This window comes from Streptomyces yerevanensis, from assembly GCF_000716805.1.
Taxonomy (GTDB): domain Bacteria; phylum Actinomycetota; class Actinomycetes; order Streptomycetales; family Streptomycetaceae; genus Streptomyces; species Streptomyces flaveus.
Genome location: NZ_JNWJ01000002.1, coordinates 229122 through 342881 on the forward strand (window position 1 = coordinate 229122; position 113760 = coordinate 342881).

At 69.9% G+C, this 113760-nt stretch carries 107 protein-coding genes and 1 pseudogene (1 of these 108 cut by a window edge); 69 read left to right on the top strand and 39 right to left on the bottom strand.

The genetic code is table 11. The features are described 5' to 3' along the window. Positions 1 to 121: the 3' end of a TetR/AcrR family transcriptional regulator gene (locus OP79_RS02960; protein WP_033318281.1), read on the top strand. 554 nt of this gene lie to the left of the window's left edge; 121 of the gene's 675 nt are visible here — the last part of the coding sequence; its start codon lies beyond the left edge, outside the window; the stop codon is at positions 119 to 121. A 79-nt stretch (positions 122 to 200) separates the two neighbouring features. On the opposite strand, the gene OP79_RS02965 is transcribed toward OP79_RS02960, so the two are convergent. The 9 genes from OP79_RS02965 to OP79_RS03005 all read right to left on the bottom strand — a co-directional run bounded on the left by OP79_RS02965 (position 201) and on the right by OP79_RS03005 (position 10233). Continuing rightward, entirely contained in the window at positions 201 to 1025 is an 825-nt protein-coding gene (locus OP79_RS02965; protein ID WP_051744365.1) for a creatininase family protein, read from the bottom strand. Beyond that, complete coding sequence (locus OP79_RS02970) at positions 1022 to 2023, bottom strand: aldo/keto reductase (protein ID WP_033318282.1); 1002 nt, start codon at positions 2021 to 2023, stop codon at positions 1022 to 1024. Before OP79_RS02970 ends, OP79_RS02965 begins: the two co-directional genes overlap by 4 nt. Positions 2024 to 2039: 16 nt before the next feature. Then, positions 2040 to 3293 (bottom strand): NAD(P)/FAD-dependent oxidoreductase, encoded by a 1254-nt coding sequence (locus OP79_RS02975; RefSeq protein ID WP_211270721.1) that lies wholly within the window; start codon positions 3291 to 3293, stop codon positions 2040 to 2042. A gap of 3 nt (positions 3294 to 3296) precedes the next feature. Then, positions 3297 to 3611 carry a MocE family 2Fe-2S type ferredoxin gene (locus OP79_RS02980; protein ID WP_033318284.1) on the bottom strand — a complete coding sequence of 105 codons (315 nt, stop codon included), beginning with the start codon at positions 3609 to 3611 and terminating at the stop codon, positions 3297 to 3299. A 172-nt stretch (positions 3612 to 3783) separates the two neighbouring features. Beyond that, on the bottom strand, positions 3784 to 4887 hold the full coding sequence (locus OP79_RS02985) for a fatty acid desaturase family protein (protein WP_033318285.1): 1104 nt from the start codon (positions 4885 to 4887) through the stop codon (positions 3784 to 3786). A 172-nt stretch (positions 4888 to 5059) separates the two neighbouring features. Then, entirely contained in the window at positions 5060 to 5554 is a 495-nt protein-coding gene (locus tag OP79_RS02990; RefSeq protein WP_078491579.1) for a PaaI family thioesterase, read from the bottom strand. A 46-nt stretch (positions 5555 to 5600) separates the two neighbouring features. After that, on the bottom strand, positions 5601 to 6575 hold the full coding sequence (locus OP79_RS02995; RefSeq protein WP_033318286.1) for an LLM class flavin-dependent oxidoreductase: 975 nt from the start codon (positions 6573 to 6575) through the stop codon (positions 5601 to 5603). A gap of 72 nt (positions 6576 to 6647) precedes the next feature. Continuing rightward, complete coding sequence (locus OP79_RS03000; protein ID WP_033318287.1) at positions 6648 to 9089, bottom strand: bifunctional acetate--CoA ligase family protein/GNAT family N-acetyltransferase; 2442 nt, start codon at positions 9087 to 9089, stop codon at positions 6648 to 6650. A 64-nt stretch (positions 9090 to 9153) separates the two neighbouring features. Further along, a complete protein-coding gene (locus OP79_RS03005; RefSeq protein ID WP_033318288.1) occupies positions 9154 to 10233 on the bottom strand; it encodes an amidohydrolase family protein in 1080 nt (359 codons plus the stop codon). A 189-nt stretch (positions 10234 to 10422) separates the two neighbouring features. Between OP79_RS03005 and OP79_RS03010 the strand changes: the two genes are divergently transcribed. The 8 genes from OP79_RS03010 to OP79_RS03045 all read left to right on the top strand — a co-directional run bounded on the left by OP79_RS03010 (position 10423) and on the right by OP79_RS03045 (position 18860). Beyond that, positions 10423 to 11730, top strand: coding sequence for a phenylacetate--CoA ligase family protein (locus OP79_RS03010; RefSeq protein WP_033318289.1), 1308 nt, complete (start codon positions 10423 to 10425; stop codon positions 11728 to 11730). Continuing rightward, on the top strand, positions 11730 to 12440 hold the full coding sequence (locus OP79_RS03015) for a hypothetical protein (RefSeq protein WP_033318290.1): 711 nt from the start codon (positions 11730 to 11732) through the stop codon (positions 12438 to 12440). The genes OP79_RS03010 and OP79_RS03015 overlap by 1 nt, the downstream gene beginning before the upstream one ends. 140 nt (positions 12441 to 12580) lie before the next feature. Continuing rightward, positions 12581 to 13495, top strand: coding sequence for an SDR family oxidoreductase (locus OP79_RS03020; protein ID WP_033318291.1), 915 nt, complete (start codon positions 12581 to 12583; stop codon positions 13493 to 13495). Between the two features lie 10 nt (positions 13496 to 13505). After that, positions 13506 to 13964, top strand: a complete 459-nt coding sequence (locus tag OP79_RS03025) for a Zn-ribbon domain-containing OB-fold protein (RefSeq protein ID WP_033318292.1) — start codon at positions 13506 to 13508, stop codon at positions 13962 to 13964. After that, positions 13961 to 15112 (top strand): thiolase family protein, encoded by a 1152-nt coding sequence (locus OP79_RS03030; RefSeq protein ID WP_033318293.1) that lies wholly within the window; start codon positions 13961 to 13963, stop codon positions 15110 to 15112. Before OP79_RS03025 ends, OP79_RS03030 begins: the two co-directional genes overlap by 4 nt. Positions 15113 to 15126: 14 nt before the next feature. Continuing rightward, positions 15127 to 16386 carry an acyl-CoA dehydrogenase family protein gene (locus OP79_RS03035; RefSeq protein ID WP_033318294.1) on the top strand — a complete coding sequence of 420 codons (1260 nt, stop codon included), beginning with the start codon at positions 15127 to 15129 and terminating at the stop codon, positions 16384 to 16386. After that, the gene (locus OP79_RS03040) at positions 16383 to 17516 is read left to right on the top strand and encodes an acyl-CoA dehydrogenase family protein (protein ID WP_033318295.1); all 1134 of its coding nucleotides are present in this window, start codon (positions 16383 to 16385) and stop codon (positions 17514 to 17516) included. The genes OP79_RS03035 and OP79_RS03040 overlap by 4 nt, the downstream gene beginning before the upstream one ends. 405 nt (positions 17517 to 17921) lie before the next feature. After that, positions 17922 to 18860, top strand: a complete 939-nt coding sequence (locus OP79_RS03045) for a serine protein kinase RIO (RefSeq protein WP_033318296.1) — start codon at positions 17922 to 17924, stop codon at positions 18858 to 18860. 123 nt (positions 18861 to 18983) lie between these two features. Here OP79_RS03045 and OP79_RS03050 read toward each other — a convergent pair whose 3' ends face one another. Genes OP79_RS03050 through OP79_RS03075 form a run of 6 tightly spaced genes read right to left on the bottom strand, consistent with a single transcriptional unit; the run spans position 18984 to position 24399 of the window. Next, a complete protein-coding gene (locus OP79_RS03050) occupies positions 18984 to 20141 on the bottom strand; it encodes an acyl-CoA dehydrogenase family protein (RefSeq protein WP_033318297.1) in 1158 nt (385 codons plus the stop codon). A gap of 30 nt (positions 20142 to 20171) precedes the next feature. Beyond that, positions 20172 to 20702 carry a DoxX family protein gene (locus OP79_RS03055; protein WP_033318298.1) on the bottom strand — a complete coding sequence of 177 codons (531 nt, stop codon included), beginning with the start codon at positions 20700 to 20702 and terminating at the stop codon, positions 20172 to 20174. Beyond that, positions 20699 to 21610, bottom strand: a complete 912-nt coding sequence (locus tag OP79_RS03060; RefSeq protein WP_033318299.1) for an SDR family NAD(P)-dependent oxidoreductase — start codon at positions 21608 to 21610, stop codon at positions 20699 to 20701. The genes OP79_RS03055 and OP79_RS03060 overlap by 4 nt, the downstream gene beginning before the upstream one ends. 44 nt (positions 21611 to 21654) lie before the next feature. Further along, positions 21655 to 22809: a CaiB/BaiF CoA transferase family protein gene (locus tag OP79_RS03065; protein ID WP_033318300.1), complete on the bottom strand. Its 1155-nt coding sequence runs from the start codon at positions 22807 to 22809 to the stop codon at positions 21655 to 21657. 44 nt (positions 22810 to 22853) lie between these two features. Beyond that, on the bottom strand, positions 22854 to 23630 hold the full coding sequence (locus tag OP79_RS03070) for an enoyl-CoA hydratase/isomerase family protein (RefSeq protein ID WP_033318301.1): 777 nt from the start codon (positions 23628 to 23630) through the stop codon (positions 22854 to 22856). A 13-nt stretch (positions 23631 to 23643) separates the two neighbouring features. Beyond that, positions 23644 to 24399, bottom strand: coding sequence for an SDR family NAD(P)-dependent oxidoreductase (locus tag OP79_RS03075; RefSeq protein WP_033318302.1), 756 nt, complete (start codon positions 24397 to 24399; stop codon positions 23644 to 23646). Positions 24400 to 24503: 104 nt separating this feature from the next. On the opposite strand from OP79_RS03075, the gene OP79_RS03080 reads away from it, so the two are divergent. The 6 genes from OP79_RS03080 to OP79_RS03105 all read left to right on the top strand — a co-directional run bounded on the left by OP79_RS03080 (position 24504) and on the right by OP79_RS03105 (position 31268). Then, positions 24504 to 25646 (top strand): acyl-CoA dehydrogenase family protein, encoded by a 1143-nt coding sequence (locus OP79_RS03080; RefSeq protein WP_033318303.1) that lies wholly within the window; start codon positions 24504 to 24506, stop codon positions 25644 to 25646. 143 nt (positions 25647 to 25789) lie between these two features. Continuing rightward, the gene (locus OP79_RS03085) at positions 25790 to 27280 is read left to right on the top strand and encodes an aldehyde dehydrogenase family protein (protein WP_033318304.1); all 1491 of its coding nucleotides are present in this window, start codon (positions 25790 to 25792) and stop codon (positions 27278 to 27280) included. Positions 27281 to 27323: 43 nt separating this feature from the next. After that, positions 27324 to 28913: an AMP-binding protein gene (locus OP79_RS03090; protein ID WP_033318305.1), complete on the top strand. Its 1590-nt coding sequence runs from the start codon at positions 27324 to 27326 to the stop codon at positions 28911 to 28913. Positions 28914 to 28917: 4 nt separating this feature from the next. Beyond that, positions 28918 to 30072, top strand: a complete 1155-nt coding sequence (locus OP79_RS03095; RefSeq protein WP_033318306.1) for a thiolase family protein — start codon at positions 28918 to 28920, stop codon at positions 30070 to 30072. Beyond that, positions 30069 to 30482, top strand: a complete 414-nt coding sequence (locus tag OP79_RS03100) for a Zn-ribbon domain-containing OB-fold protein (protein WP_033318307.1) — start codon at positions 30069 to 30071, stop codon at positions 30480 to 30482. The genes OP79_RS03095 and OP79_RS03100 overlap by 4 nt, the downstream gene beginning before the upstream one ends. A 36-nt stretch (positions 30483 to 30518) precedes the next feature. Further along, on the top strand, positions 30519 to 31268 hold the full coding sequence (locus OP79_RS03105; protein ID WP_245685196.1) for a FadR/GntR family transcriptional regulator: 750 nt from the start codon (positions 30519 to 30521) through the stop codon (positions 31266 to 31268). Here the strand turns inward: OP79_RS03105 and OP79_RS49610 are convergent. Together OP79_RS49610 and OP79_RS51305 are read right to left on the bottom strand one after the other, a co-directional pair. After that, positions 31217 to 31591: a Scr1 family TA system antitoxin-like transcriptional regulator gene (locus OP79_RS49610; RefSeq protein ID WP_051744366.1), complete on the bottom strand. Its 375-nt coding sequence runs from the start codon at positions 31589 to 31591 to the stop codon at positions 31217 to 31219. The genes OP79_RS03105 and OP79_RS49610 overlap by 52 nt on opposite strands. Before the next feature lie 9 nt (positions 31592 to 31600). After that, positions 31601 to 31948 (bottom strand): hypothetical protein, encoded by a 348-nt coding sequence (locus OP79_RS51305; RefSeq protein ID WP_425428546.1) that lies wholly within the window; start codon positions 31946 to 31948, stop codon positions 31601 to 31603. Positions 31949 to 32416: 468 nt separating this feature from the next. On the opposite strand from OP79_RS51305, the gene OP79_RS03120 reads away from it, so the two are divergent. The 4 genes from OP79_RS03120 (at position 32417) to OP79_RS03135 (ending at position 36410) form a co-directional block, all read left to right on the top strand. After that, a complete protein-coding gene (locus OP79_RS03120) occupies positions 32417 to 33319 on the top strand; it encodes an SGNH/GDSL hydrolase family protein (RefSeq protein ID WP_245685197.1) in 903 nt (300 codons plus the stop codon). 62 nt (positions 33320 to 33381) lie between these two features. Beyond that, entirely contained in the window at positions 33382 to 34452 is a 1071-nt protein-coding gene (locus OP79_RS55165; protein WP_157857272.1) for a S1 family peptidase, read from the top strand. Between the two features lie 148 nt (positions 34453 to 34600). Continuing rightward, the gene (locus tag OP79_RS03130; RefSeq protein ID WP_033318427.1) at positions 34601 to 35416 is read left to right on the top strand and encodes a phosphotransferase; all 816 of its coding nucleotides are present in this window, start codon (positions 34601 to 34603) and stop codon (positions 35414 to 35416) included. 235 nt (positions 35417 to 35651) lie between these two features. Beyond that, complete coding sequence (locus OP79_RS03135) at positions 35652 to 36410, top strand: DUF5995 family protein (RefSeq protein ID WP_033318310.1); 759 nt, start codon at positions 35652 to 35654, stop codon at positions 36408 to 36410. A gap of 179 nt (positions 36411 to 36589) precedes the next feature. On the opposite strand, the gene OP79_RS03140 is transcribed toward OP79_RS03135, so the two are convergent. Beyond that, on the bottom strand, positions 36590 to 37888 hold the full coding sequence (locus tag OP79_RS03140; protein WP_078491591.1) for an MFS transporter: 1299 nt from the start codon (positions 37886 to 37888) through the stop codon (positions 36590 to 36592). Positions 37889 to 38042: 154 nt separating this feature from the next. After that, positions 38043 to 38777, bottom strand: a complete 735-nt coding sequence (locus OP79_RS03145; RefSeq protein WP_033318429.1) for a GbsR/MarR family transcriptional regulator — start codon at positions 38775 to 38777, stop codon at positions 38043 to 38045. A gap of 234 nt (positions 38778 to 39011) precedes the next feature. Here OP79_RS03145 and OP79_RS58865 point away from each other — a divergent pair. The 3 genes and pseudogenes from OP79_RS58865 to OP79_RS03155 form a co-directional block, all read left to right on the top strand. Further along, positions 39012 to 39146 (top strand): annotated as a pseudogene (locus OP79_RS58865) (DUF4097 family beta strand repeat-containing protein); the annotation flags it as partial. 33 nt (positions 39147 to 39179) lie between these two features. After that, entirely contained in the window at positions 39180 to 39737 is a 558-nt protein-coding gene (locus OP79_RS03150; protein ID WP_245685205.1) for a GtrA family protein, read from the top strand. 63 nt (positions 39738 to 39800) lie between these two features. Continuing rightward, a complete protein-coding gene (locus tag OP79_RS03155; RefSeq protein WP_033318311.1) occupies positions 39801 to 40637 on the top strand; it encodes an isocitrate lyase/PEP mutase family protein in 837 nt (278 codons plus the stop codon). A gap of 194 nt (positions 40638 to 40831) precedes the next feature. On the opposite strand, the gene OP79_RS03160 is transcribed toward OP79_RS03155, so the two are convergent. The 4 genes from OP79_RS03160 to OP79_RS03175 all read right to left on the bottom strand — a co-directional run bounded on the left by OP79_RS03160 (position 40832) and on the right by OP79_RS03175 (position 44517). After that, positions 40832 to 41230 (bottom strand): nuclear transport factor 2 family protein, encoded by a 399-nt coding sequence (locus OP79_RS03160; RefSeq protein ID WP_033318312.1) that lies wholly within the window; start codon positions 41228 to 41230, stop codon positions 40832 to 40834. Between the two features lie 312 nt (positions 41231 to 41542). Continuing rightward, on the bottom strand, positions 41543 to 42565 hold the full coding sequence (locus OP79_RS03165; RefSeq protein WP_033318313.1) for an LLM class F420-dependent oxidoreductase: 1023 nt from the start codon (positions 42563 to 42565) through the stop codon (positions 41543 to 41545). Further along, positions 42562 to 43698 (bottom strand): acyl-CoA dehydrogenase family protein, encoded by a 1137-nt coding sequence (locus OP79_RS03170; RefSeq protein ID WP_033318314.1) that lies wholly within the window; start codon positions 43696 to 43698, stop codon positions 42562 to 42564. The genes OP79_RS03165 and OP79_RS03170 overlap by 4 nt, the downstream gene beginning before the upstream one ends. Positions 43699 to 43719: 21 nt before the next feature. Beyond that, complete coding sequence (locus OP79_RS03175) at positions 43720 to 44517, bottom strand: enoyl-CoA hydratase/isomerase family protein (protein WP_245685198.1); 798 nt, start codon at positions 44515 to 44517, stop codon at positions 43720 to 43722. Between the two features lie 80 nt (positions 44518 to 44597). Here OP79_RS03175 and OP79_RS03180 point away from each other — a divergent pair, with 80 nt between their 5' ends. From OP79_RS03180 to OP79_RS03190, 3 genes are all read left to right on the top strand, one after another. After that, positions 44598 to 45482, top strand: a complete 885-nt coding sequence (locus OP79_RS03180) for a crotonase/enoyl-CoA hydratase family protein (protein ID WP_033318315.1) — start codon at positions 44598 to 44600, stop codon at positions 45480 to 45482. Beyond that, positions 45479 to 47080 carry a GMC family oxidoreductase gene (locus OP79_RS03185; protein ID WP_033318316.1) on the top strand — a complete coding sequence of 534 codons (1602 nt, stop codon included), beginning with the start codon at positions 45479 to 45481 and terminating at the stop codon, positions 47078 to 47080. Before OP79_RS03180 ends, OP79_RS03185 begins: the two co-directional genes overlap by 4 nt. Before the next feature lie 186 nt (positions 47081 to 47266). Then, on the top strand, positions 47267 to 48676 hold the full coding sequence (locus OP79_RS03190; protein ID WP_033318317.1) for a family 1 glycosylhydrolase: 1410 nt from the start codon (positions 47267 to 47269) through the stop codon (positions 48674 to 48676). Here the strand turns inward: OP79_RS03190 and OP79_RS03195 are convergent. Next, the gene (locus tag OP79_RS03195) at positions 48655 to 49170 is read right to left on the bottom strand and encodes a MaoC family dehydratase (protein ID WP_033318318.1); all 516 of its coding nucleotides are present in this window, start codon (positions 49168 to 49170) and stop codon (positions 48655 to 48657) included. The genes OP79_RS03190 and OP79_RS03195 overlap by 22 nt on opposite strands. A 42-nt stretch (positions 49171 to 49212) precedes the next feature. Continuing rightward, on the bottom strand, positions 49213 to 50034 hold the full coding sequence (locus OP79_RS03200) for an enoyl-CoA hydratase/isomerase family protein (RefSeq protein WP_033318432.1): 822 nt from the start codon (positions 50032 to 50034) through the stop codon (positions 49213 to 49215). 126 nt (positions 50035 to 50160) lie between these two features. Between OP79_RS03200 and OP79_RS03205 the strand changes: the two genes are divergently transcribed. From OP79_RS03205 to OP79_RS03220, 4 genes are read left to right on the top strand one after another with little or no spacing between them, the layout of a single operon-like run. After that, on the top strand, positions 50161 to 51285 hold the full coding sequence (locus OP79_RS03205) for an acyl-CoA dehydrogenase family protein (RefSeq protein WP_033318319.1): 1125 nt from the start codon (positions 50161 to 50163) through the stop codon (positions 51283 to 51285). Positions 51286 to 51305: 20 nt separating this feature from the next. Further along, the gene (locus OP79_RS03210; RefSeq protein ID WP_033318320.1) at positions 51306 to 52484 is read left to right on the top strand and encodes an acyl-CoA dehydrogenase family protein; all 1179 of its coding nucleotides are present in this window, start codon (positions 51306 to 51308) and stop codon (positions 52482 to 52484) included. Then, positions 52481 to 53011 carry a nuclear transport factor 2 family protein gene (locus OP79_RS03215; protein WP_078491580.1) on the top strand — a complete coding sequence of 177 codons (531 nt, stop codon included), beginning with the start codon at positions 52481 to 52483 and terminating at the stop codon, positions 53009 to 53011. The genes OP79_RS03210 and OP79_RS03215 overlap by 4 nt, the downstream gene beginning before the upstream one ends. Further along, complete coding sequence (locus tag OP79_RS03220; protein WP_033318321.1) at positions 53008 to 53775, top strand: SDR family NAD(P)-dependent oxidoreductase; 768 nt, start codon at positions 53008 to 53010, stop codon at positions 53773 to 53775. Before OP79_RS03215 ends, OP79_RS03220 begins: the two co-directional genes overlap by 4 nt. Before the next feature lie 72 nt (positions 53776 to 53847). Here the strand turns inward: OP79_RS03220 and OP79_RS03225 are convergent, their stop codons facing one another. Then, positions 53848 to 55059 (bottom strand): CaiB/BaiF CoA transferase family protein, encoded by a 1212-nt coding sequence (locus OP79_RS03225; protein WP_033318322.1) that lies wholly within the window; start codon positions 55057 to 55059, stop codon positions 53848 to 53850. A gap of 143 nt (positions 55060 to 55202) precedes the next feature. Here OP79_RS03225 and OP79_RS03230 point away from each other — a divergent pair, with 143 nt between their 5' ends. From OP79_RS03230 to OP79_RS03250, 5 genes are read left to right on the top strand one after another with little or no spacing between them, the layout of a single operon-like run. Then, positions 55203 to 55697 (top strand): PaaI family thioesterase, encoded by a 495-nt coding sequence (locus tag OP79_RS03230; RefSeq protein WP_033318323.1) that lies wholly within the window; start codon positions 55203 to 55205, stop codon positions 55695 to 55697. Positions 55698 to 55703: 6 nt separating this feature from the next. After that, positions 55704 to 56549: an enoyl-CoA hydratase-related protein gene (locus tag OP79_RS03235; protein WP_033318324.1), complete on the top strand. Its 846-nt coding sequence runs from the start codon at positions 55704 to 55706 to the stop codon at positions 56547 to 56549. A 49-nt stretch (positions 56550 to 56598) separates the two neighbouring features. After that, positions 56599 to 57075 (top strand): FAS1-like dehydratase domain-containing protein, encoded by a 477-nt coding sequence (locus OP79_RS03240; RefSeq protein WP_051744368.1) that lies wholly within the window; start codon positions 56599 to 56601, stop codon positions 57073 to 57075. Then, positions 57075 to 57497, top strand: a complete 423-nt coding sequence (locus tag OP79_RS03245) for a MaoC family dehydratase (RefSeq protein ID WP_033318325.1) — start codon at positions 57075 to 57077, stop codon at positions 57495 to 57497. The genes OP79_RS03240 and OP79_RS03245 overlap by 1 nt, the downstream gene beginning before the upstream one ends. Position 57498: 1 nt before the next feature. Next, positions 57499 to 58653, top strand: coding sequence for a serine hydrolase domain-containing protein (locus OP79_RS03250; RefSeq protein ID WP_051744369.1), 1155 nt, complete (start codon positions 57499 to 57501; stop codon positions 58651 to 58653). A 40-nt stretch (positions 58654 to 58693) separates the two neighbouring features. Here the strand turns inward: OP79_RS03250 and OP79_RS03255 are convergent, their stop codons facing one another. Next, positions 58694 to 59875 (bottom strand): amidohydrolase family protein, encoded by a 1182-nt coding sequence (locus OP79_RS03255; protein ID WP_033318436.1) that lies wholly within the window; start codon positions 59873 to 59875, stop codon positions 58694 to 58696. A 194-nt stretch (positions 59876 to 60069) separates the two neighbouring features. Then, positions 60070 to 60873, bottom strand: a complete 804-nt coding sequence (locus tag OP79_RS03260) for a FadR/GntR family transcriptional regulator (protein WP_033318326.1) — start codon at positions 60871 to 60873, stop codon at positions 60070 to 60072. 201 nt (positions 60874 to 61074) lie between these two features. Here OP79_RS03260 and OP79_RS03265 point away from each other — a divergent pair, with 201 nt between their 5' ends. Together OP79_RS03265 and OP79_RS03270 are read left to right on the top strand one after the other, a co-directional pair. Next, complete coding sequence (locus tag OP79_RS03265) at positions 61075 to 61917, top strand: enoyl-CoA hydratase-related protein (RefSeq protein WP_033318327.1); 843 nt, start codon at positions 61075 to 61077, stop codon at positions 61915 to 61917. Next, complete coding sequence (locus tag OP79_RS03270; RefSeq protein ID WP_078491581.1) at positions 61914 to 62609, top strand: DUF2889 domain-containing protein; 696 nt, start codon at positions 61914 to 61916, stop codon at positions 62607 to 62609. Before OP79_RS03265 ends, OP79_RS03270 begins: the two co-directional genes overlap by 4 nt. 61 nt (positions 62610 to 62670) lie before the next feature. On the opposite strand, the gene OP79_RS03275 is transcribed toward OP79_RS03270, so the two are convergent. Next, positions 62671 to 63258: a carboxymuconolactone decarboxylase family protein gene (locus OP79_RS03275; RefSeq protein ID WP_033318328.1), complete on the bottom strand. Its 588-nt coding sequence runs from the start codon at positions 63256 to 63258 to the stop codon at positions 62671 to 62673. Positions 63259 to 63308: 50 nt separating this feature from the next. On the opposite strand from OP79_RS03275, the gene OP79_RS53640 reads away from it, so the two are divergent. After that, the gene (locus OP79_RS53640; protein ID WP_211270723.1) at positions 63309 to 63464 is read left to right on the top strand and encodes a hypothetical protein; all 156 of its coding nucleotides are present in this window, start codon (positions 63309 to 63311) and stop codon (positions 63462 to 63464) included. 3 nt (positions 63465 to 63467) lie between these two features. Here the strand turns inward: OP79_RS53640 and OP79_RS03280 are convergent, their stop codons facing one another. After that, positions 63468 to 64694, bottom strand: coding sequence for an acyl-CoA dehydrogenase family protein (locus tag OP79_RS03280; protein ID WP_245685199.1), 1227 nt, complete (start codon positions 64692 to 64694; stop codon positions 63468 to 63470). 99 nt (positions 64695 to 64793) lie between these two features. Here OP79_RS03280 and fabG point away from each other — a divergent pair, with 99 nt between their 5' ends. The 5 genes from fabG to OP79_RS03305 all read left to right on the top strand — a co-directional run bounded on the left by fabG (position 64794) and on the right by OP79_RS03305 (position 70387). Next, positions 64794 to 65570 (top strand): 3-oxoacyl-ACP reductase FabG, encoded by a 777-nt coding sequence (fabG, locus tag OP79_RS03285; protein ID WP_245685200.1) that lies wholly within the window; start codon positions 64794 to 64796, stop codon positions 65568 to 65570. Positions 65571 to 65668: 98 nt separating this feature from the next. Beyond that, complete coding sequence (locus tag OP79_RS03290) at positions 65669 to 66919, top strand: acetyl-CoA C-acetyltransferase (protein ID WP_211270724.1); 1251 nt, start codon at positions 65669 to 65671, stop codon at positions 66917 to 66919. Further along, complete coding sequence (locus tag OP79_RS03295) at positions 66919 to 68355, top strand: OB-fold domain-containing protein (protein ID WP_033318329.1); 1437 nt, start codon at positions 66919 to 66921, stop codon at positions 68353 to 68355. The genes OP79_RS03290 and OP79_RS03295 overlap by 1 nt, the downstream gene beginning before the upstream one ends. Before the next feature lie 12 nt (positions 68356 to 68367). Then, positions 68368 to 69576 (top strand): acetyl-CoA acetyltransferase, encoded by a 1209-nt coding sequence (locus tag OP79_RS03300; RefSeq protein ID WP_033318330.1) that lies wholly within the window; start codon positions 68368 to 68370, stop codon positions 69574 to 69576. A 16-nt stretch (positions 69577 to 69592) separates the two neighbouring features. Next, a complete protein-coding gene (locus OP79_RS03305) occupies positions 69593 to 70387 on the top strand; it encodes an SDR family NAD(P)-dependent oxidoreductase (RefSeq protein ID WP_033318331.1) in 795 nt (264 codons plus the stop codon). A 15-nt stretch (positions 70388 to 70402) separates the two neighbouring features. Here OP79_RS03305 and OP79_RS03310 read toward each other — a convergent pair whose 3' ends face one another. Beyond that, entirely contained in the window at positions 70403 to 71104 is a 702-nt protein-coding gene (locus OP79_RS03310) for a response regulator (protein ID WP_033318332.1), read from the bottom strand. Continuing rightward, positions 71089 to 72384 carry a sensor histidine kinase gene (locus OP79_RS03315; protein WP_033318333.1) on the bottom strand — a complete coding sequence of 432 codons (1296 nt, stop codon included), beginning with the start codon at positions 72382 to 72384 and terminating at the stop codon, positions 71089 to 71091. The genes OP79_RS03310 and OP79_RS03315 overlap by 16 nt, the downstream gene beginning before the upstream one ends. Positions 72385 to 72610: 226 nt before the next feature. Here OP79_RS03315 and OP79_RS03320 point away from each other — a divergent pair, with 226 nt between their 5' ends. Together OP79_RS03320 and OP79_RS03325 are read left to right on the top strand one after the other, a co-directional pair. After that, positions 72611 to 73303 carry an ABC transporter ATP-binding protein gene (locus OP79_RS03320; protein ID WP_033318334.1) on the top strand — a complete coding sequence of 231 codons (693 nt, stop codon included), beginning with the start codon at positions 72611 to 72613 and terminating at the stop codon, positions 73301 to 73303. Then, complete coding sequence (locus OP79_RS03325) at positions 73300 to 75672, top strand: ABC transporter permease (RefSeq protein WP_033318335.1); 2373 nt, start codon at positions 73300 to 73302, stop codon at positions 75670 to 75672. Before OP79_RS03320 ends, OP79_RS03325 begins: the two co-directional genes overlap by 4 nt. A gap of 112 nt (positions 75673 to 75784) precedes the next feature. Here OP79_RS03325 and OP79_RS03330 read toward each other — a convergent pair whose 3' ends face one another. After that, positions 75785 to 76723 carry an AraC-like ligand-binding domain-containing protein gene (locus OP79_RS03330; protein WP_078491582.1) on the bottom strand — a complete coding sequence of 313 codons (939 nt, stop codon included), beginning with the start codon at positions 76721 to 76723 and terminating at the stop codon, positions 75785 to 75787. A 167-nt stretch (positions 76724 to 76890) separates the two neighbouring features. On the opposite strand from OP79_RS03330, the gene OP79_RS03335 reads away from it, so the two are divergent. The 13 genes from OP79_RS03335 to OP79_RS03395 all read left to right on the top strand — a co-directional run bounded on the left by OP79_RS03335 (position 76891) and on the right by OP79_RS03395 (position 92101). Then, positions 76891 to 78411, top strand: a complete 1521-nt coding sequence (locus OP79_RS03335) for a GMC family oxidoreductase (protein WP_033318442.1) — start codon at positions 76891 to 76893, stop codon at positions 78409 to 78411. 37 nt (positions 78412 to 78448) lie between these two features. Next, a complete protein-coding gene (locus OP79_RS03340) occupies positions 78449 to 79912 on the top strand; it encodes a benzaldehyde dehydrogenase (RefSeq protein ID WP_033318336.1) in 1464 nt (487 codons plus the stop codon). Positions 79913 to 80159: 247 nt separating this feature from the next. Beyond that, complete coding sequence (locus tag OP79_RS03345) at positions 80160 to 81359, top strand: ABC transporter substrate-binding protein (protein WP_033318337.1); 1200 nt, start codon at positions 80160 to 80162, stop codon at positions 81357 to 81359. Positions 81360 to 81370: 11 nt separating this feature from the next. After that, on the top strand, positions 81371 to 82243 hold the full coding sequence (locus OP79_RS03350) for a branched-chain amino acid ABC transporter permease (RefSeq protein ID WP_033318338.1): 873 nt from the start codon (positions 81371 to 81373) through the stop codon (positions 82241 to 82243). Beyond that, entirely contained in the window at positions 82240 to 83316 is a 1077-nt protein-coding gene (locus tag OP79_RS03355; protein WP_051744372.1) for a branched-chain amino acid ABC transporter permease, read from the top strand. Before OP79_RS03350 ends, OP79_RS03355 begins: the two co-directional genes overlap by 4 nt. After that, positions 83313 to 84110 carry an ABC transporter ATP-binding protein gene (locus OP79_RS03360; protein ID WP_063741860.1) on the top strand — a complete coding sequence of 266 codons (798 nt, stop codon included), beginning with the start codon at positions 83313 to 83315 and terminating at the stop codon, positions 84108 to 84110. Before OP79_RS03355 ends, OP79_RS03360 begins: the two co-directional genes overlap by 4 nt. Further along, the gene (locus OP79_RS03365) at positions 84107 to 84871 is read left to right on the top strand and encodes an ABC transporter ATP-binding protein (RefSeq protein ID WP_245685201.1); all 765 of its coding nucleotides are present in this window, start codon (positions 84107 to 84109) and stop codon (positions 84869 to 84871) included. The genes OP79_RS03360 and OP79_RS03365 overlap by 4 nt, the downstream gene beginning before the upstream one ends. A gap of 131 nt (positions 84872 to 85002) precedes the next feature. Beyond that, positions 85003 to 86733, top strand: a complete 1731-nt coding sequence (gene boxC, locus OP79_RS03370; RefSeq protein ID WP_051744373.1) for a 2,3-epoxybenzoyl-CoA dihydrolase — start codon at positions 85003 to 85005, stop codon at positions 86731 to 86733. A 4-nt stretch (positions 86734 to 86737) separates the two neighbouring features. Then, entirely contained in the window at positions 86738 to 88159 is a 1422-nt protein-coding gene (boxB, locus tag OP79_RS03375; RefSeq protein WP_033318339.1) for a benzoyl-CoA 2,3-epoxidase subunit BoxB, read from the top strand. Between the two features lie 10 nt (positions 88160 to 88169). After that, a complete protein-coding gene (locus tag OP79_RS03380; protein ID WP_033318340.1) occupies positions 88170 to 89768 on the top strand; it encodes a benzoate-CoA ligase family protein in 1599 nt (532 codons plus the stop codon). Positions 89769 to 89839: 71 nt separating this feature from the next. Then, positions 89840 to 90856 (top strand): NAD(P)/FAD-dependent oxidoreductase, encoded by a 1017-nt coding sequence (locus tag OP79_RS03385; RefSeq protein ID WP_033318341.1) that lies wholly within the window; start codon positions 89840 to 89842, stop codon positions 90854 to 90856. Positions 90857 to 90880: 24 nt separating this feature from the next. After that, on the top strand, positions 90881 to 91222 hold the full coding sequence (gene fdxA, locus OP79_RS03390; RefSeq protein ID WP_033318342.1) for a ferredoxin: 342 nt from the start codon (positions 90881 to 90883) through the stop codon (positions 91220 to 91222). A 21-nt stretch (positions 91223 to 91243) separates the two neighbouring features. Further along, positions 91244 to 92101: an amidohydrolase family protein gene (locus OP79_RS03395; RefSeq protein WP_033318343.1), complete on the top strand. Its 858-nt coding sequence runs from the start codon at positions 91244 to 91246 to the stop codon at positions 92099 to 92101. A 51-nt stretch (positions 92102 to 92152) separates the two neighbouring features. On the opposite strand, the gene OP79_RS03400 is transcribed toward OP79_RS03395, so the two are convergent. Further along, positions 92153 to 93061 (bottom strand): PaaX family transcriptional regulator, encoded by a 909-nt coding sequence (locus OP79_RS03400; protein ID WP_078491583.1) that lies wholly within the window; start codon positions 93059 to 93061, stop codon positions 92153 to 92155. A 223-nt stretch (positions 93062 to 93284) separates the two neighbouring features. On the opposite strand from OP79_RS03400, the gene OP79_RS03405 reads away from it, so the two are divergent. Together OP79_RS03405 and paaZ are read left to right on the top strand one after the other, a co-directional pair. Next, positions 93285 to 93809 (top strand): gamma carbonic anhydrase family protein, encoded by a 525-nt coding sequence (locus tag OP79_RS03405; protein ID WP_033318344.1) that lies wholly within the window; start codon positions 93285 to 93287, stop codon positions 93807 to 93809. A 39-nt stretch (positions 93810 to 93848) separates the two neighbouring features. Next, complete coding sequence (gene paaZ / locus OP79_RS03410) at positions 93849 to 95441, top strand: phenylacetic acid degradation bifunctional protein PaaZ (protein WP_051744374.1); 1593 nt, start codon at positions 93849 to 93851, stop codon at positions 95439 to 95441. Between the two features lie 346 nt (positions 95442 to 95787). Here the strand turns inward: paaZ and OP79_RS03415 are convergent, their stop codons facing one another. Together OP79_RS03415 and OP79_RS03420 are read right to left on the bottom strand one after the other, a co-directional pair. Continuing rightward, positions 95788 to 96678, bottom strand: coding sequence for an oxygenase MpaB family protein (locus OP79_RS03415; RefSeq protein WP_033318345.1), 891 nt, complete (start codon positions 96676 to 96678; stop codon positions 95788 to 95790). Positions 96679 to 96972: 294 nt separating this feature from the next. Continuing rightward, positions 96973 to 99717, bottom strand: a complete 2745-nt coding sequence (locus OP79_RS03420) for an ABC transporter permease subunit (protein ID WP_051744375.1) — start codon at positions 99715 to 99717, stop codon at positions 96973 to 96975. A 174-nt stretch (positions 99718 to 99891) separates the two neighbouring features. On the opposite strand from OP79_RS03420, the gene OP79_RS03425 reads away from it, so the two are divergent. After that, entirely contained in the window at positions 99892 to 101136 is a 1245-nt protein-coding gene (locus OP79_RS03425) for an ABC transporter substrate-binding protein (RefSeq protein ID WP_033318346.1), read from the top strand. Positions 101137 to 101185: 49 nt separating this feature from the next. Further along, entirely contained in the window at positions 101186 to 101935 is a 750-nt protein-coding gene (locus tag OP79_RS03430) for an ABC transporter ATP-binding protein (RefSeq protein WP_051744376.1), read from the top strand. Between the two features lie 52 nt (positions 101936 to 101987). Here OP79_RS03430 and OP79_RS03435 read toward each other — a convergent pair whose 3' ends face one another. The 3 genes from OP79_RS03435 to OP79_RS03445 are packed head-to-tail and all read right to left on the bottom strand — an operon-like array spanning position 101988 to position 104269. Beyond that, positions 101988 to 102515, bottom strand: a complete 528-nt coding sequence (locus tag OP79_RS03435; RefSeq protein WP_033318347.1) for an NUDIX hydrolase family protein — start codon at positions 102513 to 102515, stop codon at positions 101988 to 101990. A 54-nt stretch (positions 102516 to 102569) separates the two neighbouring features. After that, complete coding sequence (locus tag OP79_RS03440) at positions 102570 to 103544, bottom strand: threo-3-hydroxy-L-aspartate ammonia-lyase (RefSeq protein WP_033318348.1); 975 nt, start codon at positions 103542 to 103544, stop codon at positions 102570 to 102572. After that, positions 103541 to 104269, bottom strand: a complete 729-nt coding sequence (locus OP79_RS03445) for a helix-turn-helix transcriptional regulator (RefSeq protein ID WP_033318349.1) — start codon at positions 104267 to 104269, stop codon at positions 103541 to 103543. Before OP79_RS03445 ends, OP79_RS03440 begins: the two co-directional genes overlap by 4 nt. Before the next feature lie 281 nt (positions 104270 to 104550). Between OP79_RS03445 and OP79_RS03450 the strand changes: the two genes are divergently transcribed. From OP79_RS03450 to OP79_RS03485, 8 genes are all read left to right on the top strand, one after another. Continuing rightward, entirely contained in the window at positions 104551 to 106632 is a 2082-nt protein-coding gene (locus OP79_RS03450) for a pectinesterase family protein (RefSeq protein WP_033318350.1), read from the top strand. Positions 106633 to 106735: 103 nt separating this feature from the next. After that, positions 106736 to 107404 (top strand): helix-turn-helix domain-containing protein, encoded by a 669-nt coding sequence (locus OP79_RS03455; protein WP_033318351.1) that lies wholly within the window; start codon positions 106736 to 106738, stop codon positions 107402 to 107404. A 54-nt stretch (positions 107405 to 107458) separates the two neighbouring features. After that, a complete protein-coding gene (locus OP79_RS03460; protein ID WP_033318352.1) occupies positions 107459 to 108796 on the top strand; it encodes a M24 family metallopeptidase in 1338 nt (445 codons plus the stop codon). Continuing rightward, positions 108793 to 109788: a thiamine pyrophosphate-dependent dehydrogenase E1 component subunit alpha gene (locus OP79_RS03465; protein WP_033318353.1), complete on the top strand. Its 996-nt coding sequence runs from the start codon at positions 108793 to 108795 to the stop codon at positions 109786 to 109788. The genes OP79_RS03460 and OP79_RS03465 overlap by 4 nt, the downstream gene beginning before the upstream one ends. After that, entirely contained in the window at positions 109776 to 110756 is a 981-nt protein-coding gene (locus OP79_RS03470) for an alpha-ketoacid dehydrogenase subunit beta (protein ID WP_033318354.1), read from the top strand. Before OP79_RS03465 ends, OP79_RS03470 begins: the two co-directional genes overlap by 13 nt. Before the next feature lie 22 nt (positions 110757 to 110778). Beyond that, positions 110779 to 112143: an amidohydrolase family protein gene (locus OP79_RS03475; RefSeq protein WP_033318355.1), complete on the top strand. Its 1365-nt coding sequence runs from the start codon at positions 110779 to 110781 to the stop codon at positions 112141 to 112143. A gap of 37 nt (positions 112144 to 112180) precedes the next feature. Then, a complete protein-coding gene (locus tag OP79_RS03480) occupies positions 112181 to 113077 on the top strand; it encodes a cupin domain-containing protein (RefSeq protein WP_033318356.1) in 897 nt (298 codons plus the stop codon). Next, positions 113074 to 113757: an SDR family oxidoreductase gene (locus OP79_RS03485; protein WP_033318357.1), complete on the top strand. Its 684-nt coding sequence runs from the start codon at positions 113074 to 113076 to the stop codon at positions 113755 to 113757. The genes OP79_RS03480 and OP79_RS03485 overlap by 4 nt, the downstream gene beginning before the upstream one ends. Positions 113758 to 113760 lie beyond the last annotated feature (3 nt).

Here is a 113760-nt window from a genome sequence, read left to right on the forward strand (position 1 = left end):
GCACCTGGCCGAACTGACGACCGAGCACATTCTCAGCCCCGGCTACGACTACAGCGACGAATTCGAATTCGGCCTCGACCTGATCCTCGACGGACTCCAGAGAGCCGGACAGGTCACGTGACGGGCGGCTTCAGGTGGCGTGGAGGCCGCCCCGGCGTTGCGGGAGCAGCGCCGGGCCTCCACGTGCCGCGGTGTCGCGATCACTCCCGAAGGGTGCACCATTCGTCCGAGCGGGCGGCGACGCGCTGCCAGACCTCCTCGGCCTCCTCGAACGACATGAACGCAGCGTCCGCTTCGGGAAGCGGCCGACAGCCGTCCACGATCGCCTTGATCGCGTCGAGACTGGCCTCGATGATGGCCCGGCCCTCGCTCGCGGTGGCGAGATGGGCGTCGTCGCCCTGGGCGAAGCGGCCGAGGGGTGTGGTGTTGCGGTCGTCCAGGCGGCCGAGGTCGACCAGTTCCGGGCGGACGTACATCAGCTGGGAGACCTCGTACCGACCGGCGTGGTCGCCCTCGAACTGTCCCATGACGAGTTCCGGGTCGCTGACCGCGGTGATCGGGATGTCGCGGGCGCGGCGGAACTCCTCGACCGCCAGCCGCAGGTCGGGCTGGTTGGCGTTGTGGCCGGTGAGCACGACGACGGCACGGAAACCCGCGTTGACGAACGCCCGGAGCTGGTAGACCAGCAGCCGCAGGACGACATCGGGCGGGAGGCTGCCCATGCGCGGATTGACGTCGCCCATCACCTCCTTGAGCCACGGCCGGTGGTAGCCGGTCTCGTGGATCTGGTACGTCTGCGTCGGGGCGACGATGCCGCCGAAGCGCCGGGCGGACTCCTCGCACAGGTAGACGGCCTTGTGGGTGTCCAGGCCGAAGGCGGCGACATGGCCGTGCGGCTCACACAGGCCCATGGGGAGGTAGACCAGGGGCAGTTGGGCCAGTCGCTCTTCGAACTCGCGCGGGAGCAGGTCCTCCCAGCGGACCGTTTCGGAGTTCTCGGTCTGTTCGGGCTGTGCGGTCGTCATCGGTACTCCCCAAAGATCTTGGTGTCGTTGAAGTTCTTGATGAAGCGGTGCTTGAAGCGCAGCAATTCGTGGATCTCTGCGGGGAGTTCGGGCTCTTCCAGCGCTGCGATGTTCGCCTCGCAGTACTCCCGGACCTGCATCGAGGAGATCGCCGTGGTGACGCCCGGTGCCTGGACGACGAACTTCAGGGCGAGCGCGGCGAGCGAGCCGGCGTACTGAGGCACGTACTGCCGTAGCTCGTCGACCTTCTGCAGGTAGACGGCGCGCGGCACGATGTCGTCGAAGTAGCCGTACCGGAAGTCGTCCTCGGTGAAGACGGTGTCCTCGGTGAGGGTGCCGGTCAGTCCGCCCTCGTCCAGGACGCAGCGCGCGATCACCGCCACGTCGTTCTCGACACAGGCCGGCAGGAGGTTGTCCAGGGCTACGGGGTCGAAGATGTTGATGATGGTCTGGACGGAGTCGATCAGGCCGGACTGCACCAGGGGCAGTGCCATGTCGGAGCGGTGGTCCGGGATCGAGATCCCGATGTGGCGTACGAGTCCCTCCTGCTTGAGCTGTTGCAGCTCGTCCATCCAGTGCCCGGTCACGCCCCAGGTGGGCCACCAGATGTGCAGTTGGAGGAGGTCGACGTGGTCTAGGCCGAGTTCGGTGAGCGAGCGCTGGGCGCCGGCGCGGATGTGGCCGGGCGGGTGGGCGAGTTCGGGGTCCACGGGGGTGCCCCAGCCGCGTTGCCCGGAGAGGTTCTCGACTTTGGTGGCGACGAAGGGACGCGTTCCGGACCACTGGCTCAGTGCTTTGCCGACGATGCGTTCGGAGTTGCCGTAGGCCCGGGCGGTGTCGATGAAGTTCACGCCCCGATCCAGCGCGTACAGCAGGCTGTCGATCCAGTTCGACTCTGAGTCGTTGGCGTTGCCGCCGAACCAGCCGGCGAACCCCATCGCCCCGAAGCCGAGTTTGCTGATCGGTTCGCCGGAGCGGGGGAAGGACGAGTGGTGCATGGAGGATGCCTCCTGTTCAGCTCGACGCCTGCCGCAGCAGGGCCTTGAGCGGGGTGGCCGGGTCGGTCAGGGCCGCCGCGTCCGGGGCGGCCCGGCGGGCGATGAGCATCTCTGCCAGTCGGATGTCCTTGGCCACGGCGTTGCCGGCGCCGATCGCGGCGGCGGACAGCAGTCGGCCGTCGGTCCCGAGGCCGAACCGGATCCGCACCCCGTCGGGGCGTTCGCGCACCACCTCCTGCGCGGCGGTGTCGGGCAGTCCGGCGATCTGCAGGGTGAGGTCGAACTGGTCGGACCAGAACCAGGGAACGGCGGCGAACGGCTGGTCGCCGCCCAGCATGTTCCGCGCCGCCGCCCGGCCCTGGTCCTGGGCGTTGCGCCAGGCCTCCAGGCGGATGCGGCGCCCGTCGTAGAGCGGGTGCGGGAACGAGCAGCAGTCACCGGCCGCGAAGATGTCGGGGTCGGAGGTGGCCAGGCGGGCGTCCACCCGTACTCCGTTCTCGACGGCGAGGCCGGCCTTCTCCGCCAGCGCGGTCTCCGGTACGGCACCGACGCCCGCCACCACCGTGTCGCACTCCAGCAGCTCGCCACCGGCAAGCTCAAGCAGCAGGGCTCCGTCCCGGCGCGTGAGCCGTTCCACCGTCAGCCCGCAGCGCAGATCCACGCCCGCCTGCCGGTGGCGGTCGGCGACCGCGGTGGCGATGGCGGTCGGCACCGCACGGCTCATCGGGCACGGCGCCGCCTCGATCACGGTGACGGCACAGCTCCGTGCGGCCGCCGCGGCGGCCAGCTCCAGGCCGATGAAACCGGCACCGATCACGCCGATGCGCGCTCCGGGCCGCAGCCGGTCCCGCAGGACGAGAGCGTCCACACGGCTGCGCAGGTAGCGCACGCCGCCCGCGTCGATGCCGGCCAGCGGCAGCCGCCGGGCGGTCGCCCCTGTGGCCAGCAGCAGCCGCTGGTAGGGGATCCGGCGCCCGTCGGAGAGCACGGCGTGGTGAGCGTCGCGGTCGATACCGGTGACGGCGGCCCCGGCGATGAACTCGATGCCGACGTCCCGCAGCGCGCGGCTCTCACACAGCGCGGTGGGCTCGCAGGCCTCCTCGGGCCCGGTGAGGACGGACTTGGACAGCGGCGGGCGTTCGTACGGCAGCGTGTTCTCCGCGCCCACCAGCGTGATCGGGCCGGTCCAGCCCGCCTCGCGCAGCTCGAACGCGGCCCGCGTGCCGCATTCGCCGGCCCCGACGACCACCATCCCCGGTGCGGAGCTCACGGGTCAGCCGATCTCGATGAAGACGATGCCGTCCTCGACCCGGACCGGGTAGGTCCGCAGGTCGACGAGGACGGGAGCGCCCGCGGCCCTCCCGGTGGTGTAGTCGAACCGGCCGTTGTGCTTGGGGCATTCGATGGTGTTGTCCATGACCAGGCCGTCGCAGAGCAGCATCCGTTCGTGGGTGCAGTGCCCCGCAGTGGCGTAGAAGTCGTCGTCCGGGGAGCGGTAGATGGCGTAGTCCACCCCCTCGTGCTGGAAGGGGACGACGTCTTCGGGGTCGATGTCGTCGGTCTGGCATGCGGCGATCCACTTGGACATGCGGGTGTGCCTCCTTGCTGAAGTTCCGGTGCGGTACCGCGCCCCTGAGAGGGCCGCAGGCCTCTTAGGGGCGCGAGGCTGTGACATATGCGGCTCCGCCGCGATGGGGGTCCCCCGCTCGAGCGCAGTCGAGAGTGGGGGAGCGACCAGCCCCCACCGGCCCGCGGGTGAATCACTGCGCTTCCAGCGGAGCGCTAAGCGCGCGCCCGTCGGAGCGGGCGTGCAACGGCGGTGCGCCCGGGGGAAGTTCGCGGCGTACGTAGTAGGTCGGGTCCTTCAGCTGGCGCAGCACCGCCGGGACGATCTCCTTGTAGGCGGCCCACAGGGAGGGGTACGCGGGCGCCAGCTCGTGCTTGATCTCCTCGTGCAGCTCCGGCAGCCGGTGGTAGGGGATCATCGGGAACATGTGGTGCTCGACGTGGTAGTTCATGTTCCAGTACAAGAAGCGGTTGATGCGGTTCATATGCACCGTGCGGGTGTTGAGCCGGTGGTCGAGTACGTTCTCGCCCATCCCGGCGTGCTGCGTGAGGCCGTAGACGTAGAGCATGTAGCCGCCGTACATCCGCGGCAGGCCGACGAACATCGCCGGCAGGATCGAGCCGGTCAGCACACAGGCGGCGATCACGGCGGCGTAGATCGCCAGCCAGACGCGCGCCGTGCGGAACACCTTGGCCCGCTCGGTGTCGGGGACGTAGGTGCGCTGTTCCGCGGTGAGCCGTCCGAACGCGTGCAGGAGGGTGTCGCGCAGCGCCAGGGGTACGTCGACCAGGCCGAGGAAGTTGGCCAGGAGGCGGGCCAGCCGGGCCGGCCGCATCACCTGGATCTCCGGGTCGCGGCCGAGGATCAGCGTGTCGGTGTGGTGCCGGGTGTGGCTCCAGCGCGACACGGTCGGGTTCCTCATGACCATGAACGAGGCCAGCCAGTACACGGCGTCGTCGAGGCGGCGGTTCTTGAAGGCGGTGCCGTGCCCGCACTCGTGCCAGCGTGAGTCCGAGGCCGATCCGTACAGCACTCCGTAGGCGGCGAAGAACGGCACCGCGAGCCAGTTGCCCCAGAAGACGGCGCCCAGTGTCCCGAACACCGCCATGGCGCCCAGCCAGATGACCGTGTCGCGGATCGCGGGGCCGTCCGAGCGGCGCATCAGCTCCTTCATCCGGCGGCGCGGCACGTCGCTGCGGAACCAGTCGGTGCCGTCGGCCAGCCCCGCCTCCACGGCGCGTTCGCCCTCAGGGCCGACCAGGCTGTAGCGCTGCAGACGTTCTCTGGCCTTCACCATGCATCCCTGTCCTCTCCATCGAGCCGGTCATGCGTGGGTAACTGGATCGCTCTACTAGAGCGCTCTAATTCCGGTAATGGTGAGAGCGGCCACCTCGCATGTCAAGACATTCGGTTGCAATAAGTTTCGGCAGGCGCTGGAACGCTCCGCCGGTTCCCGCTTCCAGTGGAAGCTACTGCTCCGCCAACCACGCCTCGTGGCGCGCAAAATGCCCCGGGTCCCGCGTAACCCAAACCCCCGACGCCCGCGCGAGCACCGCGCCGCCCGGCAGCAGCGTCATCTCGCCGGCGATGTACCAGCGCGAACCCTCCCGCCGCTCGACCCAGGCACGGACCTGAACCGGTCGTTCCACCGGCACCGGCTTCACGAAGCTCACCGTCAGTTCGGCCGTCACGCTCAACACCCGGTTCAACAGGGGAAGATGGCCCAGGCACTCGTCCATGACGGACGCCGTCCAGCCGCCGTGCGCGACGTTCGGCCCGCCTTCCTGGGACCGCGGACAGGCCAGTTCGAACCACGCCACGCCATCCGCGCCGAGCCGTTCCTTGTCCACGCCGAGACGGCACGCACCGGCCGCGCGACAGGCCCCGCACAACGCGACCCCGCCCGTCGTACGTGGCGGCTCCTGGAAGTCCGATCCGGCCCACTGGGCGTTCGGCGTCGGCATACGGGCACTCCCTCGTCTCGAACCTCGGTACGTCAGCGTCAGCACATCAGACGTCGGCCAACAGCGGCCGCAGCTTCCCTGCGATCAGCTGAACCTGCCGGGCGACCATCTCCTCGGGCATCCCGGCCAGCGAAGCCCACAGGAACACCCCCTCGACCGGCAACCCGGCCACGTACTCCTTGACGGCCCCGGCCACCAACTCCGGCGTACCGTACAGAAATTGGGCGAAGCCACTCGCGCGCAGCCCGGTCTCCCGCCACTTCTCCGGATCGATGGGACGGGGAACCGGCTGATCGGTCCCCTCCACCATGTACCGGCGATAACTGTCCCACTGGTACGCCAAGTGCTTCCGCACCACCGGCCAGTCACCGTCCGGATCCTCGGTGACAAAGCTGGTGAACGAACCCTGCATCCGCGCCACCGACCCCTCGTGCCCGCCCTCCGCGAGCCCCTCCCGGTACGGCGCGAGCAGCGCGGGATTGAGCGACAGCAGTCCCGTACCCAGCCGGCCCGCCCGCCGGGCCCCTTGCGGCCCCTGGTAGCCGAGCCAGATCGGCAGCGGGTCCTGGATCGGACCCGGGGTGACCGAGGACGAGGCCCACAGCTCGCGGATCTCGCGGACCCGCCGGTCGGTGGTGGAGTAGCGCTTGCCGAGATCCGCCCCGTACAACCGGTACTCGGGTACGCGATACCCGGTGCCGAGCCCGAGATCGAGCCGCCCCTCGCTCAGGATGTCCACGAGCGCGGCCTGCTCGGCGATCTCGGGAGCCGCGTGCAGCGGCGCGGGGATCACGGCCGTGCCAAGGCGTACCCGGCGGGTGCGCGCGGCAGCGGCGGCGGCCATGGTGAGCGGCTGCGGGAGATAGCCGTCCTCGAAGCCGTGGTGCTCGGAGAACCAGACCGAGTCGAGTCCCAGCCGGTCCGCCTCCTCGCACATCTCGAGGGCGAAGCCGTAGACCCGGGACCAACTCCGTTGCCAGGGCGGCGGGTTGCGCAGATCGAAGTAGATGCCCACCTTCATGACTCAGGCCACCTTTCGGCTCTTCACGCAGGGCACCTCGCGGCTCACTCCGACCGCCTCGCGGCTCTTCACTCAGACCGCCTCCCGGCTCTTCGGCTCGCACAGCCGGATCTCCGCCCGAGTGACGGCGACCCCTTCACCGGGAGGCGCAAGCCGCACCGGCCGCAGGTCCATCGACTCGATCTCAGGGAGGTCCTCGACCATCGCGGAGATCCGCAGCACGGTCTCCTCCAGCGCGGCCAGATCAACGCCGGGTCCGCCCACCCGGCCGTCCAGCAGCGGCGCCGCCCGCAGCGAGCGGATCATCTCGCGCGCGTCGCGGTCGCTGAGAGGGGTGACGCGGTACGCGACGTCCGCCATCAGGTCGGCGTAATCGCCGGTGAGCCCGAACGCGACCACCGGCCCGAAGACCGGATCGGCGTCGACGCGCAGGAAGGCGTCCCGGCCGGGACCGGATCCCGTTTCGTCGCTTACATCGCTTACGTCGATCCCGTAGCACCCCAGCAACTCCCGGGCCACGGACGCCGGAACCGAACCCGCGGACAGCCCGGCGAGCAGCGCCCGCGCACGCTCCGTGTCGATGCCGTCGAGGTCCGGTACGAAACCGGCCGGACGGCTCCGCCACGCCTCGTACGCCGCCGCATGACCGAGCGAGGCGGCGGCCGACTCGGGGAACGCGTAGGTCGGTACGACCAGTTCGCCCCGGCGCAGCAGATCGGCGACTCCCGCGCCGCCCAGGAAACTGGTCACCACCGGTTTCGACGGCTGGGCCGACGCCGCGTCGAGGATCGCCGACGCCACCTCGTCGGCCTTGTCCGCCAGCGGCGGCATGAACAGCACGATCGCGGCGTCCACTTCGTCGTCGGCGAGCACGGCGTCCAGCGCCTGCCGGTAGTGCGCGGCGGTGGCCGTCGGCGTCAGGTCGACCGGATTGGCGACCTCCGCCTGGGGCGCGAGCGCCGAGCGGAGCGTCTGACGGGTGCGATCGCCGAGCGAGGCGACCCGCAGCCCGCTCGCCGCGCAGGCTCCGACCGTCAGTGCGGCCGGACCGCCCGCGTTGGTGAGCACGGCGACCCGGTTGCCGAGCGGGGGAGGCTGATGGGACAGCAGCAGGGCGACGTCGAACAGTTCCTGGAGGCTCCGCGTACGGATCACCCCGGACTGCGCGAACAGCGAGTCGACGGCCGTGTCCGCGTGCCCGGGATGCACCGCGACGATCGGCTTGCGCGGGGCGACCCGGCGGGCGATACGGGCGAACCGGCGCGGATCGCCGAAGTGCTCGACGTGCAGCAGGATCACCGAGGTGCCGGGGTCCTCGTCCCACCACTGGAGCAGGTCGTTGGTGGACACGTCGACGGAGTGCCCGACCGACACGAAACCGGAGAAGCCGAGGCGCAGCCGCCGGGCCAGGTCCAGCACGGTGAGGCCGAGTGGCCCGGACTGGCTGGACATCGCGACCCGGCCGGGCGCGGGCAGGGCGGGCGAGAAGGTCGCGGCCAGCCGTGCCCCGGAGCTGGTGTTGACCACGCCCATGCAGTTCGGGCCCACCAGCCGCATCCCGGAGGCCCGCGCGAACCGGGCCAGCTCCAGCTCGGCCGCGCGCCCGTCGGGACCCGTCTCCCCGAAACCGGTGGATACGACGACCACCGCCTTCACGCCGGCCTCCGCACACTCCCGTACGACTCCGGGAACGGCCTCGGCCCGTACGGCGACCAGCACCAGATCCGGAGACTCCGGCAGCTCCCGCACGCTGGGGTAGGCCCGTGCCCCGGCGATCTCGTCGGCGTGCGGGTTGACGGGGAAGACGCTGCCGGGGAAGCCGCCGCGCAGCAGGTTGGCCACGATCTCGTGGCCGATGGTCAGCGGGCTGCGGTTGGCGCCGACGACGGCGACGGACCGCGGTTCGAGCAAGGGCCGCAGCGAGCGCCGTACAGCCGTGTGCTCGCGCCGCTCGGCTCGGGCGACGGCCTCGGCCTGCGGGTCGATGGCGATGTCGAAGTGGAGGATCTGGCCGGGCGGGCCGGTCTCGACCCGGTAGCCGGAGCCGAGGAACACATTGATCATGCGTACGTTGTCGGTGAGCAGGTCCGCTTCCAGGACCCGGATCCCGCGGTCCCTGGCCGCCGCGGCGATGTGTTCGAGCAGCAGCCGCCCGAAGCCCTCGCTCTGGTGGTCGTCCCGGATCGTGAACGTGACCTCGGCGTGGTCCGGCCGTTCGGCGTCGCGCAGATAGCGGACCAGGCCGACGATGTCGTCACCGGCCAGGGCGACGAGGGCCAGTTCGTTGAGGTAGTCGACGTGCGCGCCGCGCCGGATCACCTCGTCCCGGGCCCGGACCACCGGGCCGAGGGAACGGAACGCCAGAGTCGCCCGCGACAGTTGGCCGACGAAGTCGACCAGCCGATCGGCGTCGTCCGGCCGGATGGGACGGATGAACGTCGACCGGCCGGTCCGTACGAGCCCGGGCTGTTCCAGATCCTCGGGATATTCGGGAGATTCGGGGTGGCGGGTCATGAGCGCTTCTTCGCGCCTCCTCGCGGGCGGGGGTTCAGCGGCCGGGCTTCAGCGGATGACGCGTTCAGACGGCGGCCTCTTCGGGCGTCTGCTCCGGCGGGCTGAACAGTTCGTTGAAGGTGCCGCGGGTGACCCGCTCACGGATCTTGTCGTCCACGCCCTCGAAGAGCTCGTGCAGCGTCGACTGGGTGTGGCCGTACGTGCCCTCGAGGTGAGGGTAGTCGTCGCCCCACATCACGTTGTAATAGCCCGTCGCCTCCACGACCTCCACGGAGCTCTTGTCGTGCTGGAAGGAGGCGTACACCTGCTGCCGGATGATCTCGCTCGGCAGCCGGCTCAGCTTCGGCCGTACGAACATGCCGTGCTGGCGGTAGGCCTCGTCCATCCGGTCGCCGATCGCAGGCACCCACCCGGCGCCGCCCTCGGCGATGAGGATCTTCAGGTCGGGGTGGCGGTCCAGGGCGCCGCCCGCGACCATGTGGGCCACCACGCGCATGCCCGGGTAGGTCGTCTCCATGTAGTTGACGACCGCGCCGCCGGGACCGCGGAAGACGACGTTCTCGCCGCCGGTGCCGATGTGGAAGGCGAGCACCACCCCTGCTCGTTCGGCGGCGGTCCACAGCGGCTCCCAGCGGTCCAGCGCGTACTCCTCGCCGGGCCGTGTGGAGCACGGCAGGAACACCGACTTGAAGCCGAGCTCCGCCACGCGCTCGACCTCGGCGACCGCGTCGTCGATGTCGGCCGTGGACACGCAGGCGGGTGTGATGACGCGCTTGTTCCTGCCGAGGATCTCGGAGTGCGCCCAGTCGTTCCAGGCCCGCACGGTTTCCCGGGCCAGCTCCCGCTCGGTGATCGAGACCAGCCAGAACCCCATGGAGGGGAAGGCCAGTTGGCTCCAGACGCCCTCCTGGTCCAGGTCCTTCAGGCGTACGTCGAGATCCTTGGCGCCCGGCGGGCGCATGGCGTCCATGAAGTCGTTGAGCTGGCGGTCGATGCGCTCGCCGTCGATGTAGAGCACCTCGTACTTCTCGCCACGCTCGCTGCGTGGCGCCCGGTCGGCGAGACGCGGCGGCAGGGCCTCGGTCCACAGGTCGTCGGGCTCCATCACATGGGAGTCTCCCGAGTTGACCCAGATCTTCGTCATGGCGCTCCTTCGGGTCAATGGATGCAATTAGTTAGACACTTTAGATGTTGTGCGGAGCTACGGGAAGACTCGGCCGTGTCGTCTGCCTCAAGCGGGCGGGCGCATCGAGCTTATTCCGTCCAATTAGTTGACTCATTACGCTGATGGCTGGAAGATCTGGGCAGCCGAACGAGGCTGCGAGGAGGCGCCATGGCCGGTAACAGGTACTTCGAGCCACAAGTGGAGACGATGCCCCGCGATCAGCTCCGTGCGAGGCAGCAGGAGCAGGTCCTGGAGCTGGTCGAGTACGCCTATGGCAACTCGGCCTTCTACCGCGAACTCTGGGACGAACACGGCGTACACCCGCGGGACGTCCGCTCCCTGGAGGACTTCCAGGAACGCATCCCCTTCATCACCAAGGACATGGTGCGCGCCTACCGGGCCCGCACCAAGGACCCCTTCGGCGGACTGCTCTGCGTCCCGCCCGAGGAGCTGACCTCCGTGTCCTCCAGCTCGGGCACCACCGGCGACCCGGAGTTCTTCGCCGAGATCTGGGAGGACGCGCCGCCGCTGATCACCGCACAGGTGCGTGACCTGTGGGAGCTCGGACTGCGGCCCGGGGACGTGGTGCTCAGTCCGCCCGGCACTTTCCGCAATCTCATGGACCCCGGCTACCAGGCGCTCGGCGCGGTGGTCGTCGAGGTGGACACCTGGCTCGGCAAGATGCACGAGGTCGTCGAGGCCGTCCGCACCTACCGCCCCGCCTACCTGCAGATGCTGTATCCGCAGATGGTGGAGCTGGAGCACCTGGCCGACAAGGTGGACCTCAAGGAGGCGTTCTCCTCGCTCAAGGGCGCCTCATGTGCCGGCCAGCCGCTCAGTCGCAGGATGCGGGACCGGATCCGCGACGACTGGGGCATCGACGTCTACGAGTACACCAGCGCGGCCGACACCGGCACCGCCTGGGAGTGCCGGGAGCACGACGGCTTCCACCTCTGGGAGGACACCGTCTTCGCAGAGTGCCTGGACATCGACGAATCCGGGTCGCGAGAGGTCGCGGAGGGCAGCGTCGGCGAACTGGTCGCCACCGACCTCGACAACCGGGCCGCGCCGCTGATCCGTTACCGCAGCGAGGACCTCGTACGGCTGTCCCGGGACACCTGCGGCTGCGGGCGCACCCACGCCCGGATGTGGGTGGCGGGCCGGCGCGGCGACGAGACCCTGGTCCAGGGGCAGTCCGTGGTCCTGCGGGACATCTGGCAGGCGGTGGAGGACCAGCCGGAGACGGTGGCGGGCGTCTTCCAGATCGTACGAGCGGCCCGCGAGGTCGACGAACTGCGGCTGCGCGTCGGCTACGACCCCGAACTCACCGCCGATGTCGAGGCCTTGGCCGGGCGGCTCGGCAAGGCCGTGCACGAGCGGACCGGTGTCGAGCCGGTGCTCGATCTGCGGACCGAGGAGGAGCTGTTGCAGACCATGACCAGCGTCGCCAAGTTCCCGAGGGTGGTGAAGAGCTGATGGCACGTGCCGACACTCTGGCCAGGGCCCGCGAGCTCGACCGGCCCGACCTCGCCTACATCGTGCGTTTCCCCACCGCGGACGGCATCCAGGAAACCAAACTGACCTGGGCGGAGATCGACCGCGACACCGCCTGGGCCACCGCAGCGCTGCGCGGCCACCAACTGGCCGCCGGACAGCGGGCGTTGCTGACCGCCTCCGGATTCGAGGGCTTCTGGGGCCGCTCAGTCATCGGGGCGCTGCGCGCGCTGAAGGTGACGTACGGCATCGCCGAGGCGATGGGCTGGGACCACCGCCGTACCGCGGTCTTCCACCGGGAACTGAAGCCCCACGCGGTGATCGGTCTGTCCGCCGAGACCCTGGAGGGACTCAGCGGCAGCGCCGACATCGGCGAGATGTTCCAGGCGACGCAGGTCGTACTGGCCCGCCCGGCCGCTGTACCGCTGCTGCGCCGGGCCGGTGTGCCCGCCGCCCTGATGACGACGGTGGGCCCGGCCCTCGCACTGGAGTGTCCCGAGCGGACCGGAGCGCACGTCAACGGTGCCGAGTGGCGGGTCGGCGAGCGGGACGGCGGGCTGTTCATCGCGGCGGGGGAGGGGCGCGGGTCCGGGCTCCCCGAAACGCCGCTGGGCATCGCGGGTCAGGTGGTCACCGGCCGGTGCGGATGCGGCAGCGAGGACCCGCGGGTGCAGCTCGCAGAGGTCAACTAGGCGCCGTGGTCAGGGCTGGTGTGGGACCGCGCCCGCTTGAGGGGCCGCAGGCCCCGAAAGGGGCGCGGGGAACTGCGCGACCAGCCCCCACCGACCCGCAGATTCAAAACTGTCCTTCCAAGCGGAGCGTAGGAGTTGGGATGTCGCAAGGAGTGGTCGACGGCCGAGTCGTGGTCGTCACCGGTGCCGGCAACGGGATCGGCCGGGCACATGCCCTGGCGTTCGCCGCGCAGGGCGCGAAGGTCGTGGTCAACGACCTGGGCGGCTCGCGCGACGGCGCGGGAGCCTCGGCCGGCCCCGCCCAGACCGTGGTGGACGAGATCACCGCGGCCGGCGGCGAGGCGGTGGCCAACACCGACGACATCTCGTCCTGGGACGGTGCCGCCCGGCTCGTCCAGCAGGCCGTCGACACTTTCGGCGGCCTGGACGTACTGGTCAACAACGCGGGCATCCTCCGCGACCGGATGATCGTGTCGATGACCGAACAGGACTGGGACAGCGTGCTCGCCGTCCACCTCAAGGGCGGCTTCGCCACCCTGCACCACGCGGCGGCGTACTGGCGCGAACGTGCCAAGTCCGGCGAGCAGAACGACGCCCGGGTGATCAACACGACGTCCCCGTCCGGCATCTTCGGCAACCCCGGCCAGTCGAACTACGGCTCGGCGAAGGCCGGTCTCACCAGCCTCACCATCATCGCCGCCGCCGAACTCGCCCGCTACGGAGTCACGGTCAACGCCATCGCGCCGACCGCCCTCACCCGGCTGACCGAGGACATCGAGATGATGAAACGGGCCGCCGAGAGCCAGGACCTGACCCCGGAGGCCATCTCACCCCTCGTGGTGTGGCTGGGCTCGGCGGCCTCCCGCGAGGTCACCGGCAGGGTCTTCGGCGTGATGGGCAACCGCATCACGGTCCTGGAGGGCTGGGTCAACGGCCCCGGCGCGAGTGCCGAGTCCCGGTGGACACCCGAGGAGCTGTCCTCCGTCGTCCCGAACCTCGTGGCCAAGGCGGCACCGAACGCCGACGCCCTGGGCAACCGCAACGGCACGGCGTGAGGGGCACGAGATGACGACGCAAAAGCCTGTAGCAGACGGCCTGTTCACCTGGCCGCCCACCGACCAGCCCCGGCTCATCGGCACCGAGTGCACGGCCTGCGGACTGGTCAGCTTCCCCACGGACACCCACTGCGTACGCTGCGGGAGCCCGGAAGCGAAGGAGCGGCTCCTGGCGGACAGCGGCAGGCTGTGGACCTTCACCACCCAGGGTTTTCGCCCACCCTCACCGCCGTACGACGGATCCGACACCGCCGCCACCTTCGAGCCGTACGCCGTCGGATACGTCGAACTCCCCGGCGAGGTCCTGGTCGAGGCCCGGCTCACCGAACCCGACCCGGAGAAGCTGAGCATCGGGCAGCGGATGCGGCTCACGCTCGTGCCCTACACCGTGGACGCCGACGGCACCGAGGTCCTCACCTTCGCGTTCACCCCGGCCGACGAGCCCGACGAGCCCGAGGAGCAGTCATGACGGAAGCGGTCATCATCGGAACGGGACTGCACCCCTTCGGCCGCTTCCCGGGCAAGCCCGCGATGGACATGGGCGCGGACGCCGTACGCATGGCGCTCGCCGACGCGGGCGTCAACTGGCCCCAGATCCAGGCCGGTTACGTCGGCAGCTTCGAGGTCGCCAACCCGGACGCGATCGTCGGCCGCCTCGGGCTTACCGGCGTACCCCTGCGCGGCGTCTTCAACGGCTGCGCCACGGCCGGCACGGCGGTGGCGATGGCCGCCCGCGCCATCGAGACCGGCGAGCACGACCTGACGATCGCCATCGGCATGGACAAGCACCCGCGCGGCGCCTTCGCCGCCGACCCGTCCGTCGCCGGAATCCCCTCCTGGTACGGGCAGACCGGGCTCTTCCTCACCACCCACTTCTTCGGCATGAAGATCAACCGCTATATGCACGACCACGGCATCTCCCACGAGACGCTCGCACGCGTGGCGGCCAAGAACTTCGGCAACGCCGCCGGTAACGAGAAGGCCTGGCGACGTACCCCGCTCACCGTCGAGGAGATCCTCGCCTCACCGGTCCTCAACTACCCACTGCGGCAGTTCATGTACTGCGGACCTGACGAGGGCGCCGCCGCCGTCGTCATGTGCCGAGCCGACCAGGCCCACAAATACACCACCTCGACGCCGATACGGGTCCGGGCCACCGCCCTGCGCAGCCGCCGCTTCGGCGCCTTCGAGGTGCAGAGTCCGTCCGTGCCGGTGGGGGAGCCGGTGGCGAGTCCGACCGTGGACGCCTCCCGGGCCGCGTACGAGCAGGCGGGCATCGGGCCCGAGGACGTCGACATCGCCCAACTCCAGGACACCGACGCCGGATCCGAGATCATCCACATGGCCGAGAACGGGCTCTGCAAGGACGGCGAGCAGGAACGCCTCATCGCCGAGGGCGTCACCGAGATCGGCGGACGTCTTCCCGTCAACACCGACGGCGGACTGCTCGGCAACGGCGAGCCCATCGGCGCGTCCGGACTGCGCCAGATCCACGAGATCGTGCTCCAGTTGCGCGGCACCGCAGGGACCCGGCAGATCCCCGGCACGCCCCGCGTCGGCTACACCCACCTGTACGGCGCGCCCGGCGTGTCGGCGGTGACCATCCTGTCCACCTGACCGCGGAGCCCCAAATGGAACACGACATGCAGGCCTTCGCCGCCGAGGTACGCAGCTTCCTGGACGCCCACGTGGCGAAGGCCCCCGACCGCACCGCCTTCACCTGGGGCGAGGGCGACGACTCGATGGCGTACTTCAGCGCCCTCCCGCCCGAGGAGGAGCGCGAGCAGGTGCGGCGGGCGCGGGGGTGGCAGCGGATCCGTTACGAGAACGACTTCGGCTGGATCACCGGACCGCCCGAGTACGGCGGACGCGGACTCACCCCCGTACACGATCTCCTCTACGACGCGATCGAGTCCGAGTACGACGTCGCCGACACCGGCACGCTCAGCGTGATCGGGCTGGGCATGATCGGCCCGACGATTCTCGCCCACGCCCCGCAGCCGCTGAAGGACCACTGGCTGCCCGCGATGTACCGCGGGGACGCCATCGCCTGCCAGTTGTTCAGCGAGCCCGGCGCCGGCTCCGACCTGGCGAGCGTGACGACCCGCGCCGTACGCGACGGCGAGGACTGGGTGCTGAACGGGCAGAAGGTGTGGACCTCGGTCGCCCAGCACAGTCAGATCGGCCTCGCGCTCACGCGCACGAATCCGGACGCGCCCAAGCACCGCGGCATCACCGCCTTCCTCGTCCCCATGGACACGCCCGGCGTGGAGGTCCGCCCGCTGCGGCAGATGACCGGCGGCGCGGACTTCAACGAGGTGTTCCTCACCGACGTCCGCATCCCCGACGACCACCGCCTCGGCGAGGTCGACGGCGGCTGGACCGTCGCCCTGACCACCCTGATGAACGAGCGCGCCACGGTCGGCAGCGAGGGCGCCGGACCGGTGGCCGCCGCACTGTCGCCCGACCGGCTCTCCGCGCTGATGCGCGCCACCTGGACCTGGGACGACCGGGCCCTGCGCGGCCGGCTCGCCGAACTGCTCGTCGACGTCCTCGCCACCGAACACCTCAACGCCCGCGCCCTGCGCAAGCTCCACGCGGGCGTCGCCCCCGGCCCCGAGATGTCCGTGTCCAAGCTGCTCTACGGCCAGAACCTCACCAAGGCCGCGCACTTCGTCTCGGACGTCCTCGGCCCGCGCGCCATCGCCGACACCGGTCAGTGGGGTACGTACGCCTGGACCGAACTCCTGCTGGCCACCCCGGCGTTGAGGATCCTCGGCGGCACCGAGGAGATCATGAAGAACATCCTCGCGGAACGCGTCCTCGGCCTGCCCAAGGAACCGGGCATCGACACCAAGTCGCCGTTCCGTGAACTGGGAGGTGTGGCATGAGCGTTGGCACCGCCGACGAGAGCGAACTGAGCGAACTGCGGTCCGCCGTACGGGACTTCCTCGAGGCGAAGTCGCCCGAGGAAGCGGTCCGCAAGCTGATGGAGAGCGAGCCGCGTTACGACCCGGCGGTGTGGGCCCAGTTGACCGAGCAGCTGCGGCTGCCGGGCCTGGCGATCCCCGAGGAGTACGGCGGTGACGGCTTCGGTCCCGTCGAACTCGGCGTCGTCCTGGAGGAGATGGGCCGCGCCCTGCTGTGCGCACCGTACTTCGCGACGGTCGTCCTTGCCGCCCAGGCCCTGCTGGCCTCGGGCGACACCGACGCCTGCGCGCGCCATCTCCCCGGTATCGCCGCGGGAGCGACCACGGCCACGCTGGCCGTCGCCGAGAACAGCGGTTCCTGGGACCCGGCCCTGATATCCGCACGTGCGGTGCGCGACGGGGAGGGTGGAGAGGGCGGCTGGAGACTGACCGGCCGCAAGAGCTTCGTCATCGACGGTACGACGGCTGACCTGGTCCTGGTCGTCGCCCGTACCGTCGGCGGTCCCTCGCTCTTCGCCGTCGACGGCACAGCGCCCGGCCTGACCGCCGAGTCCATGGAAACCCTGGACGCCACCCGGGCGATGGCCCGGCTGACGCTGGACGCCGTCCCCGCGACGCTCGTCGGCTCCGACGGATCCGGCGGACGCATCATGGCCAAGGTCCTGGACTTCGCCTCGGTCGCCCTCGCCGCCGAACAGTCCGGCGGCGCCCGCCGCTGCCTGGAGACGGCGGCCGAATACGCCCGCACCCGCCACCAGTTCGGCCGGCCCATCGGCTCCTTCCAGGCCGTCAAGCACAAGTGCGCCGACATGCTCGTCCAGGTCGAACTGGCCGAGGCCGCCTCCCGCGAGGCCGCACGGCTCGCCGCCGAGGGCTCCCCGGACTACCCGGTCGCCGCAGGCGTGGCGCACGTGGCCTGCTCACGGGCGTACATGTTCACCGCGATGGAGAACATCCACGTCCATGGCGGCATCGGCTTCACCTGGGAACACCCCGCCCATCTGTACTTCCGCCGCGCCAAGTCCTCCCAACTCCTGTTCGGGGGCCCGGCGGTGTACCACGAGCGGCTGCTGGACCGGCTCGGTATCTGACCGAACCGCTGCGCCGCCGCCAGGCCCTGTCTCCCCGATCTTCGCGGGCGCACGACGCCTGGCACGGCACCTCGCCGCACGGCCGCATCACCCACGTACGTCCAGTACGAGGGCGATGCGGCCGCACGCCGATGCTCCCCCACTGCCTGAAAGGCGTGGGAGGTGCCCCCAGCACCAGACGCCGCGCGCTGATCCGCGAAGATCGGGGAGACAGGGCCTGGGCCCTTGGGGCCGCTCGACGCGGGCCGACTTTATTCGGTTGCCGCTCCCCGTGTCCGCCCCTCACCATGGGCGAGACACCGGGAGCTGCCCGGTGCTCCACGAGAGGAGGCACGACCGTGACCACGACTGTCCTCGGCCTGCCCGCAGACCGCCTCCCTCTCACCTCATGGAGCACCTCCAGCGATGTCTCACGACGATCTCTCGCAGCACCTTCAGCACCCGGCATTTCCTGACGACTTCAGTACCGACGCCTACCGCTACGTCCCGCCGTCGGACGACCTGGGCGACGTCGACGACCGGTTCGTCTTCGACTTCCGTGCCTACGACGACCTCGAGGACGGCCAGCGCTGGTCGACCTGGCTCAGCGTCGAACCCCTCTGCCGGGGCCCCGAGCCGCTCCCGGACTGGGTGGTGACCTCGCAGGGCGCGATCGACACCGAGCTCGGCGTCCTCAAGACCGGCAAGGAGGCCGACGTCCACCTCGTCGAGCGCGCCGACCCGCTCGACCCCGCCGCCGGCGTGGTCATGGCGGCCAAGCGGTATCGCTCTGCTGAACACCGGACCTTCCACCGCTCCGCGTCCTACACCGAGGGCCGCTCGATGAAGCGCTCACGTGACGAGCGGGCCCTCAAGCGGAAGAGCACCTTCGGCCGGCAGGTCGCGGCCGGCGAGTGGGCGGTGTCCGAGTGGGGTGCGCTGGTGCGGCTCTGGGACCTCGGACTGCCGGTTCCCTACCCGGTCCAGATCGACGGTACCGAGATCCTGATGGAATGGATCACCGTCGTCGACGAGGACGGCGCCGTCGAGACCGCGCCCCGGCTCGCCCAGACTCGACCCTCACCCGAGCTGCTGGCGGCGTACTTCGAGCAGCTCACCGATGCGCTCGCGACGATGGTGCAGAACGGCCTCGTGCACGGCGACCTCTCGGCGTACAACATCCTGGCGGCGGGCGAGCGACTGGTCATCATCGACCTGCCACAGATCGTCGACCTGGTCGGCAACCTCAACGGGATGAACTTCCTCCAGCGCGACTGCGCCAACATCTGCGGCTGGTTCCGCTCGCGGGGCCTCGATGTCGACGAGCACGCGCTGTTCGCGGAGCTGATGGCGCACGCCTTCTAGGACCGGGCCGGGGGAGGCGATTCCGCGCGGAACGAGTACAGGATCGGCAGGTGGGAGTCTCCGAAGGGGAGCCGGTACAGGCCGTCTTCGCCCGCCGAGAATGACACACCTCGGCGGGCGGGTTCAGCCGCGGGCGGCCTCACCGAGTAGCGCCTTCGCGATAATGACCTGCTGAATCTGACTGGTGCCTTCGTAGATGCGGAACAGCCGGGCGTCCCGGTAGAAGCGCTCCACGGCGACCCCACGCATATAGCCCGCGCCGCCATGGATCTGCACCGCGCGGTCCGCGACCCGCCAGACCATCTCGCTGGCGAAGTACTTCGTGCAGGACGGGCCGATCTTGGTGTCCTCGCCCGAGTCGAAGCCCCGGGACGCCTCCAGGACCGTGGCGCGGCCGGCGTAGTAGTCGGTCATCGAGTCGGCGATCAGGCCCTGGATGAGCTGGAAGGAACCGATGAGCTTCCCGGACTGCTTACGGGTACGGGCGTACTCCACCGACTCGTCGACCAGCCGCTCCGCCATGCCCACGCACAGGGCCGAGATGTGCACACGCCCGTGCGCGAGGCAGCCCATCGCCGTGGCGAAACCACGGTTCAGGCCTTCCTCGCCACCGACCAGGGCATCGGCCGGTACGCGTACGTCGTCGAAGTAGACGTCCGCCGTCCAGGCGCCGAGCTGCCCCATCTTGTGGTCCTTGGGCGCCACGGTCAGGCCCGGCGTACCCGCCGGGACCAGGAAGGTGGAGATGCCCCGGGTGCGCGGAGCGTCGGGGTCGGTGCGCGCGAAGACCATGAAGACGTCGGCGAGCGGGGCGTTGGTGATGTAGCGCTTGGCGCCGTTGATCACCCAGTCGTCGCCATCCCGATGCGCCCTCGTGGTCAGCGTCGACGGGTCCGATCCGGCCTCGGGCTCGGTGAGCGCGAAGGACGCCAGTACGTCGCCGGAGGCGATCCGCGGCAGCCAGTGCGCCTTCTGCTCCTCGGTGCCGCCGACCATGAGGACATGCCCTGCGATGCCGTTGTTGGTGCCGAACATCGAGCGCAGCGACGGCGTGGTGTAGCCGAGCTCGAACATCAACTGGGCTTCCTCGTACATCGACAGGCCGAGCCCGCCGTACTCCTCGGGCAGGGCGAAGCCGTACAGCCCCATCTTCTTCGCCGCCTCGCGGATGTCCGCCGGCATCTCGTCCTTCTCGTCGATCTCCGCCTCCAGCGGCACGACGCGTTCCCGGACGAAGCGCCGGACCTCGGACAGCACGGTGCTGAAGTCAGCCGCGTCCATGTCGCCTCTTTCTGTGGATCTGGTTGCTGTTCACTGGTCCGTCTTGCCCGGCTTCTCTTCCGGTTTCTCGTCGGGCCGGTAGCACACCGCGAGCAGTGCCGCCGCGCTCGCGGCGCCCACTCCGGCGGCGAGCAACGCGGGTCCCGCGCCTGCCCGTTGGCGCCGCAGCAGCCCGTCGACCGAGTACCGGCCGTTGCCGAGCGCGGCCAGTGCCACGGCAGCTCCGCCGACGACACCGACGTACTCCCAGCCGCCCTTGAAGACGAAGAAACCCTTGCCCCGGTGGTCGGTTCGGGCCGCCACGGCCATCAGGCCGACGGCCGCCGCGGCCGGGAGCGGGTTCGCGGCGCCCAGGGTGAGGCCGACTCCCGCCGCCATCTCGGTGCCGGCCGCCATACGGGCGTGTACGGGGGCGGGTTCGAGCCCGAGCGACTTGAACCATCCCGTGGTGCCCTCGATACCGCCCGGTCCCGCGACCTTGTTCCAGCCGTGCGCGAACAGCATCGGGCCGAGCGTCGCGCGCAGCAGCAGCGCCGCGACGTCGCCGCCCCGCGCCTTCACTGGCCCACTCCGGTGGCCCGGCCCGCGGGAGCGGCGCCGTACAACTGCGGTACGGCTTCGACGAGTTCGTCAGGAGTGAGCGCTTCGCCGGACCTGCTGGGGTGCACACCGGCCACCGTCCAGCCCTGCAGGCGGTTGAGCCGGTTGCCCTCGATGCGCAGCACCTGGCCGGTCAGCCATGCCGCCGCGTCGGAAGCCAGGTAGACGACGACACCGGAGGCGTTGGCGGGGTCGCCCGGGTCGAAGCCGTTGGTGGTCGGCTGCGGTGTGCCGACCACCAGGCCCTCCGTCATCCGGGTGGTCGCGATCGGTGAGATGGCGTTGGCGGTGACGCCGTAGCGGCGCATCTCCAGTGCGGTGACGACCGTGAGACCGGCGATCCCGGCCTTCGCGGCGGCGTAGTTGGACTGGCCCTGGTTGCCGAACAGCCCAGTACCGGAAGTTGTGTTGATGACGCGACCGGCGACGCGCTCGCCCCGCTTCGACGCCTGACGCCAGTACGCGCACGCATGCCGCGTCAGCGCGAAGGTGCCCTTGAGATGGACGGCGATCACCGCGTCGAACTCGGCCTCGCTCATCGAGAACAGCATGCGGTCGCGCACGATCCCCGCGTTGTTCACGACGATGTCGAGCCGCCCGAACTCCGCGACGGTGTCCGCCACCATCGCCTCGGTCGCCGCCCAGTCGGTGACCGAGCAGTGGTTGGCCATCGCCCGGCCGCCGAGCTTGGTGATCTCGGCGACGACCTCGTCGGCGGGGGAGTCGCCGGTCTGCTCGCCGTGCACGCCGGCACCGGGGTCGTTCACCACCACGGCCGCCCCGGCCTCGGCGAGCGCCAGGCAGTGCGCGCGGCCGAGGCCCCGCCCGCCGCCGGTCACGATCGCGACCTTGTCGTCGAGGATGCCCACGCCGTACCTCCGGATCAGTTGAATCAGCTTGCTTGTCAGCTCAGTCAGCTCAGTTCGCCGAGTACTTCGTCGGTGTGCTCGCCGAGCGTCGGCGCGCCCGCCCGCGGTTTCTCGTCCACACCCCAGAAGCCGACGGGCGTGGCCACCGTCCGTAGCGGCGGCGCGTCGCCCATGCCGGGCTGCTCGACGAACGCCCCCACGGCCTCGGCCTGCGGATCCGCCGCAACCTCCGCCAGCGTCTGCACAGGCGCCCACCACACGCCCTCCGCGTCAAGACGCTCCGCCCACTCGGCCAGCGGCAGCTTCGCGAACTCCTCGTCGAAGACCGCGATCAGCTCCCGTACGTGGCCACGCCTGGCCTTGCCCGTCGCGAACCGTTCGTCCGTGCCCAGATCGTCCCGGCCGAGCGCCTTGATGACTCCGGGCCAGTGCCGGCTGCCCTCCAGACCGACCAGCCAGAACCAGCGTCCGTCGGCGGCCTGGTAGCAGTTGTAGAGCGGGGACTCGTGCTCGGTACGCGGCCGGGTGCGGCCGCGCTTGCCGAAGAAGTTCTGCAGCGCCAGGTCGTTGCCGTTCGCGTACGTCCCCGAGCGCAGCAGCGATACGTCCACCACGCCGCCCTCGCCCGTACGCGCCCGCCGCAGCAGCGCGGCCAGCACCCCCGCGACGAGGTTGGCCGCGGCGGTACGGTCGCCGAGACCGGGCCGGATGCCGGGCGGCGGCTCACCCGCCGGGTTCAGCATGGCGGCGATACCGGGCCGCGCCCAGAACGCGGAGACGTCATATCCGGCCCGGTCGCGCTCGGCGCCGGTCCAGCCGTACCCCGTCAACGTGCCGACGACCAGGCGGGGATGGCGGACGCGTATGTCGTCGGGAGCCAGACCAAGGCGCTCCAGCGCACCCGGCCGGAGGTTGGTGACGAACACGTCGGCGCGCTCCAGAAGCCGCTCCAGCGCGTCCTTCCCGTCCTCGGAGCGCAGGTCGAGGACCACGCTGCGCTTGCCCCGGTTGTCCGTCTCGAAGGGCGGTGCGCTGTCGATGTCCTGACCCACGTGCCGCAGCGTGTAGCGGTTCGGGTCACCGGTCGGCGCCTCCACCTTGACCACGTCCGCGCCCCAGTCGGCCAGCATGGTGGCGGCGGCCGGAGCCGCCACCCACATGCCCAGCTCGACCACGGAAAAGCCCTCAAGTGGCCGCACGGCCCACCTCCACAAGCGGTTCTGCACATCTCGGAAATTGCTTGCTACGCCCCCCGGAACTCCCCGGGCCGCCGCTCACGGAAGGCCTTCAGCCCCTCGGCCCGGTCTTCGGTGGAGAACAGCACCGAGACGGTCTCTCGCTCGTACGCGATCGCCGTCTCAAGGTCCATGCCGAGCCCGTGGTCGACCAGCCGTTTGCCCGCGGCGAGCGCGAGCGGCGCACCGGCGGCCAGCCGCGCGGCCAGCGTCTCGGCGGCCTTGAGCGCCTCACCGGGCTCGGCCAGTTCGTTGACCAGGCCCAGCGCGTACGCCCGCTCGGCGTCGATCGGCTCGCCGGTGAGGATCATCTGCTTGGCGATCGCCGGCGGCACGAGCCGCGGCAGCCGCTGGGTGCCGCCCGCGCCCGGCAGCACTCCGAGCTTCATCTCGGGCAGCCCGAGCCGCGTCCCGCGCTCGGCGACCCGCAGATCGCAGGCCAGCGCGAGCTCCAGACCGCCGCCGAAGGCGAATCCGTGCACCGCGGCCACCGAGGGTTTGGGGAAGTTCTCCAGGAGGGCGTACGCATCGGTGAGCCGGCCCACGAAGGCGCGGAACTGTCCAGGCGTCGTGCACGACTCGATCTCACCGAGGTCGGCCCCGGCCGAGAAGGCCCGGCCCGCCCCGGCCAGTACAAGGGCTCGGACACTGTCGTCCTCGCGTACGCCGGCCAGCGCGTCCCGCAGCAGGCCGACGGTCTCGGAGCCGATGGCGTTGAGCCGCTCCGGCCGGTCGAGGGTGAACACGGCCACCCGGTCGCGTACTTCGACGCGCAGCACGCTCATCAGCTCAGCCCTTTCAGACCATCGTGAGGCCGCCGCTGACCGAGAGCGTCTGCCCGGTCATGTACGCGGCGTCGTCGGACGCGAGAAAGGCCACCGCACCGGCGATGTCGGCGGGCTGGGCGATACGGCGCAGCGGAATCGCCCGCGCGGTCGCCTCGTACATCTTCTGGCTGTACTCGGCGACCTGGCCGAGCAGCGCAGTCTCGGTCGGTCCCGGACAGACGCTGTTGACGGTGATGCCGTGCCGGGCGACCTCGCGGGCCAGTGCCTTGCCGAAGGCGATGACGCCGCCCTTGGTCGCGGAGTACACGACCTCGCCGGAGGAGCCGACGCGGCCTGCGTCGGAGGCGATGTGGATGATCCGGCCGCTCTCGCGCTCGATCATCGAGTCCAGGACGGCCCGGGTCATGGTGATCGTGCCGCGCAGATTGACGGCGATGATGCGGTCCCAGTCCTCTTCGCGGCTGTCGACGAAACGCCCGAGCACATCGATGGCCGCGTTGTTGACCAGGACGTCCACCGGGCCGAGTTCGGCGCTCACCCGCTCGACGGCGGCGCGTACGGCCGCGCCGTCGGAGATGTCCGCGCCGACGCCCGTGGCGCGGACGGCGTACCGCTCGGCGAGCTGGGCCGCGACCTTGTCGGCGGCCTGCGGGTCCAGGTCGCAGACGGCGACGGCGGCCCCTTGCGCCGCGAGCCGGCCGGCGATCGCCTCGCCTATGCCGCGTCCCGCTCCGGTGACGAGCGCCACCTTGTCCCGTCCGCTCACATGTCCTCCACTCGCCACTCGATCGGTACTCGCCTGGCTGCTAATACAGCGCTATCATATAACTACTTCAGCTAAATAAGCGAGATGTGCGAGTGGAGCCGAGCATGCGCCGTACCATCTTCACCGCGGAACACGAGCTGTTCCGGGGCACCGCCCGGACGTACTACCAGCGCGAATGCGCCCCGTATGCCGAGCAGTGGGAGCACGAGGGCCAGGTGAGCCGGGAGGCATGGGCCGCCGCGGGCAAGGCCGGGCTGATCGGCTGGCAGTTCCCGGAGGAGTACGGCGGCCAGGGCCTCTGGGACTTCCGCTACAACGCCATCATGGCGGAGGAGATGCACGCCACCAGCTCGGTCGGCATCGGCCTCGGGCTGCAGAACGACGTCATCCCGCCCTATCTGATGCGCCTCACCACGCCCGAGCAGAAGGCGCGCTGGCTGCCCGGCGTGATCAGCGGCGAGACGATCTGCGCGCTCGCCCTCTCGGAGCCGGGAGCCGGATCCGATCTCAAGAACATCCGCACCACCGCCCTCCGGGACGGTGACACGTGGGTGATCGACGGCTCCAAGACCTTCATCACCAACGGCATACTCGCCGACCTCGTCATCGTCGCCTGCAAGACCGACCCGGACGCCGGGCACAAGGGCATCAGCCTGATCGTCGTCGAGCGTGGAACCGAGGGCTTCGAGCGCGGCCGCAAGCTCGACAAGGTCGGCATGAAGGCCCAGGACACCGCCGAACTCTTCTTCCACGGCGTCCGGGTCCCCGCCGAGAACCTCATCGGGCAGGAGGGGCGCGGCTTCTACCACATGATGGGCAACCTGCCGACGGAGCGGCTGGCCATCGCGGTCGCCGCGCTCGCCTCCGCCGAGCGGGCCTTCGAGCTGGCCCTGGAGTACGCCAAGACCCGTACCGCCTTCGGCCGGCCCATCGGGGAGTTCCAGGCCAACCGCTTCGCTCTCGCCGACATCAGGGCGCAACTGAACGCGGCCCGGGTATATCTGGACGGCTGCATCATGGCGCTGGTCGAGGGTGAGCTGACGGCCGACGAGGCCGCCGCGGCCAAGTACTGGACCACCGAGATGGGCTGGCAGGCCATCGACCGCTGTATGCAGCTCTTCGGCGGCTACGGCTACGTCAACGAGTACGAGATCGCCCGCATCTGGCGGGACAGCCGGGTCCAGCGGGTGTTCGGCGGGACCTCGGAGATCATGCAGGAGATCATCGGGCGCTCGCTGGGGCTGTGAGCCTGTGGGTCTGTGAGTCTGTGAGTCGTTCCCGGTGGCTCAGAAGCATTGCCCGCTTTCGATAAATAGGTTATCTATTTAAGCGAAGTGAAGTGTAAGGGCGTGCAAGAGCGGGGCGTCCGAACGGGTTCGAGGAGGCATCCGTGGTCACGGTTGACGTGAAGCTGCACCAGGACAGAGCCGAACAGGACCTGCCGCGACCGCGGCTCGTCATCGGCGGCAAGGACCTCACCGAGACGAGCGGCGGCCTCTACGAGCACATCAATCCGGCCACCGGCCTCGTCCAGGCCCATATCCCGCTCGCGGGCCCCGTCGAGGTGGACCAGGCCGTGGCCGCCGCCCGGCAGGCCTTCGAGGTGTGGGGCACCATGCGCCCGGCCGAACGGCGCCGGCTGCTCACCCGCTTCGCGCAGCTGATCCGCGACCACATCGAGGACTTCGCGGCGATCTGCCCACTGGAGAACGGCGTCTGCATCGGCGGCTGGGCCGAGAACGTCGGACCGCACGTCGCAGACTGGACCGAGTACTACGCCGGCTGGGCCGACAAGATCGAGGGCATGGTGGGCGCCGCCTACAGCCCGCACGAGAACGTCGAGTACACCATCGCCGAGCCGTACGGCGTCATCGGCCACATCATCACCTGGAACTCACCCGCGCTCTCGCTCGCGATGAAGGTCCCGCCCTCGCTGGCCGCCGGGAACACCGTGGTCATCAAACCGGCCGAGTCCACCCCCTTCTCCGCACTGCTCTTCGCGGACCTCGCCCGCGAGGCGGGGATCCCCGACGGCGTCATCAACGTCGTCACCGGGCTCGGCGACGCGGGCGAGGCCCTCGTCTCCCACCCCGGCATCGACAAGATCTCCTTCACCGGCGGACCCGCCACCGCACGCCGCATCATGGAAACCGCGGCCCGCAGCCTCAAGCCCGTCCTGTTCGAACTGGGCGGCAAGTCCGCCAACCTGCTCTTCGCCGACACCGACCTCGACAGCGTCGTCCCGTACTGCGCCGCCTTCGCCATGAGCAACACCGGCCAGGGCTGCGCGCTGCCCACCCGGATGCTCGTCGAGCGTTCCATCTACGACGAGGTCGTCGCGCGCGTAGCCGGAGTCGTGGCCCACCTGCCCGTCGGCGACCCACTCGCACCGACCACGTACATCGGCCCGCTGGTCAACGCCGCCGCCCGCGACCGGGTCCAGGACGTGATCGACAAGGCGATCGCCGACGAGGCAGGCCGACTGGTGCACGGCGGGGAACGCATCGAGTCCGACGGCTACTTCGTGACCCCCACCGTCTTCGCCGACGTCGACAACCGCAGCGACCTGGCCCAGCGCGAGATCTTCGGCCCCGTCCTCGCCATCACCCCCTTCGACACGGAGGAGGAGGCCCTCGCGCTGGCCAACGACACCGAGTACGGACTTTCCGCCTACATCCAGACCCGCGACATCGCGCGGGTCAACCGGCTCGTGCCGCGCCTCAAGGCCGGAACGGTCTACGTCAACCCCGGCCCCAACCCGATCACTTCGCCCGCCACACCGTTCGGCGGCGTGGGCATCAGCGGGTTCGGCCGGGAGGGCGGCAGGGCCGGGCTTGAGGAGTTCATCAGCGTCAAGGGCGTCGGGATCAGCCGTGCCTGACGGGACCTCAGGAACCTCTGGATCAGGAACCTCACATTCTGGAGTGAGTTCAGTGAATCGTGCCTGCCGCCTGACGTTCGGCGATCTCATCCGTGAGCACCGCCACTCCTACCCCGACGCGGTCGCCCTGGTCGACGGCGAAGTCCGGCTGACCTGGCCGGAGTTGGACGAGCGAACCAACCGGCTCGCCGACGCGCTCACCGGCGCCGGGGTCGGTCCTGGCGACCGGATCCTGTGGCTGGGCCAGAACTCGTTCCGGATCTGGGAACTCCTCGGTGCCGCCGCGAAGATCGGCGCCATGGTCTGCCCGGGCTACTGGCGCTGGGCCGCCCCGGAGATGGCGTACGCGATCGAGGACTTCGACCCGCGCGTGATCGTCTGGCAGGACGAGGAGATCGGCGACACGGTCGCCAAGGCACGGGCCGAACTGGGCGGCGAACACCGGGCGTTGTGGCTGCGCCATGACGTCGAGAGCGCCGCGGGTGCGGACTCCTACGAGTCCTTCCTGGCCTCCGGTTCGCCCGAGGACCCGGAGACCGACGTCGACCCGGACTCCGCCCTCCTCGTCATCTACACCGCGGCGATCACCGGACGGCAGTCCGGCTCGATGCTCTCGCACCGCAATCTGCTCGCGATGGGTGCGAGCGCCGCCTGGATGGGCGACATCGGCCAGGAGACCGCCTTCCTGGGCGCCGGGCCCATGTTCCACATCGGCAACTACCAGTTCTGGGGCATCCCGGCTTTCGTGCACGGCGGAAAGAACGTGGTCGTCCGCCGCGTGATCGCCGAGGAACTGCTCCCCGTGCTCGCCGCCGAGCGCTGCACGCACGCGTATCTGATGCCCCCGACCATCGCGCAGCTCGTCGCGCTCAACCGCGAGGCCGGCCATGACCTGTCCCAGCTGCGGGCGAGCGTCGCCGCACCGGTCTGGGAGGGCATGGTGCCCACGGACACCAGCCGCTTCACCCGCAACGGCGGCGGCGAGGGCCGGGGTTACGGCCAGACCGAGGTGACCGGGTTCGCCGTCACCGGCGCCTACGGCGGGACCGGCACCGGCAACGCCGGACGACCGGGACCCTTCACCTCCGTACGCATCCTGGACAGCGGCGGCAGGGAGTGCGAGACCGGCGAGGCGGGCGAGATCTGTGTACGTGGGGACCTCGTGCACCTCGGCTACTGGAACCGACCCGAGATCAACGAGGAACGCTTCCGCTTCGGCTGGTGGCACACCACGGATCTGGGGCGGCGGGAGGCGGACGGCACGATCAGCTTCCTCGGTACGACGACCCGGATGCTCAAGTCCGCGGCCGAGAACATCTTCCCCGCCGAGGTCGAGAACTGCATCGAGTCGCATCCCGCCGTCAAGGAGGCCGCCGTGATCGGCGTCCCGAACGAGCGCTGGGCCCAGGACGTCAAGGCCGTCGTGGTCCTGCGGGACGGCGCTGAGGCGACGGCCGAGGAGATCGTCGAGCACTGCCGGGCCCGGATCGCCTCGTACAAGAAGCCCAAGACGGTGGAGTTCATTGACGCCCTGCCCCGCACCGGCGGCTACGCCAAGGACTACGAAGCGCTCGACGCCCGCTTCGGCGGCGGAGGTTACCCCGGCGGCGACACGCTCGGCGCGGGACGGTGAGGCCGTGACCGACCGCCGGTCGCCCGTCATCGCGGGGGTGTACGCCACCGAGCAGGCGCTGTCCCTCCCGGACCGTACCGCCATGGATCTCGCCCTTGAAGCGGTACGGGGCGCTGTGGCGGACGCCGGTCTGAAGCCGTCCGACATCGACGGGGCTCAGGTCGACTGGCCGGGCCCCGGCGGCGTACCGGGCGAGGGCAGCTCCTGGGCCCGCATGCTCGGCCGCGACCTGCGCTGGACCAGCGACTCTATGCTGGACAACGCGGGCTCCCGGGGGCTGTTGAAGGCGGCAGCCGCCGTGCGCGCCGGGTACGCGGACACCGTCGTGGTCGGCGGCTGCAAGCTGGTCTCGCGCGGCGCGGGGCCGGTCGGCGCCGGCGTACCGCTGGAGTTCACCGACGTCTGGGGCAGCTATGTCGTCGCCCAGTTCGCATTGGTGGCGGCCCGGCACATGCACGAGTACGGCACCACCTCCCGCCAACTCGCCGAGGTCGCCGCCACCATCCGCAACAACGGCACCACCAACCCCGAGGCGATGATGTACGGCCGCGGCCCCTACACCGCCGACGACGTGCTCGCCTCCCGCATGGTCGCCACCCCCTTCCACCTCCTCGACTGCTGCATCGTCGGCGAGGGCGGCGCCGCGCTCGTGGTCACCACCGCCGAACGGGCCCGCGACCTGCCGCAGCCGCCCATCGCCGTGCTCGGCGGCGCGATGGAGTACCACCAGGCCGCGTACGCCAATCCCGCGCTTCTCAGCGAAGTGGGGATGCTCGGCCGCGACGCCGCCACGCGCGCGTACGCGATGGCCGGGATCGGCGCGCACGACGTGGACGTCTTCTCCCTCTACGACCCCAACTCCTTCGAAATCATCCGACAGTTGGAGGCCCTGGGGCTGTGCGGCGAGGGCGAAGGCGGCCCGCTGGCCGCAAGCGGGGCCATCGCCGTGGGCGGCAAGCATCCCGTCAACCCGGACGGCGGCTGTCTGGCGTACGCCTGGAACGGCACGCAGCAGATGACGCTGAAAGTCGTCGAAGCGGTACGGCAGTTGCGGGGCGCCGCCGTGCACCAGATCGCGGGCGCGGAGCTGGCCGTCGTCGGCAACGCCGGCTCCGGGGCGCAGCATTACGAGATGAGCGTGCTGGGGAGGACCGGATGACCGGCAGGCCTGTTCCGATGCCGACGGAGTTGTCGGAGCCGTTCTGGGCGTCGGCCCGGCGCGGCGAACTCGTCGTCCCGTACTGCCCTTCCTGCGACCTGCGGTTCTTCGTACCCGAACCCGCCTGCCCGGGGTGCATGTCGCCGGACTGGCGCTACGAGCCGAGTGCGGGCCGGGGGACGGTCTACTCGGTGACGGTGGTGCACCGAGCGCCGGGCCCGGGCTTCGACACACCCTTCGCGCTCGCCGTGATCGACCTGGACGACGGCGGCACCCTGCTGTCCCACGTGGACGCCGACACCCCGGACGACGTCGTCATCGGCCTGCGCGTACGCGTGGACTTCCGCCCCTACACCGACGAGATCACGCTGCCGTACTTCGTACCGGACGCGATCGACGGACTCGACTGACTACCGGATGACCGAGTGAGGGCGGAGGTGGACACCGTGGCGAACACGCCGGTACGGGTCCCCAAGATGGCCGAGCTGGTGGCGGCACAGCTGCGCCGCAAGATCGTACGCGGGGAGTTGACGGAGGGGGAGGCACTGCCCGCCGAGACGGCGCTGATGGCGGAGTTCGCCGTGTCGCGGCCGACGTTGCGCGAGGCGTTCCGGGTGCTGGAGTCGGAGTCGCTGATCAGTGTGCGGCGGGGTGCGCGGGGCGGGGCCCGGGTACACGTTCCCGAGCAGACGGTCGCCGCTCGTTACGCCGGGGTGGTGCTGGAGTACCGGGGCACGACTCTGAAAGACGTCTATGACGCCCGTACGGTACTGGAGGCGCCGTGCGCCGGACTGCTCGCCGGGCGGCGCACGGACGAGGACGTGGAGCGGTTGCGCGCCGCGGTCGCCGAGGCCGAGCTGCTGATGGACGACCCGTCGGCCTTCATCCGCGCCCATATGGAGTTCCACGCGCTGGTGGTGGAGCTCGCGGGGAACGAGACGCTGAGCGTGCTGACCGGGATGGTCCGGCACATCATCGACCAGGCGAACTGGTCACACGTCGACCTCGACGCGGGCACGCCCGAGAACATCCGGGCCAACCGGCGGGGATTCCGCGCTCATGTCGCGCTTGTCGACCTGGTTGCTGCACAACGCGCTGATGCCGCGGAGGAGTTGTGGCGGGTGCATCTTCAGGAGGCCGAGGACTATCTGCTGCAGAACCGGTCCATGACGACGGTTCTGGACCTGCTCGGCTGAGGGAACGCGCTTGTGGCCGCCGTTGCGGGCGAGACCGTGAGGGCGGCCATCGCCTCCGCGTCGCCGAGCTGGTAGTAGAGCACTGCCGCCTCGATGAGCATCACGAAGCGGTGCCCCGGCTCGTGGATGATCTGCGAGCGCTCCAGACGCGCCGCCGCCGCTTCGGCCGCGTCGTCGGGAACTCCCAGGAAGCGGGCGTTGCTGCTCAGCAAGGCCCGCGCGTACCCCTCGTCGATCAGGACGGGTGAGTACACGCGCAGCAGCTTCGTCGACCGGTACAGCTCCACGTAGCTGTCCTGGAGCTTGCGCAGGCCTGAGCGCACGCGCTGTCGCTACTCGCGGTAGAGCGACTCCGCGTGCTGGGAGGCGGCGATCAGGTCGGGGGCCTGGTCGGTGGCGCCGGTCGTGCGGCACCACAGGCGGATGTCCGTGGGCGAGGGCGGTACACGGTTGTGCTGCCGATACCGGACCCGGCGGCGAGCCGGGCGTTGGGGGTACCCCCGGCCGGAGGCTGGGGGAGTGTCACCGCAGCGCGGACGGGCCGGGGCGAGCGGGGCCTGACGACCGGCTGCGAGGCATCGCCACCGGGTTTTGATCTCCCGGCGCCGGGAGGCGAGTTGTCCGGTCAGGCACCGCAGGGTGCGACCGGACAGGCCGATCGATGACGGGTGGACAAGCACGCGAAGCTCCTGGCGAGCATGGGTGATCTTGGCCGTGACCCCGTCCACCGGGAGCTTCGTCGTTGAGTACGGCCCGGCCCCAACCACCTGACCCGTCAGCAGGCTGGAAAGAGCTCACTGTTCCGCGCCTGTGATTTTTTCTGAGGACTCACAGCAAGCCCACAGCGGGCGTTCAAAGCCGGTGGCACGTGCCATGAGGACAGTCACCTCACTGTGATTCCCGCCGGAGACGCCGACTGCCTGCCACAGGCCGCGTGCGGGATCCCTCAAATCCTCATACATCCGGCATTCATGTCGTCATGTGTCCGGCATCACCCTCGAATCTGCATAAGTAACCAGCGAGTAGGGACGTTTGACCCTGGTTGCCGAGGTCGCATGGTTCTAGATTCCGTATTCCCTTCACGGAAATCGGTTTGGAAACCGTCGTCGCGATTCGAAGGTCCCGTTGAGAGAGCGAGGAGATCGCAGATGGCAGGCGATAGATCACGTAACAAGCGGCGATTCAAGCTCCGACTGTTCGCTGGATTGGCAGCAGTCGGACTGTCGGGCGTCGTCGTGTTCACGGCGAATGCCGAAGACAGTACCATCGACGGCACGCTCGACTACATCGCACTCGGAGATTCGTACTCCTCTGGCCACGGCGCGAGCAGCACCTACACGGGAGCTGTCAACACCACTTGCAAGAGGAACGACTTGGCCTATCCGAATGAATTCTTCGCGAAGTACGTGGCCACTCAGCAGCCGTCCAAGTCGTCCAGCATGTTCAACCGGGCGTGCACCGGGGCGAAGATACAGGATGTCATTGACGACCAGCTCGGCTCCGTAACAGGCTCTGTCGAAATGGTGACCATCACTATTGGTGGGAATGATGTGCACTTCGCCGACGTCGCGAGAACCTGTGTCCTGAACGGTTCGGCGGTCTGCACACAAGCGTTGAACGAAGCCAGTCCGCAAATTTCGACGCTGCGGCAGCCGCTCACCGACCTCCTCGCTCAGATACGCGAGAGGGCGCTGGTCGCCAACATCGTCATTTCCGGGTACCCGAAAATTTTCGCCACCGGAAGTTGCGGCGCCTTGTCCATCTCGGAAGACAACCGGGACCGTATGAGAGGCCTTCAAGAGACGATGAACGACCTGATCCGCGAGGTGGCGGAGGCCAGCGATCGGGTTCAGTACGCAGATCCGGACGACCTCTTCAACGGCCACCGGGTGTGTGACACCGGCGATCTGTGGATCAATCAGGTGAGCGACGCAATCGCGCAGTTGGATACCGGGGCGGCCTACCACCCCAACGCGAACGGCCACGCGGCCATGGCCGACGCGGTCTTCGAGGCCGCCCTGGGCGCCACCACCGGGCCCCAGGCCAACTAGCCATCCGCCTCAGGACCGATCATTCCGGTCCGCGCCAATTCCTGTAAGGATTGCAACCACTCATGCCACCCAAAGGCTCTCACGCCAGACGTCCTCGACCTCTCAAGGCCGCCGCCTTCGGCCTCGGACTGCTCACCGTCCTCGGCATCGCCGGCATCAGTGTCGCCGGCGAGGACAGCGGCAGTGCCAGTACCACTAACACTGTAAAGGCTGTTGATGCCAGTCGGCGCGACGAGGTCTTCGGTCTTGTCAATGCCGCCGACATTCCTGGGCTGGACGGCTTCTCGGTCGGCATCGATCCAGTTGCGGAAAAGATCGGTGTGCACCTCTTCGTCCCAGAGGGTCTGTCAGCTGCTGCGAAGGAAGCGCTCCAATTCGGTGATGACGTCACGGTAACCGTCCAGGAAGCTTCGGCGCCGGCCTCGCATGTCAACGCGAGCGGCGGTGCGTCGATCGGCGGCCTCGGTTCTGGGTCATGCACGACGGGTTTCGCTGTCGGGCTCGCCAACGGCCAGTCAGGATTCATAACCGCTGGACACTGTTTCACCACCGGGGTAGCCGCCAACCAGCAGACCGCCCTGATCGGCTCGGTGCCGTCAACCGGGCACTCATTTAATTTCGGCTCGTCCGATTGGGGAATCTATTCCCTCAACGACAGCCCCGACACCAACGACGCGTTGCCCCAGGTCATTAGCGACAACGGGACCCACCCGGTCCGGGGAATCACCGCACCGACGGTCGGCTTGGATATCTGCAAGCACGGCATCACCACCGGCACGACCTGCGGGAAGGTGACTCTCGTGAACACCCGGGTCACCTATAGAGAGGTGAAGGACTCGGCAGGAAACATAATCAAGCCGGGTGCACAGGTGAACGGTGTGATCCAGAGCGATCTGTGCTCGGAACCAGGTGACAGTGGCAGTGCGGTCTATACCCGACCGGCGGCAGGCAGCAACACCGCTATCAACGCCGTCGCAGTCCACAGTGGTGGAAGCACCGTAAAGCTCAGTGGCAGGGATGTGTGCCTCGAGAAGGCGGGATTCAACAACGTTGCCTGGCACGTCCCGATGTCCGCCACCCCCGCCAAGAGCACCAACCCGTTCGATGACGTCTTCATCAAGGTCGCTTCCTGACCTCCAATGTGACGGCGCTTCCCGAGGCCCAACGGTCCGTCAGATCCGGCGGATCCGAGGGATCGTTGCAACACGGGTTCGGTTGATCAGGCCGCGAACAGTTTGGACAGACGCTCGGCCGGGGTTTCCCAGCGGTAGCGTGATCGACATGACGGCTGGAAACGAGAGGGCAGACGGCGAACCACTGGCCGGCGGCATGGTGAACGCGGGGGCGGTCTTCCGCCGGGGTGCGCTGGTGGACCGCCCGGCTCCACACAACGCGTACGCCCTCCACGCTCACCTCCTCGCGCTGAGGGAGCACGGCTTCGACGCGGCTCCGAGCCCCGTCCGTCTCACCGCCGACGGTCGCGAGCAGCTGACCTTCATCCCCGGCGATGTGGCTCTGCCACCCTTCCCACGCTGGGTGATGACGGACACCGCCCTCGAATCGGTGGGGAACCTGCTGCGGCGCCTGCATGAGGCCAGCGTCACCATCGCGGTCGACTCCCGCGTCGAGTGGCCGCGGGACCTGGCCGATCCGGAGGGGGGAACGATGTTGTGCCACAACGACGTGTGCCCGGAGAACGTCGTCTTCCGCGACGGCCGGGCCGCTGCCCTGATCGATTTCGACCTGGCGGCCCCGGGCCGCCCCCTCTGGGACGTCGCCATGGCCGCCCGCTACTGGGTACCCATGCTCGATCCCGTATCCGCGACCGCCTTCTACCCCACTGGGCTGGATGCGCCCGCACGGCTGCGAATACTCGCCGACAGCTACGGCCTCTCGCCACAGGAACGCGCCGAGTTGCCCAGGGTCATCGAACAGGCCACCGGGACCTGCCGGGCGTTCGTAGCCGGCCGCGTGGCCGACGGTGACCCCGTCTATCTCCAGGCGCTGGCCGAGCGTGGTGGATGGGAACGCTGGGACCGCATGCAGACCTGGCTGGCGGCCCACCGCGAGACATTCACGGCCGCCCTGCTGAACTGACCCGCCCGAACTTTAATGATCGCTTAACCTCCGTGGCCCCGCCCCACGCGCAGTCCCGCTCCCCGCTGTGCGCCGCGGCCGTGGCCGCGGCGGCAAGACGAGCGGGGCTCCCGTCCCGGTTTCTGTAGAGCGGGGACCCTCCCCGGTATGCGGTGGTAAGACGGGGCTGTAATCAACACTGCGGACAGCAGCCAGAGCGCGGGCCGAACGAGGGGACCGCGAGAGGGAGTTGGGCATGGCGGCAGAGAACATCGATGATGTCGTGGACGGGCTTGCCGGGATCGTGCGGGAGGCCGGCCGCGCCGGTGACCGGGTCGGGTACTTCGCGGCGCTGTACCGACAGGTGACCGTTGAGGTCCGCACGGCCATTCACGGCGGGCTGTTCGACGACGGCGCCCGAATGGACCGTTTCGACACGCACTTCGGCAACCGCTACTTCGAGGCGTACGACGCCTGGCGTCGTGACCAGAGCGGGCCGCGTTGTTGGCGGAAGGCGTTCGGGCTGCTCGACGACGTCGACACCGTCATCGTCCAGCACCTGATCCTCGGCGTGAACGCGCACATCAACCTCGACCTGGCCATCGCCGCCGCGCGGACCAGCCCGGGCGAGGCCATCCACGCGCTGCGGCGCGACTTTCTGCTGATCAACGACATCCTTGCGCGGGTGGCGCTGGAGGTGCAGGACTCGGTCGGCGCCCTGTCGCCACTCCTGTCGCTGCTGGATCAGATCGGAGCCCGCACCGACGAGCGGATCCTCGACTTCAGTGTCCGTCAGTCCCGTGAGGAGGCGTGGTACAACGCCGTCCTGCTTGCCGGCCAGAACGAAGAGGAGCGCGAGGCCACCATCGAGCGGCTCGACGTCCGGGCCGCCGTGCTCGCACGGTTGGTGGCGCGACCGGGCGGCCTCGTCCGGCCGGCCCTGCAGCTGATCCGGAGCACCGAGAGTGATGACGTGCCGGCCGTCATCACTCATCTGGACAACGCCATGGAGTGACCCTCCGCCCGGCAGGGGACGGGGTGATGCCCAGCGGATTGACCGTCCGGCATCCCACGCGAAGAGAGGCGCCGGTTTCCCAGCGCCGCCCGCGCGGCGTAGCCCCGCACTACCCAGCAGTCCAGTTCGTCGTATGCACCGGGCAGTGGATTCTGGCCGACTGGAACTTTCGTCCCCCTTCAGCCCTTGGCGTGCGCCTGTTCTGGCTCGTAGGTCTGCGGGAGGTCGCGTTCGCGGCGCATTGGGCTCATGGCAAGGATGAGCCAGCTGGGCGCGACGATGCCGATCATGATCCACATGGCCGGCCGGTACCCGACGGCGTCGCCGAGTACGCCGCCGAGCAGGGATCCGAGCGGGATGGTGCTGTGGTTGATCATCATGGCCGTCGCCACGACCCGGCCGAGCATGTGTGGCGGGCAGTAGGTCTGCCGGAAGCTGCCGACCACGATGTTGGCCACGGAGACGCCGATCCCGACGAGGAAGGCTCCCATCGCGAACAGCAGCAGTCCCGGTCCCGCCGTGGTCATCGGAAGGAGCAGTGCGAACGGCGCGGTGGCGGCCTGTAGGAGAAGAAGCCCGCGCCCGGTGCCGAACCGTCGGCTGACTCGGGTGGCCACCAGCGCGCCCACGATGCCGCCGGTGCTGCCGCTGGTCAGCAGCAGCCCGACCATGGCCGGGTTCAGCCCGACGGTGCGGACCAGGAAGACGACCTGGACCGCCTGGTAGCCCATCAGCGCCATGTTGATCACGGCGCCCCAGGTGACCATCGGCCGCAGGTACCGGTCCCGGCCCACGAAGCGGAGCCCTTCGATGATCTGCCGTCGGAGGGAGGCGCGTTCCTCGTCGTCCAGAGCGTGGTCCGGCTCGACCACGCTGATTCGCTTCAGGCAGAGCGCGGAGACCAGGAACGTCACCGCGTCGGCCACGAGCGCGGTGACCGCGCCGAACGCCTGGGCGAGCAGCCCCGCCACCCCCGGACCGGCGACCTGGGTGGCGGCCTCGCTGCCCTGCAGTTTGGCGTTGCCTTCCAGGAGGTCGCGACCGTCGAGCACGATCCTGATGTACGAGTGGTAGGCGGTGTTGAAGCACACCGCCGCGGTACCGCAGGTCAACGCGACGACAACCAGGTGCTGAAAGGTGAGCGCGTCGAGCCACGCCGCCAACGGAATGCTCGCCAGCGCTACGAAGGCCACCAGATCGCACGCGATCATCAGCGGCCGTTTGTGCAACCGGTCCACCCATGCGCCTACCGGCAGACCCAGCAGCAGCCAGGGCAGCCACACCGCCCCGGCGAGCAGGCCGACGGCGGTGGAGCCGGCGTCCAGCGCCACGACCGCGATCAGCGGCAAGGCCACCACGGTGATGCTGTTACCCAGGCCACTCACGGTCTCGCCTACCCAGAGCAGGCGAAAATCCGGTCGGGCGAATACTCCCCAGCGCGTTCGGGGCCGGTCCGGCATGTCATTCGTCGGGTCCACCCGAGGCATCATCCCGTGATCCCTTGCAACTACAACCTGCCGTGAGGGTTGAGCAGTTGGGCTGACGGATGGGAGCAGATGAAGCCCGTAGGGACACATACTTCGCTGGCTGTGACCGTCAAAGACGGCTGTCTTTCCGCGACCTGAGTGTGACTCAAGTAGTGCTGTCCGAGGGCGTTTCGGGTTTTGTGTGGAGGATCTCGCGGGCCTGTTCGGCGGCGCGGGCGGTGCTCTCGGAGACGAAGTCGAGGAAGCGGGCGATGTTCTCCAGGCGGGTGGCGGCCGGGGTGCCGGGGCCGAGGACGCCGACGCCCTGCCGTGCGGTCTCGACGATCTGGGCGAGGGACCGGGCGCTGGCCACCATCGTCTCGTACCAGATGTCGTCGTCGACGACGTAGCGCTCGCGGCGGCCTTCGCCTTGTTCCCGGCGGACGAAGGCCTGGCTCTCGAGGAACGTGATCGCTTTGGAGATGGACGCCGGGCTGACCTGTAGGCGCTGGACGAGTTCGGACGCGGTGAGGCTGCCGGTGTCGGTGAGGGTGAGGCAGACCATCACCCGGGCCGTCATCGCGGTCATGCCCGAAGCCATCATGACGGTGGTGAACATCTCCTCGTACTCACGCACCGCCTCGGCGTCGCGTCCGTGGGCCTGCTCGAGCGCATCCGCCCCCCGGGGCGCGGCCTGCCTGCGCCGGTGGGCGCGGCGTTCGGTGGCGCGGTGGGCGAGGTCGGCGCGGTAGGCGGTGGGGCCGCCGTTGCGCATCACCTCGCGCGTGATCGTCGAGGTCGGGCGCTCGAGGCGTCGGGCGATCTCCGCGTAGGCGAGGCCGTCGGCCAGTCCCAGCGCGATCTGCTGGCGTTCGGGCTGGGTGAGTCTGCCTCCCGGCATCGCGGTCTCCTTCATCGTGCTCCCTGGGTGTCTCCAGGATAGCGTTCACGCTCATCCATTGCAATGATCAGGTGACTGCTGTTGCGTTAATTGCGAAGGTCATTGCAACAATTTCCTAGCTTTTACCTGCAGTATTGCCGATCCTGCGCAACGATTATGTTGCTAGATCTATAAATGCAACGTAGCTTTTCCGTCATTGGAAACAGTGAGCCGAAGGAGAGCACGATGCAGACGGGAGTCTCCGCCGCTCCGGACGCCGGCACCCCCTACGGCCGGATCCACAACGCGCTGGGGAACACCGACGGCGCTGCCGCCCAGCTCGACATCCACGAGACCACCGCCTACGGCGACATCACCGCCCGCCGCCTGCAAAAGCACCCAACCCTCCGGAAGGACGCCGCCATGAAGTCGCCGCTTTCAAACAAGTCCGAAGTGGCGACTCTGGCCGGCCCCGGCCCGATCGCCTCCTTCATCCGATTCGTGATCTTCGGTGGCGGTATCGGAGTCCTGTGCAGCTTCGCGGTGCCGCTGTTGGCCATGACCATGCCCTGGGCGGTCTCGAACGCGATCATCACCGTCGCCTCCACCCTGCTGTGCACCGAACTCCACGCCCGCTTCACCTTCGCCAAAGGGCGCAGCGCCGGATGGCGAGAGCACTGGCAGTCGGCGGGCTCGGCGACCGCCGCCTACCTGGCGACCAGCGTCGCCGTTCACGTCCTGTATCTGGCGCAGCCGTCCCCCGGCACGCTGACTGAGCAGATCGTCTACCTCGGCGCCTCCGGCCTCGCCGGCGCAGGCCGCTTCATCATCCTGCGCCTCTATGTCTTCGCCGGCCGCCGCGGCCAGACCGCACGACCGCTGATGAAGCAGGGGGCGGTGGCCGCGCCCGACCCGAGGGGAGCGCGACAGCCATCGTGCACGAGTTGGCCCAACGGGCCGCGGCCACAACTGGCGGCGTGAGCCGCACGTTCCCGTCGGATTCCTGCCAGCCGTGGCCCGGGGTCGGCTGGTTGAGTGATCCGCATGACGCAGAACCACATCCTCCGTGACCGGGCCCTTGCCTTCCGTTCCCGCCACGTCCCCGGGCGTCCGCTCGTCCTGCCGAACGCCTGGGACGCCACGAGCGCCCGCATCGTCGAGAATGAGGGTGCCGCCGCGGTGGCGACCACGAGCGCGGGGCTGGCCTGGGCCCTGGGAACGGCGGACGGCGACCGGCTGGACCGCGACCGGGCCCTTGGCGCCGTTGCACGCATCGCCGAGGTGGTCCGGGTGCCGGTGACAGCCGACATCGAGAGCGGCTACGCGCGGGACTCGGTCGGCGTCGGTGACACGATCCGCGCGGTGATCGCGGCGGGCGCGGTCGGTGTGAACATCGAGGACGCGCTGTACGGGAGCGGCGAGGGCCCGCTGCGGCCGGTGCCCGAACAGGCCGAGCGCCTCGCCGCCGCCCGCGAGGCCGCCGACGCGGCGGGGGTGTCGCTGTTCGTGAACGCCCGGATCGACACCTTCCTCAGGGGCGCCGGGGGAGTGGACCTCACCCTGGAACGGGCAGCCGCCTTCCTCGCCGCGGGCGTCGACGGGATCTTCGTCCCCGGGGTTGTCGACCCGATAACCGTGAAGGCGCTCGCCGAGGGCATCGACGCTCCGCTCAATGTGATGGCGGGCCCCGGGGCACCGCCCATCGCCGAGCTGGCCGCGCTCGGCGTCGCGCGCGTGAGCATCGGGTCGGGCATTTCCCAGGCAGTGCATGCCGTGGTCCGCCGCGCCGCGCGGGAGCTGCTGAGCGCGGGGACCTACGAGTCGCTGGCCGGAGGGCTCGACTACGGCGAGCTCAACGCGTTGCTGGGAAGCGGGCGTTAGTCAGGCCCGGCTGGGAACGGGTACGGCCACCGCGTGATCATCGGGAGTTGTGTGGACTCCTGAAGATCGTGCGTTGGCCGCGGGCCATAGCGTGGAACCTGCTCGCCGGCGGGCTGTGTTCGACCAGGTCATGGCCCGGATCGCGGGGCGGTTCGGGCGAATTGAGCCGATCGGCCAGCCGACCGCCCCTGCGGTCAGGGCTGGTCGTACCAGGCAAACGCTGCGATCCGCCAGCCCTCTGAGGTGCGGACGAACTGGATGGTCTTGGTCCCGCCCCCCTCGAACGGCTCACCATCCAAGATCCCGGACTTGCGGTACTCGCTGAACCGCGACGCGATATCGCCCGCGATCTCTGTCCGTTCGGAGGTCTCCCACTCGGAGAACTCGACCAGCCGACCGTCGGTCAGCAGCCGCCGACGAGGCTCGATGAACTCGTCCACGGTGTAGACCGTGAACTCCGGCCCGGTCTTGACGATCACGCCACCGGGAAGAACCAGCCGACGGATCCGAGCCACGTCGGCAGCCTTGCCGCCCCGGTTGTCAAAGGCCTCGAAGAACTCGGCGGTCGCCACGTCTATCTCGGTCTTGGACATGGCGCGACAGTAACAGCGAAGGAGCGCCGGACATCGCCGGTCTCGACCAGCTGCGGTACGTCGGCGAGCGGACCGTTGTGCACCAGTTCAAGTGCCTCGCAGTCCGCTGGCAATGTCGGCTCGATCTCGACAGCGCCCACAACGATGGCCCGCGCTGTGTGGAGGTGGCGGCGAACGTTCCCGGCAAGACTGCACTCCGCAAGATGGACGAGTACCGGGACCTGCGCCGCTGAGTCCGTACAGGTCCCCGTCGTGTACCGACCGCGGCGCATGGCGGGGGCGAACAACAACCCCCCGACCACGCCCGGTCGTTCACTCCCCCCGCAGCTCCCGCACCACCGGCTCCCAGACCTCCGCATCGATCTCGTACGCCGCGTAGAACGACACCCGGTCGACCAGCGCCCCGTACCTCCGGCGGATCTCCGCGGCCACCCGATCCGGCTCCGCCACCACCGCGAAGGCGTGCAGTACATCGTCGTCGACCAGCCGCCCCATCTCCGCCCACTTGTCCTCGCGGGAGGACTTCGACAACGCGTGCAGTTCGTCGCCGAGTTCGCCCCAGCCGTGCAGTTCCAGGACGCCCCGGTACGCGGGAGTGCTGCCGTAGAAGGCGATCTGGCGCCGGGTGCCGTCCACCGCGCGGGCCAGCTCCTCCTCCGTACGGCCGGTCGCGGTGAGGAGGAGGTGGCTGATGGAGAAGTCCGAGCGTGTCCGGCCGGACTTCTCCAGGCCGGCCTCGACCGTCGGCAACGTGACCTCGCGCAGATACCGCTCCGTGGTGAACCCATGCGCGAGCAGCCCGTCCGCCACCTCGCCCGCGACCCGGGTCATCGCCTCCCCGACGGCGGCCACGTACACCTTCGGCGCGCCGGCCGGGGCGGGCGGCGGAGAGAAGAACGGTGCCATCAGCGTGTGCGAGTAGAAGTCGCCGCGGAAGTCGAGCTTCTCGCCCTCGTTCCAGGCAGCCCAGATGGCACGCAGCGCGCACACGTACTCCCGCATACGGGCCGCGGGCCGGCTCCACGGCATCGAGAAGCGCCGCTCGATGTGCGGCTTGATCTGGCTGCCGAGGCCGAGCGTGAAACGCCCGCCGGAGTAGGCCTGCAAGTCGTGTGCGGTGTACGCGAGTTGCATGGGGGAGCGGGCGAACGCCACCGCGATCGCCGTACCGACCTCGAGCCGGTCGGTGTGCTCGGCCGCGAGCAGCAGCGGCAGGAACGGGTCGTGTTTGGACTCCGAGGCCCACAGGCCGTCGTAACCCGCCTTCTCGTGGTGCAGGGCCTCCTCGACCACCTCGGCGGTGCCCCACACGTTCAGCTTGCCGTCCACCTTCATGCGGATTCTCCAACCCTGTCCAAACCGATGCGCCGCGCGAGCAGTTCCCGGTGGTACGCCGGGTCGCCGAACAGCAGTTGTGAAGTCTTCGCCCGCTTCAGATACAGGTGGGCCGGGTGCTCCCACGTGAAGCCGATACCGCCGTGCACCTGGATGTTCTGCTCCGTCGCCTGCAGACAGGTGTCGGAGCAGAACGCCTTGGCCAGGCTCGCCGCTGCGGGGAGTTCCGGGTCCCCGCTCTCGGCCGCGAGCAGCGCGTAGTGCGTGGCGGCCCGCGCCGACTCCACCTCCAGCAATACGTCGGCCAGGAGATGCTTCATCGCCTGGAAGGAGCCGATGGGCCGCCCGAACTGATGCCGTACCTTGGCGTACTCCACCGCCATGTCGAGCGCGCGCCCCGCGACCCCCACCTGTTCGGCCGCCAACGCCACCGCGGCATGGTCGAGCACCTCCGACACCAGGTCCCAGCCGTCGCCGTGCGTACGCAGCCGGGTCGCCCGTACGTCGTGGTAGTCGAGGCGTGCCTGTCGGCGGGTCGGGTCCATCGTGGGCAGGGGTTCACGGGTGAGCCCGGCCGCGTCGCCGTCCACCCAGAAGACGCCGACGCCGTCGCCGGTACGGGCCACGGTGAGTACGACATCCGCGGTGGCGCCGTCGAGGACGAACATCTTCTGCCCGGTCAGCAGCCAACTCCCTTTGGATTCACGGGCAGTGAGCCGGACACCTTCGGCATCCCAGCGCGCGGAGTCCTCGGTCAGCGCCAGCGTCGCGACCAGTTCACCGGCGGCAAGCCCCGGCAGCAGCCGCTTGCGGGCCTCCTCGTCAGCGCAGCGCAGCGCGGCGGTGGTCGCCAGGACGGCGGAGGCGAGGAACGGCGTGCAGGTCAGCGCACGGCCCAACTCCTCCATCACGACGCCCACTTCGACCGGCCCGCAGCCAGCGCCCCCGTACTCCTCGGGGATCGCGAGCCCCTGAAGACCCAGCTCCGAGCCCATCCGCCGCCACACCGCCCGGTCGAAGCCCTCCGGCGTCTCCATCAGCCGCCGTACTTCGGTCTCGGGTGAGGTGTCCGCCAGGAACGCCCGTACGGTGCGCCGCAGTTCCTCCTGCTCGTCGCTGAACGCGAAGTCCATGTGTGACCGCTCCTCTCCGGTTCAGCGGCCGGCGCGCGCCGCGATGATCTTCTCGACGATCGCGATGTGGTCCGGTGCGTGCATGCTGTCCCGCTCGGCGAGCAGGGCCGGTTCCAGTACGGCGGCGATGGCCTGCTCCAGATGCAGGTTCACCGCCCGCTTGGTCTCCCGCAGCGCCTGGCCGGGCAGCTTGGCCAGCCGCCCGGCGAGATCCATGGCTTCGGCCATGAGCTTGTCGTCCGGCACGACACGGTTGGCGATGCCCAGCCGGACCGCCTCCTGAGGGGACACTCGGTCACCGAGGAACAGCAGTTCCTTGGCCCGGGCGAGGCCCACGAGCAGCGGAAGTACGAGCGCGCCGCCGTCCCCCGCGACCAGGCCGACCTGGACATGCGGATCCGCGATGTGGGCGCCCTCGGCGATCAGCACGAGGTCACTGAGCAGGGCCAGGCTGCACCCGAGGCCGACCGCGGGGCCGTTCACCGCCGCGATGACCGGGAGCGGGCAGCGGACCATGCCCAGGATGATCCGCCGGGCCTCGTCGACGTTCTGCTCGCGAAAGGCGGCATCCCGCTGGACCCGGGTCATGATGTCGAAGTTGCCTCCGGCGCTGAACGCCCGGCCGCGCCCGGTGAGTACCACCACCCGCGCCTCCGGATCGGCCGCGACCTCGTCCCACACCGACGCGAGTCCCGAATGCAGCTCCTCGCTCATCGAGTTGAGCTGGTCCGGCCGGTTCAGCTCGATCAGCCGGACCGGCCCGCGGGCCGTCACCACCAGATCCGTCATCGCCACCGCCATCAGCCAGGAGAAAGTCATCAATGAGTCAGTAGAGTTGAATGCTATAACTAATTAAGCTGACTGGGAACCGTCACGGTGATCGACCGCGGAGGACGCGCATGCCGGAGCAGGAGTACGAGACCGTACGAGCCGAGGTGGCGGACCGCGTTCTCACCGTCACGCTCAACCGGCCGGAGAAGCTGAACGCCTTCAACCCGCAGATGATGCGGGACCTCATCGACGTACTGGACTCCGCCGAAGCCGACGACGACGTACGCGTGATCGTCGTGACCGGCGCCGGACGGGGTTTCTGCGCGGGCGCCGACGTCAGCTCCGGCGGCGGCTCCTTCGACCACCGCAGGGCAGGTGCCTGGCATCGGGACACCGGCGGTCAGGTGGCCCTGCGGCTGTTCTCCTGCACCAAGCCGGTCATCGCCGCGATCAACGGCCCGGCGGCGGGCGTGGGCGCGAGCATGACGCTGCCGATGGACATCCGGCTGGCGTCCGCCTCCGCGAAGTTCGGCTTCGTCTTCGCGCGTCGCGGCATCGTGCCGGAGTCGGCCGCGAGCTGGTTCCTGCCGCGAGCCGTGGGCATGCAGCGGGCCATGGAGTGGGTGGCCACGGGCCGGGTCTTCGGCCCCGACGAGGCGCTGGCGGCCGGGCTCGTACGCTCCGTCCACCCGCCGGAGGAACTGCTCCCGGCGGCGTACGAACTCGCCCGCGAGATCGCCGAGAACACCTCCGCGATCTCCGTCGCCCTGTCGCGCCAGATGATGTGGCGGATGCTCGGCGAGCCCCACCCCATGACCGCGCACCGGCTCGACTCGCGGATCATGAGCCAGATCGGCGGCGGCCCGGACCCCACGGAGGGCATCGAGTCCTTCCTCGCCAAGCGCCCACCCGAGTTCCCGGGCCGGGTGAGCAAGGACATGCCACCGGTCTACCCCTGGTGGCAGGACGAGGAGTTCCGCCCCCTCGGGGAGCAGGAAGGGGAGACCGAATGACGGACTTCGACTACATCGTCGTGGGCGCGGGCTCGGCGGGCTGCGTACTCGCCGACCGCCTCTCCGAGGACCCGAAGACGACTGTGCTGCTGATCGAGGCCGGGGGCAGGGACTCCAGCCCGCTGATCAAGATGCCCAAGGGGTTCGGCAAGCTGCTCGGGGATCCCCGGTTCACCTGGCACTACCCCGTCGAGCCGGTGGGTCCGAGCCGTCGCGTCGAGCAGTGGGCCCGAGGCAAGGCGCTCGGCGGATCGAGCTCGGTCAACGGCATGGTCTACAACCGCGGTGACCGTGCCGACTACGACGAACTGGAGCGGCTCGGCAACCCCGGCTGGGGCTGGGACACGATGCTGCCGGTCTTCAAGCGGATTGAGAACAACGAACTCGGCGCCTCGGACGTCCGGGGGTCCGGCGGACCGCTGCACATCTCCACCGCGCCGGAGCGGGAACCGCTCTGCGAGGAGGCCATCGCGTCCGGAACCGGGCTCGGTTGGACACATACGGACGACCTCAATGCCAGCGACGACGAACGCATCGGCTATGCCATGGCCACCATCAAGAAGGGGCAGCGGTTCAGCGCCGCGCGCGCCTTCCTGCACCCGGTCGAGGACCGTACGAACCTGACGGTGGCCGTGGACACCGAGGTCACCAAGGTCCTGATCGAGAACGGCAGGGCCGTCGGCGTACGCACCCGGCACAAAGGACAGGAGACCGACGCCCGCGCCCGGCGCGAAGTGATCCTGTCCGCGGGCAGTATCGCCACGCCGAAGATCCTCCAGCTGTCGGGCATCGGTCCGGCCGAGACGCTGAAGGCGGCGGGCGTCGACGTCCTGGTCGACAGTCCGCACGTGGGCGGCAGGCTGCGCGAACACCGCTGTTTCGTCGTTCAGTACCGGCTGACGGACAATCTCGGCTACAACAAGGCGCTCAGCAGCCCGCTGCGGCAGGCCCTCTCCGGAGCGAAGTACCTGACGCGACGCCGGGGACCGCTGGCCGCGCCGGCCTTCGACGTGATCGCCTTCTTCAAGACGCGACCTGAACTGCCGCGCCCCGACGCACAGTTGCTGATAGCGCCGGTCTCCCTGGCGCCGGAGGTCCCCGGCAAGGAGACCGAGGTCGAGTCGGAACCCGGGGTGATGGGCCTCGGGTACATCCTGCGGCCCACCGCCGAAGGAAGCCTGCACATCACCTCGGACGACCCCGAGGCGCCGCTCGCCATCACGCCGAACTACTACGGGTCCGAGCACGACCGCACGGTGGGCACGGCTCTCTTCCGCAGGATGCGGGAGCTCTTCGAGGCCGAACCGATCGCCGGCCGGATCCGGTCGGAAACCCTGCCGGGGCCGGGCGTACAGGACGACCAGGAGATCATCGACGCCGGGCTCGACCACGGCCGTTGCGGCTACCACGCCGTCGGCACCTGCGCGATGGGGCCGGCCGAGGACGACGTCGTCGACTCGCAGCTGCGGGTGCGCGGTGTGGAGGCGCTGCGGGTCGTCGACTGCTCGGTGATGCCGACCATGGTGTCCGGCAATCTCAACGGACCGGTCATGGCGATGGCCTGGCGAGCGTCGGACTTCATCCTCGACCGGGGGTGAGCAGGGGGGGGGCACGTTGCGCGGATACCGCGCCGTGCCCCAAAGCGACGAATGCGACGGATCCGAGGACGTATCCGACGACGGAGATATGGCCGAAACATTGTCGTAGTCTCCCCGAAGTGTTACGGTCCCGACGGCGTTCATTCAGTTGAATGCGCTATATCATTCATCGCCCGGACGGTGACCATGAACGATGGTCTGTACGAGTCTCTTCGTGGTGTCGAATGGGGTGTCGCCACCGCCGACAGTGTCGCGGCGCCCCAGCCCCCGCCGGACAGCGGCGGGCACTTCCAGCAGTGGACCGATGACATCCACCAGCTGGTCGGAGCCGATGCGACGACGTACAGGGCGGTCGCGGGCTGGCCGCAACTCCAGCCCGACGGCCCCGGCAGTTGGGACCGGGCAGCCCTGGACCGCTGCGACCGTACGCTCGACTCCCTGCTCGCGCAGGGCCTGCGGCCCGGCCTCACCCTGCTCAACCTCGCGCTGCCGCCCTGGCTGGAAGCCTCCGGGGGCTGGCTGGAGCGCGGCACCGCGCAGTACTTCGCCGAGTACGCCGCCGAGATGGGCCGCCGCTTCGGCGACCGGGTCACCCGCTGGATCACCTCCACCGATCTGGCGCGCCCCTCGCTCGCGGACCGCGTGGCCGGAATGTACTGCGCCGACCGCCGCGCCGGCATGGCGGGCATGCCCGCGGTCCACCATGTGCTGCTGGCCAACGGGCTCGCGACCCAGGCGCTCCGAGCGGCCGGCGTGAGCGGCCGCATCGGGACCACGGTCACGCTCGTCGGCGGACACGCGGCCACGGACGACCCGTACGACCGCCTCGCCGTGGAGCGTCTGGAGAGCTGGACCAACCGCCTCTTCCTCGACCCGCTGCTCCTCGGCGAGCACATGGTCACCGAGGACGACCTCTCGCCGATCGAGGCGACCGGCTGCGTACGCCCCGGCGACCTGGAGACCATCGCCACCGCACAGGACCTGCTGGGCCTGTCCTGGACCTCGCCCTTCCGCGTCACGGCACCCGAGAACCTTGCCCGAGTACTTCCGGCCATGATCCGCTTCCGCGCCCTCAACGAGGTGAACCGGCTGCTCGTGGGTCTCGGATTCGCGGTGATCCCCTTCGAGGACGTACAGACGACCGCGTACGGCTGGCCCATCGTCCCGGAGGCACTCGCCGACGCCGTCGCGGGCCTGCACGACCTGTACGCGGAACTCCTGCCGCCCCTGTCCATCGTCGACAACGGCATGGGCGATCTGGACCTGGTCGACGACGAGGGACGCTGCGACGACGCCCGGCGCCGGGCCCTGCTGCGGGCCAAACTCACCTGGCTGGGCGGCGTGATCGCCCGGGGCGTCGACGTGCACGGCTACGAGTACTGGTCGGTGCTCGACGACCTGGAGGCGAAGTTCCGCTACAGCCGGCTCTACGCCATGGCCGTACCGGACCACGAACTTCCGCCGCAGCCGCCGATCCCCTCGGACTGGGTGCGCACCAAGACGTTCGGCGGGGCGGACGGGGCCTGTCGGCACCCGGCCGGTCTCGCCCTGGTGCCGTCCGCCGCTGCTCGCGCTCAGAGCGTCGTGGCCCCGTAGTCCTTGCCGCGGATCAGCCGCACGGGGGTGTAGACGAGCACGTCCTCGTCGCGCTGGTTGCGTACGGTGATCCGGCTGGTCACGACGCCGCGGCCGGGTTTGCTGGACGGACGCGAGTCCGTGGTCTCCACGACTGCGTAGAGAGTGTCGCCCACGTACACAGGCCCGCGCACGGTCAGTTCCATGTGCATGAAGGCCAGACCGGTGCCGTGCAGCACGTTCGTCTGCAGGACAAGACCTTCGGCGATGCAGTAGGTCAGCCCGCCCGGGACGAGCCGTCCCGTGTAACCGCCCTCCGCGGCGTGCGTGGCGTCCCAGAACAGCGGCTCGTTGAAGCCGCCCCAGGTGATGAAGTTGACCAGATCGGTCTCGGTGATGGTGCGGCGGGCGGTCCGGAAGATCTGGCCCTTCGGCATGTCCTCGTAGGTCAACCCCCTTACCAGCGGGGGTATTTCGGTGGTCGCGGCAGTGGCGGTGGTGTGCTCGGACGTCATCGCGGGCTCCTCATGCATCCATGGGTCACGTAGTCACGTGGGTCAGAGATCGATCGGGTGCTTGTCGGCCACACCCTCGAAGTCCGGGGCGCGCTTCTCCCGGTGGGCGGCCAGACCTTCCGCGACCTCGTGCCCGCCGAACCCGAAGAACTCCAGCCCGAGCGAGGCCTCGAAGATCGGCTGGGCCGTGCGGTACCAGTGGTTGAGGGACCGCTTCGTCCAGCTGATGGCACTGGCGGAACCGGCCGCGAGGGTCGTCGCGATGCGCAGGCCCTCGGCGTGCACCTGCTCGTCGTCCACGCACTTGGAGACCAGACCGATGCGCTCGGCCTCCGCCCCCGTGAGCGCCTCGCAGGTCAGCAGGTAGTACTTGGCCTTGGCCATCCCGCACAGCAGCGGCCAGCAGATCGCCGCGTGGTCACCGGCCGCGACCCCGAGCCGGGTGTGTCCGTCGACGATCTTCGCCTTGCGCCCGGCCACGGAGATGTCGGCCAGCATGCCGATGACCAGGCCCGCGCCCACGGCCGGACCGTGGATCGCGGAGACCACCGGCTTGGAGCAGTTGATCACCCCGTACACCATGTCCCGGGCCTCCCGCATCACCCGGGCGCGCACCGAGTACTCCTCGGTCAGGGCCTCGATGGAGTCGAAGGTCCCGCCCGCCGAGAACGCCTTGCCGGCGCCCTGGACCAGTACCGCGCGTGTCTCCTCGTCCCGGTCGATCACCGGCCATATGTCGGCCAGTTCGCCGTGCATCCGCGGATCGACCGCGTTGAGATTCGGGCCGTCCAGCACTATGCGGAGGACCCCGGGCGCGGGCCGCTCGAAGGTCAGGCTCGTGAACGCGTCATAGCGGTCGGTCACATCGCACCCCTGGTTCATTCAGCGCCGGTTCATTCAGTATGGATACTATAATTATCTAACTGTATCGTGAATGGGTAGCGCCCCGGCAACATCGGGGAACGGGCCGCACCGGGACGGGAAGGCGCCATGGATCTCACCTTCGGCTTCGGCGAGGAGCAGGACGAACTGCGCAAGGTCGTCCGCTCCTTCCTCGCCAGACACTCCACCGAGGCCGACGTACGCCGCCTGGCAGCCGACCCGAAGGGCTACGACCGGGTCGTATGGCGACGGATGGCCACGGAACTCGGGCTCCAGGGGCTCGCCATCCCCGAGGAGTACGGCGGTTCGGGCTTCGGTTACGCCGAACTCGGCATCGTCTTCGAGGAGACGGGCCGCGCCCTGCTCTGCGCCCCCTACTTCGCCACCGTGGCCCTCGCCGCCGAGGCACTCCTGCGCTGCGACGACGAAGCGGCCCGCCACGACTACCTGCCGGGCATCGCCTCCGGCGACACCATGGCCACCCTCGCCCTGACCGAGGCGGCCGGCCGCTGGGACGAGCCGGGCGTCCGGCTCAACGCCTGTGAGGAGGGCGGGAGTTGGCAGCTGACCGGCATGAAGGCGTACGTCCCCGACGGCCACCTCGCCGATCTGCTGCTGGTCGCCGCCCGCACGCCCTCCGGCGTCAGCCTCTTCGCCGTCGAGAGCGATGCACCGGGCGTCACCCGCACCGCGCTCCCCACCCTCGACCAGACCCGCAAGCAGGCACAGGTCGACTTCGCCGACACCCCCGCCCGGCTGCTGGGCACCGAGGGCGCGGCCTGGCCGGCGATCGAGCGCACCCTCGCCACCGCCTCCGTACTGCTGGCCGCCGAACAGGTCGGGGGAGCCGCCGCCGCACTGGACGCCGCCGTGGCGTACGCCAAGATCCGCGTCCAGTACGGGCGGGCCATCGGCTCGTTCCAGGGGATCAAGCACAAGTGCGCCGACATGCTGGCCGAGATCGAGTCGGCCCGCTCGGCGGCGTACGGCGGGCTGTGGGCGCTCGACGCGGGGGACGAGGCGGAGATCGCGATCGCCGCGGCCCTCGCCCAGGCCTTCTGCTCGGAGGCGTATGCCGTGGTCGCGAGCGAGAACATCCAGGTGCACGGCGGAATCGGCTTCACCTGGGAGCACCCCGCGCACCTCTACTTCAAGCGGGCCAAGAGCTCCGAGGTGCTGCTCGGCACGCCCTCGTACCACCGGGAGCTGCTCGCCACCCGGCTCGGCATCTGAATCCCCTGGAGGAAGCAAGCATGGAGCTGGACTTCGGCCCCGCGGTACGGGACTTCCGGGACGAGCTGCGCGACTGGCTGGCGGAGCACCTGGTGGGGGAGTTCGCCGCACACCGGGGGGTGGGCGGCCCCACCGACGGCGCGGCCTGGGACGTCCGCCTCGCCTGGGACCGCGAGCTGTCCGCAGGGAACTGGCTGGGCATCAGCTGGCCGCGCGAGTACGGCGGACGCGGGCTCGGACTCCTTGAGGAGATCGTCTTCGAGTACGAGTACGCGCGCGCCAACGCCCCGTACCGCGCGACCGGCAACGCCCTCGACCTGCTCGGCCCGATGCTGCTCGCGATGGGCAGCGAGGAGCAGAAGAAGCGCTTCCTGCCGCCGATCCTCGCCGTCGAGGAGCTGTGGGGGCAGGGCTTCAGCGAACCGGGCGCCGGTTCCGATCTGGCGTCCGTACGCACCAGGGCCGAGCGTGATGGCGACGACTGGGTGGTCAACGGGCAGAAGGTGTGGACCTCCTTCGGGATCCACGCCGACTGGCTCTATGCGCTCGTCCGCACCGACCCGGACTCCCAGCGGCACAAGGGGCTGAGCATGCTGCTCGTCCCCGCCGACCAGCCGGGCGTGGACATCCGGTCGATCCGCAACCTGGCGGGTCAGGAGGAGTTCGCCGAGGTCTTCTTCTCCGACGCCCGCACCGGCGCGGACATGGTGGTGGGCGAGGTGGGCCAGGGCTGGCGCACCGCGATGGGCACCCTCGGTATCGAACGCGGCACCACGCTCCTTCCCCAGCAGCTCACCTTCGAGCGGGAGGCCGACGCCCTGATCGAGCTGGCCCGCGAACGCGGCGCGTTGCACGACCCCATGCTGCGCCGCCGGATCGTGGACGCCTGGATCTCCGTACGCATCATGCGCACCACCAACATGCGGACCGTCGCCGAACTGGTCGCGGGCCGCACCCCCGGAGCGCAGTCCACCACGGCGAAGCTGTACGCCTCGACACGGCACCAGCAACTGGGCCATCTCGCCATGGAGTTGGCGGGACCGGCCGGACAGATCATCGGCGAGGACTACGAACTCGACACCCGGCAGCGCTCGTTCCTGCTCTCCCTCGCGGAAACCATCTACGGCGGCTCCAGCGAGATCCAGCGCAACATCATCGGCGAGCAACTCCTCGGCCTGCCCAAGGACTCACGGCCATGAGCCCAACCGACATCCGCGCTCTCGAGGACCGCATCGACCGCATCGAATCACAGCTCGCCATCCAGCAACTCCCCATCCGCTACGCCCTCGCCGTGGACGCCCGCGACCTCGACGCCTGGACCGGCTGCTTCCGCCCCGACGTCGACATGGGCCGCCACGGCCGGGGCCGACAGGTCCTGCGCGACCACATCGAGCCCCAACTACGCGGCTTCCACCGCTCCGTTCACCAGATCTGCGGCCACCGCATCGAGTTCACCGGCCGCGACACCGCGACCGGCGCGGTCTACTGCCGGGCCGAGCACGAGGTGGGGGAGCGGTGGATCGTGATGGCGATCTGCTACTGGGACGAGTACGCGCGGGTGGACGGCGAGTGGTACTTCTCCCGCCGCCGTGAACAGCACTGGTACGCGGCCGATGTCACCGAGCGGCCCCAAGCGGTGGACTTCAAAGGCTGGGAGGGCGCCGGAAATCCGGCACTGCCGGACGCCTTCCCCTCGTGGGCACCCTTCTGGAAGGAGACGACGTGACGGAGCGACGCACACGGCTGGCCGGGAAGGTGGCCCTGGTCACCGGAGGCGGGCAGGGCGTGGGACGCGGGATCGCGCTCGCGCTGGCCGCCGAGGGTGCGGCGGTGGTGATCTCGGGCCGTACCGAGAGCAAGCTGAAGGACACGGCCGCCGAGATCGCCGAGCGCGGCGGGCGGGCGTACACCGTGGCCGGTGACGTCGGCGAGCGCGATGACGTCGACCGCATGGTGGCTCAGACGGTACGGGAGTTCGGCGCGCTGGACGTCCTCGTCAACAACGCCCAGTCGTCGGTGCAGCGCAAGCTGGAGAAGACCTCGTACGACGATGTCGAACTCACCTACCGCAGCGGCCCGTTGGCGACCTTCCACGCGATGCAGGCCGCGCTGCCTCACCTCAAGGCGAGCCGGGGCAGCGTCGTGAACCTCGGCTCCTCCGCCGCGGTGCAGGGCGATCCGACGTTCGGCGCGTACGCGATGGCCAAGGAGGCGATCCGCGGGCTGAGCCGGGTGGCCGCGCGGGAGTGGGGCCCGTACGGAATCCGGGTCAACGTCGTCTGCCCGGCCGCCCTGAGCCCGGCCGCGGAGGACTACCTCGCCGCCCACCCGGAGAAGGCCGGACCGCTGTACGCCGGGATCCCGCTGGGCCGCCTCGGCGACCCCGAGACGGACATCGGCCGGGCCGTGGCCGCGCTGGTCAGCGAGGACATGGCCTATCTGACCGGCGCGACACTGATGCTGGAGGGCGGCCGGACGCTGATCGGCTGACGGACGGCCACCCGTATGGTCAACCAGGCCGTGCGGACGACCATCCAGGTCGTCCGCACGGCCACTCAGTCGTTATACGACGCCCCGCGCCCGCAGCTCGACGAGCTGATCCTCCGTCACCCCGGCCAGTCGGCCCAGGACTTCGGCGGTGTGCTCACCCAGCGAGGGCGGCGGGGCGTAGTCCTCGACGGGGGTCGCCGAGAGCCGGATGGGGTTGGCGAGGAGCGACAGCCGCCCCGACACCGGGTCCTCGACCTCCAGCAGCATCTCCCTGTGCTGGACCTGCGGGTCGGCGAAGACCTCGGGCAGTTCGTTGATCGGGCCGGCCGGGACATCGTGCGCGTCGAACGCGGCCAGCCACTCGTCCCTTGTTCTGGTCCGCAGGATCTCCTCCAGTACGGGCACGATCTCGTCCCGGTGGGTGATCCGTGCGGCGGTCGTGGCGAACCGCGGATCCTGGAGCAGTTCGCCGTGGTCGACCGCCGCGCAGAAGGCCGCGAACTGCTTGTCGTTGCCGGCGACGACGAAGATGGGCTTGTCCTCGCACTGGAACGCCTGGGACGGGATCCCGCCGTAGCCGCCGTTGGCCCGGCGCCGCGGGACCTCGCCGGAGACCAGGTAGTTCATCGCGAAGTGCGAGAGCGTGGCGAGCCCGCAGTCCAGCAGGGAGAGGTCGATGAACTGGCCCTCGCCGGTGACGTCCCGGTGCCGCAGGGCCGCGAGGATCGCGGTGGACGCGTACAGCCCGGTGAGGATGTCGATCATGCTGATGCCGACCTTCATCGGCTCCTCCGGATGCCCTGAGACGCTCATCATCCCGGACATGGCCTGGAAGATGCCGTCGTAGCCGGGGCGAGAGGCGTACGGGCCGGTCTGCCCGAAACCGGTGACGGAGAGGTAGACCAGCCGGGGGTTGAGTGCGCGCAGGCTCTCCTGGTCGAGGCCGTACTTCGCCAGCGTGCCCGCGCGGAAGTTCTCGACGACGACGTCCGAGCACGCGGCCAGCGAGCGGATCAACTCCTGCCCCTCCGCGGTGGCGTGATTGACGGTGACCGACTTCTTGTTGCGGTTGCAGGCGAGGAAGAACGCGGCGGTGTCCGTCGGCTCGCCGCCACGGTCGGTGAGGAACGGAGGCCCGTACGTCCGCGAGTCGTCGCCGACTCCGGGGCGCTCGATCTTGATCACCTCCGCGCCCAGGTCGGCCAGCGTCTGGGTGGCGAGTGGCGCCGCGAGGATACGGGACAGATCGAGGACGCGGATCCCGGCCAGGGCGGTCGACGGCATCAAGGCCTCCCGTTCAAGATGAATGAGTTATATAAATAATACATACGTGAGGCGCGGAGTGTGGCCTCATGATTGCTTCAACTATCCAAATCATGTAACTATATGGCGCTGGGTTGCGGAGCCGGAGACTGGAGGGTGCGCGGATGACCGTCACGGCGAGGACCCTCACCGACCAGGAACAACGCGAGCGCCGCGAGTGGTTCCGGGCCCGCTGGGAACGCGGGGTCAAGTTCAACCGCAGCGCCGGTATGCGCGTCCTGCGCTGGGACCCGGACGGCATCGAGATGACGATGCCCTTCACCGAGGCGCTCTCGGCCCACGAAGGCGTCTTCCACGGCGGAGTCGTCTCGGCGCTGATCGACACCGCGGGCTCGGGAGCCGTGATCGCCGGCCATGACTTCACCAAGGGCAGCCTGCTCAGCACCGTCTCCATGTCGGTGCAGTACCTCGCGCCCGCCCGCGGCCACGAGGCCATCGCGTACGCGCGCTGCGTCCGACGCGGGAGCCGACTGCACTTCGCCGAGGTCGACGTACGCATGCCGGACGGCCGGGTCTGCGCCCGGGGTCAGGTGGTGGTGAGCATCTCCGGGGAGCGAGCCGGTGTCGGCGACCCCGTCGAACCCTTTGCCGAGGAGTGACACACGATGACCGAACAGCCCACAGAAGACCTGGTGTTGTACGAGGTCGACGAGGACGGTGTCGCCACCGTGACCCTCAACCGGCCCGAGCGCAAGAACGCCTGGAGCATCCCCATGGAGCAGCGGTTCTTCGCGCTCCTGGACGAGGCCGCCGCCGACCCCGCCGTCCGCGTGGTCATCATCACCGGGGCGGGCAGGGCGTTCTGCCCCGGCATGGACGTCCAGCGCCTTGAGCAGAACGCCCAGCCCGGCCAGTCCCTCAACCTCCAGGCCCGCGTGCCCATGTACAGCCGGCGCAACATGCCGAAGCCCCTGATCGCCGCCGTCAACGGCGCCTGCGCGGGCATCGGCCTCATCCAGGCGCTGATCTGCGACGTCCGCTTCGCCGCCCGCGGCGCCCGCTTCACCACCGCCTTCACCCGGCGCGGACTGGCCGGCGAGTACAACATGCCGTACGTGCTCCCGCGCGTCATCGGCCTGGAGAACGCGCTCGACCTGCTGCTCTCCGGCCGCGTCTTCGACGCCGACGAAGCCAAGGAACTGGGCCTTGTCAGCCGCGTCGTCGAACCGGACCAACTCCTCGACGCCGCCCGCGCGTACGCCCGCGACATCGCCCGCAACTGCTCCCCGCGCGCCATGGCCGTCGTACGCCACCAGGTGTACGGCGACCTCGACCGCGGCTTCACCGACGCCCTGGCCCGCAGCTACTCGGCGATGGAGTTCTTCGCGGGCTCGCCGGACTTCCGCGAAGGAGTGGCGAGCTTCGTGGAGAAACGGGAGCCCAAGTTCGAGGGCCTGCCCCCGGACTTCGACCCGGACGAGGCGACACGCGACGCCTTCCTCCCGTACTGACGCCAACTGGCGCCTGCCAGACGCTTATTGACCACGAGGAGCACGAACGATGACAGGGCAGCCGTTCCCCGTCGAAGCCGGGCACATCATGATGTTCGCCCGGGCCATCGGCGACGAGAACCCGGCGTACGAGCATCTCGCCCCGCCGACCTTCACTTGGGCGAGCGCCCACTTCGACCCTGACTACCACCTGCGGCCGAAGCCCGGCCAGGAGTGGTTCGGCTCCGGAGGCGGTCCGGGGGTGATGCCGGAGGGCGGCGGAGGGCTGCACGCCGAGCAGCACTTCGAGTACCACCGTCCGGTACGCGTCGGAGAGACGCTGTACGCCCACACCGTGCCGGGCCGCAGTTGGGAGAAGCAGGGCCGCACGGGGCGCCTGCTGTTCAGTGAACGCATCACCGAGTACCGGGACGCCGACGGCGAACCGGTCGTCAGCGCCCGGACCGTGGCCGTCGTGCCCGAAGGTCCCGCCACCCCCAAGTCCGAGGAACCGGCCACCGGTGCCACCGGGAAGGACGACGCCTGATGAGCCCGTACGTGGATGACATCAAGGTCGGCGAGAGCCGCGAGAGCGTGCTCGTCGACGATCTCAAGCGCACCCGGATCGTCCAGTATGCGGGCGCCTCCGGCGACTTCAACCCGCTCCACACCGACCACGTCTTCGCCACCGAAACCGCTGGCTACCCCGGCGTCTTCGCCCACGGCATGATGACGATGGGCATGACCGGACGGGTCCTCACCGACTGGGTCGGCATCGAGCCACTGCTGAGCTACGGGGTGCGCTTCAAGGCGCAGGTCTGGCCCGGCGACACCCTGACCGCCACGGCGACCGTCGAGTCCATCGAGGACACGCCCACCGGACCGGTCGCCCAGTTCTCGCTGCGTACCGTCAACCAGCACGGTGCCGAGGTGGTCACCGGCACCGCGACGGTCCGCCTGGAGTCCTGACATGGCCGACCCGTCAGCGGTTGACCACTCGGCGGTCGACCACACGCTGGTGGCGCCCGAGGCCGTGGGCGTCGACCCGCACCGGCTCGACGTACTGCTGCGCCGCATCAGGCTCGAAGTGGAGCACGGCCCGCTCCCGTCGGCGCAGGTCGCCGTCGCCAGGGGCGGCCGGCTGGTGGCGTACGAGACCTGGGGTGACGCGGACCCCGGCACCCGCTACATCCTGCAGTCCGTCGGCCGCTCGATCGTCGCCGGCGCCGTGTGGAAGCTGATGGGCGACGGCCTGCTCGACATCGGCGAGCAAGTCGCCGCGATCATCCCGGAGTTCGCACCGAACGGGAAGGAGGCGGTCACGGTCGAGCAGGTGCTCACCCACACCGCCGGATTCCCCTTCGCACCGCTGGGCTACCCGAAGATGCTCGACCGGGAGCAGCGGCTCGCCGCCTTCGGCCGCTGGCGCCTCGACTACCCGCCGGGCAGCCGCTTCCAGTTCCATCTCACCTCGGCTGCCTGGCTGATCGCCGAGATCACCGAGCGGCGTACGGGGCTGGCCTTCGCCGACTACCTGCGCGAGCGGATCGTACGGCCGCTGGGCCTGACCTCGATCGAACTGGGCGTCCCCGTCGACCGTCAGCCCGGCACGGTCGCTCCGATGACCGCCACCGACCGCACCGACGACGACCAGGAACCCGACCCCTGGGGACCCTGGTACCTGTCCGACCCGCGGGTGCTGGCGGCGGGCGAACCCAGTCACGCACTCGTCGCCACCGCCGCCGATGTCGCCCTGTACTTCCAGGCGTTGGAGCACTCGGGCCTGTGGAAGCCGGAGGCGGTGGCCGAGGGCACCAGGATCCGGCTGACCGAGCATCCCCACGGCGACCAGCTCTACGGCGGTGGTGGCAGCCGGCGTACGAGTATGGGACTGTTCGTCACCGTCGCCGGCCCCGACGCGGGAAGCCAACTTCCCTCCACCGGCTCGCCGTTGCTCTTCGGGAGTGCCGGAGCGGCGTACCAACTGGGCTTCATGGACCCGGAGACGGGTCTGTCCTTCGCTCTGCTGAGCAACGGCTACCCGCTCGCCGGTTACGACCACTCACGGCGCGGCACCGCACTGCTCACCAACATCGCGAACCTGGCGGCGGACCTGGTCGACTGACCGGGCCCGCCGCCAGGCGGGGACTTGCGGGACTGAACGCTCAGCGGCTCACCAGCTGCTGGGCGTTGTTGTACATGATGTCGTCCTGCACCGACTCGTCCAGCTCCGCGATGAGCTTGCGGTAGTCGGCGGGGTTCGCGATGCCCTCGGCGTGCGGGTAGTCCGAGCCCATGACCAGCGACTCGTGATAGCCGAGCCGCTTCACCAGGCCGGGGATGTCGTCCTCGGGGTAGGGCACCACGCGGATGTGCTTGCGGAACACCTGGCTGGGCCGCTCCGACAACTGCCCGCCGATCCATGGCCCGTTGCGGCCCATGCCCCGGCTCTTGTCCATGTGCCGGACGAAGTGCGGCACCCACTCGGCGCCGAACTCCGAGACCAGGACGTTGACGTCGGGGAATCGCTCGAAGAGGTTGTCGAAGATGAGCGCGGAGAGCGTCTCCTCGATCGGGCGCTGGCCGTAGGTGTTCATCCACTGCCAGGCGGACATACGGAAGTGGATCGGGTTCGGGTCGTGACCCCAGGCCGGGGCGACATGCGAGTTGTAGTAGAACTCGCTGATGTGGTAGCAGACGCTGGCCTTGGCCTCGTTGACCAGCTTCCAGAACGGGTCGAAGTACGGGTCGCCCGGTGAGCGGCCGTACTGGGGCCCCGTCGGCAGCATGATGAACCGGGCGCCCTTCTCCAGGACGAACTCCAGCTCCTTCACCGCGCTGTCGAGGTCGCGCAGCGAGAGCAGGGCGGGGGTGTAGATACGGTCCTGGTGGTTGAAGCCCCAGACCTCGTCCATATAGCGGTTGAACGAGTGGTAGTTGGCGTAGAGCGGCTCGACGCCGCGTACGTACTCCTCGGCGACCAGGGCCCAGCCGCCCGGATACATGATCGTCTGGTCCAGGCCCTGCTCGTCCATGACCCGCAGCCGGGCCTCACGGTTCTGGTACGCCTCGTGCATCGGCTCGAACTGGTACGTCTCCTCCGGGTTGCCCGAGGCCATCGCCTTGAGCATCTCCTTGAGCGAGCCGGGCCGGTAGACCTGCCCGAACTCCGGCTCCAGACAGACCACGATCCTGTCTCCCGCGAGGATGACCTCACGGCCGTCCGGCAGCGTCACGGGGGCCACGGCCTGACCGAGGTACTCCTTGGGGAGGTAGCGGGTGAAGGAGTCCCGCTCCTCGTACATGTGCTGGTCGCAGTCGAAGATCCGCTTACGCTGTTCGGCCATCGCCATCGCCGTTGCCTCCCGACCCAGAGCTATTCAGTGCGCCTCCTATAATTATCTAACTGTTTCAAGAGTGCAAGGGAGTGGCGGGACCGGAGCGGCGGGCGCCGGACGTGGTTCGGACATGCCGCGGGCCCGCCGGTCGGCCGGCGGGCCCGTGTGCGGGATGTGAATCCCTTGATCGGTGGGTCTCTCGGTCAGTCGATGAGCTCCAGGACCGTCTTCGGTCCCGCCGAGTTGACGACGTCGTCCGCGCTGGAGATGTGGCGCTGCCACAGCTTCTCGGCCTCGTCCGCCTTGCCCGACTCGATCAGGCCCACCAGCCGTACATGCGCACGGTGGCCCTTGAGGGCCTGGGTCTTCTGGGTCTCCGTGTCGACGGCGGCAGCGGTGTACGAGGCGTTGGCGCGGTCGACGATGTTGCGCAGCATGCCGCAGAGCAGGATCAGGGTCTGGTTGCCGGTCAGTTCGACCAGCAGGGCGTGGAAGGCGTCCTGGGCGTCGACCAGGGCGAGCGGATCGTCGAGTACGGCCTTCTCGGCGGCCACCGCCTCACGCAGCCGCTTGATGTCGCCTGCCGTGTGCTTGGCGGCGAGCTGGCGCGCGCACGGCGGCTCGATCATCGCCGCCGCGCGGTAGACGTCGCCCAGGGTGGCGCCGCGGTATTCCAGGATCAGACCGGCGAAGCGGGCCGCGACATCGGAGTCCGGCGCGCTCACCCGGGCGCCGCCGTGCGCTCCGCGGCGCACCGTGATCAGCGACTCGGACTCCAGTACGCGGAAGGCCTCGCGCAGCGTCGGCCGGGAGATGCCGAACTGCTCCATCAGCCCTGACTCCGGCGGCAGCGCGTCGCCGGGCTTCAGTTCGCCGCGTACGATCTGACGGCGCAGATGTCCGGCGACCAGCTCGGCCGTCTTCGGAACACGCACCTGGCGCCCGACGCGTGCGCGGGAGGGTACGGGCACGGTGGGTACTTCTGCTGCGCCGGCTGCCTCGGCCACGACGGACTCTCCTCGTTTGTGATCATCCCGTCCACTTTGCCTGATATAGCAAAATGAATCTTCTTAGTACACCGAGGGTACCAGGTCAAGAGCTGGGTGATCATCGCCTTGTCCGTACCTGATCTGGCGTCGGGAGGGCGGGTGGTATATAGATGATTCATCTAGCTATACCGTTGACAGGCCCTCACGGGAGTGACCTCGATGACCGAGAACCCGACCCCGGTGATCCTCACCGAACTGACCGGCGACGGGGTCATGCTGCTCACCCTGAACCGGCCCGAGCGGCACAACGCCTGGACCCTGGAGATGGAGCTGCTCTACAACGAGCTGTTCGACCGAGCCGAAGTGGATCCGGCGGTACGGGCCGTCGTCCTCACCGGTGCGGGCCGCAGCTTCTGCCCGGGCATGGACATCAGCGTGCTGGACGGGGCGTCCTCCGGGGCCCGGCCCTGGCCGACCGACCAATTGCCGCCGCGCACCCGGCCGATGACCTTCCCGAAGCCCGTCGTGGCGGCCGTCAACGGCGCCTGCGCCGGGATCGGCTTCAACCAGGCCGTGATGTGCGATGTGCGGTTCGCCGTGCCCGGAGCCAAGTTCGCCGCCGCCTTCAGCGCGCGTGGACTCGTGGCGGAGGACGGCGTGTCCTGGATCCTGCCGAGGCTCGTCGGATACGGGAACGCCGGCGACCTGCTGCTGTCCTCGCGCCGCATCAGCGGTACGGAAGCGCTCGCGATGGGCCTGGTCAACCGGCTGTGCGAACCCGACGAACTCCTTCCAGCCGCCCTCGAGTACGCCACCGAACTGGCCCGCTCGGCCAGCCCGTACGCGATGTCCCTCATCAAACGACAGCTCGCCGACGACCAGACGAGGACCTTCGCGGAGAGCCGCGACGCCGCGGCCCGGTTGCTGGCGACGGCCAAGCGCGCGCCGGACTACCGGGAGGGCGTACGCAGCTTCATCGAGCGGCGGCAGCCGGAGTTCGCGGCGCTGGGGGAGCCGGCGGCGTTGGGGGAGCCGGCGGTGCTGGGGGAGGAGTCGTCGTGACGCGCGCCGAGGTGCCGCTGCATCGTCGTACGGTCAGCGTCACCGCGTACGACGAGGGCGGCGGCGAGATCTCGGTCGAGGCGGAACTGCGGGACGAGCGGCCCTGGGTGGCGGAGCCGGACGCCGGTGTCGTGCACCGGATGGTGCTCGCCGTGCGGGTCCGGCTGGCGGACATGGTCATCGTGGCGGCCGATGCGGACATGCGCACGTTTCCGCACGCCGAGTGTCCGTTGATCACGCCGGCCTTCGACGGCTTGGTGGGGCTCAGTGTCGCTGCCGGGTACAACCGGGCCATCCAGGAGCGGTTTCGTGGGGTGTCCGGGTGCTCTCATCTGTACGAGTTGGCGCGGGTGCTCGGGCCTGCCGTGGTGCAGGCCGGGATCTCGGCCAATGCGGGGCTTCGGATGGCCGGACGGCCCTCCGATGGCCCGCGTTCCACGGCGGGGGTGCTGAACAGCTGCCATATCTGGGCGCCGGGTGGAGTGGGGCTGCGGAAGCTGGATGCGGGGTGGCGGCCGGGGGTGGGGCCACGGCCTGTGCCGGAGGTCGAGGTGTTCGAGGAAACCTCTTCACCAAGACCGCCGACCGCCTTCCGGACTTTCCTGGACCAGAACGAGACCCCCGGCCGAAGTCCTGGCGAACCCTCGGCAGCTGAGCCCGATCATCTGAGATCCCCGACAGAGTCGAGCTGAGGACGAGTGCGCACAACCGGGTCCGGGGAAAGCGGACCTGGCTGCTGCCCGGGACATCCCGTCAGCTCATGGGAGGCAGTCCGGGTTCCGGCAGCACCTGCAGGGAGTTCAGGGTGAAGGCCAGCAGGTGGTAGTGGCCCACCAGCATCGGCAGCTCGATCAACTGGCGCTCCGTCAGGTGCTGGGCCAGCCCTTCCCACGTCGACCGGCCGATCCGGGCGCCGGAGTGCAACTCGTCCGTGGCCCGCAGCAGCAACGACTGCCGTTCCGTCCAACCCGGCGCGTCGGGACCCGCAGCGACCCGCGCCATGTCGTCCGATGACAGCCCGGCCTTCGCGGCGATCCTCACGTGTTGGCCCCACTCGTAGGGCGACTCGCAGTTGCGCGCCACTCGAAGGATCACCAACTCGCGTTCAGCGAAGGGCAGGTCGCCCGCGAGCAGCAACTGGCTGCTGAAGGGAAGCCAGGCGGCGAACAACTCCGGATGACGAGCAAGCGTCGTAAACACATGTGCCTCACCGAGCGAAGACACGCCGAGGCCCAGTGAACCGATGTCGGCGGACAACGTCTCCCGCACGGATTCAGCCCATTCCTCCGCGGGCTGCGGAGGAATGCGGGGCGCGGCGGGCGGCAGCGGCGGCTCTGACACGCGGCCACGCTACGCCAAGGGCAGTCCGGCGGAAACGCCGACGACAAGCCATGTCCCTGAAGGACTTTGAGCCACGCGTCACCGACTTCGTCGCCGCGGGCGGCCTCGACCCGTGTCAGCGGGCCACGCTTGCCTGCGGCCTGCGCTATGAGGAGGCGGCCCTGGAGCGGATGGACGAACTGCCCCGCATCCTGGGTGAGACCTGAGGATCACACCCTCGGCTCGCGCGGCAGGCCCAGCACCTTCTCCGCGAGGATGTTCCGCTGCACCTGCGACGTCCCCGCGTAGATCGTGCCGGAGCGGGCGATCAGGTACGTCGTCGACCAGGACGCCGAGGAGTTCGCGGCGCCGGGGTCGTCCGCGCGATACGTACGCAGAGGTGGGCGGCCCATCGGGACCTGGGCGTGCAGGCCCATGATGTCCATCGCCAGGTCCGTGATCTCGGTGTGGTACTCGCTCCAGTACAGCTTGGCGATCGAGGTCTCCGGGCCGGGCTCGGCGCCCCTCAGCCAGCCGGTGAGGATGCGGTAGCCGAGGTAGCGCATGATCTCGACCTTGGACCAGCACCAGGCGATGCGCTGCCGGACGACCGGGTCCTGGTCCTTGCCGTACTCGCGGGCGAGGTCGACGAGACGTTCCACCTCGGCCTTGAACAGGATGGGGTTCGTCGCGGCCTCCTCCCCGCGCTCCACGCCCAGCAGGCTCTGTGCGACCGCCCAGCCGTTGTTCACTTCGCCCACGACGAGATCGGCCCGGGTGCGGGCGCCGCTGAAGAAGACCTCGTTGAAGTGGAGTTGGCCGCTCATCATGCGGAACGGGCGTACCTCGACGCCGGGTTGGTGCAGTGGCACCAGCAGGAAGGAGATGCCCCGGTGCTTGGGGGCATCGCGGTCGGTGCGGGCCAGGACGAAGATCCAGTCGCAGTGGTGGGCGCCGGACGTCCAGACCTTCTGGCCGTCGATGACCCACTCCTCGCCGTCCCGCACCGCGCGCGTCGTGAGCGAGGCCAGGTCCGAGCCCGCGTCCGGCTCCGAGTACCCCTGGCACCAGGTGTCCTCGCCGCTCAGGATCCGCGGCAGAAAGTGGGCCTTCTGCTCCTCGGTGCCCCAGCGCAGCAGCGTGTTCGCCAGCATCTTGACGCCGAAGGTGTCCTGCGGCAGCCCGAACGGCACGCCGGCCAGGGCCAGTTCCTCCATCAGGACGACCTGATGGAGCTTGGAGAGGCCGCGACCGCCGTACTGCTTCGGCCAGGTCAGGGAGAGGTATCCGCGCTCGGCGAGCCGGGTCCGCCAGTCGCGGGCGAAGGCCCAGGCGGCCTCCTCGTCGAGGGCGCCGATGCCCGTCCAGTCGGCCGGCAGGGCGGCGGCGAGGAACGCCTTGACCTCGGCGCGGAACGCCTCCGTCTGAGGGGGGTAACCGATGTCCACCTGCGTCATCTCCTCCTCGGCCGGGGCCCGCGCGGTCAGTCGGCGGCCGGTCGGCTCCTGGTTGATACTTTCAGCGTAATAGGTTATCTATTTTAGAGGAATAGCGGAGTGCTGGAGACGAGTCGGGCGGGCAACGACATGGGACTGCTGGACGGCCGGACCGCGGTGATCACCGGGGCCGCGCAGGGCATCGGCTACGAGATCGCCGGCGTACTCGGCGGCGCGGGCGCCTCCGTCGTCATCGGGGACATCAACGAGGGGGCCGCGGCCGAGGCCGCCGAGCGCCTCGTGAAACATGGCGTCGCCGCCACCTCACTGCGCTGCGACGTCACCGAGGAGGACGAGGTGGCGGCTCTGGTCGCGCACTGCGCCGACACCTTCGGACCGGTCGGCGTCATGGTCAACAACGCCGGGATCACCCGGGACGCCACCCTGCGCAAGATGGCCCTCACCGACTTCCGCGCTGTCGTGGACGTCCACCTCACCGGCGCCTGGAACGGCACCCGGTACGCCGCCGCGGCGATGCGCGAACACGGCCACGGCGGCAGCATCGTCAACATCTCCTCCATCGCCGGCAAGGTCGGCAATTTCGGCCAGACCAACTACAGCGCGGCCAAAGCCGGACTCGTCGGCCTCACCAAGGCCTCGGCCAAGGAGCTGGCCGGAGCCGGAATCCGGGTCAACGCCGTGCAGCCCGGGCTGATCCGTACCGCCATGACCGAGGCGATGCCCCAGTCCGCCTGGGACGCGAAGCTCGCCGAGATCCCCATGGCCCGCGCGGGCGAACCCGCCGAGGTCGCCAAGGTGGTCCTCTTCCTCGCCTCCGACATGGCGAGCTACATCACCGGAGCCGTACTCGAAGTGACCGGCGGCCGCTACATGTGAGCCGCCGCCGCTGCGTACGCGATCGGCGTCCCCAGATCCGTACCCCTGAAGCCCTGTACCCCTCAAGGCCCGTACCCCTGAAGCGAAAGGCCCGCCCCATGCCCGCCCTCCTGCGTGACGCGGTGATCTGCGAACCCGTGCGTACCCCCGTCGGCGGTTACGGAGGCGTCTTCCGCGAGGTGACGGCCGCCGAGCTGGCCGCCACGGTCGTACGGGCCGTCCTCGACCGCACCGGAGTGCCGCCCGGCGCCGTGGACGACGTCCTGCTGGGCCAGTGCTATCCCAACGGCGAGGCGCCCGCGATCGGACGGGTCGTCGCCCTGGACGCCGGACTGCCGGTGGAGGTGCCGGGACTCCAGATCGACCGGCGCTGCGGATCCGGACTGCAGGCCGTGATCAACGCCGCCATGCAGGTGCAGACCGGTGCCAGCGATCTCGTCCTCGCAGGTGGCGTGGAGTCCATGAGCCAGGCCGAGTTCTACACCACCGACGTGCGGTGGGGCGTACGCGGTGCAGGCACCACGCTGCACGACCGGCTGGCCCGTGGCCGGGTCACCTCCGGCGGGGTCAACCACCCTGTAGCGGGCGGGATGTTGGAGACCGCCGAGAACCTGCGCCGCGAGTACGGCATTCCGCGTGAGGAGCAGGACCGGCTCGCACTGCGCTCGCACGAGAAGGCCGTCGCGGCTCAGCGGGCGGGCCGCTTCGCCGACGAGATCGTGCCCGTCACCGTACGGACGCGCAAAGGCGAGACCGTCGTCGAGTCGGACGAACACCCGCGCCCCGACTCCTCGTTGGAGAAACTCGCCACCCTGCGGCCCGTACTCGGCCGCCAGGACCCCGAGGCGACCGTGACCGCCGGGAACGCCAGCGGGCAGAACGACGGCGCCTCGGTCTGCATCGTCACCCATCCCGAACGCGCGGCCGAGCTGGGGCTGCGTCCGCTCGGCCGGCTCGTCTCCTGGGCCGTCGTGGGCGTGCCCCCGGAGACCATGGGCATCGGGCCGGTCCCGGCGACAGCCCGTGCCCTGGAGAGAGCGGGCCTGAAGCTCGCCGACATCGACCTCATCGAACTGAACGAGGCCTTCGCCGCCCAGGTACTGGCCTGCACCCGTGAATGGGGCCTCACCGAGGGCGACTTCGAGAGGTTCAACGTCAACGGCTCCGGCATCTCGCTGGGCCACCCCGTCGGCGCCACCGGCGGTCGCATCCTCGCCACCCTGCTGCGCGAACTCGACCGCCGCGAGGCCCGCTACGGCCTGGAGACCATGTGCCTCGGCGGCGGCCAAGGACTTGCCGCGGTCTTCGAACGGCCGACGACCACCACTCACGCTCTTGGAGGACGCTGATGGCCGGACTGATCGCATACGGCGCCTATGTGCCGCACCACCGTCTCGCGCGGGCCGACATCGCCGCCACCCTCGGTACCCGTGCGGCGAAGGGGACCCGCTCGGTCGCGGGCTACGACGAGGACACCACCTCGATGGCCGTCGAAGCGGCCCGTGGCGCCCTGACCGCCGACGGGCTGCGCCCCCGCGTCGGCCAGCTCTTCCTCGCCACCGCCGCACCCGCCTACCTCGACAAGACCAACGCGACCGCCGTGCACGCCGCGCTCTCCCTCGACGAGCACGTACTCGCCGTCGACATGGCCGGCTCCGTACGCTCCGGACTCGGCGCCCTGGTCACCGCCGCCCGTTCCCCGGTTCCGACCCTCGCGGTGCTGTCCGACCTGCGCACCGGGCTGCCCGGCGGTACGGACGAGAGCGCCGGCGGCGACGGCGCGGCGGCCTTCGTCTTCGGCGGACACCGCGACGGGGCGCCCGTCATCGCCGAACTGCTCGCCCACGACACCGTCAGCGACGAACTCCTCGACCGCTGGCGGCTGCCGGGCGCGCCCGCCTCCCGCGTCTGGGAGGAGCGGTTCGCCGAGGAGATCTACGTCGACCTCGCCGGCAAGGCCCTCGGCGCCGCGCTCGACCGCGCCAAGCTCTCCGCCGACGCCGTCGACCACTTCGCGGTCGCGGGACTGCACGCCCGGGCCTGTGCGGCGGTGCGCCGGACAGCGGGCGTACGGCCCGAGACGGTGACCGGAGACCTCACCGCGGCCATCGGCAACGCGGGCACCGCCCAGCCCGGACTGCTCCTCGCCGACGTACTCGACCGAGCCCAACCCGGCGAGACCATCGCGCTCGTCGTCCTCGGCGACGGCGCCGGAGTCCTGCTGCTGCGCGCCACCGACGCCCTGCCCGCACACCGTGCCGCCCGCCCGGTGGCCGCGCAGATCGCCACGGGCAGCGCCCCCGTCCCGTACGCCACCTACCTCACCTGGCGCGGGCTCCTCGACCGCGAACCGCCCCGCCGACCGGACCCCGAGCCCCCGTACGCCCCGCCCGCGCACCGCCGCAATGGCTGGAAGTACGGCTTGATCGCCTCCCGTTGCGAGAAGTGCGGGACGCGGCATCTGCCGCCGGACCGGGTGTGCGTGTCATGCCGGAGCGTCGACGCGATGACCGACGAGCCGATGGAACACGTACAGGGCACGGTCGCCACCTTCACGGTGGACCGGCTCGCCCACACCCCGAGCCCGCCCATGCTCGTGGTGGTCGTCGACTACGACGGCGGCGGCCGGTTCCGCTGCCAGCTCACCGACGCCACGCAGGCCGACGCTGTGATCGGCGCCCGAGTCGAGATGACCTTCCGGCGCACGGTCACCGCCGCCGGGGTCCACAACTACTTCTGGAAGGCCCGTCCCGTGCGGTTCGGCGCCGGTCCAGAGGAAGACTGAGGAGGTACCCAGATGGGCTCGCACGGAATCCGCGACCGTGTCGCGATCGTCGGCATGGGCTGTACGACCTTCGGCGAACACTGGACCCGCTCGGCGGACGATCTGCTGGTCGACGCCGTCGGCGAGGCGGTGACCTCGGCCGGCATCACGCTCGACGACATCGACGCGTTCTGGTTCGGCACCCAGGCTTCCGGTGTCTCCGGCCTCGCCCTCAGCCGGCCGCTGCACCTGCCGAACAAGCCGGTCACGCGCGTGGAGAACATGTGCGCCACCGGCTCGGAGGCGCTGCGTAACGCCTGTTATGCGGTGGCCTCGGGCGCGTACGACGTCGCGATGGCGGTCGGTGTGGAGAAGCTCAAGGACTCGGGCATGTCGGGGCTCTCGGGTACGACGATGCCGGGCGCCGGTGACGACAGCCGAGGCGAGATCACCGCCCCCGCCAACTTCTCCCTCCTTGCCCCCGCCTACGCGGCCAAGTACGGGCTGGACGAGGACGAGATGAAGGACGTCATCACCCGTATCGCCTGGAAGAACCACGTCAACGGGGCCCGCAACCCCCGCGCCCAGTTCCGCAAGGAGGTGCCGCTGGAGCGCATCCGGTCGGCGCCGATCGTCGCGGGCATGCTCGGCGTCTTCGACTGCTCGGGCGTCTCCGACGGTTCGGCCGCCGCGATCGTGGTGCGGGCCGAGGACGCGTACAGGTACACGGACAAGCCCGTCTTCGTGAAGGCGCTGTCCTTCGTCGCCGGGCCCGCCGACGGACTCATGGACCCCGAGTACGACTTCACCACCTTCCCCGAGGTCGTCGCGTCCGCGCAGGAGGCGTACCGGCAGGCGGGCATCACCGATCCGCGCACGGAGCTCGCGCTCGCCGAGGTCCATGACTGCTTCACGCCCACCGAACTGGTGCTCATGGAGGACCTGGGGTTCTCCGACCGCGGCCAGGCGTGGAAGGACGTGACCAGCGGGCAGTTCGACCTGGACGGCGGACTCCCGGTGAACCCGGACGGCGGGCTGAAGGCCTTCGGCCACCCCATTGGTGCCTCGGGCCTGCGCATGATGTTCGAGGCCTGGCTCCAACTGCGCGGCGAGGCACCGCCGGACCGTACGGTGCGCACCCTGGCCGAGGGGCGCTCGCTCGCGCTCACCCACAACCTGGGCGGCGGACCGGGCGAATGCGTCTCCTTCGTGTCGGTCGTGGGCAGCGAACTCACCGCCTGAGTAAGGGAGTTCGGCAATGGGACGACTCGACGACAAGATCGCCGTGGTGACCGGAGCCGCCTCCGGCATCGGCGCGGCCACCGCGCGCCGGGTGGCGGCCGAGGGCGCGCACACCGTGGTCGCCGATCTGAACCTCGACGGCGCGAAGGCGGTGACGGAGGAGATCACTGCCTCCGGTGGATCCGCGACGGCCGTCCTGGTGGACCTCGGCGACATCGAGAGCGTACGGGCCATGGTGGCGTCCGCGGTGGGCACGTACGGCGGTCTCGACATCCTGCACAACAACGCGGCGGCCACTCATCTGGCCGCCCGTCAGGACCTCCCGGTCGCGGAGGCCGATCCGGCTGTCTGGGACGACACGATGCGGATCAATCTGCGCGGGACGATGGTCGCGATCCAGGCCGCCGTGCCGCACATGGTCACGCGCGGCGGCGGCTCCGTCATAAACACCACGTCCGGGTCCGGGCTTTCGGGCGATCTGCGTAATCCCGCGTACGGCGCCTCCAAGGCCGCGCTGATCAACCTGACGCAGTACGTCGCCACGCAGTACGGCAAGCAGGGTGTGCGCTGCAACGCCGTCTCGCCGGGGTTCATCGTGACCGAGGCGAAGACCGGGGCGGCGTACGAGCCGATCAAGCAGACCATGCTGCGCCATCACCTCACGCCGCGCCTCGGCCGGCCCGAGGACATCGCCGCGGCGGTGGTGTTCCTGGCCTCGGACGAGGCGGCGTTCATCACCGGGCAGACCCTGTGCGTGGACGGCGGGCTGCTGGCCCATCAGCCGTATGTGGCGGACCTGCGCGACAGATGAACCACGCATGCCGCGTCAGTCGGTTCCGGCAGTGTCTCCCGGGGAGACCAGTCCGGTCTCATAGGCGAGTACGACGGCCTGGACGCGGTCGCGGAGGTCCAGCTTCGACAGGATGCGGCCGATGTGTGTCTTGACCGTGGTCGGGCTGAGGTGCAGCCGGTCCGCGAGTTCGGCGTTGCTGAGGCCCGTCGCGAGCAGGCGGAGCACCTCGAGCTCGCGCGGGGTCAGGCCGGACAGGTCGCGGTGGAGGGCGGGCGGCCGGGCCTCCTCGCGGTGGGCGAAGCGCTCGATCAGACGGCGGGTGATCGTGGGCGCGAGCAGGGCGTCGCCGGACTGCACCAGGCGTACGGCGGCCACCAGGTGCTCGGGTGTGACGTCCTTGAGCAGGAAGCCGCTGGCGCCGGCGGTGAGCGCGGCGTAGACGTAGTGGTCGAGGTCGTAGGTGGTGAGGATGATGACGCGCGTCTCATGCGGGCCTTCGCCGCCGAGGATCCGCCGGGTGGCCTCGATGCCGTCCGTCCGCGGCATCCGGATGTCCATGAGGACGACATCGGGCCGGGTGCGCCGGACGGCGGCGACCGCCTCGGCCCCGTCGGCCGCCTCGGCCGTCACCTCGATGCCGTCAGCGGCGAGGATCATCCCGAATCCCGTACGCACCAGGGCCTGGTCGTCGGCGATGACCGCGCGCAGCGGCGGCCGGTTCACGCGATCCGCCACGGGACTCGGGCCTTGATCCGGTATCCGCCGGTGAGGGTCGGCCCGGCCGTGAGTTCGCCGCCGTAGACCGCCAGCCGTTCGCGCAGCCCGATCAGCCCGCGGCCGTTGCCGTCCGCCGGTGGGGAGTCGTGGGCGCCGCCGGTGTCGGTGACCTCGATCTCCAGACAGTCGTCGGCGTAACCGATCACGACGGAGGCCTCGGCGCCGGGTGCGTGTTTGATCGTGTTGGTCAGCGCCTCCTGCACGACGCGATACGCCGCGAGGTCCACTCCGGGCGGCAGCGGGTCCGGGGGCAGCGACACCGCGACGCCGACCGGTGTCCCGGCGGCGCGGACCCGCTCGGTCAGGGCGTCGAGCTGCCCGAGGCCGGGCTGCGGCTCCAGGCCGTCGGCGGGGGTGTCGGGGCGGCCGATGTCAGGACCGGCCAACAGGCCCATCACATGCCGGAGTTCGGCCATGGCGGCCCGGCCTCCGGCCTCGACCGCCAGCAGTGCTTCCTTCGACCGCCCCGGCGCCGCGTCCATCACCTTGCGCGCCGCGCCCGCCTGGATCACCATCACGCTCACATTGTGGGTCACGACGTCGTGCAACTCGGCGGCTATGCGGGCGCGTTCCTCCTCGACGGCCCGGCGCGTGGCCTCCTCCTGGGTCTGCTGGAGCCGCGCGTACCGGTCCCTGCTCGCCGCCAGCTGACGGCGCCAGGTCCGGACCAGGCCGGCCAGCACCCCGGCGATCAGCAACACGACTGCCGGGCTCGACCAGCCCGGAAGGATGGGCTCCGTGTCCCGGAACGCGAGGCCTGCCAGCACGGCGGCGATGACCATTGCGGCCATGGCCCACATCCGGTAGCGGCTGTGGACGACGGCACTGAACGCGCCGATGACGCAGGTCAGCACGCTTATCCAGGAGGCGTCGTCGACCATGGCCAGCGTCGCGGTCATCACCACGGCGAACGCCGCCAGCGGATACCGGCGCCGGGCCGCCAGCGGCAGCGCCGACAGGACGACGAGTGGCCAGATCACCGACGAGGGCTCCTCCTCCCGCACCGGAAGGCCCGGAGGCGTCGGGGGCGTCGGGGGAGGGAACGGAGCGTCCTGGCCGATCCGGACCGGTCCGCTGTCGGGATAACGCGCGAGCCAGATCAGCGCGACGACGGTCAGCACGATGGCCAGCACCACATCGGCGCGCACCGCACGCCGCGACAACGGCGCGGGCTTCGTCTCCGGTCGTAGCGCGTCGCGCAGTTGCTGACGCCATCCGCGCCGGTCCTCCGTCTCCATCGGCTCATTGTGCGGTCCGCCCTCCCGGTGCCGCGTCCGCCTGCACGGTCAAAACGCCGTCCCGCAGGCGTACTTCGCAGGGATGAGCCCGCGGCCGGGTCCTCCGCGGGGAGGGCCGGATGTCGGTGCCGCGGCCGACGCGCCACCACGGCGCACGCTCCTACGTTCGCTGGGCCCGGCAACGGGCCTTCTCGAACCGAAGCGAACCGAAGGACGGTCGACTCCCATGACTCAGGTGATCCAACTGGACGGCGTGGCCAAGCGCTACGACAGCGCCGACACGCCCGCGCTCGGACCGCTCGACCTCAGCGTCGCCCAGGGTGAGGCCCTTGCCGTGACGGGCCCATCCGGCAGCGGCAAGTCCACGCTGCTGAACCTCGTCGCCGGCCTGGACAAGCCGACCGAAGGCGCCGTGACCGTGGCCGGGCGGCGGATCGACCAGCTGAGCGAGCACGCACTGGCCCGGTTCCGCCGCGAGCGGATCGGCATGGTCTTCCAGTTCTTCAACCTGCTCGACGACCTCACCGTCGCCGACAACATCCAGCTCCCCGCCCAACTGACCGGCACCGCGCGGCGCAAGGCGGCGGCCCGCGCCGGTGAACTCATGGAGGTGCTGGGCATCCAGAAGCACGCCCGCGCCTATCCCGGCCGGCTGTCCGGCGGCGAACGCCAGCGGGTCGCGGTCGCCCGGGCACTGGTCAACCGGCCCGCGCTGCTGCTCGCCGACGAGCCGACCGGCGCGCTCGACACCGCCTCGGGCCAGGACGTACGGGAACTGCTGGTGGACCTGCACCGCAGCGGGCAGACCATCGTGCTGGTCACGCACGACCTGGCGCTGGCGGAGGCGTGCGCGAGCCGCACGATTCATCTGGTCGACGGTCACCTCGCCCTCGGCAGGCACGCGGAGGCCGTCCGATGAGCCGATTCGGCACCGGCGCGCTCGGCCGGGTCGTACGCTCCGGGGTGGGGCGGCGCCGGGTGCAGACCGTGGTGATCGCCGTGGCCGTGATGATGGCCGTGGCCTCGGCCGTGGTCGCCGGATCGCTCATGGTCGCCACGAATGCCCCGTTCGACCACGCCTTCGCCAAGCAGCACGGTGCGCATATCACCGCGCAGTTCGATCCGGCCAAGGCGAGCACGGCACAGCTGAAGGACACCGGGCAACTCGACGGCGTCACGGCGAGCGCGGGGCCGTTCCCGTCGACGACCATCCACCCGACAGGCCCAGGTGGCGGGCACTTTCCGGCGCTGACCCTGGTCGGGCGGTCCGATCCGCACGGCGACGTGGACGACCTGGACCTGAAGTCCGGCCGGTGGGCGGCGAAGCCGGGCGAGGTCGTGGTGTCCGCTTCGTTCGCCGGACCCGACATCAAGCCCGGCTTCACCATGCAGACTTCGGACGCTGTGGACAGCCCGACGTTGACGGTCGTCGGCCTCGCCGTGTCGGCCGGCAAGAGCGCCGACGTCTGGGCGACCCCCGAACAGGTCAGGGCACTGGCGTCGGAGGACAGCCCGGTCACAAGTCAGATGCTCTACCGCTTCGACTCCGCGGGGACGAAGGAGCAGATCACCGCGAACCGGAAGAAGCTCGCCGCCGCCGTGCCCGCCGAGGCGCTGCTGGGCACCGAGTCCTGGCTGGACACCAAGCGCGCCGCCGATCAGGGCGCGGCGGCGACCATCCCGTTCCTGATCGCCTTCGGTGTGCTGGGCATCGTGATGTCGGTGATCATCGTCGGCAGTGTGGTCAGCGGCGCGGTCGGCACCAGCCTGCGCAGGATCGGCATCCTCAAGGCCATCGGCTTCACACCGCGTGAGGTCGTACGCGCCTATGTGGCCCAGGCGTTGATCCCGGCCGGCGTCGGCATCGCGCTCGGGGTGGTATTGGGCAATCTGCTGGCCGTGCCACTGCTGGAGGACACCGAGCAGGTCTACGGCAGCGCCTCGCTGACGGTGGCCTGGTGGGTGGATGTCCTGGTGCCGGCCGTCGCGCTGCTCGTCGTCGGGATCGCGGCGCTGGCCCCCGCGCTGCGGGCCGGGCGGCTGCGGACGGTGGAGGCCATCGCGGTCGGGCGGGCGCCGCGCACGGGGCGCGGCCAGTGGGCGCACCGGGCGGCGGGCCGGTTGCCGCTGCCGCGGTCGGTGACGTACGGCCTCGCCAGCCCCTTCGCGCACCCGGTCCGTACCACCGCGATGCTGCTCGCCGTGGCCTTCGGCACGGTCGCCGCGACCTTCGCGGTGGGACTGACCTCGTCCCTGAACGCAGTCGGCAAGGCACAGGATCCCGAGGACCGCGCCGCGGTCACCGCCATCAGCGGCGTACCGGGCGACGAGGGCGGCGGACCACGCCGCGTGGAAGTCGGCCAAAGCCCTCCGTCCACCGACCCGGCGAAGGTCCGCGCGGCCATCGAGGCACAGCCGGGCACCGCTTCGTACTACGGCATGTCCCAGGCCGACGTCACCGTGGCCGGGATCTCCGGCTCGGTCGAGGCCACCTTCTACCAGGGCGATTCACGTCCCGGCAGCTACGAGATGATCTCCGGGCACTGGATCACCGGCGCTGGGCAGGTCGTCGTGCCCACAGCCTTCCTGGAACGTACCGGCACCAAGATCGGCGACACGGTGCGGGTGACCCTCGGGAAGGACACACAGACCTTGCGGATCGTCGGCGAGGCCTTCGACGGCTCGAACGACGGCCTGTCCGTACGTGCGGACATCGCCAGCTTCGCCGCTGCCCAGCCGCAGGTCTTCCAGATCGAGGTCGAGCCCGGCGTCTCCCCCGCCGAGTATGCCCAGAAGCTCGCGGCGGTGGTGAAGCCACTGGGTGGCGACGTCATGACCAACTCCCCCTCGGAACAGGAGAACATGATCCTCATCCTGAACGCGATGGCCGCACTGCTCACCCTCATGCTGGTCTCCGTGGCAGGCCTCGGCGTGCTCAACTCCGTCGTCCTCGACACCCGCGAGCGCGTCCATGACCTGGGCGTGTGCAAGGCGCTCGGCATGTCGCCGCGGCAGACGGTGAGCCTCGTACTCGCCTCGGTGGCCGGGATCGGCGTACTCGGCGGACTCGTCGGTGTGCCGGCCGGGTTCGCGCTGCACGGCTTCGTCCTGCCCGTGATGGGGCACGCCGCGGGCACCGATCTGCCGCCGTCGGTCCTCGAGGTGTACGAGACCCCGCAACTCGTCCTGCTGGGGCTGGCCGGGATCGCCATCGCGCTGCTGGGCGCGCTGCTCCCGGCGGGCTGGGCGGCCAGGACGCGTACGGCTACGGCTTTGCGGACGGAGTAGCCGGCTCTGTCCCGCCGCGCTGCGTCAGGCCGAGGCACGGCCGACGGCCCTTCTTCGTGCCTTCTTCGTGGCCGGATCGGCGGGGCGGTGCGGCTCTCGTGGAGTCCGGCGACTACGCGGCGTTGCGACGGGCAGCCGAGGGGTTCACGCCGTACTTGGCGTGGAAGGCGCGGGTGAAGTGGGCCTGGCCGACGAAGCACCAGTGGGCGGCGATCGCCGCGATGCTGCGATGGGCGAGCAGAGGGTCGGCCAGGTCACGCATCGCCGCTTCGAGGCGGCGAGAGCGGATGTAGTCGGTGACGGTGCATGACTCGTGCTCGAACAGTCGGTGCAGGGTGCGCGCGCTCATGTGGTGCACGGCGGCGACCCGCGCATGTGTCAGATCCGGTTCGGCGAGGTGCGCTCTGATGTAGCTCAGGATCTGCAGCCGCAATGCGTCCGCTGCGCCGTCGTCGCCACAGGGGGCGGCGTCGCTCAATGCCGCTGCCACCAGATGCAGCCCCGCTTCGCCGAGCCGGTCGGCGGATGTCCGGTGAATCGAATCTCGCTGCGATACCGCGGACGATACGAAGCCGGCCAGCACCGCACCGGGTCCGTCCGCGAGTGGATAGGCATGGCTCATCGACGTGACGACCATGCGCTCGGGCAGGCTCAACGCGTCCCGGGGGAAAGCCATGACCGCGCACGACCATTGCCGCTCCAGACGCAGGTGGTACGGCCTGCCGGTGTCGTAGATCGCCATCTGCCCGGGCGCGATCGAGATCTCGCGATCGTCCTGGCACACGGTGGCGTACCCGCTCAGCTGTACGCAGATCTTGAGCAGGTCGATCGGCGTCTGCCGTACGGCCCTGGGGGTGCGCCACACGACCTGCGGCGTACCGCTCACCCGGTAGGCCGCGATCGCCCCGAGCTGAGTGCCGGCCATCTGCCCATGGGCCGCCCGCGCTCCGATGGCCTCTGGGATGAGCCGGCCGAAAGCACAGCCCAACTGCTCTCGCCAGAGTTCGGCCGGGAGAGAGCTTGACTGTTCGGTCCCTGCGGTCGACGACATCACTGTGTGCGCCCTCCCACCAGACTTGGCCTTGCGCGACAAAGGCCGAGGCGGGATCAGTCAACAACTCTGCAACGTGACTGACAAGAATCTGTAGCAGGTTTTTCGCCGCGCGGGCAACGGGGCCCGCCGGACCGCCGAACCAGAGGTGGTGGGCTGTGGTGGCCATGGCTGCTCGTTACGACTACGTGGTGATCGGTGCCGGGTCGGCCGGCTGCGTTCTGGCCGCGCGGCTGTCGGAAGATCACGACACCCGCGTTCTCCTGCTCGAATCCGGTCCTTCCGACGACGCTCCCGAGATCGCCGTGCCACCCGCGTGGCCCGCGCTGTGGGGCACGGAGGTCGACTACTCCTACGACACCGTTCCCCAGCCCGGTACCGGCGGGGTGGTACACAACTGGCCTCGGGGGCGCACGCTCGGCGGGTCGAGCAGCATCAACGCGATGGTGTACCTGCGTGGGCACGGCGCGGACTTCGACGCGTGGGCCAAGGCGGGCTGCGACGGCTGGGACTACGCCTCCGTGCTGCCCTACTTCCGTCGCATGGAGACCGTCAGCGGCCGGGATCCGCAGTACCGGGGTGAGGACGGCCCGATGCGTCCGGCTCCGTCGGCGCAGCCGAATCCGCTGTCGCAGGTCTTCCTCGACGCGGCGGCGGCGACCGGTCATCCGCTGACGGACGACTTCAACGGAGCGGTGCAGGAGGGTGCCGGCTGGCACGACCTGTCGATCACGGAGGGGCACCGCCAGAGCACCGCGGCGGCCTATCTGCACCCGGTCCGTGACAGCCGTCCGAATCTCACGGTCGCGACGGAGTCTCGTGCCCACAGGCTGCTGTTCGACGGCACACGCTGCACCGGTGTCGAGTACGAACGCCGCGGCGAGATCGTCACCGCGTACGCGGACGCGGAGGTGGTGGTCAGCGCGGGCGCGGTCGACTCGCCCCGGCTGCTGCTTCTCTCCGGTGTGGGCGCGGCCGACGAGTTGGAGCAGGCGGGTGTCGCGGTCGTGCACGACCTGCCCGGTGTCGGCCGCAACCTGCACGACCATCCGCTGTGCGGGATCGTGTACGAGGCGAGCCGGCCCATCCCGCCGGGGCTCGCCAACCATGCCGAGGTGTCGATGCTGTGGCGCAGCGACCAGGCCCTCGCGGGCCCGGACATGCAGCTGATGTTCATCCACCTGCCGTTCCACCCACCGACGCTTCAGGCCCCGGAGAACAGCTTCACCTTCGGCGTCGCCACGGTGCCCGAGGCACGCGGCTCTGTCCGGATCGCGGGGCCCGATCCGCAGACGCCGCCGCTGATCGATCCGAACTATCTGGGCGCGGAGTCCGACGTGCGCAGGCTGCTGCACGGCATCGAGGTCGCCCGCGAGATCGCCGCCTCCGAACCGTTCGCTCCCTGGCGTGCCCGCGAGGTGCTTCCCGGACCCGACGTCACGGACGAGGCCGGTCTGCGGGAGTTCATCGCCCGGGGCACCGGAACCTACTACCACCCGGTCGGCACCTGCGCGATGGGCGTCGGGCCGGAGGCCGTCGTGGCGCCCGATCTGCGGGTGCACGGCCTGGACGGCCTGCGGGTGGCCGACGCCTCGGTCATGCCGAGGCTAGTCTGCGTCAACACCAACGCCGCCACGATCATGATCGGCGAGAAGGCAGCGGACCTCATCCGCCGGCCCGGCGCCTGACCACCCGAGCTCACGCGAAGCTGAGGAGAACCCCGCGATGACCGAACTTCTCGATGACGTTTCCTGGCAGGGCAAGATCTACAGCAATGGCTGGACCACCGCCCACGGCGGTGTGCTGGACAGCACCGAACCGGCGACGGGCGCCGTCCTGGCCCAGGTCGGCCTGGCCGATGCCGACGACGTGGCGGCCGCGACCGCCCGAGCCGCCCAGGCACAAGCCGAATGGGCCGCGCAGACCGGCCCGTCCCGCGCCGCCGTGATCCGCAAGGCCGCCGCCGTCCTCGCCGACAACCGTGCGGAGTTCGAGCGCTGGCTCGTCCGCGAGGGCGGCGCGGTGCCGGGCAAGGCGGCGTTCGAAGTCGACCTGGTGCTGGGGGAGTTGTGGGAGGCGGCGGCGCTGCCAACCCAGCCCTGGGGACACCTGCTGCCGTCCAGTGAGCCCGGCCGGGAGAGCGTCGCCCGCCGGGTGCCGCTCGGCGTGGTCGGTGTGATCAGTCCGTGGAACTTCCCGTTCATCCTCTCCGTCCGGGCCGTCGCACCGGCGCTGGCGCTGGGCAACGCGGTCGTCCTGAAACCGGACGTACAGACGGCGGTGTCAGGAGGCACGCTGGTCGCGCGACTGTTCGAGGCGGCCGGCCTGCCCGACGGCTTGCTGCATGTGCTGCCCGGGGACGCCGGACCCGGCGCGGCACTGGCCGAGGACCCGAACGTCGCCATGATCGCCTTCACCGGCTCGACGGCGGTCGGCCGTGAGGTCGGCGCCACCGCCGGGCGCACGCTGAAGCGGGTCTCGCTCGAACTCGGCGGCAACAACGCCTTGATCGTGCTCGACGACGCCGACCTGGAGATCGCCAGTTCGGCGGGAGCCTGGGGCGCGTTCCTGCACCAGGGCCAGGTCTGTATGACCGCGGGCCGGCACATCGTGCTCGAATCCGTCGCCGACGAATACCTCGACCGGCTGGCCAAGCGGGCGCAGGGACTTCCGGTGGGCGATCCGTTCACGGGGCAGGTGGCCCTCGGGCCGCTGATCAACGAGCGGCAGCGGGACAACGTGCACCGGATCGTGGAGGAGACCGTCGGGGCGGGGGCCGAGGTCAGGGCCGGCGGCTCGTACGACGGGCTGTTCTACCAGCCCACCGTGCTGGCCGGCGTGACCACGTCGATGCCCGCGTTCCGCGAGGAGATCTTCGGACCCGTGGCGCCGGTCGTCGTCGTGCGCGACGAGGCCGAGGCGGTCGCGGTCGCCAACAACACCGAGTACGGGCTGGTCGCCGCGGTGCAGACGGGATCCCCGGACCGTGGCCGCGATCTGGCGCGACGGCTGCGGACCGGCATCGTCCACATCAACGACCAGACCCTGAACAACGACGCGTACGCACCCTTCGGCGGTACGGGCGCCTCCGGCAACGGCAGTCGGTTCGGCTCCCAGAGCAGCTGGGACGAATTCACCCAGTGGCAGTGGGTCACCTTCCGCGACCAGGCGCACGCCTTCCCCTTCTAGTCATCCGGGAAGCCGCTGGTCGAACGTATGCACTTCGGCGTCTGACCACTGTGCGGTCGTGAGTGTGCCGGGCGGTTCTCACCGCCCGGCACACTCACGACGCCAGAGCAGCATCGGGCTTGAGCTGGTGCCGAAGCCGGATTCAGATCCGATGCTCGACTCATCTATTACAGACTATTGACGTTGCGACGAAGAGTTGTAGATTCTGGCGGCATCCTTCTCACCCCGGCCCACCTCAGGAGCTGTCATGGGTGTTGTCTCTGTCTTCTCTCTGACCAGAACGCTCGCCGGACTTGCCGTGGGCGCCATGTTGCTGTCGGGCTGTGGGTCGAGCCTCGACGAGTCCGGCGGGAGCAAAGCCGGAGAGGACCAATCCGGCGGCGCCGTCAAGATCGGGCTCCTGGTACCGCTGTCCGGGGTCTACGCGCCGATCGGCGAAGACCTACGCGCAGGCTTCCAGCTCTACCTCGACCAGCACAACGGCAAACTCGGCCAGCGCAAGGTCGATCTCGTGACCGCCGACGAGGGCGAGGGCCCGCAGACCGGCGTACCCGCCGCCCAGAAACTCGTCACCCAGGACCAGGTCAGTGCGGTCGCCGGGGTGGTCAACTCGGCCACGGCACTGGGACTGCGCGACTTCTTCGACGAGTCCAAGAAACCGCTGCTGATCGCCAACGCCGGAGCCGACGACATCACCGGGGCCCGCAAGTCGGAGTACGTGTGGCGGACGAGTTTCAGCAACGGTGACGTGTCCGCCGCCCTGGGACCGGCCGTCGCCGAGGAGGTCAAGGGCAAGGTGTACCTCATCGCCGCCGACTACGCCGCGGGCAAGGAGATGGTCGCGGGGTTCCGCAAGACCTTCGAGGCGGCCGGCGGCAAGGTCGCGGGTGAGAAGTACACCCCCTTCGGCAAGACGCAGGACTTCCAGCCCTACCTCTCGGCGATCCGCAAGTCCGGCGCCGACGCCGTCTTCGCCTTCTACGCGGGCGCCGAGGCGGTCAACTTCGTCAAGCAGTACAAGCAGTTCGGACTCGCCGGGAAGACATCGCTGTACGGCACCGGCTTCCTCACCGAGGGCGGGGCGCTCGCCGCGCAGGGCACGGCCGCGGTCGGCGTGAAAACGTCCCTGCACTACTCGACCGAACTGGACAGCGCGGCCAACAAGAAGTTCGTGGACGCCTACCAGAAGGCGGCGAAGAAGCCGCCGACGGTCTACGCCGTGCAGGGCTACGACACCGCCGCCGTCCTCGACAAGGCGCTGGCCGAGGCGGGCGGCGACAGCGGTGACGCCCTGGTGAAGGCACTGGCCAAGGTCGGTTCCATCGACAGTCCCCGGGGCGCCTGGAAGTTCGACGCCGACCAGAACGCGGAGCAGCAGTTCTATCTGCGTGAGGTCAAGTCCAGTGGCGGGACGGCCGTCAACGCGGTCGTCGGCGAGCTGGACTGAGCGGGTCCGGCATGGCAACCCATCTGGTGAGCGTCCTCAACGGGCTGGCGATGGGCTCCCTGCTCTTCGCCATCGCGCTGGGGCTGTCCCTGGTGTTCGGCATGATGGACGTGCTGAACCTCGCCCACGGCGCGGTCTACCTGGTCGGCGCCTACGTGGCGGTGGCGCTCGTTTCGGACGGCGCGGGCGTGGCCGCCTTCGTCCTGGCGGTCCTGGCGGCCGCCGCGGCCGGAGCCGTCCTCGGGGCACTGCTGGCCGCCTTGACGCGCGCCACCACCCACCACCTCGATCAGGCCCTGCTCACGCTAGGTGTGGCCCTGGTGGCCGCCGAAGCGCTGTCGCTGGCCTTCGGCAACGACGTGCACTCCATCGCCGCCCCCGAGCCGGTCGGCGGCGGTGTCACGGTGCTCGGCGAGACGTACCCGGTCTACCGGCTGCTCGTCATCGGGTTCGGCATCGTGCTGGCGGTGGCCGTGTACGTCCTGGTCGAGCGCAGCCCGCTGGGCTCGGTCATCCGCGCCACCGTCGCCGACCGGGCGATGGTGGCGGCGCTGGGCATCAACACCGGCCGGGTGCTGGTCGGTGTCTTCGCCGCGGGCGCGGCGCTGGCCGCGGTCGGCGGAGTCCTGGCCGGTCCGATCCTGGGGGCCCAGCCCGGCCTGGACGAAAAGGTGCTGCTGCTCGCGCTGGTCGTGGTGGTGATCGGCGGTCTCGGCTCGGTCCGCGGCGCGTTGCTCGGCGCGGTACTGATCGGGCAGGTGCAGGCGCTTGGAACCGCGCTGCTACCGGAGTACGCGTCGTTCCTCGTCTTCGCGGCGATGGCCCTGGTCCTCCTGTTGCGGCCGGCGGGTCTGCTCCCGGCGCGGACAGGGGTGCACGCATGAAGGCGGAGGCGGAGGCGATGCGCGGCGACACAGGCGCACCGCAGGACACGACGACGCCCGTTCTCGATCCGCCGCAGAGCGGACCCGGCGGCGCCTACCTCCCCGGGCGCCGCCGGGTCGCGGTCGCCGTCGCGGTCGTCGCGCTGCTGGCGGTCGCCCCGCTGGTGCTCAGCCCCTATCCGGTGTCGGCCATGACCCGGATGCTGGCGTTCGCGGTGCTGGTGATCGGCGTCGACCTGCTGACCGGGATCACAGGGCTGCCCTCGCTGGGACAGGCGGCCTATTTCGGTGTCGGCGCCTACACGGCGGTGCTGGTCGGGGTCCACATCACCCCGGACGCGATGGTGCAGGCGCTGGCGGGCCTGGTCATGGGCCTGGTGGCGGCCGCGGTCACCGGATGGGTCGCCGTACGCGCCCGCGGAATCGTGTTCCTCATGCTGACGCTCGCCATCGGCGAGTCGGTGCACCAGGTGGCCGACACGTGGTCAGCCGTGGGCGGCAGCAACGGACTGGCCGGGATGCCCCCGATCAGCCTGTTCGGCGGTCCGGGACTGCTCGCCGCGGGGTTCGTGTACTGGTGGGTGCTCGCCGTGGCGGCCCTGGTGTTCGCGGGGATCGCGCTGGTCGTCCGTTCCCCCTACGGCCGGACGCTGCGGGGCATCCGCGACAACGAGGCCCGGATGCGGGCGCTCGGCTACCGCCCGGCGCTCGCCCGCTACGGCGTCTTCTGCCTGGCGGGGGCCGTCGCGGGGGTCGGCGGTGCCCTGTGGGCGCAGCAGGCCCGGTTCTTCTCGCCCGGTGACATGGGGTTCGAAGTGGCGGCGCTGGCTCTGCTCAGCGTGGTCATCGGGGGTGCGGGCAGTCTGTGGGGACCCTGTCTGGGTGCGGCGCTCGTGCTGCTCGTACGCGACAACCTCTCCGCGTCGATCGGCGGCCACGGCCCGCTGGTGCTGGGCGCGGTGTTCATCGCGGTCGTCTTCCTGATGCCGCGCGGCCTGGCGGGCCTCACCGGTACTCGTGCCCGCCTGCGGAACCTCACCAGTGCGCGCCGCCGGAAGGAGAACACCTCGTGACTGAACCACTTGCGCCCCCTCTTCTGGAACTGTGCGGGCTGACCCGCTCCTACGGCTCGCTCACTGCCGTCGACGGTGTGGACCTGGCGATCGCCCGCGGCGAGCGGCACGCGCTGATCGGACCCAACGGGGCAGGAAAGTCAACGCTGTTCGCGACCGTGGCCGGGACCCTGCGTGCTTCGGGCGGGCAGGTCCTCCTCTCCGGGCAGGACGTCACGTCACTGCCGGAGGCGGACCGGGCCCGGCGTGGCATGGTGCGCACGTATCAGCACTCCAGCCTGTTCCTCGACTGCTCCGTCCTGGACAACGTCGCGCTCGCCGTCCAGCGCGTCCACCGGGTGGCCCACCGGTTCGACAAGGCGGCACGACGCTTCCGGCACACCGACGCCGAGGCGCGCCGCCACCTCGACTCGGTCGGACTGTGCGGACGTGCGCGGGACAAGGTGGCCGCACTGTCCCACGGCGAACGGCGCCAGCTCGAGGTTGCGATGGTGCTCGCCACCGAACCTGCTCTGGTGATGTTCGACGAGCCGACCGCGGGCATGTCCGCCGCCGAGACCGAGCGGTTCGTGGCCCTCATGGAGGGCCTGCCCGAGGACCTGACCGTACTCATCGTCGAGCACGACCTGGATGTGGTGTTCCGCCTCGCCGACCGGGTCACCGTGCTGCACCTGGGCAAGGTCCTCGCCTCCGGGCCTCCTGAGGCGATCCGGGCCGACGAGGCCGTACAGCGGGCGTATCTCGGTTCCGCCAGGGCCGAGGACCTGTTCGCCGATTCCGGAGGACCGCGATGACCGAAGCGACAGGGATGACTGCGGCGGCCGGGACGACCGGCACCGACCTCCTCAGCGTGCGCGACCTGCGCGCCGGCTACGCGGGTACCACCGTGCTCGACGGCGTCGACTTCACCGTCCCCGCCGGTGCGGTGGTGGCGCTGCTCGGCCGCAACGGCGTCGGCAAGTCCACGTTCGTCCACACGGTGATGGGCATGCTCAAGCCGTACTCCGGCAGCATCCGCGTGGACGGACGCGAACTCGCCGGAGCGGCCGCGCACACCGTTGCCCGCAGCGGCGTCGCGATCGTGCCCCAGGGCCGCCGCGTGTTCGCGCCCCTCACGGTCGAGGAGAACCTGCGCATCGCGGTCCGAGCGTCCAGGGGGTCCAGGGGCGGAGGCGGCCCCTGGACCCCCGAGCGCGTCTACGAGCTGATGCCCCGCCTCGCCGAGCGGCGCGCCAACCGGGGCGATCAACTCTCCGGCGGAGAGCAGCAGATGCTGGCCATCGGCCGGGCGTTGCTGCGGAACCCGCGGCTGCTGCTCCTGGACGAGCCGTCGGACGGCCTCGCGCCGGCGGTCATCGACCTGATCGCCGAGTTGCTGGAGGGCCTGCGCGGCGAGGGCATCGCGGCCGTGCTGGTCGAACAGGACCTGCACCTGGCGTTCCGTCTCGCCGACGAGGTGGCGGTGATGCAGAAGGGCTGCATCGTGCACAGGAGTTCCACCGCGGACTTCCGCCGGGACCGGGCCCGGGCCCACAGCCTCCTCGGTGTGGGCTGACCCAGCTGACCCTGCCGGGCCGGAACGGGGAACCCGCCCAATCCAATGTTCTACAGAACCTTGACGCACTGCGGTACTTCTGTAGAAGATTCCCCTATCGGTACCTGCGCTAGCGCGAGGAGGCGCTCGTCATGGTGGTGGCAAGCAAGCCGGACGTGGTCGATGCCGCGAACGGAGCGCCGGAGTCCACAGGCACGGTGGTGGTGACCTTCGACCGGAGCCCGGACAGGTACCGGCACTGGAAGCTGCGCATCGACGGGCCGGTCGCCTGGCTGGAGATGGACGTCGACGAGCAGGGCGGCCTGGTCCCGGGCTACGAGCTGAAGCTCAACTCCTACGACCTCGGCGTGGACATCGAGCTGTACGACGCCCTCCAGCGGCTGCGGTTCGAGCACCCCGAGGTGCGGTCGGTGGTGGTGACCAGCGCGAAGGAGAAAGTCTTCTGCGCCGGGGCGAACATCCGGATGCTCGCGGCGTCCCCGCACCACTGGAAGGTGAACTTCTGCAAGTTCACCAACGAGACCCGCAACAGCATGGAGGACGCCTCGGAGCACTCCGGGCTGACCTTCATCGCAGCGGTCAACGGCTCCTGCGCGGGCGGCGGTTACGAACTCGCCCTGGCCTGCGACAAGATCCTGCTGATCGACGACAACTCCTCGTCGGTGGCCCTGCCCGAGGTCCCGCTCCTGGGCGTGCTGCCCGGGACCGGCGGGCTGACCCGGGTCACCGACAAGCGCCGCGTACGCAAGGATCTGGCCGATCTCTTCGCCACCCGCAGCGATGGCGTACGAGGCAAGACGGCCGTGGACTGGCGGCTTGTCGACGAGGTCGTCCCGCGCCGGGACTTCCGTACGGTCGTCGAACAGCGCGCCGTGGAAGCGGCCGAGCACAGCACCCGGCCGACGGACGCCGAGGGTGTCGAACTGACACCGCTGGAGCGGGACGTCACCGAGGACGGCATCACGTACCAGTACGTGCGCGCCGAGTACGACCGTCCGCTCGGCCTGGTCCGCATCACCGTACGGGGCCCCGTCGAGGACGCCCCCGCCGACGCCGCCGCGATCCACGACGAGGGAGCCGACGGGTGGCTGCTGGTCGTCACCCGCGAGCTCGACGACCTGATCCTGCGGCTGCGGGCGAACGAGACCGAGCTGGGCACCTGGGTGCTCCGCACGGAGGGCGATTCCGCGCTCGTACTGGCCCATGAGCAGGCGGTGTTGGGCGCCGCCGCCGAGGGCGACTGGCTCAGCAACGAGATCGTGCACTACTACAAGCGCACCCTGAAGCGGCTCGACGTCACCAGCCGCAGCCTCATCGCGCTCATCGAGCCGGGCAGCTGCTTCGCCGGGATGCTGCTGGAGCTGGCCCTGGCCTGCGATCTGCAGTACATGCTGGACGGCCCGCCCATCGAGGACCCGGACAGCGACGAGCGCGCCCAACTCACCGTCTCCGAGGCGAACTTCGGGACCTTCCCCATGGGCAACGGCCTGTCCCGCCTCCAGTCCCGCTTCTACCAGGACGACGGCCACGTCGAGTGGCTGCGCCGCGAGGCCGGGCAGCCGCTGAGCCCCGCCCAGGCCCGCGAACTCGGCCTCGTCACCGACGCGCCCGACGACATCGACTGGGAGGACGAGATCCGCATCGTCCTGGAGAGCCGGGCGGCGCTGAGCCCGGACGCCCTGACCGGCATGGAGGCCAACCACCGGTTCGTCGGCCCGGAGACCATCGAGACCAAGATCTTCGGACGGCTCACCGCCTGGCAGAACTGGATCTTCATACGCCCCAACGCCGCCGGCCCCGAAGGCGCGCTGCGCCGCTACGGCACCGGCCAGAAAGCGGTCTACGACCGGAAGCGAGTGTGACCCGATGCCCACGAAGATCGACTACGACTCCAAGATCCCCAACAACGTCGCTCTCGCCGACGACCGCCGTCTGCAGCGGGCGCTGGAGGGCTGGCAGCCCAAGTTCCTCAACTGGTGGGGCGAAATGGGCCCGGAGCTGGAGAACCGAGGCGTCTACCTGCGCACCGCCGTGTCGGTCGGCCGCGACGGCTGGGCCCACTTCGACCACGTCAACGTGCCCGACTACCGCTGGGGCATCTTCCTCGCCGAGCGCGACCCCGACCGCCGCGTCGCCTTCGGCGAGCACAAGGGACAGCCGGTCTGGCAGCAGGTGCCCGGCGAGTACCGCGCCGACCTGCAACGGCTGATCGTCATCCAGGGCGACACCGAGCCGGCCTCCGTCGAGCAGCAGCGCCTCCTCGGCCTGACCGCCCCGAGCCTGTACGACCTGCGCAACCTTTTCCAGGTCAATGTGGAGGAGGGCCGGCACCTGTGGGCGATGGTCTACCTGCTGCACGCCTACTTCGGCCGGGAGGGCCGCGAGGAGGCCGAGGCGCTGCTCCACCGCAACTCCGGCAGCCCCGACTCGCCGCGCATCCTGGGCGCGTTCAACGAGGAGACCGCCGACTGGCTGGCCTTCTTCATGTTCACGTACTTCACCGACCGGGACGGCAAGTACCAGCTCGGCTCGCTCAAGGAGAGCGCCTTCGACCCGCTGTCGCGGACCTGCACCTTCATGCTGAAGGAGGAGGCGCACCACATGATGGTGGGCACCACCGGCGTCGACCGCGTGGTGACCCGCAGCGCCCAACTGGTCCGCGAACACGACACGTTGGACATCGCCGCCTGCGGCGGCATCCCACTGGACATCATCCAGAAGTACATCAACTTCCACTACACGGTCTCCCTGGACCTCTTCGGCAGCGAGACCTCCACCAACGCGGCGAACTACTACACCGCCGGGCTCAAGGGCCGCTGGCAGGAGGAGCGCCGCAAGGACGACCACCGGCTCACCGACCACAGCGCCTTCCTGGACAAGCCGCAGGCGGACGGCACCTGGTCGCAGGACGAGGTCCCCGCGCTGCTCGCCCTCAACCTGGACCTGCGCGACGAGTACATCTCCGACTGCGAGAACGGCCTCAAGCGCTGGAACCGGATCCTCGAGGAGCACGGGATCAGCTTCCGGCTGAAGCTGCCGCACCCTGGCTTCAACCGGAACGTCGGCCTCGCCGCCGGCCACCACGTCACCCCCGACGGCACGATCGTCGACGAGCAGACCTGGGAGGCGAGCCGCCACCACTGGCTGCCCACCGCCGAGGACCTGGCGTTCGTACGGTCGCTGATGCAGCCTGTGTACGAACGCGGCAAGATCGCGAGCTGGGTCGCGCCGCCGGTCAACGGCATCAACGGCCAACCGTTCGACTACGAGTACGTCCGACTGGTGTGAGGTGAGCCGGATGCCTGAGGCGTTCAACACGGCGGACTACCTGGTCGACCGGCACGTGCGGGAGGGCAACGGCGCCCGCACGGCGCTCGTCACTCCCACACGCACGCTGACCTACGAGCAGCTGTCGGCGGAGGTCCGCCGCGTGGCGGCCGGGCTGCGCGCCCTCGGCGTACGCCCGGAAGAGCGCGTCCTGCTGTGCATGGTGGACGACATCGAGCTCTTCACCGGCATCCTCGCCGCCTTCCACATCGGCGCGGTGGCCGTCCCCGCCTCGACCATGCTCACCGGTCCGGAACTGGGCAAGCTGGTGGCCGACGCGCGCTGCCGGGTGGTGCTGGGCTCCGCCGAGTTCGCGCCGGTCGTACGCGCGGCGCTCCAGCAGGCGCCGGAGGTCGAGCACACCGTCCTGACCGGAGAAGACAGCACAGGACTGCCCGGCCACGTCCAGGGCCGCACGTGGCAGCAGCTGCTGGACGCCGGCACCGGCAGGGACGACGGACCGTATCCGACCTGGCCGGACTCGCCCGCCCTGTGGCTGTACACGTCGGGCACCACGGGCACGCCCAAGGCGGCCATGCACCGCCACATCGACATCAAGTTCGTATCGGAGAACTACGGGCAGCGAGTGCTGGGCATCAGCCCGGAGGACCGCTGCCTGTCGGTCGCGAAACTCTTCTTCGCGTACGGCATCGGCAACTCGCTGTTCTTCCCGCTGGCGGCGGGCGGAACGGCGCTGCTGGAACCTTCCAGGCCGTCTCCCGCGCTGTTCGCGAAGCGGGCGGCCGGCGACCGGGCCACGGTCCTGTTCGGCACCCCCAGCTTCTTCGGGCCGCTGCTCGCGAGCGCCGACATCCCGGACGACGCCTTCGCGACGGTACGGATCGGGGTCTCGGCCGGAGAAGCGCTGCCCGCGCGGATGTACGAGGGGATGCTGGAACAGTTCGGTGTGGAGGTACTCGACGGCATCGGGTCGACCGAGATGCTGCACATCTTCATCTCCAACCGTTCGGGCCGGGTCCACCCGGGCTCCTCCGGGGAACCCGTTCCCGGGTACAAGGTGGAGCTGCGCGACGTCGAGGGCCGGGTGGTGGAGGGCGACGGCACACCGGGCGAGCTCCACGTCCGCGGTGAGTCCGCGGCCATCGGCTACTGGTGCCGGGCCGAGACCACCCGTCAGGTCTTCCTCGGCGACTGGGTGCGCACCGGCGACACCTACATCCGCAACGCCGACGGCACCTATACGTGCATGGGCCGCACGAACGACCTGCTCAAGGCGGGCGGCATCTGGGTCGCGCCCGCCGAGGTCGAGGAGCGCCTCCTCGCCCATCCGGACGTGGCCGAGGTCGCAGTGGTCGGCGTACCGGACGCGGACGGCCTGGACAAACCGGTCGCCTGCGTGGTGCCCAGGCCCGGGCGTGAGGTCGACCCGGACGCCCTCGTCGCCTGGTGCCGGGAGGGCCTGGCCGCCTTCAAACGCCCGCGCGGGGTGATCGGGCTGCCCGAATTGCCCCGTACGCCCACCGGCAAAATCCGCCGCAACGTGCTGCGCGCCATGGTCCGCGACGGCTCCTGGGCGGAAGCGCCCTCATCGCCGACGACATCAAGCTGACGTCCTCCCTGCTACTCGCTCCCCGCCACTCGGCAAGCCACTCTCTTCCCCCTGCACCAAGGAGGACGTGCATGTCCCCGTGCCCCGCGGATCACAGCACGGATCTGCTCATCGTGGGAGCCGGCCCCACGGGCCTGTTCGCCGCCTACTACGCCGGCTTCCGCGGTCTGTCGGTGACCGTGCTGGACTCGCTGCCCGAGCCCGGTGGCCAGATCAACGCCATGTACCCGGAGAAGCAGATCTTCGACATCGCCGGATTCCCGGCGGTGCGGGGACGTGAGCTCGTGGACCGGCTTCTGGAGCAGGCCGCACCGTACGACCCGTGCCATCTGCTCGGCCACCGGGCCGAGACGATGGAGCGGACTACGGAGGGCGCCTTCGTCGTGACCACGCACCAAGGGGCGCGGGTGCAGGCCAGGGCCGTGCTCATCACCGGCGGCATCGGCACCTTCACGCCCCGCCCGCTGCCGGCCGCCGCCGCGTACGAGGGCGCCGGACTGGCGTACTTCGTGCGCAGGCCGGACGACTACGCGGGCCGGGACGTGGTGATCGTCGGGGGCGGTGACAGCGCCTTCGACTGGGCACTCACCCTGCACCCGCTGGCCGCCTCCGTGACCCTGGTCCACCGCCGCGACACCTTCCGCGCGCACCCGGCCACCGTGGCCGCCGTACGGGCCGCGGGCGTGGAGATCCTCACCGGAGCCGAGCTGACGAAGGTCATCGGTGACAGAGGGGACATCGAGGCTGTGGAGATCACCCGGCGCGACGGGCAGACGTACCGCCTGTCCTGCCGGGGGATCATCGCCGCCCTCGGCTTCACCGCCAACCTCGGCCCGCTGCTCGGCTGGGGCATCGACATCGCCCACCGGCGCCACATCCCGGTCGATTCGGCCATGCGGACCTCTCTCCCGGGGGTCTACGCGGCCGGGGACATCAACGACTACCCCGGCAAGGTGCGGCTGATCGCGGTCGGCTTCGGGGAGGCCGCGACCGCCGTCAACAACGCCGCGCACCACATCGACCCCGAGCAGCCGGTGTTCCCCGGCCACTCCACCGACGTATCCGCGGCGGCCCCCGCCGTCGCGTAGCACCGAAGAGGACCGAGACAGCCCATGCCCTATGTCATAGCCGAGGCGTGCATCGACATCATGGACCGCTCCTGTATGGAGGAGTGCCCCGTCGACTGCATCTACGAAGGCGACCGAAAGCTCTACATCAACCCGATGGAATGCATCGACTGTGGCAACTGTGAGCCCGTATGCCCGGTCGAGGCGATCTCCCAGGACCGCCGGGTGCCGCCGGAGCTGAAGGACTTCGTCGCCGACAACAAGCGGTTCTTCACCGAATCCCTGCCGGGCCGCGACGAGCCGATCGGCCTGCCGGGCGGCGCCGCCGGCCACGGCCCGGTCGGTGCGGACACCGAACTCGTCGCCGGGTACGACCCGCGCGGCTGAACACTCTGTGAGGGAGGCGCCGTGATCGACGGCGAGACCGTGGTCGACGCGCACGTCCACGCCCCGAGGCTGTCCACACTCAAACCGGCCTGGTTCGAGTGGGCGGACACGTTCTCCGGCGACCACCCGTGGCGCGACGCCTACGACGAGCGGGGCGACCCCGTTCCCGAGCGGCTGGACGCCCTGCTGGAGTCCGAAGGCGTGGACCGTGCGCTGCTGTTCTGCGAGTACAGCCCGCGCGCCACCGGGATCCAGCCGATCGAGGACCTACTGCCGATCGTCGCGTACAACCCGGTCCGCTTCCGCCTGGTGGCGAACGTCAATCCGCACCTGCACCACCCGCTGGTGGCAGAGGCCGAACGCCAGCTGGACCTGGGCGCGATCGCGCTTAAACTGCACCCCGTGCACGGCGGATTCGACCCGGCCGACAAGGAGTTCTACCCGCTGTACGCGCTCTGCGCCGAGCGCGGCGTTCCGGTCGTCGTGCACTCGGGCACCTCCAGCTTCCCGGGTGCCCGTGCCCGGTACGGTGATCCGCAGCTCCTGCTGGACGCCGTGGAGGACTTCCCGGACGTGCAGTTCGTGTTCGCCCACGGCGGGCGGGGCTGGTGGTACGACACCGCGGCGTTCCTCGCCCTGGCCAGGCCCAACGTCTGGCTGGACCTCGCCGGACTGCCACCGCGCAAACTGCCCGAGTACTACGCCCGGTTCGGCCTGGCGAGGCTCGCCACCCGGTGCATCTTCGGCACCGACTGGCCGGGGGTGCCCGGCGCCTCCCGCAACATCGCCGCGCTGCGTGCGCTGGGCCTGCCCGGCGACACCGTGCGTGCCGTGTTGTCCGGCAACGCGGCGAAGGTCTTCCCGGGCCTCGGAGTATGACGATGGGTCAGCGGTAAGCCGAGCGGTTCGGTACGGTGCGCCCGCGCGATCTCACCTCTCGCCGTGCCCCTCGGCCAGCTCCTCCCAGCGCCGCAGCGCCACCGGATTCCACTCGGCGTGCCTGCTGTGGAAGAGCTCGGCCGCCTTGGCGCCGCTCCAGTTGGCGGGCAGCAGCTTCGACGGAAGCCGCGGATCGAGGAAGGGGAAGCGGCGCCACTCGTGCACCAGCATGGTCTGCGCATGCAGGACGGCGTCACCGTCAGCGGGGCGCAGCCCGGTGAACTCGTCGATGAACGCCTCGTAGCGGTCCTCCACCTCGCTGAGGTCCCAGGCTCGGGCCACCATGGCCGCCTCACTTCCCACAGCGCCGTACGTGGCGGTGAAGGACATCGCGTCGTCGGCGAGCCCGAGTTCCTTCAGGGCGCCCAGCGCCTCCGCCTCACGGTCGGCGTGGGGCGTGATCCACACCCCGGGCTCCGGGGAGCCGAAGCCGGTCCAGGTGAGCCGGGTGCGCACCCGGTGCCGCAGGTCCCGCTTGGCCTCCGGCACTGAGACGAGGACCACCAGCCAGGTGCCGTCCCAGGTGTGCTCCCCGCTGCCGAAGTCGTAGATGCGCTGCGCGCCTTCGGTCAGCAGCCGCCGCCCCGGTGGGGTGAGCGCCCAGCGGACGCGGCGTCCCATCCGCTCGGAGGCCAGCCAGCCCTCTGCCGCGGTCCGGGCGAGCGACTGGCGGGCCGACTTCTCCTCGACACCGAACATCGCCAGCGCGTCCACAAGCGCGGAGGTCCACACTGGCGTGCCCTTGGGCAGTACGTACTCGCCGAGCATGGTCATCAGCAGCGACCGCGCGCTGACGTCACCGACCTCCCGGCGTCGGCTGACCACCGGCCGTGCGCTCCCCGCTGCGGCCCGGTCGGCGCGCTCCCTCCGGCCCGGTCCGCGCGACGCACGATCCACCATCGTCCTTCACTTCCCTTGTTGATCGCCGATCCGATGTATCACGCCGTCGCGTGACATCGACGTCATCAGCGTATCCAGGGCGCTCCGGTACGAGTGCCCGGAGCCAAACTTCTCCTCAGGGAAGCCCGCTCCTTCTTACACAATATCTTGTCGTTACGGAAATTATCAGTAGAGTGTCAGTCGCGTCGGCGGGCCGCCGACCAGAACGAGCGAGGTGGCAGCCATGCCGGTCTACGCCCTCGGATCCGACGAGCCGGACATCGATCCCAGCGCCTTCGTCCACCCGGATGCCGTCGTGATCGGGTGCGTGTCGATCGGCGCGGAGGCCAGTGTCTGGCCCGGGGCGGTCCTGCGCGGAGACCACGGCGGTCGTATCGAGATCGGCGCCCGCACCAGCATCCAGGACGGAACCGTGCTGCACACCACCGAGCAGTGGCCGACCGTCATCGGACCCGAGTGCGTGGTCGGCCACAACGCCCACCTGGAAGGCTGCACCGTGGAGCGCCACTGCCTGATCGGGTCCGGTTCCATCGTCCTGAACCGGGCCACTGTGCGTGAGGGCGCGGTGGTCGGCGCCGCCGCACTGGTCCCCGAGGACTTCGAGGTCCCGCCCAAGACCATGGCGCTCGGCGTCCCGGTACGGCTGCGCGGGACACCGGTCGATCCCTCCTGGGTGGAGTACGCCGTACGCACCTACCGGGACGCCGGCGCGCGCTATCGGCGTGATCTCCGGCGCATCGACCGTTGAGAGTCATCGACCCCTGAGAGCACGAAAGGTGGACCCGCCGTGGCCGCGAAACTGCACAGCTACCTCGCCGGTGACTGGTACGAGGCACCCGACGAGGGGCGTCCCCTGCTGGACGCGGCGACCGGCGCCGAGGTGGCCCGGCTCTCGGAGCGAGCCGTCGACACCGCGGCCGTGCTGCGCCACGCGCGGGAGGTGGGCGGCCCCGCCCTGCGCGAGCTGACCTTCCACCAGCGCGCCGGTCTGCTCAAGTCGTTGGGCAAGCACCTGGCCGCGCACACGGACGAGTTCCACGCACTGTCCACCCGCACCGGAGCGACCCGCCGCGACTCCGCGCTCGATGTCGACGGCGGCATCGCGGTGCTCTTCGTCTACGGCAGCAAGGGCACCAAAGAGCTGCCCGACGGGCATGTCCTGCCCGACGGCGACATGGAACCGGTCGGCAGGCAGGGCACCTTCGCCGTACGTCACGTCCATGTGCCGCGGCAGGGTGCGGCCGTGCAGATCAACGCGTTCAACTTCCCCGTGTGGGGCATGCTGGAGAAGCTCGCGCCGGCTCTGCTGGCGGGCCTGCCGTCCGTGGTGAAACCCGCGGGCCAGACGGCCTATCTGACGGAGCTGGTGTTCCGCCGCATCATCGAGTCCGGCATCCTCCCCGAAGGCGCCGTCCAGCTGATCTGCGCCCCGCCGGACGGCATCCTCGACGCGCTCACGGGACAGGACGTGCTCAGCGTCACCGGGTCCGCCGCGACCGCCCGAACCCTGCGCAGCCACCCGGCCGTCGCAGGCCGTGCCGTCCGCTTCAACGCCGAGGCCGACTCCCTGAACTGCGCGGTTCTCGGCCCGGACGCCGGGCCCGGCACCCCCGAGTTCGACCTGTTCACGCAGACCCTGGTCACCGAGATGACCGTCAAGGCCGGGCAGAAGTGCACCGCGATCCGCCGCGCTCTGGTGCCCGCCGGACTCATCGACGCCGTACAGGAAGCGGTCTGCGCCGAGCTGGCCGACCTGCGTGTCGGCAACCCCGTCGATCCCACGGTCACCATGGGCCCTCTGGCAGGCCTCGGGCAGCGGGAGGAGGTGCTGCGCGCGCTCAAGGCGCTCACGGCGGCGGCCCGCCTCGTCCACGGCGACCCCGACCGGTTCGAGGTCCTGGACGGTGACCGGGAACGCGGCGCCTTCCTCCCGCCGCTGCTTCTGCGCTGCGACGACCCCGACCGGGCCGAGCCGCACGAGGTCGAGGCGTTCGGCCCTGTCAGCACCCTTCTGCCGTACGACGGGACCGCCGCCCATGCGGTCGCGCTGGCAGCGCGCGGCGAGGGCAGCCTCGTCGGCTCGGTCGTCACCCACGACCCCGGCTTCGCCCGCGAGACCGTGCTCGGGGCCGCCCCCTGGCACGGTCGCCTGCTGCTCCTCGACCGCACCGACGCCGGGGAGTCCACCGGTCACGGCTCGCCGCTCCCGCACACCGTGCACGGCGGCCCCGGCCGGGCGGGCGGCGGCGAGGAACTCGGCGGCATCCGCAGCGTGCTGCACCACATGCAGCGCACCGCCGTCCAGGGACCGCCCGCCATCCTCTCGACACTCACCGGGCCCCACCCGGTCACGACCACTGAGCCACAGGCCGACGAGTAACACCACGGCCGATCTCGACGAGCGCGCTCCGGGAACGCCCGAAGTCGCCGGCCGGCTGCCGATGGCGAAGCGGGCCGGACGGGGCCGCCGTCTCGTCCAGCGGTTGCTGCGCCTTCAGCGCCCGCTCAGCAGAGATGTCGTCGTCCAGCGGGACCTGCGGGTGCCGATGCCCGACGGGACGGTGCTGCTGGCCGACTCGACTTCGGGCTCGCTCACGCACGAGGGGAGCAACCACCGGAGCGAGCGCCCGTGCGCCTGTACATGCCGGGCGAAGAAGAGTGGCGGGACGCCGCGTCCTGGCCGCCCCGGGCTATTCCCCGGCGCTTCCAGGTGCGGGGAGCGCTCCTTAGGGCTCAAGCTTCTTGAGCTGTGCGTGGGTGCGCCGGGTCCGCTGAAGGCGCTCGGGAAGCGGCGTGCGGTAGTCGGGCAGAAGGCGCTGAGCGCGGAACGCGGACTTGAGGAAGGCGCGGACGACGCGCTCGCGGCGGGGGCTGATCCAGCCGATCCGGTGGAGTCGGCAGACCCGCTCGCCGGCGAGGTACCGGGTCAGATCCCTGCCGAACGCCTGGAAGGGTGCAGGGAACCAGTGCTCGGCAAAGAAGTCCATCATCGCGGTCGCCACACGATGGCCGGACTCTGTCTGTGTGTACGGCCGGGAGTCGAACTTCAAGGCGAACTCTGTCATCGCGTTCCAGTCCTCGGGGAACGCCTCGTCGGCCAAGGGGCCGGACTCGCGTTCCAGGAGGCGGAAGAGTGCCTGCGCCCAGCGGTGCCACGCGATCTTCATGTGTTCGCTCATACCGGGCAGGCCCAGCGAGGTCTGCAGGCGGTCGCCGAACGTGGCCAGGAGGACCAAGGGGTAGATGAAGTCGTCGATGTGGTCGAAGTTGCCGGGCAGCTGCGGGGTCCTGCGGGCGACGGACAGGTGGATGCGGTTCAGCCGTTCGGCGGCCCTGCGGCCCGCCGCGCTGGATAACCCATCCACCATCCAGGCCATCAGGAAGTCGTTGCCGTCCTGGAAACGCCGGTGAGGCCTCGTCTCGAGCTTCGTGGTGTGGGCCAGGGTGTCGGCCCCCATGCTCGGCTGCATCATGCGCATGGTGCCCGGATAGACCATCATCGCCAGAGCGAACTCCGGGACACGGTGGCTGACATAGAGCGAGATCATCCGCTCCCAATCGGTCTCCGGGTCCATGCGAGCCAGTTCGCGGTCCACCCACTTGTACCCACGGCGCAACGTCGGTTCCCCCTGTTTCGGAGCCAGGCGGCTGCACCGCCGTGGCTGCTACCGGAATATGGTGCTGAAGGGGCAGGTCATCCCCATCCTCGTGAGAAGAGGACGCTCGGGCTTCTGCTTCCCGATGCCAGGGCTCGCCGTGATTCACATCACGAAGATTGTGGGTCGCGGCGGGTTTCCATGCTCCGGACCATCTGTCCCGAGTGATGGTCAAGGGCGGAGCACCGGTCGAGGCAGTCTGGTCCGCGACCCGTCGCAGGCGGTGGCCTCGGTGCCCACCGCCTGCGCGCGCACTTAAGCGCTCACGGGATCCCCCTCCGCCCCGGGCACCGCCTCCTCGGCCTCTTCCGGCGACAGGTCGCCGAGGTAGGCCGCCCGCACCGCCGGATCGGCGCGCACCTCGTCCGGGGTGCCGACGCTGATCCGGCGGCCGAAGTCGAGGACGACGACCTGATCGCAGACGCTCATGACCATGTCGACGTCGTGCTCGACGAGCAGTACGCCCATGCCCCAGTCCTCGGCGAGTCGCCGTACCAGTCGGGCCAGTTCGCGGGTCTCGTCGTCCGAGAGCCCGGCCGCCGGCTCGTCGAGCAGGAGGACGGACGGTGAGGTCGCCACCGCGCGGGCGATGGCCAGCAGCCGGCGTTCGCCGTACGAGAGGTCGCCCACCGAACGGTCCAGGCTGCTCTCAAGGCCGAACTCCCGTACCGCGACGAGTACTTGGGCGGGCAGGGGACGGCTTCCTGGACGTATCAGGTCCTTGAGATACGTCCATGGACCGGGCCGGTCGCAGGCGGCGTACAGGTTGTCCAGGACGGTCATGTCCTCGAAGAGTTCCAGTGACTGGAAGGACCGGCTCAGGCCCGCGCGGGCGCGCAGATGCACGGCGGTGCCGGTCAGGTCCCGGTCGCCGAGGCGGACGCTGCCGGAGGCGGGCCGGGTGAAGCCGGTGACCGCGTCGATGGCGGAGGTCTTGCCCGCGCCGTTCGGGCCGATGAGGCCGGTGACCCGGCCGGGCTCGATGGCGAAGGAGAGGTCGTCTACGGCGACGACACCGCCGTAGCGCACGGTGAGGTTGGTGACGTGGAGTGGGAGGGGTGCCGCACGGTGGGCGTCCGGCGCGGCCACGGGAGTGGGGGCGGGGGCAGGCGCCCGGTCGATGGAGCGTCGCCGGGGCAGCCTTCGCTCGACTGCCGCCGCCTGCTTGCCGAGCCCCTGACCGATCCCGTCCTGGTTGCCCACCAGGGTGAGCAGCAGAATGATCCCGCCGATCAGTGGCATCCACTCGCTCAGTCCCGGCACCACCAGATCCCCGAAGCGGGCGCCGACCGTGCCCGCGGCGAACGTGGCGCCGAACAGCGGGCCCACGAGGAAGCCGACCCCGCCGATGACGGCAAGCCCGAGCGCGGTGATGGAGTCGAAGGCCGCGAAGTCCGTGAAGACCACCGAGGTCGAGCGGAAGCCGGTGAGCACGCCCGCGAGTGCGGCGATCGCCGCGGACACCCCGAACGCGTACAGCTTCGTGGCGCGTACGCCGATGCCGAGTGCGGCGGCGGCCCGCTCGTTGGCGCGGACCGCGATCAGCCGGCGGCCGGTCCGGCTGCGCCGGATGTTGGCCACCACCAGTGCGGCTCCGATGAAGAGGAGCAGCACCAGGGCCGCGTACCGCTGCGGATGGTCGACGCCGGAGATGTCGATGCCGAACAGCGTCTGCTTGCCCACCGCGATGCCGTCGCTGCCGGGGGTGGTGGCCAGGTCGGTGTTCTGAAAGACCATCACCTCCAGCGTGGTGCCGAGGCCGAGAGTGATGATCGCGAGGTTGACTCCGCGCGTGCGGACCGCAGGCAGAGCGAACAGCAGGCCGATCGGTACGGTCCCCAACACGCCTGCCAGCAGGGCGAGTTCGAAGGGCCAGCCCCAGTCGGCGACCGCGTGCCCCGCGATGAAGGCGCCGGTTCCGGCGAGTGCGTACGCCGCGAGGGAGACCTGTCCCGCGTAACCGGTGACCACCACGATCGACAGGATGATCAGGGAGAGCACCAGGGTGTTGGTGATCGCGTCGGCCCACTGCGGCGTGGACAGTGCCACCAGCAGCAGGGCGACCGCGACGGTGACGGCCAGTGCCACCGGCCGTACGCGTCCGGTGCCGAGCGCCGGCAGCCGGTCCAGGAACGTGCCGCGCAGCGGCAGTGCCCGGCCGCGGGCCACCAGCACCAGAGCGATGACGAGGAACGGCACCGACGCCGCGAGGCCCGTGATGTCCGTGCCGAAGCGGGTCAGTTCGGACTGCACGATGCCGATGACGAGGCCGCCCGCCAGGGTGACGGGGAACGAGGAGAACCTGCCGACCAGGGCGGCGGCCAGCGCGCTCAGCAGGAGCGTGGTCAGGCCGTTCACGGACAGGCCGATGACCGGCACGATCAGGATGCCGGTGAGACCCGCGAGTGCCGAGCCGAGCCCCCAGTTGGCGGCGGCGATCAGGTCCGCGGACCAGCCGAGTGAGGAGGCGGCGCTCTGGTTCTCGGCGACCGCCGTGGTGCCGAGCCCGAACATGCTGTGTTTGTAGAGGAGATGGAGCGCGACGGTGATGGCGATCGCGATCCCGAGCAGCCAGACCCGGTCCTCGGACACCGTCGCCCCGGCCACTTCCAGCAGGTCGGACGGCAGTTTGCCGGGCACGAGCTGCACGCTGTCGCCGTACCGTTTGACGGCCGCGGCGGTGAGCACGATGAACACGGCCAGGGTGCCCACCAGCCGGGCCAGTGAGGATGCCCGGCGCAGCGGGCGCATCACCAGCAGATGGGTGAGCACCCCCAGCAGCCCGGCCACCAGGACGCCGCAGCCGACGGCGGTCCAGTAGGGCACGCCGTGCTGCACGGCGAGTTCCCATTGCACATAGGCGCCGGCCATCCCGATCGCGCCGTGCGCGAAGTTCAGGACGCCGGAGCCTCGGTAGATCAGCACGATGCCTTGGGCGGTGAGCGCGTAGAGCGCACCGAGCCCGAGGCCCAGGAGCGCGAAGCGCAGGATGTCGTCCACCAGATGAACCTCCAGGGCTTCATGAGTAGCGAACGCCGGGAGGCGCGGCAAGACCGTACAGCACATTTATTTAAATAATTCTGGCAAGAGTACTTCTCTAACCAAAGGCCGCGCCCCATGCTGGTCCCCTCTTCACCGTCGCCCGTCCGGGGCGCGAGCTTTCGCGGAGGAACCATGAACGACTCACGCCGGCGCAGAAGTACCGCAGCGAGCTGTCTCGCGATGACCGGAGCCCTGCTCATCGCGGGCTGCGGGGGTGGCGAGGAGGAGGAGCCCGCAGGCAGCGCGGCCGCGTCCGCCCTGACCGGCACACCGGTCAAGGTGATGGTCTGGGCACCGGAGAACACCCAGGGCAGCGCGCAGCCCGGCGTCCGGATCACGGCCCAGGCGTACGAGAAGTGGATCAACGCGAACGGCGGCATCAAGGGCGGCCCGCTCAAGGTCATCACCTGCAACGAGAAGAACGACCCCGACGAGGCCGAGAACTGCGCCCAGCAGGCGGTCAGCGAAAAGGTGGTCGCGGTGGTCGGCTCGTACAGCCTCGCCGGGGACCGCTACATGCCGATCCTGGAGAAGGCCGGCATCCCCTACATCGGCGGGACCGGAGTGTCGGCCGCGGAGTTCTCCAACCCGCTGTCCTTCCCGGTCAACGGCGGCACCCCCGTGGTCTTCGCCGCGCACGGCCGTCAGCTGGTGGAGGCGGGCTGCAAGAAGATCTCCGGTGTGCGCTACGACGTCGCCGCCGCCGCGATCGTCACGCAGTTCCTCGGCCTCGGAGTGGTCTCCGCCGGAGGGAAGCCGCCCAAGGACCTGAAGGTGCCGGTCACCGCCACCGACCTCGCCCCGCAGGTGGCCGAGGCGACCAGGGACAGCGACTGCGTGAGCGTCATCCTGGGCACGCACTCGGACCTGTTCGTGAAGGCGTATCTGCAGTCCGGCGCCAAGACCGAGCTCGGCAGCGTCGTCGGCAACCTCACCCCCGAGCTGGCCGAGACCACCGGCGGCAGCGGCAGCCCGCTGGACGGCTCCGCCGTCACCGGCTACTACCCGCCGGTCTCCGACCCCGCCTGGAAGGACGCCGTGGCGGCCATCGACGGCAAGGACGTCGACCTCTCCAACGGGGCCAACGCGACGACCTGGGTGGCGTTCAAGGTCTTCAGCGAGGCCGCCGCGAAGCTGCCGGAGATCACCTCCAAGGCCCTGGTGAACGAGCTCAACACCGCGAAGGGCATCGACACCGGTGGCCTGACCCCGCCGCTGACCTGGACGTCCGCGACCGCCCTGCCCATGAAGGGCATGAACCGCATCCACAACACCACCGCCACCGAACTGGTGCTGAAAGACGGCAAGATCGAGTGGGCCGAGTCCGGCTCGGACTTCGTCGACGTACGGAAAGCGCTGACCGCGTCGGCCGGCTGAACAAGGTCGGTCAGTCCGCAAAAGTGGCAACTACGGAAGGAGAAGTCCTGTGTCCACCAGCGCACCCGACCGCCCCGGCGCCGCAGCCGAAGCGCCCGCGGAGCCCCTGATCGCGACCCGCGGACTGTCCGCCGGGTACGGCACCCAGCCCGTCGTACGCGACCTCGACATCGAGGTGCGCCCCGGCGAGGTCGTCGCGCTGCTCGGCCCCAACGGTGCGGGCAAGACGACGACGTTGCGGGTGCTGGCGGGTGATCTGGCGCCGATGAGCGGCGAGGTGCGCTGGCTGGGCGGCGTGGGCCGGGCGCCGCTGCACCGCCGGGCCCGGCAGGGCCTCGCGTACGTCGGTGAGCGCGCGGTCTTCACCCGGCTCGACGTGGCCGAGAACCTGCGGGTCGGCCGGGTGGAGGCGGCCCGCGCCCTGGAGCTGTTCCCCGAACTGGAGAAACGGCTCAGGACCGGCGCGGGCATGCTCTCCGGCGGCGAGCAGCAGATGCTCTCGCTGGCGCGCGCCCTGTGCCGGTCGCCCCGGCTGCTCCTCGCCGACGAACTGTCGCTCGGGCTCGCCCCGTTGGTGGTCGAGCGGCTGCTGCGCGCGGTGCGCGAAGCAGCCGACCGGGGCCTGGGGGCGCTGCTGGTCGAGCAGCACGTACGCAAGGTGCTGGACATCGCGGACCGGGTGTACGTGCTGCGCCGGGGCCGCATCGAGATGACCGGCACCCCGCGAGAGCTGCGCGAGAACCTGGACGCCGTCGAGTCCTCCTACCTAGCCCGGCCGGGGACCGCGGCGCCCATGTGAACGTCACGGGATCCTTCAGCCGTTCCGTCTCCCTCAGGACAGGCTGTCTCCTTCAGGACAGGCAGCCGACGTGTGCGAGGGCCTGCCTGAGGAGGACTCCCTGCCCGCCCGGCATCTCGCTCAGGACCAGTGCCTCCGATGCTTCCTGCGGGCTGAACCAGACCAGGTCCAGAGCGTCCTGGCGGGGACGGCAGTCGCCGGTCACCGGGACGATGTAGGCGAGGGCGACCGCGTGCTGGCGGGGGTCGTGGAACGGCGTGAACCCCTGCGTCGGGAAGTACTCGGCGACGGTGAAGGGCTGAAGGGAGGCCGGCACATGGGGCAGCGCCATCGGGCCGAGGTCCTTCTCCAGGTGGCGCAGGAGGGCGTCCCGGACGCGTTCGTGGTGCAGTACGCGGCCGGAGACGAGGGTACGGCTGACCGTTCCGTCCGGCCCGATGCGCAGCAGGAGCCCGATGCTGGTGACCTCGCCGCTGTCGTCGACTCTCACGGGTACGGCCTCGACGTACAGGATCGGCATGTGGGCGCGCGCGTACTCGAGCTCGTCGGGACTCAGCCAGCCGGGCGTGGTTTCGGTCATGTCAGACATTCGCTGATCATACTTTCCGCCACTCGGCTCGCGCTCCCGCACGCCTCAGCTTCCGCTCCCGCACAGCTCGGCGAAGCGTCTCACGTCGATGTTGCCGCCGGAGATGATCACGCCGACGCGGGACGGGAGCCGCTCGACGCGACCGGCCAGCAGGGCGGCCAGGCCGGTGGCGCCGCTGGGCTCGACGATGATCTTCAGCCGCTCGAAGGCGAACCGCATCGCGTCGCGGATCTCGTCGTCGGTGACCAGGAAGATGTCGTCGATCAGGCGCTGGTTGACGGAGAACGTCAGCTCGCCGGGGATGTCCGCCGCCTGCCCGTCGGCGATCGTGCGCGGCACCGGGATGGAGACGCGCCGGCCGGCCTCGAGGGAACGCTTGGTGTCGTCTCCGGCCTCCGGCTCGATGCCGATCATCCGGATCCCGCTGTGCAGGCCCTTGGCCGCGGTGGCGCTGCCGGCCATCAGCCCGCCCCCGCCCACCGGCGTGACCAGGGCGTCCAACTCCCCGGCCTCCTCGACCAGTTCGAGGGCCGCGGTGCCCTGTCCGGCGATCACCTGCGGATGCTCGTACGGCGGGATGAGCGCAAGGCCGCGGTCGGCGGCGAGGGCCTCGCCGATGGCCTCACGGTTACCGGTGTAGCGGTCGTACGTGACGATCTCCGCGCCGTAACCGGCGGTGGCGTCCATCTTCGACTGAGGCGTGTCCTCAGGCATGAGGATCACCGCGGTGGTGCCCAGCTCCCGTGCGGCGAGGGCGACGGCCTGGGCGTGGTTGCCGGAGGAATAGGCGGCGATGCCCTTGGCCAGTTGCTCCGGCGACAGGCGGGAGGCGGTGTTGTAGGCGCCGCGGAACTTGAACGCGCCGATGCGCTGGAAGTTCTCGCACTTCAAGAAGACCTGGGCGCCGACGAGGGCGTCCAGGGTGCGGGAACGCAGTACGGGGGTGCGGTGGGCCACGCCCTTGATCTGTGCGGCGGCGTCGCGGACGTCGTCGAGGGTGACCGGGGGAGTGTGCGTCATGGCTGGGCTCCTTCGGGGGGTGTGGCGCCGGGCTCGGTGCCGTCCGTCGTGGACGCGTCGCTCGGTGGTGTGCGGGATGTCGCCCTGGCGTCGGACAGGTAGTTGTAGGCGGAGGCGCGGGAGATGCCGAGCCGGGCGGCGACCTGCTCGACCGCGCGGCGTACGGCGAAGACACCGCGTTCGTCCAGGCTGCGGAACAACTCGAGACGCTGGGCGCGGTCGAGCTCGGACCAGGTCTTGTTCTGCCGCAGCTGATGGCTGTCGACGATGGCGTCCACCACGGAACCGATGTCGTTGCCGAACGTCGTGGTCGGCACGTCGGCCGGTCCGGTGGCGACCCCCGCGATCTCGCCGATCAGGGCGTGGGCCTGGTTGACGGCGGTGATGTCGAGATTGACGCACAGGGCGCCGAACACCGTGCCGGTGGAGTCGCGCAGGACCATCGTCGACGACTTGACGATCTTCCCCGTCCGGGTGCGGGTGAGGTAGTTCAGCTCGTCGCTCGCCTCGTCGCCGCGGGCGAGGATGCCCATCCCGATCTCGCTCATCGACCCACCGACCCCGCGCCCGGTGACTGAGCCCGCGATGGCTACCACGGATTTCTCCGGCCGCCGGAAGTCGTGCACGACCACCTCGCAGAACGAGCCGAGTGTCGCTGCGATGCCGTCGATGACGGGGGTGAGCGCGGCGATGATCGCGTCCTGCTCGTCGGTGTCGGTCGACATCGCGTGCTCCAGGGGCTGGATTACCGGGTCTGGACAATTGGTCCAGTACCTAGACTACATGTCTAGACAGATTCCGTGCAGCGCTCACCCAGCCGTCCCCGTATGTGTGCGGCTCGGCGAGACAGCGGCGTCAGCCCGGGCGTGGCGGCGGGGCGAGACGGCGATGGGTGCACTGCTTTCGTCGAAAATTTCGCGGCAGGGAATGCGGCAACCCTTTGGCCCGGAGCGGCAACTGCCTTGCGGCAATGCACGACTTCATGTCACCAGGGCGGTTGAGGAAAATGGAAGCGAAGCAGCAGAGGGCGCGGCACCGTAGGCGCAAGGTCGGGCTGTCGATCGGCATCCCGGTGGCGGTGGCCGCGGCGGCAGGCATGGCGTACGGCACGGATCTGGGCGTGTTCGGCGAGGACGCGCAGCGCAGCGCCTCGGCGGCGACCCCGGCCCCGGCGTGGGCCGATGACGTCGCCGACGGCTTCGCGTCGGTCAACTCGCAGGGACAGAACGGCACTTACGGCGGCCGTGACGGCAAGACCGTCACCGTGAAGACTCTTGCCGATCTGGAGAAGTACGCGACGGCCAAGGAGCCGTACGTCATTGTCGTGGCCGGCACGATCAACATGGACCCCAAGGGCAAGGAGATCAAGGTCGCCTCGGACAAGACGATCGTGGGCTCGGGCACCTCCGGGCAGATCGTCGGCGGCGGCTTCTTCCTGGGCCAGGGCGTGCACAACGTCATCATCCGCAACCTGACGATCCGGGACTCGTACGCCGGTGAGTGGAACGACAAGGACCATGACTTCGACGCCATCCAGATGGACGGCGCGCACCACGTCTGGATCGACCACAACGATCTGCGGCACATGGCCGACGGCCTGATCGACAGCCGCAAGGACACCACCAACGTGACGGTGTCCTGGAACAAGCTGAGCGACAACAACAAGACCTTCGGCATCGGCTGGACCGAGAACACGACCGCCGACCTCACGATCCACCACAACTGGTTCCGCGAGACCGAGCAGCGCAACCCGTCCACCGACAACGTGGCCCACGCGCACCTCTACAACAACTATCTGCAGGACGTGCCGAACACGGACATCACCACGTCCTACGGCAACTACGCGCGCGGCAAGACGAAGATGGTGCTGGAGAACAGCGTCTTCGAGGGGCTCAAGAACCCCGTCACCAAGGACAGCACCGCGGCGGTGGTCCAGCGCGGCAACGTCTTCTCCGGCACCAGCGGCCGTAACGAGAGCGGTGGCACGGCCTTCGACCCGAAGAGCTTCTACAAGTACACCCTCGACAAGGCGGCCGACGTCCCGGCGCTGCTCAAGTCCGGTGCGGGGCCACGGACTTCGATCGGCACGGCGGCGAGTGCGGGTACGAGTACGAAGGCGAGCGCCGCCGACACCACGCTCACCGTCGCCAAGGACGGCAGCGGGCAGTTCACGAGCGTCCAGGCCGCCGTCAACGCCGTACCGGCGAACAACACTTCACGGGTGGTCATCTCCATCAAGCCCGGCACCTACCGCGAGCTGGTCAAGGTCCCGCGCGACAAGCCGTATGTGACCTTCCAGGGCACGGGAGCCAGCCGCAAGGACACCGTGATCGTCTTCAACAACGCCTCGGGGACGCCGAAGCCTGACGGTTCGGGAAACTACGGCACCAGCGGAAGCGCGACCGTCGCCGTCGAGGCCGATGACTTCCAGGCCCGTAACCTCACCATCGACAACGACTTCGACGAGGCGAAGAACCAGAGCCTGAACGGACACCAGGCCGTCGCCCTGCGCACCGCCGCCGACAAGGTCGTACTCGACAGCATCATCGTCACCGGCGACCAGGACACGCTGCTGCTGGACACGCAGTCCAAGGACAAGCTCGGCCGGGTCTACGTCAACAACTCCTACATCGTCGGGAACGTCGACTTCATCTTCGGCCGGGCCAGCGCGGTGATCAACAAGTCTGTGATCACGCTGAAGAAGCGGTGGAACGGCGACTCGGCGGGGTACGTCACAGCGCCCAGCACGGCCGCGGGCCGCAAGGGCATCCTGATCGCCAACAGCACCGTCAACGGCGATGTGTCCGCGTCCAGCTTCCACCTGGGACGCCCCTGGCACGCGGGCGGTGACGCCGCTCTCGACCCGCAGACCACGGTCCGTAACACGTCCCTGAGCAGCGCGATCAAGTCCGCTCCGTGGACCGACATGAGTGGCTTCTCGTGGAAGGACGACCGGTTCGCCGAGTACAAGAACACCGGTCCCGGCTCCGGTTCCGCGAGTGGCGACCGGCCCCAGCTGACCGATGCCCAGGCCGCCGACCAGGAGATCGGCGACTGGCTGGGCGACTGGAAGCCGAGCGCGTCGTAGGACAGCTTTCACGGTTTTCGGCCAGGCCCTCCGCTCGGTTCGATCCCGCTGTTCAATAGGAACTGTTCAGTGAGAACGAACGATGCCGTGAGAGGAGCCGTCCGTGTCCCCAGTGGTCGTGCCGCCCGTCGGTGCGCGCATCCGGCAGGCGCGCACCGCGCGGGGCATGAGCCTGCGCGGTCTGGCGCGGGAGATCGGTGTGTCCGCGAGCTTGATCTCGCAGATCGAGACCGGGAAGAGCCAGCCGTCGGTCAGCACGCTGTACGCGATCACCACCGCGCTCTCCATCCCCGTCGAGTCGCTCTTCGACGGCTATGACGGCATCGACGGGGAGGAGGCCGCGCCGGTGCCGGCTCCCGCCTCGCCCGTCGCCGGTCCGCCCGGCACCGTCCTGCACGCGCTCGCCGCCTTCGCCGCCGACCCGGGCCACCGGATCGGGCCGCTGGTCAGGGCCGAGGAGCGGGAGGTGCTTGAGCTCGACTCGGGCGTCGTATGGGAGCGGCTGGGGCATGTCCCGGGCGCGGACGTCGACTTCCTGCTGGTGACCTACCGGCCCGGCGGCGCATCCTCCGGCTCGGGCGGGCTGATGCGGCACCCGGGCACGGAGTACGGCTATCTGACCTCCGGCGAGCTGGTGCTCACCCTCGGCTTCGAGGAGTACACGCTCCGGCCCGGCGACGCGGTGTCCTTCGAGTCGACGACACCCCACCGCTATCGCAACGACGGGGACGAACCGGCCGTCGGCGTCTGGTTCGTGTTCAGTATGCCTTGACACTTGCCTTGACACCCCCGCCGGACGGTCGTTCACTCGAAGGGGAGGTTCGCCATGGCGATCCGCACTTTCGGCCCCAACGCCGTCGACTGGGAAGAGCGCGTCGACCTCGACCGGCTGCGCAAGGAGCGCCTTGCCCGGCTGAACGCCGCGCTGAACCGTTCCGAGTTGGGCGCCTTGCTCAGTTTCGACTTCTCCAACATCCGCTATATGTCGTCCACTCACATCGGCACCTGGGCCATGGACAAGCTGATCCGTTTCGCGCTGCTCGTCCGCGGCGGCGAACCGGTCGTCTGGGACTTCGGCTCCGCAGCCCGCCACCACCAGCTCTACAACCCCTGGCTCGACTACAGCGACGGCAAGGGCGGACCGCCCACCGGCGCCCGCGCCGGCATCTCCACCCTTCGCGGCGCCTTCCATCCCGACGCCGGGATCGCCGAGGACGTCGCCGCCAAGATCGCCCAGGTGCTGCGCGAACACGGCCTGGCGGGCGAGCCGTTGGGCGTCGACCTGGCCGAGATGCCCGTACTGCACGCCCTCAAGGAGGAAGGCATCGACGTCGTCGACGGCCAGCAGGTCTTCCTGGAGGCCCGCCGCATCAAGACCGGCGACGAGATCTCCCTGCTCACCCAGGCCTGCTCGATGGTCGACGCGGCGTACGAGGAGCTGTACGGCTATCTGCGCCCCGGCGTGCGCGAGAACGAATGCGTCGGACTCGTCAGCAAGGTCCTCTACGACCTGGGCAGCGAGTACGTCGAAGGCGTCAACGCCATCTCGGGAGAGCGCTGTTCACCCCACCCGCACGTCTACAGCGACCGCCTGATCCGCCCCGGCGACCCCGCCTTCTTCGACATCCTGCACAGCCACCTCGGCTACCGCACCTGCTACTACCGCACGTTCGCCGTCGGCAGCGCATCCGCCGCACAGCGCGACGCGTACGTCCGCTGCCGCGCCTACATGGACGAGGCCATCGCCCTGGTCCGGCCGGGCGCCACGACCGCCGACATCGTCCAGGTCTGGCCGCGCGCCGAGGAGTTCGGCTTCCCCGACGAGACGGCCGCATTCGCCCTGCAGTACGGGCACGGGGTGGGCCTGTCGATCTGGGAGAAGCCCATCTTCAGCCGGCTCGTCTCGCTCGACCACCCCGAAGTCCTCGAAGAGGGCATGGTGTTCGCGCTGGAGACGTACTGGCCTGCCGCCGACGGCTGGTCGGCGGCGCGGATCGAGGAGGAGGTCGTCGTCACCGCCGACGGGTGCGAGGTGATCACCAAGTTCCCGGCGGAGGAACTCCTTGTCGCGGGCCGCAAGTACTGGACGGTCGGCGGCGCCCTCAACACCCGGCGCGAGGCCCAGTCCCACCTCAACACCCCCGAGGGCAGGGGCGAGTCATGACCGCCGCGGCATCGACGAATGCGGGTCAACTCCTCGCGCTCTACGAGCAGATGGCCGTGATCCGGCGTACGGAGAAGGCCGCCCACGACCTGTTCATGGCCGGCCTCGTCAAGGGCACCACCCACCTCGCCTCCGGTCACGAGGCGATCGCGGTCGGCGCGAGCGCGGCCCTGCGGGACGACGACTACGTGTTCGCGACCTACCGCGGCCACCACCACGCACTGGCCCGCGGCGCCACCCCCGAGGAATGCCTCGCCGAACTGATGAGCCGCGCCACCGGCCTCTGCAAGGCCAAGGGCGGCTCGATGCACCTCACCAAGGCGTCGCACAACATGCTCGGCTCGTACGCCATCGTCGGCGCCCATCTGCCCATGGCGGTGGGCGCCGCCTGGTCGGCCCGGCTGCGCGGCAGCGGACAGATCGCCGTGGCGTTCTTCGGCGACGGCGCGACCAACATCGGCGCCTTCCACGAGGCGCTGAACCTGGCCGCCGTATGGAAACTGCCCGTGCTCTTCGTCTGCGAGAACAACCTCTACATGGAGTACACGCCGATCGCCGACGTCACCGCGGTGGCGAACCCCGCGGCGGACCGTGCGCCCGCGTACGGCATCCCCGGCGAGATCGTCGACGGCAACGACGTGGTCCTCGTCCAGGAGGCGGTGGGACGACTGGCGGACCGGGCCCGTGCGGGAGACGGGCCCAGCCTGCTGGAGGCACAGACCTACCGGCACTTCGGCCACAGCCGCACCGACCCGGCCACCTACCGGCCGGCCGAGGAGGTCGAGCGCTGGCTGAAGCACGACCCGCTGGACCTCGCCCGTGGGCGGCTCGCCGAACTGGGCGTGCCGGAGGAAGCGGTCACCGAAGCCGACGCTCGCGCAACCGGCCTCGTACAGCAGGCAGTCGATGCCGCGAAGCAGGCGCCCGCGGCCGATCCGCGGGAGGCGCTCACCGACGTATGGGCCGACGGAGGTGCGGCGTGGCGGACGTGATCACCTACCGCGAGGCGGTCGCCGATGGCATCGCGCGTGAGATGCGGCGCGATCCCGCGGTCGTCTGCCTGGGGGAGGACATCGGCGCGGCGGGCGGGGTGTTCAAGACGACCGTCGGGCTGCACAAGGAGTTCGGATCCGAGCGGGTGTGGGACACACCGATCTCCGAACAGGCCATCGTCGGGGCGGCGATGGGCGCCGCGATGACCGGGATGCGGCCCGTCGCGGAGATCATGTTCTCCGATTTCCTGGCCTGTTGCTGGGACTACCTCGCCAACGAGATACCCAAGGTGCGGTACATGACGGGCGGTCAGGTCACGGTGCCGCTCGTCGTCCGCACGGCCAACGGCGGCGGTCTCGGCTTCGGCGCCCAGCACTCCCAGGCCACCGAGAACTGGGCGTTCACCGTCCCCGGACTGAAGATCGCGGCACCCGCCACGCCCGCCGACGTGATCGGCATGATGGCCGCCGCCATCCGCAGCGACGACCCGGTGGTCTTCTTCGAGCACAAGGGACTGTTCGCGACCAAGGGGCCGCCCGCGCCACCGGACCACATCGTCGAGCTCGGGCAGGCCGCCGTCGTACGCGAAGGCGCCGACGTCACGCTCGTCGCCCTCGCCTCGATGGTGCCCGTGGCGCTGACGGCCGCCGAACGGCTGGCCGAGGAGGACATCGACGCCGAGGTGATCGACCTGCGCTGCCTGGTGCCGCTGGACACGCGGACGGTGCTCGGTTCCCTTGCGAAGACCTCGCGGCTCGTGACCGTCGAGGAGAACCCCTACCAGGGCGGATGGGGCGGCACCCTCGTATCGGTCGTCGCCGACGAGGGATTCGGCCTCCTCGACGCGCCCGTACGCCGGATCGCGGCCGAGTGCGTGCCGCTGCCCTTCGCGGACGCGCTCGAAGAGCAGGTCATCCCCACCGTCGACAAGGTCGTGACGGCGGTCCGGCGGCTCGCCGCGTACTGAACACACCAAGGGAGGAAGGCCGATGACCAGTCGGATGCTTCTGCGCTCGGGCCACGTGATCTCGATGGACCCCGGCATCGGGGACCTGCCCGAGGGCGATGTACTGATCGAGGACGGGAAGATCACGGCGGTCGAGCCGCGGATAGACGCCGAAGTCGACGCCGAAGTCCTCGACATGACCGGCCGCATCGTCGTGCCGGGCTTTGTCGACACCCACCGCCACACCTGGGAGGCGCCCATCCGCGGCTGCGCGCCCAATGCCACGCTCGACGACTACTTCGTCGAAGTCCTCGACACCTTCGCACCCGTCTACGGTCCCGAGGACGTGTACGCGGGCAACCTCGCGGGCTCCCTCGAGTGCCTGAATGCAGGGATCACCACGCTCGTCGACTGGTCGCACATCAACAACTCACCCGAGCATCCCGACGCAGCCGTGCGGGCGCTGGGCGAGACCGGGATCCGCGCCCAGTACGCGTACGGCAGCGCCAACACCTCGCTCGCCGACTACTGGTTCGACAGCAAGATCGCCATACCGGCCGACGACGTACGACGGATGAGGGAGCGTCACTTCGCCTCGGACGACGGCCTGTTGACCATGGCGCTCGCCACTCGCGGCCCGGGATTCTGCATCAACGACGTCGTCGAGGCCGAGTGGCGCCTCGCACGCGAGCTGGACATCCCGATCACCGTGCACGTCGGCATGGGCCGGCTGGCCGGCCGCTTCGGGATGGTCAAGCAGCTGCACGACCTCGGGCTGCTCGGCTCCGACACCACCTACATCCACTGCTGTTACTTCAGCGAGGAGGAGTGGCGGATGGTCGCCGACAGCGGCGGTACGGTCTCCATCGCGCCGCAGGTGGAGCAGCAGATGGGGCACGGCTGGCCGCCCGTGATGAAGGCGATCGAGTACGGGCTGCGGCCGAGCCTGAGCATCGACGTGGTCACCACCGTGCCCGGCGACATGTTCACCCAGATCCGCGCGGCCTTCGGCGGCGAGCGTGCCCGGGTCAACGCCGAGTGCTGGCAGGCCGACACACCCGTCCCCGCAACTATGCTGACCGCACGTCAGATGCTGGAGATCGCCACCGTCAACGGCGCACATGTCGCGGGACTCGAGCACCGCACCGGCTCACTGACCCCCGGCAAACGCGCCGACATCGTCGCCATCGACGCCACGGCCCTCAACATCGCGCCCCTCATCGACCCGGTCGCCGCGGTGACCCTGTGCGCGGACGTGTCCAACGTCGACACGGTCATCGTCGACGGCACGGTCCGCAAGCGCGACGGCAAGCTGCTCGCCGACACCGCGCGGGCGCGGCGCCTGGTCGAGGAGTCCCGTGACCGGCTGGTGGCGGCGGTCGCGGCCCGGAAGAAGCAGCAGGCGTGAGGCAGTCCGGACACAGGGCGCGCAGGAAGGGGCGGGCATGACCCACTTCGCCGTACGGCGGGCGGCGGACGCCACATTCGTCGCCCCGACCCAACTGCCGTACAGCAGCAGCGGGTTCAGACGACGGACGGTCGTCGACGAGGCGGACGGCGCCGTGCACAGCGGCTTCGGCATCTGCGAACTGGCGCCGGACGGAGCGATCGGCGCCCACGTGAACGCGTACGAGGAGTCCTTCCACGTGCTGTCGGGCACGGTGATCCTCGACGTACCCGAGGGCTCGTACCTGCTGGAGGAAGGCGACTACGGACTCCTGCCGACGGGCGTGCCGCACGCCTGGCGCGGCGCCGGGGACACCGTCGCGCGCTGGGCGGACATGCTCGCGCCGGTCCCGCGAGCCCGCTACGGCTACGACACCCAGGCGGTGCCCGCGCTGCCGGCCCGCGAGCCGGTCCGTATCGACGTACGCGACCCGCGCACCCGCTCGTTCGGCCACTTCGAGGCCGCCCAGATGGACCCCGGCAAGCAGTCCCAGGACCTCCTGGCCGTGTCGGCGAGCATGCGGACCGCGCTGCTCGTCTACAGCGGCATCACCGTGAAGATGATGGTGGACAGCGACCTGGGCGCGGTCGCCTCCACGATGTTCATGGTGCAGTACGCGCCCGACGGCGTCGCCGGCAGCCACGACCACCCCTTCGAGGAGACGTATCTGATCGTCGAGGGCACCGTGGACGCCACCTTCGACGGCGAACGCCACCGGCTCGGCGTGGGTGACGCGGCCTGGGCGGGCGCCGGTTGCGTGCACAGCTTCGCCAACGCCGGTACGGGACCGGTGCGTTGGCTGGAGACACAGGCGCCGCAGCCGCCGTCGCGGCACTCCTACCGGTTCACCAGGGACTGGGACTACCTGCGGGAGACGTTGGGAGAGAAACCATGAGCAGCGTGGTCGTCATCGGCGGTACGTCCGGGATCGGCCGGGAGTTCGCCCGGCACCGCGCGGAGAGCGGCGACGAGGTCGTACTCACCGGGCGCGACGCCGGCCGGGCCGCCACCGCCGCCAAGGAGACCGGCGCGGCCCGCGGCCTCGCCCTCGACCTGTCCCGGCCGCACGAGATCGCCGGGGCGCTGAGCGATGTCGGGTGGGTCGACCACCTGGTCCTCGTCGGGATCTCCCGCGACCACAACAGCGTCACCGAGTACGACATCGACGCGGCCACCCGCCTGGTCACGCTCAAGCTCGTCGGCTACACGGAGGTCGTGCACACGCTGCGGCCGAGGCTCCACGACGACAGTGCCATCGTGCTGTTCGGCGGACAGGCCAAGGAGCGCCCCTACCCGGGCGCGACCACGGTGGCCACCATCAACGCGGGCGTCACCGGCCTCGTGCGCACCCTCGCCACCGAGCTCGCCCCGATCCGCGTCAACGCCGTGCACCCGGGCGTCGTCGGCGACAGCCCCTTCTGGTCGGGCAAGCCGCTCGACGCCCTGGTCGAGAGGACGCCGACGGGCCGACTGGCCACCATGGGGGACGTGGTGGACGCCGTGGACTTCCTCCTCCGTAACCGCTCGGTCAACGGGGTCGACCTGAGCGTGGACGGCGGGTGGCTGCTGCGATGACGG

Excerpts from the sequence above, each read along its gene's own strand:
- OP79_RS53640 (WP_211270723.1), top strand. The coding sequence starts at position 63,309 with ATGTCCCTGAAGGACTTTGAGCCACGCGTCACCGACTTCGTCGCCGCG.
- OP79_RS03150 (WP_245685205.1), top strand. The coding sequence starts at position 39,180 with ATGAAGTCGCCGCTTTCAAACAAGTCCGAAGTGGCGACTCTGGCCGGC.
- OP79_RS03365 (WP_245685201.1), top strand. The coding sequence starts at position 84,107 with ATGACCGAAGCGACAGGGATGACTGCGGCGGCCGGGACGACCGGCACC.
- OP79_RS03170 (WP_033318314.1), bottom strand. The coding sequence starts at position 43,698 with ATGGACTTCGCGTTCAGCGACGAGCAGGAGGAACTGCGGCGCACCGTA.
- OP79_RS03175 (WP_245685198.1), bottom strand. The coding sequence starts at position 44,517 with ATGACTTTCTCCTGGCTGATGGCGGTGGCGATGACGGATCTGGTGGTG.
- OP79_RS03460 (WP_033318352.1), top strand. The coding sequence starts at position 107,459 with ATGGCGATCCGCACTTTCGGCCCCAACGCCGTCGACTGGGAAGAGCGC.
- OP79_RS03015 (WP_033318290.1), top strand. The coding sequence starts at position 11,730 with ATGGCACGTGCCGACACTCTGGCCAGGGCCCGCGAGCTCGACCGGCCC.
- OP79_RS03245 (WP_033318325.1), top strand. The coding sequence starts at position 57,075 with ATGAGCCCGTACGTGGATGACATCAAGGTCGGCGAGAGCCGCGAGAGC.
- OP79_RS03290 (WP_211270724.1), top strand. The coding sequence starts at position 65,669 with ATGCCCGCCCTCCTGCGTGACGCGGTGATCTGCGAACCCGTGCGTACC.
- fdxA (WP_033318342.1), top strand. The coding sequence starts at position 90,881 with ATGCCCTATGTCATAGCCGAGGCGTGCATCGACATCATGGACCGCTCC.
- OP79_RS03405 (WP_033318344.1), top strand. The coding sequence starts at position 93,285 with ATGCCGGTCTACGCCCTCGGATCCGACGAGCCGGACATCGATCCCAGC.
- OP79_RS03280 (WP_245685199.1), bottom strand. The coding sequence starts at position 64,694 with ATGACGCAGGTGGACATCGGTTACCCCCCTCAGACGGAGGCGTTCCGC.
- OP79_RS03320 (WP_033318334.1), top strand. The coding sequence starts at position 72,611 with ATGACTCAGGTGATCCAACTGGACGGCGTGGCCAAGCGCTACGACAGC.
- OP79_RS03155 (WP_033318311.1), top strand. The coding sequence starts at position 39,801 with ATGACGCAGAACCACATCCTCCGTGACCGGGCCCTTGCCTTCCGTTCC.
- boxB (WP_033318339.1), top strand. The coding sequence starts at position 86,738 with ATGCCCACGAAGATCGACTACGACTCCAAGATCCCCAACAACGTCGCT.
- OP79_RS03300 (WP_033318330.1), top strand. The coding sequence starts at position 68,368 with ATGGGCTCGCACGGAATCCGCGACCGTGTCGCGATCGTCGGCATGGGC.
- OP79_RS03000 (WP_033318287.1), bottom strand. The coding sequence starts at position 9,089 with ATGACCCGCCACCCCGAATCTCCCGAATATCCCGAGGATCTGGAACAG.
- OP79_RS03020 (WP_033318291.1), top strand. The coding sequence starts at position 12,581 with ATGTCGCAAGGAGTGGTCGACGGCCGAGTCGTGGTCGTCACCGGTGCC.
- OP79_RS02970 (WP_033318282.1), bottom strand. The coding sequence starts at position 2,023 with ATGCACCACTCGTCCTTCCCCCGCTCCGGCGAACCGATCAGCAAACTC.
- OP79_RS03070 (WP_033318301.1), bottom strand. The coding sequence starts at position 23,630 with ATGAGCGTGCTGCGCGTCGAAGTACGCGACCGGGTGGCCGTGTTCACC.
- OP79_RS02965 (WP_051744365.1), bottom strand. The coding sequence starts at position 1,025 with ATGACGACCGCACAGCCCGAACAGACCGAGAACTCCGAAACGGTCCGC.
- boxC (WP_051744373.1), top strand. The coding sequence starts at position 85,003 with ATGGTGGTGGCAAGCAAGCCGGACGTGGTCGATGCCGCGAACGGAGCG.
- OP79_RS03210 (WP_033318320.1), top strand. The coding sequence starts at position 51,306 with ATGGAGCTGGACTTCGGCCCCGCGGTACGGGACTTCCGGGACGAGCTG.
- OP79_RS03190 (WP_033318317.1), top strand. The coding sequence starts at position 47,267 with ATGAACGATGGTCTGTACGAGTCTCTTCGTGGTGTCGAATGGGGTGTC.
- OP79_RS03160 (WP_033318312.1), bottom strand. The coding sequence starts at position 41,230 with ATGTCCAAGACCGAGATAGACGTGGCGACCGCCGAGTTCTTCGAGGCC.
- OP79_RS03100 (WP_033318307.1), top strand. The coding sequence starts at position 30,069 with ATGACCGGCAGGCCTGTTCCGATGCCGACGGAGTTGTCGGAGCCGTTC.
- OP79_RS03380 (WP_033318340.1), top strand. The coding sequence starts at position 88,170 with ATGCCTGAGGCGTTCAACACGGCGGACTACCTGGTCGACCGGCACGTG.
- OP79_RS03235 (WP_033318324.1), top strand. The coding sequence starts at position 55,704 with ATGACCGAACAGCCCACAGAAGACCTGGTGTTGTACGAGGTCGACGAG.
- OP79_RS03005 (WP_033318288.1), bottom strand. The coding sequence starts at position 10,233 with ATGACGAAGATCTGGGTCAACTCGGGAGACTCCCATGTGATGGAGCCC.
- OP79_RS55165 (WP_157857272.1), top strand. The coding sequence starts at position 33,382 with ATGCCACCCAAAGGCTCTCACGCCAGACGTCCTCGACCTCTCAAGGCC.
- OP79_RS03435 (WP_033318347.1), bottom strand. The coding sequence starts at position 102,515 with ATGACCGAAACCACGCCCGGCTGGCTGAGTCCCGACGAGCTCGAGTAC.
- OP79_RS02980 (WP_033318284.1), bottom strand. The coding sequence starts at position 3,611 with ATGTCCAAGTGGATCGCCGCATGCCAGACCGACGACATCGACCCCGAA.
- OP79_RS03025 (WP_033318292.1), top strand. The coding sequence starts at position 13,506 with ATGACGACGCAAAAGCCTGTAGCAGACGGCCTGTTCACCTGGCCGCCC.
- OP79_RS03330 (WP_078491582.1), bottom strand. The coding sequence starts at position 76,723 with ATGTCGTCGACCGCAGGGACCGAACAGTCAAGCTCTCTCCCGGCCGAA.
- OP79_RS03240 (WP_051744368.1), top strand. The coding sequence starts at position 56,599 with ATGACAGGGCAGCCGTTCCCCGTCGAAGCCGGGCACATCATGATGTTC.
- OP79_RS03475 (WP_033318355.1), top strand. The coding sequence starts at position 110,779 with ATGACCAGTCGGATGCTTCTGCGCTCGGGCCACGTGATCTCGATGGAC.
- OP79_RS03130 (WP_033318427.1), top strand. The coding sequence starts at position 34,601 with ATGACGGCTGGAAACGAGAGGGCAGACGGCGAACCACTGGCCGGCGGC.
- OP79_RS03305 (WP_033318331.1), top strand. The coding sequence starts at position 69,593 with ATGGGACGACTCGACGACAAGATCGCCGTGGTGACCGGAGCCGCCTCC.
- OP79_RS03465 (WP_033318353.1), top strand. The coding sequence starts at position 108,793 with ATGACCGCCGCGGCATCGACGAATGCGGGTCAACTCCTCGCGCTCTAC.
- OP79_RS03315 (WP_033318333.1), bottom strand. The coding sequence starts at position 72,384 with ATGGAGACGGAGGACCGGCGCGGATGGCGTCAGCAACTGCGCGACGCG.
- OP79_RS03445 (WP_033318349.1), bottom strand. The coding sequence starts at position 104,269 with ATGTCGACCGACACCGACGAGCAGGACGCGATCATCGCCGCGCTCACC.
- OP79_RS03255 (WP_033318436.1), bottom strand. The coding sequence starts at position 59,875 with ATGGCCGAACAGCGTAAGCGGATCTTCGACTGCGACCAGCACATGTAC.
- OP79_RS03030 (WP_033318293.1), top strand. The coding sequence starts at position 13,961 with ATGACGGAAGCGGTCATCATCGGAACGGGACTGCACCCCTTCGGCCGC.
- OP79_RS03295 (WP_033318329.1), top strand. The coding sequence starts at position 66,919 with ATGGCCGGACTGATCGCATACGGCGCCTATGTGCCGCACCACCGTCTC.
- OP79_RS03355 (WP_051744372.1), top strand. The coding sequence starts at position 82,240 with ATGAAGGCGGAGGCGGAGGCGATGCGCGGCGACACAGGCGCACCGCAG.
- OP79_RS03340 (WP_033318336.1), top strand. The coding sequence starts at position 78,449 with ATGACCGAACTTCTCGATGACGTTTCCTGGCAGGGCAAGATCTACAGC.
- OP79_RS03165 (WP_033318313.1), bottom strand. The coding sequence starts at position 42,565 with ATGAAGGTGGACGGCAAGCTGAACGTGTGGGGCACCGCCGAGGTGGTC.
- OP79_RS03265 (WP_033318327.1), top strand. The coding sequence starts at position 61,075 with ATGACCGAGAACCCGACCCCGGTGATCCTCACCGAACTGACCGGCGAC.
- OP79_RS03450 (WP_033318350.1), top strand. The coding sequence starts at position 104,551 with ATGGAAGCGAAGCAGCAGAGGGCGCGGCACCGTAGGCGCAAGGTCGGG.
- OP79_RS03185 (WP_033318316.1), top strand. The coding sequence starts at position 45,479 with ATGACGGACTTCGACTACATCGTCGTGGGCGCGGGCTCGGCGGGCTGC.
- OP79_RS03215 (WP_078491580.1), top strand. The coding sequence starts at position 52,481 with ATGAGCCCAACCGACATCCGCGCTCTCGAGGACCGCATCGACCGCATC.
- OP79_RS03325 (WP_033318335.1), top strand. The coding sequence starts at position 73,300 with ATGAGCCGATTCGGCACCGGCGCGCTCGGCCGGGTCGTACGCTCCGGG.
- OP79_RS03050 (WP_033318297.1), bottom strand. The coding sequence starts at position 20,141 with ATGGACGCGGCTGACTTCAGCACCGTGCTGTCCGAGGTCCGGCGCTTC.
- OP79_RS03230 (WP_033318323.1), top strand. The coding sequence starts at position 55,203 with ATGACCGTCACGGCGAGGACCCTCACCGACCAGGAACAACGCGAGCGC.
- OP79_RS03045 (WP_033318296.1), top strand. The coding sequence starts at position 17,922 with ATGTCTCACGACGATCTCTCGCAGCACCTTCAGCACCCGGCATTTCCT.
- OP79_RS03385 (WP_033318341.1), top strand. The coding sequence starts at position 89,840 with ATGTCCCCGTGCCCCGCGGATCACAGCACGGATCTGCTCATCGTGGGA.
- OP79_RS02985 (WP_033318285.1), bottom strand. The coding sequence starts at position 4,887 with ATGGTGAAGGCCAGAGAACGTCTGCAGCGCTACAGCCTGGTCGGCCCT.
- OP79_RS02990 (WP_078491579.1), bottom strand. The coding sequence starts at position 5,554 with ATGCCGACGCCGAACGCCCAGTGGGCCGGATCGGACTTCCAGGAGCCG.
- OP79_RS03485 (WP_033318357.1), top strand. The coding sequence starts at position 113,074 with ATGAGCAGCGTGGTCGTCATCGGCGGTACGTCCGGGATCGGCCGGGAG.
- OP79_RS03350 (WP_033318338.1), top strand. The coding sequence starts at position 81,371 with ATGGCAACCCATCTGGTGAGCGTCCTCAACGGGCTGGCGATGGGCTCC.
- OP79_RS03425 (WP_033318346.1), top strand. The coding sequence starts at position 99,892 with ATGAACGACTCACGCCGGCGCAGAAGTACCGCAGCGAGCTGTCTCGCG.
- OP79_RS03205 (WP_033318319.1), top strand. The coding sequence starts at position 50,161 with ATGGATCTCACCTTCGGCTTCGGCGAGGAGCAGGACGAACTGCGCAAG.
- OP79_RS03135 (WP_033318310.1), top strand. The coding sequence starts at position 35,652 with ATGGCGGCAGAGAACATCGATGATGTCGTGGACGGGCTTGCCGGGATC.
- OP79_RS03040 (WP_033318295.1), top strand. The coding sequence starts at position 16,383 with ATGAGCGTTGGCACCGCCGACGAGAGCGAACTGAGCGAACTGCGGTCC.
- OP79_RS03225 (WP_033318322.1), bottom strand. The coding sequence starts at position 55,059 with ATGCCGTCGACCGCCCTGGCCGGGATCCGCGTCCTCGATCTGTCCCGT.
- OP79_RS03080 (WP_033318303.1), top strand. The coding sequence starts at position 24,504 with ATGCGCCGTACCATCTTCACCGCGGAACACGAGCTGTTCCGGGGCACC.
- OP79_RS03145 (WP_033318429.1), bottom strand. The coding sequence starts at position 38,777 with ATGCCGGGAGGCAGACTCACCCAGCCCGAACGCCAGCAGATCGCGCTG.
- OP79_RS03250 (WP_051744369.1), top strand. The coding sequence starts at position 57,499 with ATGGCCGACCCGTCAGCGGTTGACCACTCGGCGGTCGACCACACGCTG.
- OP79_RS03440 (WP_033318348.1), bottom strand. The coding sequence starts at position 103,544 with ATGACGCACACTCCCCCGGTCACCCTCGACGACGTCCGCGACGCCGCC.
- OP79_RS03120 (WP_245685197.1), top strand. The coding sequence starts at position 32,417 with ATGGCAGGCGATAGATCACGTAACAAGCGGCGATTCAAGCTCCGACTG.
- OP79_RS03035 (WP_033318294.1), top strand. The coding sequence starts at position 15,127 with ATGGAACACGACATGCAGGCCTTCGCCGCCGAGGTACGCAGCTTCCTG.
- OP79_RS03400 (WP_078491583.1), bottom strand. The coding sequence starts at position 93,061 with ATGGTGGATCGTGCGTCGCGCGGACCGGGCCGGAGGGAGCGCGCCGAC.
- OP79_RS03480 (WP_033318356.1), top strand. The coding sequence starts at position 112,181 with ATGACCCACTTCGCCGTACGGCGGGCGGCGGACGCCACATTCGTCGCC.
- OP79_RS03180 (WP_033318315.1), top strand. The coding sequence starts at position 44,598 with ATGCCGGAGCAGGAGTACGAGACCGTACGAGCCGAGGTGGCGGACCGC.
- OP79_RS03010 (WP_033318289.1), top strand. The coding sequence starts at position 10,423 with ATGGCCGGTAACAGGTACTTCGAGCCACAAGTGGAGACGATGCCCCGC.
- OP79_RS02995 (WP_033318286.1), bottom strand. The coding sequence starts at position 6,575 with ATGAAGGTGGGCATCTACTTCGATCTGCGCAACCCGCCGCCCTGGCAA.
- OP79_RS03335 (WP_033318442.1), top strand. The coding sequence starts at position 76,891 with ATGGCTGCTCGTTACGACTACGTGGTGATCGGTGCCGGGTCGGCCGGC.
- OP79_RS03195 (WP_033318318.1), bottom strand. The coding sequence starts at position 49,170 with ATGACGTCCGAGCACACCACCGCCACTGCCGCGACCACCGAAATACCC.
- OP79_RS03345 (WP_033318337.1), top strand. The coding sequence starts at position 80,160 with ATGGGTGTTGTCTCTGTCTTCTCTCTGACCAGAACGCTCGCCGGACTT.